The sequence below is a fragment of the Microbacterium sp. NPDC057659 genome, from assembly GCF_042799915.1.
Taxonomy (GTDB): domain Bacteria; phylum Actinomycetota; class Actinomycetes; order Actinomycetales; family Microbacteriaceae; genus Microbacterium.
In genome coordinates, this window is sequence record NZ_JBHVHU010000001.1 from 693,178 (window position 1) to 806,380 (window position 113,203).

General features: G+C 69.0%; 98 protein-coding genes, 2 tRNA genes and 1 other RNA gene (1 of these 101 cut by a window edge). 30 read left to right on the forward strand and 71 right to left on the reverse strand.

The window, feature by feature from the left end; genetic code table 11:
- Nucleotides 1–26 precede the first annotated feature (26 nt).
- Together ACFVAE_RS03410 and ACFVAE_RS03415 are read left to right on the forward strand one after the other, a co-directional pair.
- Nucleotides 27–2,303, forward strand: coding sequence for an MMPL family transporter (locus ACFVAE_RS03410; RefSeq protein ID WP_378887876.1), 2,277 nt, complete (start codon nt 27–29; stop codon nt 2,301–2,303).
- 77 nt (nt 2,304–2,380) lie between these two features.
- On the forward strand, nt 2,381–11,359 hold the full coding sequence (locus tag ACFVAE_RS03415) for a DUF5979 domain-containing protein (RefSeq protein ID WP_378887878.1): 8,979 nt from the start codon (nt 2,381–2,383) through the stop codon (nt 11,357–11,359).
- Between the two features lie 64 nt (nt 11,360–11,423).
- Here ACFVAE_RS03415 and ACFVAE_RS03420 read toward each other — a convergent pair whose 3' ends face one another.
- Both ACFVAE_RS03420 and msrA read right to left on the reverse strand, forming a co-directional pair.
- Nucleotides 11,424–13,937 (reverse strand): excinuclease ABC subunit UvrA, encoded by a 2,514-nt coding sequence (locus ACFVAE_RS03420; protein ID WP_378887880.1) that lies wholly within the window; start codon nt 13,935–13,937, stop codon nt 11,424–11,426.
- Nucleotides 13,937–14,494 carry a peptide-methionine (S)-S-oxide reductase MsrA gene (gene msrA, locus ACFVAE_RS03425; protein ID WP_378887882.1) on the reverse strand — a complete coding sequence of 186 codons (558 nt, stop codon included), beginning with the start codon at nt 14,492–14,494 and terminating at the stop codon, nt 13,937–13,939. Before msrA ends, ACFVAE_RS03420 begins: the two co-directional genes overlap by 1 nt.
- Nucleotides 14,495–14,578: 84 nt before the next feature.
- On the opposite strand from msrA, the gene ACFVAE_RS03430 reads away from it, so the two are divergent.
- Nucleotides 14,579–16,429 (forward strand): 5'-nucleotidase C-terminal domain-containing protein, encoded by a 1,851-nt coding sequence (locus ACFVAE_RS03430; RefSeq protein WP_378887884.1) that lies wholly within the window; start codon nt 14,579–14,581, stop codon nt 16,427–16,429.
- A gap of 48 nt (nt 16,430–16,477) precedes the next feature.
- On the opposite strand, the gene ACFVAE_RS03435 is transcribed toward ACFVAE_RS03430, so the two are convergent.
- From ACFVAE_RS03435 to ACFVAE_RS03445, 3 genes are read right to left on the reverse strand one after another with little or no spacing between them, the layout of a single operon-like run.
- On the reverse strand, nt 16,478–17,350 hold the full coding sequence (locus tag ACFVAE_RS03435; protein WP_378887886.1) for an LLM class flavin-dependent oxidoreductase: 873 nt from the start codon (nt 17,348–17,350) through the stop codon (nt 16,478–16,480).
- Between the two features lie 31 nt (nt 17,351–17,381).
- Entirely contained in the window at nt 17,382–18,203 is an 822-nt protein-coding gene (locus ACFVAE_RS03440; RefSeq protein ID WP_378887888.1) for a glutamate ABC transporter substrate-binding protein, read from the reverse strand.
- Between the two features lies 1 nt (nt 18,204).
- Entirely contained in the window at nt 18,205–19,914 is a 1,710-nt protein-coding gene (locus tag ACFVAE_RS03445; protein ID WP_378887890.1) for an amino acid permease, read from the reverse strand.
- 131 nt (nt 19,915–20,045) lie between these two features.
- Between ACFVAE_RS03445 and ACFVAE_RS03450 the strand changes: the two genes are divergently transcribed.
- The gene (locus ACFVAE_RS03450; RefSeq protein WP_378887892.1) at nt 20,046–20,783 is read left to right on the forward strand and encodes a GH25 family lysozyme; all 738 of its coding nucleotides are present in this window, start codon (nt 20,046–20,048) and stop codon (nt 20,781–20,783) included.
- A 46-nt stretch (nt 20,784–20,829) separates the two neighbouring features.
- Here the strand turns inward: ACFVAE_RS03450 and ACFVAE_RS03455 are convergent.
- The 9 genes from ACFVAE_RS03455 to ACFVAE_RS03495 form a co-directional block, all read right to left on the reverse strand.
- Nucleotides 20,830–20,901 (reverse strand) — tRNA-Gln (locus ACFVAE_RS03455).
- A gap of 91 nt (nt 20,902–20,992) precedes the next feature.
- Nucleotides 20,993–22,294 carry a threonine/serine exporter ThrE family protein gene (locus tag ACFVAE_RS03460; RefSeq protein ID WP_378887894.1) on the reverse strand — a complete coding sequence of 434 codons (1,302 nt, stop codon included), beginning with the start codon at nt 22,292–22,294 and terminating at the stop codon, nt 20,993–20,995.
- A gap of 68 nt (nt 22,295–22,362) precedes the next feature.
- Entirely contained in the window at nt 22,363–23,874 is a 1,512-nt protein-coding gene (gene gltX / locus ACFVAE_RS03465; protein WP_378887896.1) for a glutamate--tRNA ligase, read from the reverse strand.
- Nucleotides 23,875–23,917: 43 nt separating this feature from the next.
- Nucleotides 23,918–24,667, reverse strand: a complete 750-nt coding sequence (locus ACFVAE_RS03470) for a class I SAM-dependent DNA methyltransferase (RefSeq protein ID WP_378887897.1) — start codon at nt 24,665–24,667, stop codon at nt 23,918–23,920.
- Nucleotides 24,668–24,676: 9 nt separating this feature from the next.
- Nucleotides 24,677–25,957, reverse strand: coding sequence for an MFS transporter (locus tag ACFVAE_RS03475; protein WP_378887899.1), 1,281 nt, complete (start codon nt 25,955–25,957; stop codon nt 24,677–24,679).
- On the reverse strand, nt 25,954–26,724 hold the full coding sequence (locus ACFVAE_RS03480) for a fumarylacetoacetate hydrolase family protein (RefSeq protein WP_378887901.1): 771 nt from the start codon (nt 26,722–26,724) through the stop codon (nt 25,954–25,956). Before ACFVAE_RS03480 ends, ACFVAE_RS03475 begins: the two co-directional genes overlap by 4 nt.
- Before the next feature lie 70 nt (nt 26,725–26,794).
- Nucleotides 26,795–27,907 carry a branched-chain amino acid aminotransferase gene (locus tag ACFVAE_RS03485; protein ID WP_378887903.1) on the reverse strand — a complete coding sequence of 371 codons (1,113 nt, stop codon included), beginning with the start codon at nt 27,905–27,907 and terminating at the stop codon, nt 26,795–26,797.
- Between the two features lie 50 nt (nt 27,908–27,957).
- Complete coding sequence (locus ACFVAE_RS03490) at nt 27,958–29,007, reverse strand: 3-isopropylmalate dehydrogenase (RefSeq protein WP_378887905.1); 1,050 nt, start codon at nt 29,005–29,007, stop codon at nt 27,958–27,960.
- A 34-nt stretch (nt 29,008–29,041) separates the two neighbouring features.
- The gene (locus ACFVAE_RS03495; RefSeq protein ID WP_378887907.1) at nt 29,042–30,571 is read right to left on the reverse strand and encodes an MFS transporter; all 1,530 of its coding nucleotides are present in this window, start codon (nt 30,569–30,571) and stop codon (nt 29,042–29,044) included.
- A 104-nt stretch (nt 30,572–30,675) separates the two neighbouring features.
- On the opposite strand from ACFVAE_RS03495, the gene ACFVAE_RS03500 reads away from it, so the two are divergent.
- Nucleotides 30,676–31,218 carry a TetR/AcrR family transcriptional regulator gene (locus ACFVAE_RS03500; RefSeq protein WP_378887909.1) on the forward strand — a complete coding sequence of 181 codons (543 nt, stop codon included), beginning with the start codon at nt 30,676–30,678 and terminating at the stop codon, nt 31,216–31,218.
- A 20-nt stretch (nt 31,219–31,238) separates the two neighbouring features.
- Here the strand turns inward: ACFVAE_RS03500 and ACFVAE_RS03505 are convergent, their stop codons facing one another.
- From ACFVAE_RS03505 to ACFVAE_RS03525, 5 genes are all read right to left on the reverse strand, one after another.
- Nucleotides 31,239–32,471 (reverse strand): RNA polymerase sigma factor, encoded by a 1,233-nt coding sequence (locus tag ACFVAE_RS03505; RefSeq protein ID WP_378887911.1) that lies wholly within the window; start codon nt 32,469–32,471, stop codon nt 31,239–31,241.
- 4 nt (nt 32,472–32,475) lie between these two features.
- The gene (locus ACFVAE_RS03510; RefSeq protein WP_378887913.1) at nt 32,476–32,850 is read right to left on the reverse strand and encodes a YciI family protein; all 375 of its coding nucleotides are present in this window, start codon (nt 32,848–32,850) and stop codon (nt 32,476–32,478) included.
- A gap of 168 nt (nt 32,851–33,018) precedes the next feature.
- Nucleotides 33,019–34,623 (reverse strand): phosphoglycerate dehydrogenase, encoded by a 1,605-nt coding sequence (serA, locus tag ACFVAE_RS03515; RefSeq protein WP_378887915.1) that lies wholly within the window; start codon nt 34,621–34,623, stop codon nt 33,019–33,021.
- Nucleotides 34,624–34,749: 126 nt separating this feature from the next.
- Nucleotides 34,750–35,091, reverse strand: a complete 342-nt coding sequence (locus tag ACFVAE_RS03520; RefSeq protein ID WP_378887917.1) for a hypothetical protein — start codon at nt 35,089–35,091, stop codon at nt 34,750–34,752.
- Nucleotides 35,088–35,600, reverse strand: a complete 513-nt coding sequence (locus ACFVAE_RS03525; protein WP_378887919.1) for a hypothetical protein — start codon at nt 35,598–35,600, stop codon at nt 35,088–35,090. Before ACFVAE_RS03525 ends, ACFVAE_RS03520 begins: the two co-directional genes overlap by 4 nt.
- A gap of 76 nt (nt 35,601–35,676) precedes the next feature.
- Here ACFVAE_RS03525 and ACFVAE_RS03530 point away from each other — a divergent pair, with 76 nt between their 5' ends.
- Nucleotides 35,677–36,588, forward strand: coding sequence for a hypothetical protein (locus ACFVAE_RS03530; RefSeq protein ID WP_378887921.1), 912 nt, complete (start codon nt 35,677–35,679; stop codon nt 36,586–36,588).
- An 8-nt stretch (nt 36,589–36,596) separates the two neighbouring features.
- Here the strand turns inward: ACFVAE_RS03530 and ACFVAE_RS03535 are convergent, their stop codons facing one another.
- Nucleotides 36,597–37,574, reverse strand: coding sequence for a helix-turn-helix domain-containing protein (locus tag ACFVAE_RS03535; RefSeq protein ID WP_378887923.1), 978 nt, complete (start codon nt 37,572–37,574; stop codon nt 36,597–36,599).
- A 160-nt stretch (nt 37,575–37,734) separates the two neighbouring features.
- Here ACFVAE_RS03535 and ACFVAE_RS03540 point away from each other — a divergent pair, with 160 nt between their 5' ends.
- Entirely contained in the window at nt 37,735–41,796 is a 4,062-nt protein-coding gene (locus ACFVAE_RS03540; RefSeq protein WP_378887925.1) for a hypothetical protein, read from the forward strand.
- A 67-nt stretch (nt 41,797–41,863) separates the two neighbouring features.
- Here ACFVAE_RS03540 and ACFVAE_RS03545 read toward each other — a convergent pair whose 3' ends face one another.
- Genes ACFVAE_RS03545 through ACFVAE_RS03575 form a run of 7 tightly spaced genes read right to left on the reverse strand, consistent with a single transcriptional unit; the run spans nt 41,864 to nt 49,634 of the window.
- The gene (locus ACFVAE_RS03545) at nt 41,864–42,622 is read right to left on the reverse strand and encodes a copper homeostasis protein CutC (protein WP_378887927.1); all 759 of its coding nucleotides are present in this window, start codon (nt 42,620–42,622) and stop codon (nt 41,864–41,866) included.
- Complete coding sequence (locus ACFVAE_RS03550; protein WP_378887929.1) at nt 42,619–43,962, reverse strand: alpha-L-fucosidase; 1,344 nt, start codon at nt 43,960–43,962, stop codon at nt 42,619–42,621. Before ACFVAE_RS03550 ends, ACFVAE_RS03545 begins: the two co-directional genes overlap by 4 nt.
- Complete coding sequence (locus tag ACFVAE_RS03555; RefSeq protein WP_378887931.1) at nt 43,956–45,542, reverse strand: M81 family metallopeptidase; 1,587 nt, start codon at nt 45,540–45,542, stop codon at nt 43,956–43,958. Before ACFVAE_RS03555 ends, ACFVAE_RS03550 begins: the two co-directional genes overlap by 7 nt.
- Before the next feature lie 23 nt (nt 45,543–45,565).
- The gene (locus ACFVAE_RS03560) at nt 45,566–46,516 is read right to left on the reverse strand and encodes an ROK family protein (RefSeq protein ID WP_378887933.1); all 951 of its coding nucleotides are present in this window, start codon (nt 46,514–46,516) and stop codon (nt 45,566–45,568) included.
- Nucleotide 46,517: 1 nt separating this feature from the next.
- Nucleotides 46,518–47,441 carry a carbohydrate ABC transporter permease gene (locus ACFVAE_RS03565; RefSeq protein WP_378887935.1) on the reverse strand — a complete coding sequence of 308 codons (924 nt, stop codon included), beginning with the start codon at nt 47,439–47,441 and terminating at the stop codon, nt 46,518–46,520.
- Nucleotides 47,431–48,342, reverse strand: coding sequence for a carbohydrate ABC transporter permease (locus ACFVAE_RS03570; RefSeq protein ID WP_378887937.1), 912 nt, complete (start codon nt 48,340–48,342; stop codon nt 47,431–47,433). Before ACFVAE_RS03570 ends, ACFVAE_RS03565 begins: the two co-directional genes overlap by 11 nt.
- Nucleotides 48,343–48,374: 32 nt before the next feature.
- Nucleotides 48,375–49,634 carry an ABC transporter substrate-binding protein gene (locus ACFVAE_RS03575; protein ID WP_378887939.1) on the reverse strand — a complete coding sequence of 420 codons (1,260 nt, stop codon included), beginning with the start codon at nt 49,632–49,634 and terminating at the stop codon, nt 48,375–48,377.
- 160 nt (nt 49,635–49,794) lie between these two features.
- Between ACFVAE_RS03575 and ACFVAE_RS03580 the strand changes: the two genes are divergently transcribed.
- Nucleotides 49,795–50,925 (forward strand): ROK family protein, encoded by a 1,131-nt coding sequence (locus ACFVAE_RS03580; protein WP_378887941.1) that lies wholly within the window; start codon nt 49,795–49,797, stop codon nt 50,923–50,925.
- Between the two features lie 3 nt (nt 50,926–50,928).
- On the opposite strand, the gene ACFVAE_RS03585 is transcribed toward ACFVAE_RS03580, so the two are convergent.
- The 8 genes from ACFVAE_RS03585 to ACFVAE_RS03620 all read right to left on the reverse strand — a co-directional run bounded on the left by ACFVAE_RS03585 (nt 50,929) and on the right by ACFVAE_RS03620 (nt 61,003).
- Nucleotides 50,929–52,203, reverse strand: a complete 1,275-nt coding sequence (locus tag ACFVAE_RS03585) for an alpha-L-fucosidase (RefSeq protein ID WP_378887943.1) — start codon at nt 52,201–52,203, stop codon at nt 50,929–50,931.
- Between the two features lie 84 nt (nt 52,204–52,287).
- A complete protein-coding gene (ilvC, locus tag ACFVAE_RS03590; RefSeq protein WP_378887945.1) occupies nt 52,288–53,316 on the reverse strand; it encodes a ketol-acid reductoisomerase in 1,029 nt (342 codons plus the stop codon).
- 79 nt (nt 53,317–53,395) lie between these two features.
- The gene (gene ilvN, locus ACFVAE_RS03595) at nt 53,396–53,905 is read right to left on the reverse strand and encodes an acetolactate synthase small subunit (protein WP_157311940.1); all 510 of its coding nucleotides are present in this window, start codon (nt 53,903–53,905) and stop codon (nt 53,396–53,398) included.
- A 2-nt stretch (nt 53,906–53,907) separates the two neighbouring features.
- Nucleotides 53,908–55,710 (reverse strand): acetolactate synthase large subunit, encoded by a 1,803-nt coding sequence (locus ACFVAE_RS03600; protein WP_378887947.1) that lies wholly within the window; start codon nt 55,708–55,710, stop codon nt 53,908–53,910.
- Between the two features lie 48 nt (nt 55,711–55,758).
- Entirely contained in the window at nt 55,759–57,492 is a 1,734-nt protein-coding gene (gene ilvD, locus ACFVAE_RS03605; protein ID WP_378887949.1) for a dihydroxy-acid dehydratase, read from the reverse strand.
- A gap of 9 nt (nt 57,493–57,501) precedes the next feature.
- Entirely contained in the window at nt 57,502–58,299 is a 798-nt protein-coding gene (gene otsB, locus ACFVAE_RS03610; RefSeq protein ID WP_378887951.1) for a trehalose-phosphatase, read from the reverse strand.
- Complete coding sequence (locus ACFVAE_RS03615) at nt 58,296–59,720, reverse strand: trehalose-6-phosphate synthase (RefSeq protein ID WP_378887953.1); 1,425 nt, start codon at nt 59,718–59,720, stop codon at nt 58,296–58,298. Before ACFVAE_RS03615 ends, otsB begins: the two co-directional genes overlap by 4 nt.
- Before the next feature lie 53 nt (nt 59,721–59,773).
- A complete protein-coding gene (locus ACFVAE_RS03620) occupies nt 59,774–61,003 on the reverse strand; it encodes an MFS transporter (protein WP_378887955.1) in 1,230 nt (409 codons plus the stop codon).
- 148 nt (nt 61,004–61,151) lie between these two features.
- Between ACFVAE_RS03620 and ACFVAE_RS03625 the strand changes: the two genes are divergently transcribed.
- Nucleotides 61,152–61,430 carry a hypothetical protein gene (locus ACFVAE_RS03625; protein ID WP_378887958.1) on the forward strand — a complete coding sequence of 93 codons (279 nt, stop codon included), beginning with the start codon at nt 61,152–61,154 and terminating at the stop codon, nt 61,428–61,430.
- A gap of 3 nt (nt 61,431–61,433) precedes the next feature.
- On the opposite strand, the gene ACFVAE_RS03630 is transcribed toward ACFVAE_RS03625, so the two are convergent.
- The 3 genes from ACFVAE_RS03630 to ACFVAE_RS03640 are packed head-to-tail and all read right to left on the reverse strand — an operon-like array spanning nt 61,434 to nt 64,035.
- The gene (locus tag ACFVAE_RS03630; protein ID WP_378887960.1) at nt 61,434–62,612 is read right to left on the reverse strand and encodes an acetyl-CoA C-acetyltransferase; all 1,179 of its coding nucleotides are present in this window, start codon (nt 62,610–62,612) and stop codon (nt 61,434–61,436) included.
- Entirely contained in the window at nt 62,609–63,262 is a 654-nt protein-coding gene (locus ACFVAE_RS03635) for a CoA transferase subunit B (RefSeq protein WP_378887963.1), read from the reverse strand. The genes ACFVAE_RS03630 and ACFVAE_RS03635 overlap by 4 nt, the downstream gene beginning before the upstream one ends.
- 2 nt (nt 63,263–63,264) lie before the next feature.
- The gene (locus tag ACFVAE_RS03640; RefSeq protein ID WP_378887965.1) at nt 63,265–64,035 is read right to left on the reverse strand and encodes a CoA transferase subunit A; all 771 of its coding nucleotides are present in this window, start codon (nt 64,033–64,035) and stop codon (nt 63,265–63,267) included.
- A gap of 106 nt (nt 64,036–64,141) precedes the next feature.
- On the opposite strand from ACFVAE_RS03640, the gene ACFVAE_RS03645 reads away from it, so the two are divergent.
- The 4 genes from ACFVAE_RS03645 to ACFVAE_RS03660 are packed head-to-tail and all read left to right on the forward strand — an operon-like array spanning nt 64,142 to nt 67,143.
- Complete coding sequence (locus ACFVAE_RS03645; RefSeq protein WP_378887967.1) at nt 64,142–64,936, forward strand: IclR family transcriptional regulator; 795 nt, start codon at nt 64,142–64,144, stop codon at nt 64,934–64,936.
- A 35-nt stretch (nt 64,937–64,971) separates the two neighbouring features.
- Complete coding sequence (locus ACFVAE_RS03650) at nt 64,972–65,403, forward strand: MarR family winged helix-turn-helix transcriptional regulator (protein WP_378887970.1); 432 nt, start codon at nt 64,972–64,974, stop codon at nt 65,401–65,403.
- Nucleotides 65,400–66,623, forward strand: a complete 1,224-nt coding sequence (locus ACFVAE_RS03655) for an MFS transporter (RefSeq protein ID WP_378887973.1) — start codon at nt 65,400–65,402, stop codon at nt 66,621–66,623. Before ACFVAE_RS03650 ends, ACFVAE_RS03655 begins: the two co-directional genes overlap by 4 nt.
- A 37-nt stretch (nt 66,624–66,660) precedes the next feature.
- The gene (locus tag ACFVAE_RS03660; protein WP_378887976.1) at nt 66,661–67,143 is read left to right on the forward strand and encodes a YbaK/EbsC family protein; all 483 of its coding nucleotides are present in this window, start codon (nt 66,661–66,663) and stop codon (nt 67,141–67,143) included.
- Between the two features lie 4 nt (nt 67,144–67,147).
- Here the strand turns inward: ACFVAE_RS03660 and ACFVAE_RS03665 are convergent, their stop codons facing one another.
- On the reverse strand, nt 67,148–67,645 hold the full coding sequence (locus tag ACFVAE_RS03665; RefSeq protein ID WP_378887978.1) for a hypothetical protein: 498 nt from the start codon (nt 67,643–67,645) through the stop codon (nt 67,148–67,150).
- 82 nt (nt 67,646–67,727) lie between these two features.
- Here ACFVAE_RS03665 and ACFVAE_RS03670 point away from each other — a divergent pair, with 82 nt between their 5' ends.
- From ACFVAE_RS03670 to ACFVAE_RS03685, 4 genes are all read left to right on the forward strand, one after another.
- Nucleotides 67,728–68,288, forward strand: coding sequence for a histidine phosphatase family protein (locus ACFVAE_RS03670; protein ID WP_378887981.1), 561 nt, complete (start codon nt 67,728–67,730; stop codon nt 68,286–68,288).
- Between the two features lie 95 nt (nt 68,289–68,383).
- Nucleotides 68,384–68,459: transfer RNA gene (locus tag ACFVAE_RS03675), tRNA-Lys, on the forward strand.
- An 86-nt stretch (nt 68,460–68,545) separates the two neighbouring features.
- Complete coding sequence (locus ACFVAE_RS03680; protein ID WP_378887984.1) at nt 68,546–69,352, forward strand: inositol monophosphatase family protein; 807 nt, start codon at nt 68,546–68,548, stop codon at nt 69,350–69,352.
- A 45-nt stretch (nt 69,353–69,397) separates the two neighbouring features.
- Nucleotides 69,398–69,964: a hypothetical protein gene (locus tag ACFVAE_RS03685; RefSeq protein WP_378887986.1), complete on the forward strand. Its 567-nt coding sequence runs from the start codon at nt 69,398–69,400 to the stop codon at nt 69,962–69,964.
- A gap of 74 nt (nt 69,965–70,038) precedes the next feature.
- Here ACFVAE_RS03685 and ACFVAE_RS03690 read toward each other — a convergent pair whose 3' ends face one another.
- Complete coding sequence (locus tag ACFVAE_RS03690; protein WP_378887989.1) at nt 70,039–70,233, reverse strand: hypothetical protein; 195 nt, start codon at nt 70,231–70,233, stop codon at nt 70,039–70,041.
- A gap of 111 nt (nt 70,234–70,344) precedes the next feature.
- On the opposite strand from ACFVAE_RS03690, the gene ACFVAE_RS03695 reads away from it, so the two are divergent.
- Nucleotides 70,345–70,950 carry a TetR/AcrR family transcriptional regulator gene (locus ACFVAE_RS03695; protein WP_378887992.1) on the forward strand — a complete coding sequence of 202 codons (606 nt, stop codon included), beginning with the start codon at nt 70,345–70,347 and terminating at the stop codon, nt 70,948–70,950.
- Here ACFVAE_RS03695 and ACFVAE_RS03700 read toward each other — a convergent pair.
- From ACFVAE_RS03700 to paaA, 10 genes are read right to left on the reverse strand one after another with little or no spacing between them, the layout of a single operon-like run.
- Nucleotides 70,937–71,719: an enoyl-CoA hydratase/isomerase family protein gene (locus ACFVAE_RS03700; protein ID WP_378887994.1), complete on the reverse strand. Its 783-nt coding sequence runs from the start codon at nt 71,717–71,719 to the stop codon at nt 70,937–70,939. The genes ACFVAE_RS03695 and ACFVAE_RS03700 overlap by 14 nt on opposite strands.
- Entirely contained in the window at nt 71,716–72,153 is a 438-nt protein-coding gene (gene paaI, locus ACFVAE_RS03705) for a hydroxyphenylacetyl-CoA thioesterase PaaI (RefSeq protein ID WP_378887997.1), read from the reverse strand. The genes ACFVAE_RS03700 and paaI overlap by 4 nt, the downstream gene beginning before the upstream one ends.
- Nucleotides 72,147–72,971: a 3-hydroxyacyl-CoA dehydrogenase family protein gene (locus ACFVAE_RS03710; protein WP_378888000.1), complete on the reverse strand. Its 825-nt coding sequence runs from the start codon at nt 72,969–72,971 to the stop codon at nt 72,147–72,149. Before ACFVAE_RS03710 ends, paaI begins: the two co-directional genes overlap by 7 nt.
- Entirely contained in the window at nt 72,968–73,717 is a 750-nt protein-coding gene (locus ACFVAE_RS03715; protein WP_378888002.1) for an enoyl-CoA hydratase/isomerase family protein, read from the reverse strand. The genes ACFVAE_RS03710 and ACFVAE_RS03715 overlap by 4 nt, the downstream gene beginning before the upstream one ends.
- On the reverse strand, nt 73,714–74,880 hold the full coding sequence (locus ACFVAE_RS03720) for a thiolase family protein (protein ID WP_378888004.1): 1,167 nt from the start codon (nt 74,878–74,880) through the stop codon (nt 73,714–73,716). Before ACFVAE_RS03720 ends, ACFVAE_RS03715 begins: the two co-directional genes overlap by 4 nt.
- A gap of 10 nt (nt 74,881–74,890) precedes the next feature.
- Nucleotides 74,891–75,967, reverse strand: coding sequence for a 1,2-phenylacetyl-CoA epoxidase subunit PaaE (gene paaE / locus ACFVAE_RS03725; RefSeq protein WP_378888006.1), 1,077 nt, complete (start codon nt 75,965–75,967; stop codon nt 74,891–74,893).
- A 1-nt stretch (nt 75,968) separates the two neighbouring features.
- Nucleotides 75,969–76,490, reverse strand: a complete 522-nt coding sequence (paaD, locus tag ACFVAE_RS03730) for a 1,2-phenylacetyl-CoA epoxidase subunit PaaD (protein ID WP_378888008.1) — start codon at nt 76,488–76,490, stop codon at nt 75,969–75,971.
- Between the two features lie 2 nt (nt 76,491–76,492).
- Nucleotides 76,493–77,410 (reverse strand): 1,2-phenylacetyl-CoA epoxidase subunit PaaC, encoded by a 918-nt coding sequence (gene paaC, locus ACFVAE_RS03735; RefSeq protein WP_378888011.1) that lies wholly within the window; start codon nt 77,408–77,410, stop codon nt 76,493–76,495.
- 11 nt (nt 77,411–77,421) lie between these two features.
- Nucleotides 77,422–77,715, reverse strand: a complete 294-nt coding sequence (gene paaB, locus ACFVAE_RS03740) for a 1,2-phenylacetyl-CoA epoxidase subunit PaaB (protein WP_378888014.1) — start codon at nt 77,713–77,715, stop codon at nt 77,422–77,424.
- Nucleotides 77,712–78,653 (reverse strand): 1,2-phenylacetyl-CoA epoxidase subunit PaaA, encoded by a 942-nt coding sequence (gene paaA, locus ACFVAE_RS03745; protein WP_378888017.1) that lies wholly within the window; start codon nt 78,651–78,653, stop codon nt 77,712–77,714. The genes paaB and paaA overlap by 4 nt, the downstream gene beginning before the upstream one ends.
- 122 nt (nt 78,654–78,775) lie before the next feature.
- Between paaA and paaZ the strand changes: the two genes are divergently transcribed.
- Nucleotides 78,776–80,818, forward strand: a complete 2,043-nt coding sequence (paaZ, locus tag ACFVAE_RS03750; RefSeq protein WP_378888020.1) for a phenylacetic acid degradation bifunctional protein PaaZ — start codon at nt 78,776–78,778, stop codon at nt 80,816–80,818.
- A 6-nt stretch (nt 80,819–80,824) separates the two neighbouring features.
- Here paaZ and paaK read toward each other — a convergent pair whose 3' ends face one another.
- Entirely contained in the window at nt 80,825–82,129 is a 1,305-nt protein-coding gene (gene paaK, locus ACFVAE_RS03755) for a phenylacetate--CoA ligase PaaK (protein WP_378888023.1), read from the reverse strand.
- A gap of 94 nt (nt 82,130–82,223) precedes the next feature.
- Nucleotides 82,224–83,246 (reverse strand): Atu2307/SP_0267 family LLM class monooxygenase, encoded by a 1,023-nt coding sequence (locus tag ACFVAE_RS03760; RefSeq protein WP_378888025.1) that lies wholly within the window; start codon nt 83,244–83,246, stop codon nt 82,224–82,226.
- Between the two features lie 97 nt (nt 83,247–83,343).
- On the opposite strand from ACFVAE_RS03760, the gene ACFVAE_RS03765 reads away from it, so the two are divergent.
- Together ACFVAE_RS03765 and ACFVAE_RS03770 are read left to right on the forward strand one after the other, a co-directional pair.
- A complete protein-coding gene (locus tag ACFVAE_RS03765; protein WP_378888028.1) occupies nt 83,344–84,267 on the forward strand; it encodes a MerR family transcriptional regulator in 924 nt (307 codons plus the stop codon).
- Between the two features lie 249 nt (nt 84,268–84,516).
- The gene (locus ACFVAE_RS03770; protein ID WP_378888030.1) at nt 84,517–85,293 is read left to right on the forward strand and encodes a DUF5677 domain-containing protein; all 777 of its coding nucleotides are present in this window, start codon (nt 84,517–84,519) and stop codon (nt 85,291–85,293) included.
- 36 nt (nt 85,294–85,329) lie between these two features.
- Here ACFVAE_RS03770 and ACFVAE_RS03775 read toward each other — a convergent pair whose 3' ends face one another.
- Nucleotides 85,330–85,917, reverse strand: a complete 588-nt coding sequence (locus ACFVAE_RS03775) for a hypothetical protein (RefSeq protein ID WP_378888032.1) — start codon at nt 85,915–85,917, stop codon at nt 85,330–85,332.
- Nucleotides 85,918–86,277: 360 nt separating this feature from the next.
- Here ACFVAE_RS03775 and ACFVAE_RS03780 point away from each other — a divergent pair, with 360 nt between their 5' ends.
- The gene (locus ACFVAE_RS03780; RefSeq protein WP_378890468.1) at nt 86,278–86,790 is read left to right on the forward strand and encodes a site-specific integrase; all 513 of its coding nucleotides are present in this window, start codon (nt 86,278–86,280) and stop codon (nt 86,788–86,790) included.
- A gap of 79 nt (nt 86,791–86,869) precedes the next feature.
- Here the strand turns inward: ACFVAE_RS03780 and ssrA are convergent.
- Both ssrA and ACFVAE_RS03790 read right to left on the reverse strand, forming a co-directional pair.
- Nucleotides 86,870–87,239, reverse strand: a transfer-messenger RNA (tmRNA) gene (gene ssrA / locus ACFVAE_RS03785).
- Between the two features lie 137 nt (nt 87,240–87,376).
- Nucleotides 87,377–89,317 (reverse strand): collagen binding domain-containing protein, encoded by a 1,941-nt coding sequence (locus tag ACFVAE_RS03790; protein WP_378890471.1) that lies wholly within the window; start codon nt 89,315–89,317, stop codon nt 87,377–87,379.
- A 93-nt stretch (nt 89,318–89,410) separates the two neighbouring features.
- On the opposite strand from ACFVAE_RS03790, the gene ACFVAE_RS03795 reads away from it, so the two are divergent.
- Nucleotides 89,411–90,076, forward strand: a complete 666-nt coding sequence (locus ACFVAE_RS03795) for an SIMPL domain-containing protein (RefSeq protein WP_378888034.1) — start codon at nt 89,411–89,413, stop codon at nt 90,074–90,076.
- A gap of 113 nt (nt 90,077–90,189) precedes the next feature.
- Here the strand turns inward: ACFVAE_RS03795 and hflX are convergent, their stop codons facing one another.
- The gene (hflX, locus tag ACFVAE_RS03800; protein WP_378890474.1) at nt 90,190–91,518 is read right to left on the reverse strand and encodes a GTPase HflX; all 1,329 of its coding nucleotides are present in this window, start codon (nt 91,516–91,518) and stop codon (nt 90,190–90,192) included.
- Nucleotides 91,519–91,768: 250 nt separating this feature from the next.
- On the opposite strand from hflX, the gene ACFVAE_RS03805 reads away from it, so the two are divergent.
- Complete coding sequence (locus tag ACFVAE_RS03805) at nt 91,769–92,413, forward strand: class I SAM-dependent methyltransferase (RefSeq protein ID WP_378888037.1); 645 nt, start codon at nt 91,769–91,771, stop codon at nt 92,411–92,413.
- 16 nt (nt 92,414–92,429) lie between these two features.
- Here ACFVAE_RS03805 and dapF read toward each other — a convergent pair whose 3' ends face one another.
- From dapF to ACFVAE_RS03820, 3 genes are read right to left on the reverse strand one after another with little or no spacing between them, the layout of a single operon-like run.
- The gene (gene dapF, locus ACFVAE_RS03810; RefSeq protein ID WP_378888039.1) at nt 92,430–93,302 is read right to left on the reverse strand and encodes a diaminopimelate epimerase; all 873 of its coding nucleotides are present in this window, start codon (nt 93,300–93,302) and stop codon (nt 92,430–92,432) included.
- Nucleotides 93,303–93,337: 35 nt separating this feature from the next.
- Nucleotides 93,338–93,781: a GNAT family acetyltransferase gene (locus ACFVAE_RS03815; RefSeq protein ID WP_378888042.1), complete on the reverse strand. Its 444-nt coding sequence runs from the start codon at nt 93,779–93,781 to the stop codon at nt 93,338–93,340.
- Entirely contained in the window at nt 93,747–94,325 is a 579-nt protein-coding gene (locus ACFVAE_RS03820; protein WP_378888045.1) for a dihydrofolate reductase family protein, read from the reverse strand. Before ACFVAE_RS03820 ends, ACFVAE_RS03815 begins: the two co-directional genes overlap by 35 nt.
- Before the next feature lie 74 nt (nt 94,326–94,399).
- Between ACFVAE_RS03820 and ACFVAE_RS03825 the strand changes: the two genes are divergently transcribed.
- Entirely contained in the window at nt 94,400–94,645 is a 246-nt protein-coding gene (locus ACFVAE_RS03825) for a PLDc N-terminal domain-containing protein (RefSeq protein WP_378888047.1), read from the forward strand.
- On the opposite strand, the gene miaA is transcribed toward ACFVAE_RS03825, so the two are convergent.
- Nucleotides 94,631–95,533, reverse strand: coding sequence for a tRNA (adenosine(37)-N6)-dimethylallyltransferase MiaA (gene miaA / locus ACFVAE_RS03830; protein ID WP_378888050.1), 903 nt, complete (start codon nt 95,531–95,533; stop codon nt 94,631–94,633). The genes ACFVAE_RS03825 and miaA overlap by 15 nt on opposite strands.
- Before the next feature lie 16 nt (nt 95,534–95,549).
- Complete coding sequence (gene miaB, locus ACFVAE_RS03835) at nt 95,550–97,097, reverse strand: tRNA (N6-isopentenyl adenosine(37)-C2)-methylthiotransferase MiaB (RefSeq protein ID WP_378888052.1); 1,548 nt, start codon at nt 97,095–97,097, stop codon at nt 95,550–95,552.
- 146 nt (nt 97,098–97,243) lie between these two features.
- Between miaB and ACFVAE_RS03840 the strand changes: the two genes are divergently transcribed.
- The 5 genes from ACFVAE_RS03840 to ACFVAE_RS03860 are packed head-to-tail and all read left to right on the forward strand — an operon-like array spanning nt 97,244 to nt 103,395.
- Nucleotides 97,244–98,554, forward strand: coding sequence for an efflux RND transporter periplasmic adaptor subunit (locus ACFVAE_RS03840; protein WP_378888054.1), 1,311 nt, complete (start codon nt 97,244–97,246; stop codon nt 98,552–98,554).
- Nucleotides 98,551–99,243, forward strand: coding sequence for an ABC transporter ATP-binding protein (locus ACFVAE_RS03845; protein ID WP_378888057.1), 693 nt, complete (start codon nt 98,551–98,553; stop codon nt 99,241–99,243). The genes ACFVAE_RS03840 and ACFVAE_RS03845 overlap by 4 nt, the downstream gene beginning before the upstream one ends.
- On the forward strand, nt 99,240–100,472 hold the full coding sequence (locus ACFVAE_RS03850) for an ABC transporter permease (protein ID WP_378888059.1): 1,233 nt from the start codon (nt 99,240–99,242) through the stop codon (nt 100,470–100,472). Before ACFVAE_RS03845 ends, ACFVAE_RS03850 begins: the two co-directional genes overlap by 4 nt.
- Before the next feature lie 26 nt (nt 100,473–100,498).
- A complete protein-coding gene (locus ACFVAE_RS03855) occupies nt 100,499–101,377 on the forward strand; it encodes a hypothetical protein (RefSeq protein ID WP_378888062.1) in 879 nt (292 codons plus the stop codon).
- The gene (locus tag ACFVAE_RS03860) at nt 101,374–103,395 is read left to right on the forward strand and encodes an HlyD family efflux transporter periplasmic adaptor subunit (protein ID WP_378888065.1); all 2,022 of its coding nucleotides are present in this window, start codon (nt 101,374–101,376) and stop codon (nt 103,393–103,395) included. The genes ACFVAE_RS03855 and ACFVAE_RS03860 overlap by 4 nt, the downstream gene beginning before the upstream one ends.
- A gap of 36 nt (nt 103,396–103,431) precedes the next feature.
- Here ACFVAE_RS03860 and ACFVAE_RS03865 read toward each other — a convergent pair whose 3' ends face one another.
- The 10 genes from ACFVAE_RS03865 to ACFVAE_RS03910 all read right to left on the reverse strand — a co-directional run.
- Complete coding sequence (locus ACFVAE_RS03865; protein WP_378888068.1) at nt 103,432–104,244, reverse strand: regulatory protein RecX; 813 nt, start codon at nt 104,242–104,244, stop codon at nt 103,432–103,434.
- Between the two features lie 2 nt (nt 104,245–104,246).
- Nucleotides 104,247–105,299 (reverse strand): recombinase RecA, encoded by a 1,053-nt coding sequence (recA, locus tag ACFVAE_RS03870; protein WP_378888071.1) that lies wholly within the window; start codon nt 105,297–105,299, stop codon nt 104,247–104,249.
- Nucleotides 105,300–105,556: 257 nt separating this feature from the next.
- Nucleotides 105,557–105,778, reverse strand: coding sequence for a DUF3046 domain-containing protein (locus tag ACFVAE_RS03875; RefSeq protein ID WP_378888074.1), 222 nt, complete (start codon nt 105,776–105,778; stop codon nt 105,557–105,559).
- Nucleotides 105,779–105,784: 6 nt separating this feature from the next.
- Nucleotides 105,785–106,093, reverse strand: a complete 309-nt coding sequence (locus ACFVAE_RS03880) for a helix-turn-helix domain-containing protein (RefSeq protein ID WP_378888077.1) — start codon at nt 106,091–106,093, stop codon at nt 105,785–105,787.
- A gap of 159 nt (nt 106,094–106,252) precedes the next feature.
- The gene (locus tag ACFVAE_RS03885; RefSeq protein ID WP_378888080.1) at nt 106,253–106,735 is read right to left on the reverse strand and encodes a CinA family protein; all 483 of its coding nucleotides are present in this window, start codon (nt 106,733–106,735) and stop codon (nt 106,253–106,255) included.
- Nucleotides 106,732–107,310 (reverse strand): CDP-diacylglycerol--glycerol-3-phosphate 3-phosphatidyltransferase, encoded by a 579-nt coding sequence (pgsA, locus tag ACFVAE_RS03890; RefSeq protein WP_378888083.1) that lies wholly within the window; start codon nt 107,308–107,310, stop codon nt 106,732–106,734. Before pgsA ends, ACFVAE_RS03885 begins: the two co-directional genes overlap by 4 nt.
- Nucleotides 107,311–107,326: 16 nt before the next feature.
- On the reverse strand, nt 107,327–110,095 hold the full coding sequence (locus ACFVAE_RS03895) for a DNA translocase FtsK (RefSeq protein ID WP_378888086.1): 2,769 nt from the start codon (nt 110,093–110,095) through the stop codon (nt 107,327–107,329).
- Nucleotides 110,096–110,196: 101 nt separating this feature from the next.
- On the reverse strand, nt 110,197–111,873 hold the full coding sequence (locus ACFVAE_RS03900; protein WP_378858818.1) for a ribonuclease J: 1,677 nt from the start codon (nt 111,871–111,873) through the stop codon (nt 110,197–110,199).
- Nucleotides 111,874–111,953: 80 nt separating this feature from the next.
- Nucleotides 111,954–112,931 (reverse strand): 4-hydroxy-tetrahydrodipicolinate synthase, encoded by a 978-nt coding sequence (dapA, locus tag ACFVAE_RS03905; protein ID WP_378858817.1) that lies wholly within the window; start codon nt 112,929–112,931, stop codon nt 111,954–111,956.
- A 46-nt stretch (nt 112,932–112,977) separates the two neighbouring features.
- On the reverse strand, nt 112,978–113,203 hold the 3' portion of the coding sequence (locus tag ACFVAE_RS03910) for an SDR family NAD(P)-dependent oxidoreductase (RefSeq protein ID WP_378888089.1). 536 nt of this gene lie beyond the right edge of the window; 226 of the gene's 762 nt are visible here — the last part of the coding sequence; the start codon falls outside the window, past its right edge; it ends in the stop codon at nt 112,978–112,980.

Genomic DNA, 113,203 nt, shown 5'->3' on the forward strand with positions numbered 1-113,203 from the left:
CGTGCACACCCTCAGGGCGTGCTTTCATGGGAACGAGGGTGTGTTCCCTCCGAAGGGAGCCCCCTGTGACCAGCACGGATGCCGGAACCGGACAGCGACGTCGTCGCTCGCCGCACAGCAGGGTGCCGACCTGGCTGCGCATCCTCCTCCCCGCCGCGCTGATCCTGGTCTGGTTCGCCGTGGCCGGCATCGGCGGGCCGTACTTCGGGCGGGTGAGCGAAGTGTCCTCCAACGAGCAGTCCGCCTACCTGCCGTCGTCCGCCGAGGCCACCGAGGTGCAGTCGATGCTCAGCGGCTTCCGCGACTCCGACGCGATTCCCGCGGTCGTGGTGGTGTCCTCCGACGACGAGCTGAGCGACGCCGATCTCAAGCGGATGTCGGACGCGGTCGCCGCGCTCCCCGACGACGTCGACGGAGTGGGGTCGGACGTCTCTCCGCTGATCCCCTCCGAGGACGGAGAGGCCGCACAGGCCTTCGTGCCGATCACCGCCGAGAGCGGCGGACTGCGCGCGACCGTGGCCGACGTCGACACGGCGCTGCGCGATGTGGCGCCGGCCGGCGTGGAGGTCCATATCACCGGACCGGCCGGCTTCACGGCCGATCTGGTGAACGGGTTCACCGGTATCGACGGACTGCTGCTGGGGGTGGCTCTGCTCGCGGTGCTGATCATCCTCGTGATCGTGTACCGGTCGTTCCTGCTGCCGGTCGCGGTGCTGGCCACCAGCCTCTTCGCCCTCACGGCTGCTCTGCTGACCGTGTGGTGGCTGGCGAAGGCCGGATTCCTGCTGTTGAGCGGACAGACCCAGGGCATCCTCTTCATCCTCGTCATCGGCGCGGCCACCGACTACTCACTGCTCTACGTGTCGCGGTTCCGTGAAGAGCTTCGGGTGAACACCGACACCTGGGTCGCCGCGATGCGGGCGATCCGCGGATCGGTGGAGCCGATCGTCGCCTCCGGGTGCACGGTCATCGCGGGCCTGCTCTGCCTGCTGCTCAGTGATCTGAAGTCCAACAGTGCGCTGGGGCCCGTCGCCTCGATCGGGATCGTCTTCGCGATGCTGGCAGCGCTGACGCTGCTGCCTGCCATCCTCTTCCTGTTCGGGCGCGCGGCGTTCTGGCCGCGACCGCCGCTCTACGAGCCGGACGCGGTGAAGGCCGAGGACGGCATGCCGTCGCGCGGTCCCTGGGCATGGCTGGCCGGGTGGATCCGGCGACGTCACCGCCCGATCTGGATCATCACAGCCCTCGTTCTCGCCGCCGGCGTCCTCGGCGCGACCCAGCTGGACGCGTCCGGCGTTCCGCAGTCCGACCTCGTCCTCGGGTCGTCCGAGGCGCGGGACGGTCAGCAGATCCTGGGCGAGCACTTCCCCGCCGGCTCCGGCAGCCCTGCCTATGTGATCGTCGCCGAAGACGAACTGCAGGATGCGGCCGACGTGCTGCTCGCGGAGGACGGCGTCGAGAGCGTCAGCGTGGTCGCCGCCGACAGCCCGAGCGGCAGCGCTCAGGTCACCACGGACGGCGTCGTGCCGTTCGGCCCTCCCGGCACCCCTGCTCCCGAACCCACGGTCTCGGACGGGAACGTGCTCCTGCAGGCGACGCTCACCGACGCCGCGGACTCGGAAGCGGCGGAGCAGACCGTCCGCGGCATCCGCACCGATCTGCACCAGGCGGTGCCCGATGCACTCGTCGGCGGCGTGACGGCGACCGCGATCGACACGAACGACGCGTCGATCCACGACCGCACCCTGATCATCCCGCTCGTGCTCGCCGTCATCCTCGTGATCCTGATGATCCTGCTGCGGGCGGTCATCGCACCGATCCTGCTCGTACTCACCACGGTGCTGTCCTTCGGCACGGCCCTCGGGGTCGCGGCGCTGTTCTTCACCCACGTGTTCGACTTCCCCGGTGCGGATCCCGCGGTGCCGCTGTACAGCTTCGTCTTCCTCGTGGCGCTGGGGATCGACTACAACATCTTCCTGATGACGAGGGTGCGCGAGGAGTCCGTACGCCACGGCACGCGTCCCGGCATCCTGCGCGGGCTGGTGATCACGGGCGGCGTGATCACCTCGGCGGGCCTGGTGCTGGCCGCCACCTTCGCCGCGCTGAGCGTCATCCCGATCCTGTTCCTGGTGCAGATCGCGTTCATCGTGGCCTTCGGCGTGCTGCTGGACACGTTCATCGTGCGATCTCTGCTGGTACCTGCACTGAGCTATGACATCGGGCGGGCGATCTGGTGGCCGTCGAGACTGTCCAGGCGAGCATCCGACCGAATCCAGGACGAGTCACACGCGCCTCATCCTTAACGGAGTACCCCCTGGTGGAATCCTATGAATTCGCCCTATGGTGGCGAACGTCATGAGTCGCCAGGGGGGCCCGGCAGATGAAGAGTCAGAACAGATTTCTCGCGAGTGTCACAGCGCTGCTCTTTGCGGCCGCTTCGGTCTTCGTCGCTGCGGTTCCCGCCGCGGCCGCTGACACGGCGCAGTACGGGATCCAGAAGACCGCGGTCGAGCAGGGGCCGTTCGGCCCCGGCGACACGATCACCTACCAGATCGTCGTGAACTGCTCCTCCACCAACGAGGGCGGATGCGACGACACGGTACTCAGCGATTCGCTGCCCGAGCCGCTGATGTTCAATCCTGCGATCACGCCTGCTGTGACCGTCCAGTTGAACGCTCCGTCAGGCCAGCCGATCGGCGAGTACGACCGGCAGATCGACACCGACGGCAACAGCTTCACCGTCACCCCCGCGACCGACCTGAGCGCGACGCCCAAGACCTGGGCCGGCGGCAACAGCATGACCGTGACGGTCAACGCGATCGTCAAGCCGGACGCGGACGGCACGTGGGACGGCAAGACCGTCACCAACACCGCCAGCGTCGACGGCAGCAACGCCCCCGTCGCGAACTCCACGGCAGACGTCACCCTCGACGTCGTGACCACGCTCGTGCCCAGCATCGAGAAGACCGTGTCCCCCACGGGTACCCTCCCCGCCGTCCCCGGACAGGCGATCGACTGGACCGTCACCCCCGGCAACGCATCGAACCAGAACGTCGACACGATCGTCGTGCAGGATCCGGTGTCGCCGCCGGGCACGTTCGGGGACTATCTCGACGTGACCGGCATCGATGTCACGGCCCCCGACGGCACCACCGGCACCACGACCGAGTACTGGGTGAACGGCGCCTGGACCACCACCGAACCCGACCCCGTCTCCGACGCGCAGGGCGTCAGGGTCACCTTCACCGGAACGTTCGCCCCCGGCGCGACCGGCAAGGTCGTCGTGCACACCGAGACGAACGACGCCGTCACCGGCATCCCGGATGGAACGCAGCAGACGGTCACCAACGACGCCTCCACGACGGTGTCGAAGGCCGGTGACACCAGCGATCCGGTCACCGATGACGCGAGCATCACCCTCGCCCAGCGCAAGCCCGACGTCACGATCGAGAAGTCCTTCGCCGACAACACCCTGGTCAGCGGCCAGAGCACGACCGCGAACATCAAGGCCACGGTCGGCGAGCAGAATGTGCAGACGCTGACCATCACTGAGCCGAGCGCAGGAACACCGACCTTCACCGAGCAGGGCCTGAGCTTCGACGGGTTCGCCGACGGCGTCGAATGGCCGGTGGCCGCGACCTCGGCCGAGATCACGTACACATACTCGGACTGCCCAGACAGCACCGCGTCCACGACGACGAAGAACACCCTCCCTGCCGCCGAGAGCGGCTGCACGGTCGAGGGCTTCACCGTCGTCTTCTCCGCCGAGGGTGATGACATCGTCTCGGGCGCGTACGCGGCGCTCCCCCTGGAGGTCACTGCGCTGCCGACCGAGACCGCCGTCTCCAGCACCAACGCCGTCGACACCGCAGTCGAGAACACCCAGGGCCAGACCGGCACCGACGACGCCTCCGCCTCGTTCACCATCGAGCCGCTGACGATCGACACCAGCGTGACGAAGGAGATCATCCCTGACACCATCTGGGGCGTCCCCGGCACCGATGCGAGCATGACGCTGACCGGCAACGTCACCCCTGAGTCCACGGCGGGTTCCGAGAAGCTCGTCATCTCGGATCCGGTCGATCCGGCCGCCGGTTCGGAGTTCTGGGACAACTTCACCGCGACCGAGATCGACAACACCGACATCCCGCAGTGCACCACGCTGACCGTGCGGTACTGGCCGAAGTCGACCGACGGCCCGTGGACGGACCTTCCGGGTGCGACCGCAGTGCCTGGCCCCGAGCAGCTCTGGTCCTACCAGATCCCCGCCGATCTGCAGGACGACATCGGCGGCATCCAGTTCGAGTACCTCCCCGCAGAAGGCGACGGATGCCCCGCGCTGCTGCCGCCCGGCTTCACGGTGGTGACGCACCTGGACGTGTCGGTGACCCAGCCGCACGACACCGAGGTCACCTACGACAACGACGCGCAGTCGCTGGTCGACAACCCGGATGCGGGTGGCGAGAAGACCGACACCGCGACCGACGACATCCACCTGCTGCCGATCGACGGCGACGGTCCCGGAGCGGACTTCCTCGACAAGGCGTGGACGCCGGACGACGACGTTCCCGCGCTGTCAGGAGACGTGCGGACGGCTCGACTGCTGTGGTCGACGGACGGACTGAACATCTCCGAGATGACGCTGTCGGACATCTCGGAGACTCAGGACCCCACCGCCACAGCGGACTCGGTGTACGACGCATTCGATCTGGTGCGGATCGATCCGATCACGCCGCAGAGCGACCCCTTGATCGTGAACGACAGGATCACGGAGGTCTCGCTCTATCTCGACGGGCAGGGTTGGACCGACATCACCGGTCAGGCGTGCGGCAACGGCTGCGACGGCCAGTTCGGCGGGTACACGCTGACCGAAGAGCAGGCCGCGGATACGCTCGCGATGCGCATCGTGCTCACCGAGAAGACGCCAGGAGCCGGGGTCGGCTCGTCGTACGACCGCCGGCCCCTCGACCTCGACTTCCGCGTGCGCGACACACTCCGCAGCGACCCCACGAAGCCGGTCCTCGGCGACCTTCACCCGTACGGGTACAACACGGGCCAACCGGGCCTCGTCGACAACACCGCCAGCGCGCACGGTGTCAATACGTCGACGGGCGTCGACAGCACGGATGTCGCGGACGACACGATCCTCATCGTCGATGAGCCGATCAACGCATCCACCACCAAGTCCTTCGATCAGGATCAGCTGGGCCTGCCCGACCCCGCCCTCGGCGTCGACCCGGCGGACTATCCGCTGATCAGCGCGACCATCACCGCGACCAACACCTCCGCGGCGAAGGTGTCGGGCATGGTGATCGATGATCCCACCGACGGCGAGGCCCTGTCCGACACGGTGTTCGACACGCTCAACCTGTACGACATCGACGCGATCCAGGTGCCGAACGGCATCAGCGAGGACGAGACCACAGTCACGCTGTCACGCAGCGGCGCCACGACCGACTACTCGTACGCGGAGGCACTGGCGCTCGGCCCGGACGACCTCGCCGATGTCACCGGCGTATCGATCGCGTTCCGCTCAGCAGACGGCGCCGCCGTCATCCCGACGAACGGGACGGGCGGAATCACCCTCACCTGGCAGCTGCGCGAAGAGCTGCGCTCCGCCCCTGGCACTCCCGTCACGGTCACCCCGGCCGGTGACACGATCGTCAACGACACGCACACGCAGCTGGAGAGCGCCGTGCTCGAGGACTGCGCCGACAACCAGTGCGGCACGGGAGCGGCGGATGCCAGCGACTCATTCATCATCGTCGGCGCAAGCTACTCGATCACGACCACCAAGTCGATCGACCCGGCATCCGTCTACGAGGACGAGTCGAAGGACTACACGACACAGCTCGGCGGGCGTCCGAACGGCACGGCCCGCGCGACATCCTTCACCCTGACCGACACCACGCCGACGTTCTGGAACACCATGGACTACACCGGCGCTCAGATCACTGTCCCGGCGCCCGTGAACCAGGTCGCGATGGACGTGCTCAGCGCCGGCGTCGCCTACACCCAAGGGCCCGGAGGCGAACTGCTCGCGCTGTGCAACGGCCTGCCCCTGACAGACGCCTCCCCCTGCTGGGTGCAGGGCGACTGGGTGGACGCATCCCCCGGTGACACCGTCAGCTTCGATCTGCCGACAGGTGTGACAGACCCGACCGCCGTCGTCGGCGTGCGGTTCCGCGCGCAGGAGGTCGACGGAGACGGAAACGTGCTGCAGTGGGAGCGTCCGTACAACCCGCAGCTGACGTACTCCCTGAACACCGAGCGAAGGGAAACGCTGCGCAACGACCCCAGCACCCTGGTGTCGACCACACGCCCCGATCTCGAGCCGAACCCCGGCGAGACCGATCTCGGCGTGATCAGCGATGACGTGCAGTCCTCCAGTGACGCGCAGTTCGGCCAGCAGAAGTTCACCGAGAACGGTGCGGCCGCCGACGACACAGTCGTGCAGCACCGTCCGAACTCGGTGAAGATCACCAAGACCCGAGGCTCGTCGGCGCTGGTCAGCCCGAGCGGCACGATCCCGTACATCGTCACGGTGACCAACACGGGCCAGTGGGACATGACCGGCTTCCACCTGGTCGACCAGGTGCAGACGGACGCGAACGGCTCCCTACTGGTGGAACCCGATCCGCCGGCCTACACATTCACGCTGACCGGGAGCGGCGCGCCATCGGGTGACCCCGGCTTCACCGCCTCACTGAACGAGCAGACCGGCGAGCTCACCGTCGACGGCCCGGACGATTTCGTCTTCATGCACGGCTGGGCGCTCACGATGCACGCTCCGCTGAAGTTCCGCGATGACGTCACCCCGGACACGGTGGTGACGAACGCGGCCACGGTGACCTCCGACCGGCTCTTCGAGACCTGTGAGGGCACGACCGTCGTGGACGGCAAGGACCTCACCCCGAAGCCGGTGGAGAACACCCCACCGGGAATCGAGGAGTGCTCGGCGGACACCTCGATCGCCCCGCTCGCTAACGCGACCATCGCGGCGAAGAAGTACGTGAAGGGCAATGACGGCGGCGACCCGACTGTGGCCGGCGACGACGACCTCGGTGTGCTCAACGTGAACGGCGACGCCGCGGCCTGCGACGCGAGTAAGGGCGGCGTGACGAACGACGGCTACTACTCGTTCCCCTGTGCGCCGGTCATCCGCCCCGGTGGCGTCGAGACGTGGCGCGTGGACTTCACCAACACCGGCAACACCGCGGCCAGGGTGCTGGCGGCAGTGGACGTGCTGCCGTCGGTCGACGACCAAGGCGTGATCGTGCCCGGCGACCGCGGCTCGCAGTACGGCGTGACACTCACCGGATCGATTACGGCGAACTTCGCGGAGCTCGCCGATCGGGCCAGCCTGGATGACGCGGGAATCTTCGTCTCGAACGTCGAGCTGAGTCAGTCCTGCAACGCGAACGCGATCAAGGTCTACACCGAGAATGCCGCGCCCGATCCGGGGTGTCCGTTCAACTGGGTACGTGCGACGACATCCACCACCCCTGAAGTGCTGAAAGCCGCACGAAGCGTGCTGATGGTGTTGGAGTACCAGAACCCGGACGGGGTCTCCCCCGCTCCCGGACTGCGCCCCGGCGAGACCCTGCGGATGACGTTCGACACGCAGACGCCGTTCCAGCTGCCCGCGGAGTCGGCGGTGCCGAACGGACTGCCCGTCGCCTACAACTCGTTCGCGACGGCGTCCCGCTCCAACCAGACGGTGACCCAGCCGGAGCGCCCGTCGCTCGTCGTGGAGCCGCAGAAGGTCGGCGTCGCGACGGCGACCGGGCAGCTGCTCCTCTCGAAGTCGGTGACCGCTCCGGATTTCTCGACCGACGTGAACCTGCCCGACAGTTATCCGATGCTCGTGACCTGCACGTCGGGCGGCGAGGACGTGACGCTCGTGCACGCCGACAACTCGGATGCCAGCAGGCCGACACTCGCAGCTGACGGCACTGTGCTCGTCTTCGACAACACGACGGGGCCTGTGAACCTCCCGCTGTTCGCAGACTGCACGATCAAGGAGGACCCGGCGATCCCCGGCGTGACCGTGACGGTCGATCCCACGGACGGGGTGACGGCGGAGCGCGATCTCGGCGAGGACGCCGCTGTGTGGGATCCCTACGCCGGAGACACCGAACAGGCCTCCATCCAGGTGGCCAACGCCTATGCCGCCGGCGGGTTCACCGTCGAGAAGTCTGTGGATGCCGGTGGTGCCGAGAACCAGGACGGCGAGGCGATCGTCTACGACCGCACGTACGCATTCGAGGCCAGCTGCACCTACCTCGATCAGGAGGTCGTGCCTGCGGCCGACCGCTCGTTCACGCTCGACGACGGCGACAGCAAGACCTTCTCGAACATCCCCGCCGGCGCCGACTGCACCGTCACCGAGACGGATGCCGGCGGCGCGGCGACCACGAACGTGGTCGTCACCGAGAACGGCACCGCGGGCGACCCGCAGACCTCGTCGGCGGCATCCTTCACCGTCCTCCCCTATGAGGACGGGACGACGGCGCTCACCACCGTCGGATTCGAGAACGTGTACACCGTCGGCGCGGTCGAGGTGACGAAGATCGTCTCCGGCGCCGGCGGCGACACCTGGGGCGGCGCGACGTTCACCGTCGCGATGACCTGCACGATCGAGGGCGCGACGCCGAACCCGGTGTTCGAGGACACCGCGACCCTGAGCCGCGATGACCCGACCTGGACCGTGACGAACCTGCCGACCGGCGCCACCTGCGTCGTGACCGAGACCGCGAACGGCGGGGCGAACGACTCCAGCGGCAGCGTCACCGTGACCGTCGACGACGACCCGGCCGCACCGGTCGAGGCCGACATCACCAACACCTTCACCGTCGGCTCGCTGCAGGTGCAGAAGGAGCTCGAGGGCGCTCCCGCGAACGCGCTCGACCCGGCGACGACCTTCGACTACCAGGTCAGCCTGGCCTGCACGCGCGAGGTCAACGGCGAGACCGTCGACGTGCCGATCCCGGGCGGCGCCACCCGCACGATCACCGGTGCCGGCACGGCGCTCTACGAGGGACTTCCCACGGGGGCGTCCTGCACGGTCACCGAGCCGAATGCCGGTCACGCGACCGGGCACACCATCACCCCGGAGCAGCCCGTCATCGTCGGAGACGGAACCGATCCCGTGGTGGTCACCGTCACCAACGAGTTCGACAACGGGTCGGTCTCGGTCGAGAAGACGATCGACGCCCCGGAGGGATACCCCGTGCCCGACTCGTTCACGGCGACCGTCACCTGCACCTGGCAGGGTGCCGCGGTGCCGCTGGCGAACGACGGCGAGGTGACGATCGTGCCGGGTGAGGACCCCGCCGTGATCGATGACATCCCCGTCGGCTCGGTCTGCTCTGTGGCCGAGGACGACGCCGGTCAGACCGGCACCACTGTGACGCCGGAGCAGGTCACCGTGACCGAGGCCGAGCAGACCTTCGCCTTCGACATCGAGAACACCTACGAGTGGGCATCGCTCGAGGTCGGCAAGGTCGTCGAGTCGGAGAGCCCCTACATCCCGTCGAGCTTCCAGTTCCACGTCGAGTGCCGCTACCAGGGCGAGACCGTGGTCGACGAGACGTTCACGCTCGACGCCGACGAGACGAAGACGATCACCGAGATCCCGGCCAGATCCACCTGCGTGATCACCGAGACCGACGCCCGCAACGCCGATGCGACGATCACAGCGGTAGACGTTCCGGGGGCACAGGGCCCGACCGCGCCGGTGATCGACCAGCGCAACCGCAGGGTGATCATCCCCGAGCTGCAGCCGGACAGCACCGCGACGGTCAACACCGTGACGTACACGAACATGTTCGACTCGACCGCGATGGTGCTGGTGAAGGACTTCGAGGGGGCCGGCGCCGAGCAGTACGGATTCGACAAGACGTTCACCTTCACGGTCACCTGCACCTTCGCCGGTGAGACCGTGCTCGACAAGCAGGTGGAGCTGAACGCCGAGAACGGCTGGAGCACCGCGATCCACGAGGTGATCCCCGGCTCGGAGTGCACCGTCGTCGAGGACGACCTGAACGGCGCCGACTCGGTTGTGATCACGCCGAACGACGGCGAGGACACCTCCGTCGGCACGGGCACGATCCCTGCGACCGGCGGCCTGGTCACCGTGACCGCGACGAACTGGTACCTCACCGGTTCGCTGCAGGTCACGAAGGCATTCGCAGGCGACGGTGCCGAGAAGTACGGCACCTCCGCCTACGAGCTGCGCCTGCGCTGCGTGCGCGATGGCGAGGTCGTCGACATCCCCGACGGCATGATCCGCATGGTCAGCGCCGACTCCCCCACAGCCCTGTGGGAGAACCTGCCCACCGGTGCGAACTGCCGTCTGACTGAGGTCGACGACGGCGGGGCGAACTCCACGCAGATCCTGGACGCCGACGGCAACACCGTGGCGGGAGACGGCGAGAGCTATGACTTCACGGTTCAGACCGACCCGACGGTCCTCAGCGTCGATGACCAGCCGCAGCCCTCACTCACGGTCGAGAACACGTTCAACCTCGCCCAGTTGTCGGTGACCAAGGCTGTGGACGGCAGCGGCGCGGTCGACGCGAACGGCGACCCGATCGCGTACGGTCCGTTCCAGGTCACACTGGCCTGCACGTGGGACGAGCAGCAGGTCACCGCGGCCGAGCCCATGACGCAGCAGATCGAGGACGGCCAGACCGTCACCTGGACGGAGCTCCCCGAGGGCGCCGGCTGCACGGTGACCGAGACCGACGCGGCCGGCGCGGAGTCCACGACGATGGTCGTCACTCAGGGCGGCGCGGACGGAGACCCGCAGGCCGCGACGACCACGCAGCTCGCTCCCCTGCCGAACACGGATGCCGCGGATCAGACCTCCGTGGCGATCACCAACACGTTCGGGGTCAGCACCCTGGACATCTCCAAGGTCGTGGACGGCTCCGGAGCGTCCGCCGTGACGCGCACCTTCCCGGTGGACGTGACCTGCGTGCTCATCGATCCGTCGCATCCGGCACCCGGACTGGTGGTACGTGACGAGACGTACCAGATCGGCGGACCGTCCCGGCTCACCGCCGAGGTCGCGGATCTCCCGGCCGGCAGCGAGTGCACCGTCACCGAGACGGATGCCGGTGATGCCGACCGCACCACCATGACGGTCGACGGGAAGACGCAGAACGGAGCCTCCGGCACCGTGACGCTCCCCTCGGGGAGCGTGGCGATCGTGTTCACGAACACGTTCTCGGCGCCGCTGCCCGCCACCGGCGCCGACACCCGGACGGTCGCGATCATGGTCACAGGTGGCCTCGCCCTGCTGCTGATCGGCATGGCGCTCATCGCGACGGCCCGCCGACGCCGGCAGAGCTGACGCGTCCTGAGACGGTGAGGGCCTCGCGGAGATTCCGTGAGGCCCTCGCCGTCTCAGGCGCGGATCAGGGACTGCGCCGAAGGTGCCGCGCCAGGTAGTGCCCGGTGATGGATGCCGCGGCGCCGGCGACCTGCTCCGGCGACCCCTGGGCGACGATCCGCCCGCCCTCAGTGCCGCCCCCGGGCCCGAGGTCGATCACATGGTCGGCGTTCGCGATGAGATCGAGGTCGTGCTCGATCACGATGACCGTCGCACCACGGGAGGTCAGCCGGTCGAGGACGGCGACGAGCGTGCGCACGTCGAGCGGATGCAGCCCGACGCTGGGTTCGTCCAGCACGAACACGGCGTCGGACTGGTCGCGATGCATCTGGGTGACGAGCTTCAGCCGCTGCGCCTCACCGCCGGAGAGCGCAGGGGTCGCCTCCCCCAGCGTCAGATATCCGAGCCCCAGCTCGTCGAACGCGACCAGACGGCGGTGCACCCGCGGCAGATCGACGGTCTTCGGCAGCGCTTCCCTGATCGTGCAGCGCAGCAGCTCCGGCAGCGTGGCACCGTCGCGGGCGTACGCCGCCGCCTCCGGGGCGAAGCGACCGCCCTCGCACTCCGGGCAGACGATGTCGACGTCGGGTAGGAACTGCACATCGAGCGTGATCTCGCCGGTGCCTTCGCACTTCGGGCATGCCAGCGAGCCCGTGTTGTACGAGAAGTCCGACGCGGTGAGCCCGGCTTCCCGTGCGGCGGGGGTGGCTGCGTAGGCCTTCCGCAGCTCGTCCATCACGCCGGAGTAGGTCGCGATCGTGGAGCGCACGTTGAGGCCGATCGGCGTCGCATCGACCACGTGCACCCTCATCGCCGAAGGCGCCTCCAGCGCGCGCACATGGGCCGGCAGCGCGGAACCCTCCCTGGAGGCGATCAGCGCCGGCACGAGGGACTCCAGAACAAGGGTGGTCTTCCCCGAGCCGGAGACGCCGGTGACCGCTGTGAGCCGTCCGACGGGCACCGCGACCTCGAGCGGATGCACCGTATGGATCGCGTCGGTGCTCAGAACGATCCGGCCATGCTCGAAGACGGCATCTGACGCCGCACGCCTGCGGGCCTCGACGGCTTCGGCCCCGTCAAGGAAGCCCGCTATGCGGGAGGCGCCGCCCAGGCTCTCCGGTGCGCCTTCGGCGATCACCTGCCCGCCCTCGGATCCTGAACCGGGTCCGATCTCGATCAGCCAGTCCGCCTCGCGCAGGATCTGCACGTCGTGGTCGACGAAGACCACGGAGTTGCCGTCCGCGAGCAGATCACGCATGACGCCGAGCAGGCCGTCCACGTTGACCGGATGCAGGCCGATCGAAGGCTCGTCCAGCACGTAGAGCACTCCCGTCGTGCGATTGCGCACCGCACGGGCGAGCTGCGCGCGCTGGCGCTCCCCCGTCGACAGCGTCGCGCCGGCACGGTCGAGCGAGAGGTAGCCGAGGCCGAGCTGGACCAGCCGGTGCGCCATGCCCAGCAGCGTGTCCGCGAGCGCCTCCGCCATCGGCCGCATCTCGCGCGGCAGCCCGCGCCCGATGTCAGGGACCCACGCGATGACCTCGTCGAGGGTCATGGCCGTGACTTCCGCGAGTCCTCGCTCGCCGATCCGCGGCGCACGGGCGGCCGGGCTCAGCCGGGTGCCACCACAGTCAGGGCACGTTCCCTCCGTGAGGAACCGGCTGACCCGTGCGAGCCGCTTCTCGTCGTCGGCGCGGCGCAGCTCCTCGGTCACCGTCAGCCGGGCGTTGCGGAACGTGAAGTCCAGTTCGTGCACGCCCTTCCGGCTCGTCACCGTGATGTGCTTCTTCTCCTCCGGGCCGTTCAGCACGATCTCGCGCTCGGCGTCGGTGAGATCCCGCCACGGCACGTCGGTGCGCACACCGAACTCGCGGGCGATGTCGGGCTGCACGTTGAACCCGAACATCTGCCACGGCACGACGGCGCCGCCATCCAGCGTCTTCGAGGGGTCCGGCACGAGGGCCGCGTCGTCCACGGTTCGCACGACACCGGTGCCCTGGCAGGTCGGACAGGCGCCGGCGGAGTTGAACGCGAGATCTTCGGCGCCGGGCGCGTGCACGCGCGCGCCGCAGACCGGGCAGTCGAACGGCGTCTCCGCGGCGACGTCGATCGTCGGCGGCACCCGATGCCCGTTCGGGCACAGATGCGAGGCCAGGCGCGAGAACATCAGCCGGAGGACGTTCAGCAACTCGGTGGAGGTGCCGAACGTGGAGCGCACGCCGGGGACTCCGGGCCGCTGCCGGAGCGCCAGGGCCGCCGGCACGTGCTGCACCGAGTCGACCGCGGCGCGCGGCGCCTGCGCCATCCTTCGTCGGGTGTAGGTGGAGAGCGCCTCGAGGTAGCGCCGGGAGCCCTCCGCGTAGAGGACGCCCAGCGCCAGCGACGACTTGCCCGAGCCCGACACGCCGGCGATCCCCACCAGCGCACGGAGCGGAACGTCGACGTCCACGTCCCGCAGGTTGTGCACGCGTGCACCGCGGACGGCGATGCGCTCGGGGAGCGCCGCCGCCGCATCCGGATGCCGCTCCTGCGGCGTCATCAGGCGGTGGCGTCGGCGCCCCGGCGCGGCAGCACCCATCCGGCACGCGGGAAGTGGCAGGTGTAGCCGTCCGGGTAGCGGATCAGATAGTCCTGATGCTCGGGCTCGGCCTCCCAGAAGGGACCGGGGGCCTCGATGGTGGTGACGGCAGCGCCGGGCCAGAGGCCCGAGGCGTCGACATCGGCGATCGTGTCACGCGCGACCTGCTCCTGCCCCGCATCCAGCGGGAAGATCGCCGAGCGGTAGCTGGTGCCAATGTCGTTCCCCTGACGGTTCAGCGTCGACGGGTCGTGGATCTGGAAGAAGAACGCGAGGATGTCGCGATAGGTCGTCTTCACGGGGTCGTAGACGATCTCGACGGCCTCGGCGTGCCCCGGGTGGTTGCGGTAGGTGGCATGGTCGTTCTGGCCGCCGGTGTAGCCCACGCGCGTCCCCAGCACGCCCGGCTGACGGCGGATGAGATCCTCCATGCCCCAGAAGCAGCCTCCAGCGAGGACGGCGGTCTCCGCGCCCTCCTGGCGTGTGATCGATCCGGTGTCGGTGATGCCGCTGGTCATGGCAGTACTCCTTCATCTGGGGTCTTCTTCCTGTTCAACCATCTTCCTCCCTCAGAAGTTCCCGCCTGCCGTATCTTGAGTCTCATGACAGATGAAACTCAGCACCTTCCCCAGGCTGATTCTCCCGACATCGACCTTGACCACCGTTCCGGCGTCAGCCGGCGTGGCTTCCTCACCGGCGTCACCGCCGCCAGTGCCCTCGCTGCAGCGGGCTGGGCGGCGACGCCGGAGTCCGCTTCGGCCGCGCAGGGCGGCGTCGGCAAGTCGGTCACGATCACCGTGATGGGCTCGTCCGACATCCACGCCAACGCCTTGAACTGGGACTACTACAAGGACGCCGCCTACAGCGACAAGGCGGGCAACACCGTCGGGCTCGCCCGCCTCTCCAGCGTCGTGAAGCAGGTGCGCGCCGACCGCGGCGCCGACCGCACGCTGCTGTTCGACGCCGGCGACACCGTGCAGGGCACCCCGCTCGGCTTCTACTACGCGACCGTCGAGCCCATCACGAAGACCGGGGCGACGCATCCGATCGCCGCCCAGATGAACGCCATCGGCTACGACGCCGTCGCGCTGGGCAATCACGAGTTCAACTACGGCCTCGATTTCCTCGACACCTTCATCTCGCAGATGAAGGCTCCCGTGCTCGGCGCGAACGCCGTGCGCACCGGGACGACAGTGCCGGCCTACACGCCCTACGTGATCAAGACCCTGAAGATCAAAGGCCAGAAGCCGATCCGCGTCGGAGTGCTCGGCCTGACCAACCCCGGAATCGTGATCTGGGACAAGGCGAACGTCAGCGGCAAGCTCGACGTGCTCGACATCGTCGCAACCGCGAAGCGCTGGGTCCCGATCATCCGCGCGCAGGACGTCGACGTCGTGGTCGTCAGCGTGCACGCCGGTGACAGCGGAACCTCGTCCTACGGCGACGCACTGCCCAACGAGAACGCCGCCGGCCTGCTTGCCGCGCAGGTGCCCGGCATCGACGCGATCCTGTTCGGGCACGCGCACAAGGACATCCCGGAGCGCTTCGTGACCAACGAGGTCACCGGCGAGCAAGTCGTCATGAGCGAGCCGATGTGCTGGGGCCAGCGCCTGAGCGTGTTCGACATCGAGCTGCAGCAGGTGAAGGGCAAGTGGAAGGTCGTCTCGAAGAAGGCGACCAACCTGCTCACCAACACCGTCGAGGACGACCCGGCCCTGGTCGCGGTGGTCAAGGCCCAGCATGACACGGTCGTCGGCTATGTGAACAAGGTCGTCGCGACCTCGACCGAGGAGCTCTCCGCGGCGGAGTCGTGCTGGAAAGACACCGCGATCCTCGACTACGTCAACAAGGTGCAGGTCGACACGGTCACAAAGGCCATCGCCGGCACCGCGGAGGCCGCCCTGCCGATCGTCTCGATCGCCGCGCCGTTCAACCGTGCGGCGACCTTCCCCGCCGGCGAGGTGACGATCAAGGATGTCGCGGGGCTGTACATCTACGACAACACCATGATGGCCTCGGTGCTCACCGGCGCGCAGATCAAGGACTATCTGGAGTACTCGGCGAAGTACTTCCAGCAGGTCGCGCCCGGTGCTGCCGTCGACCCGGCGAGCTGGACGAACGCGCTGAACACGCCGGACTACAACTACGACCAGTTCTCGGGTGTGACCTACGACGTCGACATCTCGCAGCCGCAGGGCTCACGCATCGCGAACCTCGCCTGGGAAGGCGCGCCGGTCGCCGCTGATCAGAGGTTCGTGGTCGCGGTGAACAACTACCGCCAGTCTGGCGGCGGCGGGTTCCCGCACATCACCACCGCACCGGTCGTCTACAACGCGCAGGTCGCGATCCGCGAGGCGATCGTCGCCTACGCATCGGATGCCGGGGTCATCGATCCCAAGGACTTCCACGTCGAGAACTGGCGGCTGACGCGCGCCGGCACCCCGGTGTTCTGACCCCGCGAACAGCAGAGGGGCCCGGCGCATCGCGTCGGGCCCCTCCGGTCAGAGCAGCTGAGGGGCGCCCTCGGTGATGATCCGCTCGAAGACATCCTGCTCAGCGGCGAACTGCGTGTCCGGGATCGGCCAGTGCAGCACGATCTCGGTGATCCCGGCTTCCCGGTACGCGCCGGCCGTCTCGAGGAACTGCTCGACGCCTGCCAGCGGCCGGTCGCCGGTGAACCCGGTGAGCAGGACGCGCTCGACGCTCGACGGATCCCGGCCGGCCTCCTCACAGACCCGCTCGAGACGGGAGATCTGCTCCCGCACCATCGCGCGGGACTCGGCTGCGCTCTCGCCGTCACCCGTCGTCACCCAGGCCTGTCCGTACTGCGCGGCGAGGCGATATCCGCGCGGCCCGGTCGCCGCGATCGCGAACGGCACCCGCGGGCTCTGCACCGGGCCAGGGATGTTGCGCGCCTCATGCGCGAGGTAGGCGCCCTCGGTCTGCGTGACGGCGGTCTCGGTCAGCAGCCGGTCGAGCAGCATGGTGAAGTCGCGCAGCCGGTCGGCCCGCTCGCGTGCAGACCACGGCTCCTGCCCGAGCACGGTGGCGTCGAAGCCGGTCGTGCCCGCGCCGAGCCCGACGGTGATCCGTCCGCCGGACAGGTCGTCCAGCGTCATCACGTCCTTCGCGAACAGCACCGGCTCGCGGTAGTTCGGTGAGGTGATGAGAGTGCCGAGGCGCACCCGCGAAGTGACCGCTGCGGCCGCCGCGAGGGTCGGCACCGCGCCGAACCACGTACTGTCGCGGAAGGATCGCCAGGACAGGTGGTCGTAGGTGTAGGCAGCGTGGAACCCGAGCTCGTCAGCCGCCCGCCAGATCGCGGACGCCTCGCCCCATCGCCAGACGGGCAGGATGCAGGTGCTGGTGCGCATGAGCCCAGGCTAGCCGCGCTCGGGGCCACACTCACCGCACAGTCGGCGGTGAGGGGATCGCATACCCCGACGGGGCGACGTTCGCGTTCAGCGACTTCTTCCAGGCCCCCGACGAGATGTACTCCTTCAGGGCGTCGCGCACCTGATCGAGCCGATCGTCGCCCTTCTTCAGTCCGATGCCGTAATTCTCATCGGTGAAGCCCTTGCCGACCACCTTCAGCACCCCCTTGTACTCGGGCTGCGACGCGAATCCCGCCAGGATGACGTCGTCCGTCGAGACGGCGTCGACCGCCCCCGAGGCGAGGTCGCGGACGCACTCGGACCAAGAGGGCACCTTCACCACCGTGATCTCGCCGCGGTAGTGCTCGGTGAGGTAGTCGATCGAGGTGGTGCCCGCGGCCGCGCACACCTTCTTGCCATCCAGCGTCTCCGGCCCGGTGATGGTGTCGTCGTTGCGACGGATGAGCAGATCCTGGTGTGCAGTGAAGTAGGGGCCGACGAAGGCGATCTCCTTCTCGCGCTCCGGGGTGATCGAGAACGTCGACACCACCACGTCGACGTCCCCGGATGTCAGCGCGCTCACCCGCTCGTCCTGATCGATGCGCTGCCAGGTGATGTTCTTGGTGGGCACCCCGAGCTTCCCCGCGACGTAGTTCGCGGTGTCGATGTCGAAACCGGCGTATCCCTCGTCGGTCTTGAGGCTGACGCCGGGCAGATCGTCGGCGATCCCGATCGTGAGTGTCCCCGACCCTGTGGCCTTGTTGTCCTCGGTATTCTGCGGCGGCGTGGCGGAGCATCCCGCGACCAGCAGCGCGGCCGACAGCAGGGCCGCAGCGGCGATGAGGCGACGCATCTCACCTGCTCCCTTCCGCATCGCCGTCCCCGGCATCCGGCGGCGGGTTCTTGTCCGGCTCGTCGAGGTTGTCCCACTCGTGCACCTCGAGGTGGAAGTCCTCGTCGTCGTCGTCATCCTCGTCGTCATCCTCGACGTACTCGAACTGCAGGGTGCCCAGTGCGGCGATCGACTCCGTCCGCGGGCCGGGCGGCTGTGGCGGATAGCGCAGACCGGTGTCGGTCCACTTGCCCAGCATCCGATCGCCCGTGTGCGCCGCGACCCGGCGCTTCACGATCAACCAGCCGAGTTCGAAGATCAGGAACAGGGCGGGGATGCCGAGGACGACCACCACGAAACCGGTCTTGTGCCAGAAGTACGGCGAAGCCTGCCACCCCGAGATCGCCATGCCCACGATGACGAACGCCAGGAACGCGAGCCCGAGGTAACTGGTCCAGGGCGTGCCGGGCGCCCGGAACGTGCTGGCCGGCAGCACTCCCCTGTCGCTGAGTCTTCGCAGCCGCAGCTGGCAGAGGAAGATCGTCGCCCAGGTGAACACCACGGCGATCGACGCAGCCTCCAGTGCGATCTCGAAGGCGTCAGGGCTCACAGCGTTGAGGATCGAGCCGAGCACGTAGACGACGGCGGTCATGACGATGCCGGCCCAGGGCACGCCCGCCCCGCTCATCTTCAGGGTGAATCCCGGCGCCTGCTTGGCCATGCCGAGGCTGCGCAGCACACGCCCGGTCGTATAGAGCCCCGAGTTCAGCGACGACATCGCAGCGACGATGAGAATCGCCTGGATCACGTTCGCCATCCATGGCATGCCCATCTTGCCGAACACCGTGACGAAAGGACTGATGCCCGCCGTGTACTCGCTCGTCGGCAGGATGCACACCAGCAGCAGCAGAGACCCGCAGTAGAACACGCCGATGCGGATGATCACCGCGTTGACGGCCTTCGGCACCTCGCGCTTCGGGTTCTCCATCTCACCCGCCGCGATGCCGACCATCTCGATGGCCGCGTAGGCGAACACGACGCCCGACATGACGATGATCGGCCCGTACCAGGCGAAGGGCGCCTCCGTCGGCCAGAAGCCGCCGGGGTTCGCCCAGAGGTTCTGGATGCCCGCCTTGTGACCACCGACGTCCATGCTGAAGACCACAACGACGGTGCCGACGACGAGGAAGATCACGATCGCGGCGACCTTCAGCACCGAGGCCCAGAACTCGAACTCGCCGAAGGCCTTCGCGGACAGCAGGTTGACGATGAGTACGACGGCCAGCGCGATCAGCACCGTCGCCCAGGTCGGCATCTGCGGCCACCAGTACTGGATGTACAGGCCCACGGCGCTCAGCTCGGCGATGCCGGTCAGCGCCCAGTTCGTCCAGTACATCCAGCCCGTGTAGTACGCCGCCTTCTCACCGAAGAACTCGCGCATCCAGGAGACGAACGCGCCGGAGGTCGTGCGGTACAGCACGAGCTCGCCGAGCGCCCGCATCAGGAAGTAGGCGATCACGCCGACGAATGCGTAACTGAGCACCAAGGCGGGTCCGGTGCTGTTCAACCTCGACGCCGAGCCGAGGAACAGACCTGTGCCGATCGCACCGCCGATCGCGATCATCTGCACCTGGCGGCGGTTCAGGCTCTTCTTGTAGCCCGCCTGCTCGGCATCGTGCTCGGCGCCGTGATCGGCCTCGTGCGTGAGCTGCGTGGCATCCGTCTGGGACATGCGATCCCCCTCCATGACCGCTGGTCACCGGTGGGGCGGGTCGCATGCGGCTCGGAGCATCGGCGCTGATGTGCATTCGAGAATGGCACGTCCCCCACGCCGACGGCAACAGCATGAGACAGACTGGGGCCATGAGCCGACGAACCCGAAGGCGCCTGATCGTGGTGACCGCGAGCGTCGCCGTGACGCTCGGCATCCTCTCGACCCTGATCATCACGGGCGTCCTCTGGCCGTCGCGGATGCTCGCCGCCGGCTATTCCGTACGCGGCATCGACATCTCGGCCTACCAGGGCGAAGTGGACTGGGACGTTCTCGCCGCCGAGGACATCGAGTTCGCCTACATCAAGGCGACCGAGGGCTCCTCCGCCGTCGACTCCCGGTTCGCGGCGAACTGGGCGGGTGCCACGAAGACCGACCTGCTGATCGGCGCGTATCACTTCGTGAGCTTCGAGAGCAGCGGCGAGGCACAGGCCGCGCACATCATCGAGACGGTACCCGCCGGCGCGACCCTGCCCATCGCCCTCGACCTGGAGTACTACGGCGACTTCTTCGCCCACCCGCCGACACGGGCGCGGGTCGACGCGATCCTGGGCCCGCTGCTGATGCGGCTCGAGGAGCACTACGGATCGCCGCCGGTGATCTACGCGACCTCACAGGCCTACGACCGCTACCTGTCGGGCGCCTATCCCGACAATCCGATCTGGAGCCGCTCGCTGGCGATCCCGCCACGCCTGAATGACGGGCGGGACTGGACCATCTGGCAGTACTCCGACCACGACCGCCTCGACGGCTACGTGGGTGAGGAGCAGTACATCGACATGAACGTGTTCAGCGGCACTCGGGACCAGATGGCCGCGCTCGCGAGGTGATCCCTGACAGCAGAAAACCCCCGCCTGAGCGGGGGTTCTTCATCTGCTGGGGTACCTGGACTCGAACCAAGAATGGCGGTACCAGAAACCGCTGTGTTGCCAATTACACCATACCCCAAGGGCGAAACCGGAGCTCCGCACCGAGAGTTAAGCTTACCCGACTCCCCGACGGCCGCCAAACCGGCTCGGTATCCCGCGCGCGTCGTGGATCAGAGCTCGCCCATGCGGGCGGGCTTCACCCAGCGCAAGAACACCGTCGACCGCGTGATGCGAGCGAGGTCGGCGAGCAGTGCGCCCACCTTCGTGCCGATGCTCAGACTGAGGAACATCATCAGCGCCGTCGTGACGGCCTGAGGATCGAAGCTCGCCAGCGACACCAGCCCGATGGTGCCCGGCACCAGCAGCAGGAACGCGGGCTGGAACGACACCGTCGCCGGCACTGCGAGTGTGACGCGCTCCAGCACGCGCGCGGCGACGAAGAGCAGCGCCCCGGCGACGCCGGTCGCCACGACGTTCCCCATCAGCGGGCTGAGCAGCGCGAGCACCGCGTAGGTGCCGGTCATCACCACGACGCACACGAGGGTCAGCCGGAATCCCGATCCGAAGGCCAGCCCGATGCCGATCGCGAGGATCACCACCGCGATCCAGGCCACCCACAACGGTGGCAGGGCCTGCCAACCTCCGTGATCGTTCGTCAGCTGCACGGCGTCACCGACGAGTGCGGCGGATGCCGAGTCGATGTGCATCCCGGTCAGCGTGGCCCCCGCGTAGACGCCGGCGGCCATGAAGGCGAGCATGATCAGGCCGTACATCAGCCGGGATGCCCCCGTGACGATGTCCGTCGACGTCAGCTCCAGCAGCGCGTTGGTGATCAGCGCACCGGGCACCAGGATCGCGATCGGCGCACACACGGCGAACAGCGGCACCGGCCCCAGATCCAGGGTGTTCGCCGCCGTGCCGACCAGGATCGTCGAGACGAAGGCCGAGACGAACGGCGCCACGGCGGCCGCCGCTCGCACGCGCATCATCAGCAGGGTCAGCCCGCCCACCAGCAGTCCCACGAACAGCGCGAGCACGATCGCCCACCAGGGGCAGCGGAACAGGGTGGCGAGGGCGCCCGCGAGCAGACCGCATCCGATCAGGCTCTGCAGCCCCGGCATCCGCCGCGGTGTCGCGCGGATGGCGGTGATCCGCGCCGGTGCCGCGGCCAGCGGCTGCGCGCCCGACTCGAGGTCGCGCACGAGCCGGCTGGCCTTCGCGGACTGCCGGAACGTGAGCGCCGCCCCTTTGCCGATCACGGTCGTCGTCGACGATGCCGCGCCTGGTCGGCTCACCATGACCATCTCCGGCAGGATCGCGAACTCGACCGGCGAGTCGGGCAGCGCCCGCCTGCTCACCTGCTCGAGCGTGCCGCGCACGTCGGTGACCGACGTGCCGCACTCCAGCAGCAGCACGCCGAGGTCGCCGAGGATCACGTCCGTATCGGACTCCGAGGTTGCGACATCCGTCACAGGCATCCCCTCTCGCGATCACCTGACGCGTTTCGTCTCGCTTCGCGCGCCCAACGACCGGGACGCGGTCAGCCCGCGAGCTTCTCCCCCAGTGTCCGCAGCCGGCGCAGCGACTCGTCCTTGCCGAGCAGCTCCATCGACTCGAACAGCGGCGGCGATACGCGGCGGCCGGTGATCGCGACGCGCGGCGGGCCGTAGGCCACGCGCGGCTTCAGCTCGAGGCCGTCGATCAGCGCGGCGGACAGCGCCTCCTGGATCGCCTCCGGGGTGAACGCCTCGAGCGGCTCGAGAGCGGCGACTGAGGCCTGCAGCACCTCGGCCGCGTTCGCGGGGAGCCCCTTCATCGCGTCGTCCTCGTAGGAGACCTCGTCGGCGAACAGGAAGCCGAGCATGCCGGGAGCCTCGCCCAGCAGCTGCATCCGCTCCTGCACCAGCGGCGCCGCGCGGAACGCGAGCACGATCTGCTCGTGGGTGGGCTCCGCACCGCCGAAGACGTCGGCCGCGGCGAGGTAAGGCAGCAGCCGCTCGGCGAAGTCCTTGCCGTCGAGCATGCGGATGTGGTCGCCGTTGATCGAGACGGCCTTCTTCTGGTCGAAGCGGGCCGGGTTCGGGTTGACGTCGGCGATGTCGAACGCGGCGACCATCTCGTCGCGCGAGAACACGTCGCGGTCGGGCCCGATCGACCAGCCCAGCAGCGCGAGATAGTTCAGCAGCCCCTCGGGGATCATGCCGCTGGAGCGGTGCAGGAACAGGTCGGCCTTCGGGTCGCGCTTGGAGAGCTTCTTGTTGCCGGTCTCGCCGAGCACCAGCGGCATGTGGCCGAAGCGCGGGATGAACGTGGTCACACCGGCGTCGATCAGCGCGGCGTAAAGTGCCAGCTGGCGTGCGGTGGACGGCATGAGGTCCTCACCGCGCAGCACGTGCGTGACGCCCATCAGAGCGTCGTCGACGGGGTTCACGAACGTGTACAGCGGCACGCCGTTCGGGCGCACGATCACGTAGTCGGGGAAGCTGCCGGCCGGGAAGGTCACCTCGCCTCGGATCAGATCCACGAAGGTGAGGTCGTGGTCGGGAACGCGCAGGCGCAGCGCGGGCTGGCGGCCCTCGGCGCGGAACGCGGCCTTCTGCTCGTCGGTGAGGTCGCGGTCGTAGTTGTCGTAACCGAGCTGCTTGGCGCGACCTGCGGCCTCGTTGCGGGCGTCGATCTCCTCGGCGGTCGAGAAGCTCTCGTAGACGAGCCCTGCGGCGACCAGCTTGTCGAGCACCTCGCGGTAGATGTCGTGGCGCTGCGACTGACGGTACGGTCCGTTCGGGCCGCCCACCTCGACGCCCTCGTCCCAGTCGATCTCGAGCCAGCGCAGCGCGTCGAGCAGCTGCTGGTAGCTCTCCTCGCTGTCGCGCGCGGCGTCGGTGTCCTCGATGCGGAACACGAGCTTGCCGCCGTTGTGCCGCGCGTACGCCCAGTTGAACAGGGCCGTGCGGATCAGGCCGACGTGCGGCAGACCGGTCGGCGAAGGGCAGAAGCGGACGCGGACGTCGGCTCCGGTGGCGGTGGTGGTGCGGGGATCAGGAGTAGCCATAGCCCTTCGATTCTACCGAGCGCGGATGCCGCTCCACGGCGCCTCAGATCGCGGCATCCTTCCGCCACACCGAGACGTGCGATTCGCTCTCCGAGGTGAACGGCGAGCCGCTCCAGTCGGCATGCCGCGACTCCAGCGACATGCCGGCGATGCGGGCCATCAGATCGAGCTCGGACGGCCAGACGTAGCGGTAGCGGAGTGAACCGTACCGGTAGCCACCGTCGTCCTGGCGCGTGTAGTGGTGCGAGATCGCGCGCTGGGTGACGAAGTCGTAGGTGTCGAAGCCCAGGTGCTGTTCGGAGACGTCGAACGGCGCGGCATCCTGCCCGGGCGGCATCCGGCGCACCGACGGCACGCCGACCTCGACGACGAACCGGCCGCCCGGCACCAGATGGCGCGCGGCGTTGCGGAAGCAGTCCACCTGCGCTTCCTGCGTCCAGAGATTGCCGATGGTGTTGAACACGAGATAGACGAGGCCGAACTCGCCGGGCACCGCGGTCGACGACATGTCGCCGATCACGACCGGGATCGCATCCGTCTTCTCGCGCAGCCGGCCCGCCATCGCGGGCGAGTACTCGAGGCCGCTGACCGGGACGCCGCGCTCGTGCAGCGGGATCGCGACGCGTCCGGTGCCGATCGCGAACTCCAATGCCGGTCGTCCTTCTGCTCGCTCCGCCAGGAAACCCGTGGTCGCCGCCAGCAGCTCGCGCGCGAACATCGGATCGTCGGGGTCGTCGTAGGCGTCGGCCGTGGCCTTCGTCCACAGATCACTGGGGACCTCGCTGTCAGTCATCCCGGCAGTCTAGGACGGGACGGCGACGCGGTCACGGCCGGCGCGGGCCAGCGGCGAGAGAGCGGTGATCGCGATCACGATCACCAGGGCTGTGGCGCCGAGGCCGCCATACCCGAAGTTCGTCAGCACGAGCCCGGCGAGCGCCGCACCGACGGCGGCGGTGAGGCTCATCAGCGAGTCGCTGATGCCCTGACGGCGCGGACGCTGCAGCGTGGTCGACGACTCGGTCAGCAGCGCGGCGCCGGCGACCGTCGCCGCGCTCCAGCCCAGACCGAGCAGGATCAGCGCGACCATCACGCCGACCGGGTTCTCCCCCGCGAAGATCGCGGTGAGCAGGGAGGCGGTGAGCAGCGCCTGTCCGAGCAGCACGACGCGGACGCGCCCCCACCGGTCGGAAAGGATGCCGAAGACGGGCGACAGGCCGTACATGCCCGCCACATGCAGGCCGATCGTCAGGCCCACGAGCGTCGTGATGTCGGTCTCGGTCGTCTCCATGCCGTGCATGCCATGCGCCATGTGGGACAGGTGGATCGGGGTCATGGCCATGACGGAGGCCATCACGGCGTGCGATCCCGAGACGGCGAAGATCGCGTAGCGCGCGGCCACGGGCCGGTCCACGGACGCACCGAGCGCCGCAGACCTGCTGCCGTCCGTCGCCATCCGCAGCGCGAGCAGCAGCGGGTCGGGCCGCAGCGCGACCAGGTACAACACGAGGGCGAGCGCCTGGGCGATCAGCGAGAAGACGTACGAGCCTGTGAGATGCGGCATCCCGAGCGCCTGTCCGACCACCTCGCCCGGAGTGAGCAGGAACGGACCGGCGACGCCGCCGATCGTCGTCGACCAGACCACGATCGACAGATCACGACCGCGGTGCTGTGCTGAGGCGAGATCGGTCGCGGCGAAGCGCGACTGCAGGTTGCCCGCGTTGCCCATGCCGATCAGGATGACGCCCACCAGGAGCACCGGGAAGCTGCGGACGGATGCCGCGGTGATCACGATGCTCACTCCGACCAGAGCGAGCAGGTTGCCTGCGGTCAGCGAGAGCCTGCGACCGAATCGGCCGGCGAACCGCGCCAGCGGAATGGCCGCGGCGGCGGCCCCGAGGGTGACCGACGCCGTCGCGAGACCGGAAAGCGCATCGTCGCCGGAGAGATCGGCCGCCAGCAGCGCGCCGAGCGACACGGTCGCGCCGAAGGCGATGCCGCCGAGCACCTGGCCGAGCGCGAGGATGCCGACGGTGCGACGCTGGATCCGCTCCAGATCGCCCTGCGCGAGTGCGGCCGTGGTCACGAGGCGTCGCGCACCGGGTTGCGCAGCGTGCCGATGCCGGAGACCTCGACCTCGACGGAGTCGCCCGCGACGATCGGGCCGACGCCGGCCGGTGTTCCGGTCAGGATGACGTCGCCGGGGAGAAGCGTGAACACCGCCGAGGCGTAGGCGATGATGTCGGCGACCGAATGGATCATGTCCGACAGCGGAGCGTGCTGACGCACCTCGCCGTTCACCCGGGTCTCGATGGTCGCGGTGGCGTCATCGAACTCGGTCTCGATGACCGGGCCGAGCGGGGCGAAGGTGTCGAACCCCTTGCCACGGGTCCACTGGCCGTCCTTGCGCTGCAGATCGCGGGCGGTGACGTCGTTGCCGACCGTGTATCCGAAGACGTGCTCGAGTGCGTTCTCGGCGCTGACGTTCTTCGCGACCCGGCCGATCACGGCCACCAGCTCACCCTCGAACTCGACGCGGTCCGAGAGTGCGGCAGGCCTCACGATGGCGTCGCCGGGGCCGATCACGGCGGTGTTGGGCTTCAGGAACAGCAGCGGCTCCTCCGGCGCGACGTTGCCGAACTCCGCGGCGTGGTCGTGGTAGTTCCGGCCCACGCAGAGCACCTTCGAGCGCGGGATCACCGGTGCGAGCAGCACGGCGTCGGCGAGCGGCACGCGCTCCCCCGTCGGCTCGTAGCCCGTGAACATCGGGTCGCCGTCGAGGACGACGAGGTCACCGTCATCCACGATGCCGAATCGGATGCTGCCCTGGTGACTGAAACGCGCGATCTTCACCCGCTCAGCCTAGTCACCCGGCATGACGAAGGGCCCGTCCGAGGACGGGCCCTTCGGGAGCTGAAGCGGGTCAGGCGTCCAGACGGACGAGCCAGCCGTGCTTGTCCTCGCGGCGGCCGTACTGGATGTCGGTGAGCTCTTCGCGCAGCGACATCGCGAGCTCGATCGACTCGGGGCCTTCGTGCACGATCTCGAAGTCGGTCGCCATGAGCTTGCCGATCGGGACCACCACGGCGGCGGTTCCGCAGGCGAACGCGCCCACGATCTCGCCGGATGCCGCGCCCTCGCGCCACTCGTCGATGGAGAGCTTCCGCTGCTCGACCGTCAAGCCGCGGTCCTTCGCGAGCTGAAGGATCGAGTCGAGCGTGATGCCCTCGAGGATCGAGTCGGACTCGGGCGTCAGCAGACGCCCGTCGCGGGTGACGAGCACGAGGTTCATGCCGCCGAGCTCTTCGATGTACTCGCCGTCCAGGAACAGCACCTGCTGGCATCCCTTGGCGTACGCCTCCTCCTGCGGGAGCAGGCTGGACGCGTAATTGCCGCCGGTCTTGGCCGCGCCCGTGCCGCCGTGCCCTGCGCGGGCGTAGTCGGTCGACAGCCAGATGTTCACCGGCTGCACGCCACCGGGGAAGTACGCACCGGCGGGGCTGGCGATCAGGTAGTAGCCGACCTTCTTCGCGGCGCGCACGCCGAGGAAGGCCTCCTTGGCGAACATGAACGGACGCAGGTACAGGCTCTCCTCGGGGTTGCTGGGAACCCAGGACGAGTCGAGGGCGACGAGCTGCTTGAGCGACTCGATGAAGAGCTCCTCGGGCAGCTCCGGCAGCGCGAGGCGGCGGGCCGAGCGCTGCAGGCGCGCGGCGTTGCGGTCGGGACGGAACGTCCACACCGAGCCGTCCGCGTGGCGGTATGCCTTGAGCCCCTCGAAGATCTCCTGCGAGTAGTGCAGAACGGCAGCGGCCGGGTCGAGCGGGATGGGCCCGTAGGGCTGCACGCGCGGGCGGTGCCAGCCGCCCTTCTCGGACCAGCACAGGTCGACCATGTGGTCGGTGAAGTACTGACCGAACCCGGGGGCGCTCAGGATCTCTTCGCGCTCAGCGTCGGAGCGCGCGTTCTCGTTGCGGGTCACCTGCCAGATGAGTCCGGCGGGTGACGGTGCCTGAAGGGGAAGTCCGATGGTCATGATGTGGTGTCCTGACAGGTCGAAAAGCGGGTGGTGCGCCGGAACCCAGATTACGCCCGGAGCCGGGCGATGATCGCGTCGCCGATCTGTGCGGTGCTGCGCGAGGCATCCCGCTCGGCGATGTCCTGCTCGACCGCCTGCTGCACGCGGGCGGCCTCGTCACGCAGCCCGAGGTGATCGAGCAGCAGGGCGACGGAGAGGATGGCGGCGGTCGGATCAGCCTTCTGCTGTCCTGCGATGTCGGGAGCCGAGCCGTGCACGGGTTCGAACATCGAGGGGAAGGCGCCGGTCGGGTTGATGTTTCCCGAGGCTGCGAGTCCGATGCCACCGGTGACGGCGCCGGCCAGATCCGTGAGGATGTCGCCGAAGAGGTTGTCGGTGACGATCACGTCGAAGCGCGAAGGGTTGGTGACCAGGAAGATCGTGGCCGCGTCGACGTGCAGATAGTCTACGGCCACGCCGGGGTGCTCCTGCGCCACCTCGTCGACGACGCGCTTCCACAGACCGCCGGCGTTCACCAGCACGTTCGTCTTGTGCACCAGCGTGACGCGGTTGTCGCGCCGCTCGGCCAGCTCGAAGGCGTAGCGGACGACGCGCTCCACGCCGTAAGCGGTGTTCACACTGGTCTCGTTGGCCACCTCGTGCGGGGTGCCGCGGCGGATGCTGCCGCCGTTGCCCACGTACGGCCCCTCTGTGCCCTCGCGGACGACGACGAAGTCGATCTCACCGGGCTCGGCCAGCGGGCCGGGAGCACCGGCGAACAGCTTCGACGGACGCAGGTTGACGTAGTGGTCCAGCTCGAAGCGCAGCTTCAGCAGCAGGCCGCGCTCGATGTTCGCGTCCTTGAGCCGCGGGTCGCCCGGCTGGCCCCCGACGGCGCCGAGCAGGATGGCGTCGTGCGCGCGGATCGCGTCGAGGTCGTCGTCGGTGAGCGTGTCTCCGGTCTCGAGGTAGCGGGCGGCACCGAGCGAGAAACGGGTCTTCTCGAACCTCGTCTCGCCACCGGCGGTGACGGCGTCGAGCACCTTCTCCGCCTCCGCGATGACCTCGGGTCCGATGCCGTCACCGGGGATGACGGCAAGCTTCACGACACGCGACATGACACTCCTTGCTCGGGGACCGCCCCGCCACGCCTCAGGAGCGGGTGCGTGTTTTCAGCGTAGTCGCCGCGATGACCGCGGCGAGCACCACAAGTCCTGCGCCGATCAGCGAGGTCACGCCCACGCCGGACCCGAAGGCCGCGGTCGCGGCATCCCAGAGCTGCCCGGCCAACGCGTCCGGCAGGCCGTGCGCGACCGTGTACGCGCCGGCGAGAGTCTCGCGGGCGGCCTCCGCCGCCGCGGCGCTCAGGCCCTCGGGCAGCACCAGCGCACCGCGATAGAACGCGGTGATGATGCCGCCGAGGATCGCGGTGCCCAGCACCGCGCCCAGCTCGTAGGCGGTCTCGGAGACCGCGCTGGCGGCTCCCGCCTTCTCGGGCGGTGCGCTCGCCAGGATCAGTTCGTTCGAGATCGTCTCGGCCGCGCCGATGCCGATGCCGAGCGACACGAACGACAGGACGAGGGCCGCGATCGATCCGCTCGTGAACGCCACCAGCAGATAGCCGATCACCGAGAAGACCAGCGCCGCAGGGATGAGGATGTGCGGCGAGACCCGGCGGGACAGCGGCACGATCGCCAGCCCCGACACGATCATCGCGGCCATACCGGGCACCAGGGCGAACCCGGCGACCATCGGCGTCAGCCCCAGCACCAGCTGCAGGTGCTGCGACACGTAGTACAGGAAGCCGACGAGCGCGACCACGCTGAGCAGATTCACCAGGATGGCACCCGAGAACGAGCCGCGACGGAACAGCGCCATGTCGAGCATGGGGACATCTGCCCGCAGCTGGCGGCGCACGAACAGCACGCCCATCAGGGTGCCGAGCATCGCGAACCCTCCTGCGGCCCAGGTCGGGCCGTCGACGGCGAACGACTTGATTGCGTACACGACCGGGATCATCGCGGCCATGGACAGCAGGATGCTGATCGGGTCGATGCGGCCGGGGTTCGGGTCACGGCTCTCGGGCACCAGCAGCGGTGCGCAGATCAGCAGCGGGATGAGCACGGGCACGGCGATGAGGAACACGGAGCCCCACCAGAAGTGCTCCAGCAGGAAGCCGCCGACGATCGGGCCGAGCGCGGAGCCGGCCGAGAACGCCGAGGCCCACACCGCGATCGCCATGCGGCGCTGATCGCGGTTGGTGAAGATCGACCGCAGCAGCGACAGCGTCGACGGCATCAGCATGGCGCCGAAGAAGCCGAGCAGCGCGCGGGCGCCGATCAGCGTGAGCGCCGTGGGAGCGAAGGCAGCCAGCGCCGACACCGCTGCGAAACCGGTGGCGCCGATGAGCAGCATCCGTCGCCGGCCGAACCGGTCGCCGAGCGTGCCCATCGTGACCAGGAGCCCTGCGAGCACGAGCGGGTAGACGTCGATGATCCAGAGCTGTTCGGCACCGCTCGGCGAGAGCGCCAGCGAGATCTCGGGCAGCGCGAAGCTCAGCACGGTGTTGTCGACAGAGACGAGCAGCACCGGCAGCATCAGCACGATGAGCGCCCACCAGCCACGCGCTCCGACACGAGGGCCGTCGGTCTCCTGCACGGGGATCGATGCGGTGATGGTCATGCTGTCACTTCTCCTTGGACTTCGCGGACGACCAGATAACTATACCGTCCGGTTGGTATAGTAATGGAAGCACGACTGAGCATGCACTGAGCAGAGGAGTTCCCATGCCGCGCCCGCCTCGCGCCAAGGAAGGCGTCCTCGACGCCTACGAACGCCTCCTCATCGACGAAGGTGAGCGGGCCGCCACACTCGAGGCCACGGCTCGGGCGGCCGGCGTTTCGAAAGGCGGGCTGCTCTACCACTTCGGCTCGAAGGAGGATCTCGCCGCCGGGCTGCTCGACCGCCTCTCGGATCTCGTCGACGCGGACGTGCAGCGCATGGAGACCGCCGAGGAGGGTGCTGTCGCCTACTATCTGCGCACATCGGTCATGATCGACGACCCGCTCGACCGTGCGCTCATCGCGACATCGCGCCTCGCCCAGGGGGGACACGCCGCGGCGACGGCCGCGCTGAACGCCGTCCGCCGCCGATGGGCCGCCACCATCGCCCCACGCGTGCGCGATGAGGCCGCACTCGACCTGGTCATGATGCTCAGCGACGGGCTGTACTTCAACAACGCTCTCGGGGGCGACGGCGGCGATCGTCTCGTCCCCGACGACCAGCGGATGCGAGCGCTCATCGCGCTGGTGCTGAAGGCGACATCGTAAGTCCCCACGATCCCGCCGGATCAGCCGTCGCGACCGTCCGCCTCCGCCAGTCGCCGCTCGAGATGCCTGCGCACCGCAGGATCCTCGGCGAGAGCGATCGCCTCGAGCAGGTCGCGTTCCGCGCCCGCCCGGTCGCCGGCGCGCAGACCCAGCTCGGCGCGGACTGCGAACGCCTGGGCCGCGAGCGACCCCTGGAACAGCTGCTCGTCGGCATCCAGCTCCAGTCGTGCGCCGGTGGCGCCGACGCCGTCCGCATACCCGCGCGCGACGATCCTGGCAAGCCGCGCGGACGGCGACGGCCACTGCGTGACCAGTCCGTCGTAGAGAAGCGCGATCGCCGGCCAGTCGGTCGCGTCCCACTCCGCCGCGATGGCGTGAAGACCCGCGATTCCCGCCTGCAGTGCGAAACGACCGGTCCCGGTGTTCAGCGCGTCCGTCGCCAGTGTCTCGCCCTCCCCGATCAGCGCTCGATCCCACCGGCCACGGTCGGCCTCGGCGAGAGCCACCAGCTCGCCCGCAGGGTCGACACGGGACGGATGCCTCGCCTCGGTGAGCAGCAGCAGGGCGAGCAGCCCGACAGCCTCCGAGTCGTCACCGGCGATCCGCCGTGCGTCGCGCGCGAGCTCCACGGCGTCGGCGCAGAGCCTTCGCCCGTCTTCTGATGTCGGCGCCGCATACCCGGTCGTGTACAGCAGCGAGATCACCGAGAGCGCGTCCGGCAGCCGGGAGCGCACCTGTGCGGCGTCCGAGATGGCGAAGCGGATGCCGGAGTCGTGCAGCCGCTTCTTCGCCCTGGTGAGTCGTGCCGCCATCGTCGGTTCGGAGACCAGCAGCATCGCCGCGACGTCGCGGGTCGCGATGCCGCAGGCGAAGCGCAGCGCGAGCGCGAGCCGGGTCTCCTCGGCGAGGTCGGGATGACACACGGTCAGGATCAGTTCGAGCCTCTCATCGCCCGTGAACGCGAAGTCAGCGGCATCAGCCGTGACGGTGGCCGTGTCGGCGGCCAGAGCCGGCAGCGCCCTCGCCGCGGTGCGCTCCCTCCTGATCGCGTCGACGGCCGCCCGGCGCGCGGCCGTGGTGATCCACGCAGAGGGGTTCGAGAGCACCACTCCCGATCGTTCCTGCGCGAGTGCGCGCAGGAACCCCTCCTGCACAGCGTCCTCGGCGAGCTGCAGGTCGCCCGTGTATGCAGCCACGGCACCGAGGATGCGCCCCGCGTCCACGCGGAACGCATCCTCGATCCGGTCGGACATCGTGTCAGGCGTTCGCTTCGCGAGCCGCCGCCATGTCGAGCACCGGATGCACGTCCAGCCAGCCGCCGGTCGGCACGAGGGCCGCGAGTTCGCGGGCCTGCTCCACCGAATCGGCGGTGAAGACGTAGAACCCGGTGACGACCTCACGGGTCTCACCGAACGGCCCGTCGGTGAACACCGGACCGTCCGACCCGGGCTGGATGCGGAAGGCCTCGGACTGGGCACGCAACGGCACGCCGGCGGTGACCCGCTGACCTGCTGCGGCGACGGCGGCCTGGAAGGCCTTGTGGCCGGCAAGATCCGCCTCGATCTGCGCGGGTGAGCTGCCGGTGTAGTCCCATTCCGGTTCGCGGATGATGATCATGTACTCGTCGGACATCTTCACTCCTTCGTCGGGCGGGCCCGGTGGCCCGCTGAGGTGTCGAACACCGATACGACGTGGAGCATCTCCCGAAATCGACAGCCCGGGCAGATTCTTTCAGAACTTCTTCCCGGGCGGAACGACGAACGGCCCGCCCTCGGGAGGACGGGCCGTTCTGCAGCGGTGTCAGAGAGTGGTGACCTCGATCTGGCGGAACAGGTCCGCGTCGATCGCATCGCGGATCTCCTCGACGAGCTCGTCGCTGACCGGCGAGTCGAGGGTCAGGACGCTGAGCGCCTGGTCGCCGGCGGCACGGCGGGCGATCTGCATTCCGGCGATGTTGACGCCGGCCTCACCGAACTTCTGGCCGTAGACGGCCACGATTCCGGGGCGGTCGGTGTACAGCATCACGACGTGGTGCTGTCCGAGCGGCAGCTCGAGGGCGTGGTCGTTGATGCCGACCAGCTTCTCGATCTGCTTCGGACCGGTCAGGGTGCCCGAGACGGACAGCTGCGATCCGTCGGAGAGCGCGCCGCGCAGCGTGATGACGTTGCGGTACTCCTCGCTGACGTCGTCCTTCAGCAGCCGCACCGCCACGCCGCGCTGCTCCGCGAGCAGCGGAGCGTTCACGTACGAGACGGTCTCGCTGACGATGTTCGCGAAGACGCCCTTGAGCGCGGCGAGCTTGAGCACACTCACGTCGTAGTCGTTCAGCTCGCCGTGCACCTCGACGTCGAGGCTGGTCAGCGGCGACTGCGCGAGGCCGGAGAACACCTGACCGAGCTTCTCGACCAGTGCGATGCCGGGGCGCACGTAGGGGTCGATGACGCCACCGGCGACGTTGACCGCGTCGGGCACCAGGTCGCCGCCGAGCGCGAGACGGACGGAGCGCGCGACCGACACGCCGGCCTTCTCCTGCGCCTCCTCGGTGCTGGCGCCCAGGTGGGGGGTGACGACGACGTTCGACAGCTGGGCGAGCGCACGAGCGGTGCTGCCCTCGGCCGGCGGCTCGGAGGTGAACACGTCGAGTCCGGCGCCGGCGATCTCGCCGGTCTGCAGCGCCTCGAGCAGCGCGTCCTCGTCGATCAGGCCGCCGCGGGCGACATTGACGACGTACGCCGACGGCTTCATGGCCTTGAGCTGCTCCGCGCCGATCATCCCGGTGGTCTCGGGGGTCTTCGGCATGTGGATGGTGAGGAAGTCGGCCTCGGCCAGCAGCTCCTCCAGGGAGACGAGCTGTACGCCCAGCTGCTGCGCGCGGGCACTGGTGACGTAGGGGTCGTAGGCGACGAGACGCACGTCGAAGCCGCTCAGCCGCGCGGCGATCAGGGCGCCGATGCGGCCGAGGCCCACGATGCCCACGGTCTTTTCGAGCAGCTCGGTGCCGGTGAAGCTGGAGCGCTTCCACGCACCGGCGGCCAGCGAGGCGTGCGCGGCGGGAATGTGCCGCGCCAGGCTCAGGATGTGGCCGACGGTCAGCTCGGCGGCGGAGACGATGTTCGAGGTCGGCGCGTTGACGACCATGACGCCGGCGGCCGTCGCGGCCTTGATGTCGACGTTGTCGAGGCCCACGCCCGCACGGGCGACGACCTTGAGCTTCGGCGCGTGCGAAAGCGCCTCCGCGTCGATCTTCGTGGCCGAGCGGACCAGCACCGCGTCGGCGTCGGCGAGGGCGGCGAACAGCGCCTCGCGGTCGGTGCCGTCGACGTCGCGGACGTCGAAATCGGGCCCGAGGGCGTCGATCGTGGCAGGAGAGAGGACTTCGGCGATGAGCACGACGGGCTTCGGCACAGTGGATCCTTCGGGGCAGCGCGGCAGGCGGGAGAGAGCCGATGCGCCGCACACCGTCGGGGGCGCGATCGAGCACCACTGTACCCGAGCCCGATGGGTGCTCCCGTCCGTGTGACGCCCGCTGGATCAGCCCATCGCGATGCTGCGCATCATGTACGACAGCACGTTCAGCCAGAACACGGCCGACAACCCGACTCCGGCCAGCAGCACGATGACGTACTGCCAGAGCGTGCGACGACGTGCCAGGACGATGGCCGCGGTGAACACCAGCGCGGGCAGCACGGCGGCGAACAGCAGCGCGACCCAGTCCATCGCCGCAAGGCCCAGCGGAGCGACCCCGATCAGGAAGGCGATGGCGTTCCAGACCAGATAGGCGTACGCGAGTCCGGCCAGCCCGGTGATGAATCCCGAGAGCGCCGAGCGGAAGCGCGACGGAGCGGGCTCAACGGAGTTGTCTGCGGCGGTCATGCGGCCACTCCCCCGGTCATCACGAAAGGCCAGGGAACGAGGAACACGACTCCGGCGATCAGCGCCGTCAGGCGCACCCAGCTACGCGAGTTGCGGGTGAGCATCCAGGACGCCGCGAACCACAGCACCGGCGCCGCCACCGCGATCACGAGCGTCGCGGTGTACATCACGCTCGGGATGAGGAACAGCGCGCCGGCCTGCATCCGGAGCCCACCGATCAGCCAGCCGATCGTGTACAGGAGGTAGATGCCGCCGACGGCACCGAGCGCGAGCAGCATCCCGGTGGAGAGCCCCTCGTACTCCTCGTCGTCCTCATCCTCCTCTGGAGCGGATGCCGCAGGAGCGGGGTCCTTCGACATGGAGGCCTCGTGCGGAGCATCCACTGCCGGAGTCGACTCGACCTTCTCGCTCCCCCGGCCGACGGCCTGCCAGCCCTTCGGCAGCGTGGGGCGCTCCACGTCGGAGTCGCCGTCCCAGCTCAGGGCGTCATCGTCGGGATCGGATGTCATGTCTCCAGCGTAGCGATCCGAATCCTCCGCCCAGTAGGCTCGGGGCGTTCAGCGAACACTCAGGAGGGGAGCCATCGTGGCGGAGAGCGGCGAGCAGGCAGTCGAGACGGATGCGCCGGGCTGGAAGCCCACGCCCGAGGCCAAGAAGAAGGCCACCACCTTCCGCTGGATCGCGGTCGCGCTGTGGGTCCTCGCGATCGTCGGCGAGGCGGTCGGAATCTTCTGGCTGCTGCGCCAGCGCGTGTACGTCGGCGAGGCGGGCACGCTCACCCGCGACCCCGACACCGGTCTCGTGTCCGAGAGCGGCGCGACCGCGATCTTCCCGCAGTGGGCGTTCATCTCCCTCCTCGTGCTGCTGGTCGTGATCGCCGCACTGTCCATCACCGGATCGGTGCTGTGGAAGAAGGCGAATCGCCTCGACCCTGCGCGCAAGTCCGACAAGACGCGCTTCTTCGTTCAGAACCAGCTCGGCGCGATCATCGCCATCGTCGCCTTCCTGCCGCTGGTGATCCTGATCTTCCTGAACAAGGACATGGACAAGGGGCAGAAGGCCACCGCCGGCATCGTCGGCGTCGTCCTCGCGCTGATCGCCACCTACATCGGCATCGACCTCGCCCCCGCCTCGGTCGAGCAATACACGGCCGACCAGTCCACGGTGGTCATGCTGCTCGGCAAAGACCAGGTCGTCTGGGTCGACGGCGGCAAGGTCTATCACGTGTGCGACGAGGTGCCCGATGTGCAGACCGGCAGCGAGATCCGCACCGGCACCACGGCTGAAGCAGTCGAGGCCGGCAAGACCCGGCTCACTCTCGAGTTCGCCTCGGAGCTGAAGAAGTGCGGGCTGCCCGTGCCCGAGAACTCCGCCGAGATCGTCTCGGCGATCCGTGAGATCCGCGACGGTTCGACCGGGACCGTGCTGCCGGCGCCGGTGTGGGGCGACGGCGTCACGCCGCCGATCGTCGTGAAGGATGCGGTGCCTGCGAGCTAGCTAGCGGGTCACACCCACCCGCGCTTCGCGGCCTGAGCACCGGCCTGGAAGCGGCTCGACGCGCCGAGCCGCTCGATCAGCTCGGCCACGTGTCGGCGAACTGTGCGCTCTGAAAGGCCGAGGTGTCGAGCGACCGTCTCGTCCTTCAGCCCCGCGCTGAGCAGCCGCAGCAGCTCGGAGTCCAGCCCGGACAGGTCGCCGACCGCTTCGTCGTCGCCGAACACGGGGCTCGCCAGCTCCCAGCTGACCTCGAAAAGCTCGACCAGGGCATCGCACAGCCGTGATTGCCGCACCAGCACGGCGGTGGTGCGGGTGCTCTCCTCACGCGCGGTCAGCGGCACCACGGCCACGCGCCGGTCGATGAGCATCATCTTCAGAGGCACGTGCGCGGCGACCCGCGCCTCCTCGCCCAGACCGGACAGCCGCCGAATCGCGTCGACGCGTTCCGGCACCTCCAGCACGCTGGCGCCGTACACCGCGCGGATCCGCACGCCGCGCGCAAGCAGCACCTCCTCGGTCTCGCTCTCCGACCGCGGCACATCCGTCACGTACGGGGGTTCCTCGAATGCGATCACCTCGTGCTCGGCGGTCCGCAGCAGCGCATCCAGCCGCTCCGAGATGATCGACGGCCCGTCCAGGACCTCCACCAGCTGCTGGGGCTCGGAGCGCAGCATCCGCTCCATGTACTCGGCCGCGTAGGTGTCGATCGCGGCCGTCGCGCGCTCGAGCTCGGCCTGGCGAGCACGCACCAGGATCGGGATGCCGATGCGGGGGTCGACGGGTGCGTACTGTGGCGGCGTGGCGTCATCGACTGTCGCCAGGCCTGACACCACCAGGCCATCGGCGGCGCGACGGGCGGCTGCAGCCGTCACGCCGAGCGTCTCCGCAATCTCGCGCGCGCGAAGATGCGGATGCCGCAGCAGCGCGCGATAGGCGCGCTCCTCGGCCTCGCCCAGGCCGACCCCGTCCAGCACTCTTGTCCCCATCCCTGTCGACTATGCGTGAGTCTAGTGACCTAATCCGGCCATTGTCCGGATGCTGTCCACATCCGGCATACGAAACCTGGGAGCATTCTTGGGAACCCGCTTTCCCGCGGGCTGTCCCGCACCCCCGAGCGGGCTCCTTCCCCACAGAGAGACACTCCCCATGAACCGGTCTCATCGTCGCCTGCGCTCCGCAGGCGTCGCGGTGGCCGCGACGACAGTCATCGGACTGCTCGCCGTGCCCGCCGCGTACGCCACGGACACAGCACCCGATGCCCCGCGCCTCACACCCGAGGCGCTCTCATCGCTCAGCGACCAGTACACCCCGCGATCCGACGGAACCCCCGGCCTCGTGGCCGAGGCGTCCGGTCAGGCGGAAACCGCGGATGCGACACCCGAGCTCAAGTCGAGCGGTCCGAGCAAGAGCGACCAGGATGTCAAGGGCTTCGAATCGAAGGGGAGCTTCGAGACGATGCAGGGTGTCGCCAGCCCCATCGCGCTGAACGGCACGGAGGACTGGGTCTCCGTCTCGAACGCCGGTGGTCTGGCCCGCTACGACGGCAAGGGCAACCTAAAGTGGCAGATCGGCATCCATGACCTGTCCGCCGACTGGCAGATCAGCTACGACCTGCCCTACGTGATCGAAGACCTCAAGCCCTCGATGTTCCAGGGCTTCAGCCCCTACCAGCCCAGCAGCGTCGGCCGTCACCCATTCGCCCAGCTCGATGTGAACGGCGACGGCGTTTCGGATGTCGCAGTCGCCTACCAGCTCGGCACCGATCCGCAGATCGCGTTCCAGACGCCCGGATCCGACCTGACCAGCGGCACTTTCGTGAGCGTCATCGACGGCGCCACCGGCGACATGGTCTGGCACGAGCTCATCCCCGGCTCGGTCGGCTCGATGCTCGCGCAGGACGGCAAGCTCGTCGTGGCACAGAACACTGGTCCGAACTGGAACCTCAATCCGGTTGCGACGCAGGGCGACAGCCGTAGCTCGTTGATCGCCTACTCGTTCTCGGGCCGCGGCGACAAGATCACGGGCACGACCGCGTGGGCATACAGCACGAAGGCGCCGTTCGCGAAGTGGTCCGACATCGAGTCGCTCGGCCACGGCCGGATCACCGCCGCGTGGACGGACACCCCGCTCGGCCTTGGCAACCCGCGCCCGGCCGCCGGTCATGTGCTGGTCGTCGACACGAAGGACGGCAACGCCGTCATGGATGTCAAGACGCCCGGATACCCGCGCATCGTGCAGAAGGATGCCGTCGACGGCCGCGTCCTGGTGACCGAGCAGAACGACCCGTTCGACGCGGTGCGGCTCGACCTGACTGCGATCGACATCGCCTCGGGCAAGCGCACGGTGATCGCCTCGCACGATGGCAAGGTCCCGGTCGCCACGGCCGTGAACCCGAACGGCAGCGGCCCGCGCTACGTGCTCGCCGAGATCGGCATCAACGCCGATCTGACCGACGGGGCTTCGACCCTGAGCGGCGTGAGCGCGAACGGCGCGGACCAGTGGACCTACACGACGGAATCCACCGTCGGCTCCGCTCGCGCACCAATCACCGGACTCACCGTCGGCGCGAACGGCCTCGCTGTCGCGACCGTGAGCGACGGCGTCGCCCAGTCGCTGACGCAGCCCAACGGTCCCGAGCACACACAGCTCGTGGGTGTAGACACCCGCACAGGAAAGCTCGCCTGGAGTCGTGATGGCGCGGTCGCCGGCACCGAGGCGACTCCCTACCAGGGTGGGTACCTGACCGCCGGTTACGACCTGACCGCGTGGCACACCGACAAGAAGGGCGTGGCCTCGGCCATGCCTCTCATGGGCGACCTGTACGCGGCAGCCGACTACGACGTGAACGGCGACGGCCGCAAGGATGTCATCGCCGCAGGACAGAGCCGCGGTGTGTTCGCCCTCGACGGCGCAGCGCTCGCCGATGGCCGCACGAAGGTGCTGTGGTCGGCGGCCGTCTCCTCTGGCTCGCACGGTCTGCATGTCGCATCCGTCGCCGACGCCAAGGGCAAGAAGGCCGACCGGGTCGTTGTGGCCACGTCGCACGGCTTCGCCGTGCTGAACCCGCGCACCGGCAAGGTGCAGTCGGATGTGAAGACCGGTGCATTCCAGTGGGATGTCACTGTTGCGGACGGCAAGATCCTGGCAAGCAGCGACAAGACGTTCGGCGCCTATGACGCCGACGGCGGCGCAGTCTGGTCGTATCGCCCGGCGTCCGCCGGAGACAAGCCCGTCGCGTACTCGACCTCGGTGGTCGAGGACGGGCGCGTCTTCCTGGAGTACGGCGGAGTGCGCTCGCGCATCGGCATCGGCACCTCCGACCCGGCTCCCACCGCTGCGGCGATCGATCTGAAGAAGGGCACCGAACTCTGGGCCGTGGCCGCTTCCGGCGCCAAGGCCACCTGGATCGAATCCCAGAACGGGGTCCGCACGGCCGACGTGCCCGGTGCGGACGGCAACGCCGTGGCATTCGCCTTCGGCGGTGACACCGTCACCACCCGCGGGCACACCGTCCTTCTGCTCGACGGACGCACCGGCGAGAAGGTGAAGACGCTCGAGGCCAACGGTTCGGCGACTTTCCAGGGCTTCTCCGGTTCGAAGACACAGGGGCTGTTCTGGCTGCACACCGCGCAGATCCACCAACTCCCCGCCAACGGTTCCGACCCGTACTACATGCGGACGATCCCCAACGTCTGGCAGGCGGTCATGGCGACCGCGCAGGACGGAACCGAGCTGTTCGTCGGCGGCACAGGTGGAGTCCTCTCCTGGGCTGCGCCGTTCCCGAACGCACCGGAGACGTATGTCTCCGCTCTGGGTTCCGCGTTCGCCTATTTCGCCGGCACCGTCACCACAGCGGACCTGAACGAAGGACCGGCTACCGACCTGATCGCTCTGCCGCGCGATTACATGGCGTTCAACCTGAACCAGAGTGTCGGCGGGTATGGCGATAATCCGTTCGCGCTTGACAACTTCGCACACGGCCTCACGATCCTGCAGGCATCGGGGGCGAAGCCCGCCACAGGTGCGGACGCCGCAGCCTCCGCACCGAGCGCGGACGCCGTAGAGGCGGTGAAGGCGACCGAGCTTGATACCTCGCCTCTGCCTGTGGGCGTGGCGACCGCGCCTCACCAGATCGTGAAGCAGACGGCCGTCACGCCGCACGCGGAGATCACCGTTCCGGGCTACACACCGCAGCAGATCCAGAAGCGCCTCGGACTCTCCGGCGACGGCGAGGGCCAGACGGTCGCGATCACCATCGCGTACCACTACCCCACCGCGAAGGACGACGCGAACACCGCGGCCGCCCAGTTCGGCCTGCCGCAGACCTGCGACGTCGCCGCCACCGGTGAGGACTGCTTCGAGTTCGAGCAGATCGCCGCGGACGGCAAGACACCGACCGTGAACGCTCAGTGGAACCAGGAGGCCGCGCTCGACATCCAGTCGATCCACGCGGTCGCCCCGAAGGCGAAGATCGTGCTCGTCGAGGCGACGGATGCCACGGCGGCGCCGATGTACCGCGCCGTGGACAAGGCCGCCTCGCTGAAGCCGACGGCCATCAGCAACAGCTGGGGCACGAACGAGTTCTCGGAAGAGGCGTTCTACAACAAGCACTGCGCGCTGACCGCCTCGGTCTGCCTGCAGTCGACGGGCGACTTCGGCTGGCCGTCGAGCTACGGGAGCACCAACCCGAACATCATCGCTGTGGGCGGCACGAACATGAAGCTGGACGCCGAGGGCAATACCCTCAGCGAGACCGCATGGAAGGCGACCGGCGGCAGCGTGAGCTTCTTCCAGGAGCGCCCGGCCTACCAGGACGGCGTCGTGGAGGGCGGGCTCCGCTCGACCCCCGATGTCAGCTTCGTGGCCGACCCGGCGACCGGCTTCTCGGTGTTCTACACGGCGAACGGGCGTCAGTTCTGGGCGGCCGTCGGAGGCACCAGCCTCTCCGCTCCGCTCTGGGCCGGCATCCTCGCGGTGACCGACCAGCTGCGCTCGGCCGACGGCAAGGACCGCCTCGTGGCGGTCGGCGCCGACGGCGCGTCGCCGGCGCACGAGGCGCTCTACAGCCTGGACAAGGGACTGGCAGACGTCACGTCCGGCAGCAACGGTCTCTGTGGTGTCGAGTGCACCGCAGGCCCGGGATACGACTCGGTGACCGGCCTCGGATCCCCGGTCGCGGGGATCGACAAGGCCCTCGCCGAGAAGTGACACCCTGAGGACCACGAGTCCCCGCCGGCTGTTCAGCCGGCGGGGACTCGTGCGTCTGCGAGTGGAGTCAGGAGCCGGATGTCGCCTCGTCGAGGGCCGCGCGTGCGGCGGCGACGATCGCGCCGTCCGTCACATCGAACCCGGATGCTCCGCCGCCGGGGCCGCTCGGTGCGGTGTCACCCGACGACCGTCGGGCGGAGAGATGCACGGCATCCGCTCCCGACGAGACGAACGCGGGCACGTCTTCGACTCGCACTCCCCCGCCGGGCATGATCTGCACCCGCCCGGCCGATCCGCGCACGAGCGCCTCGACCGTGCCCAGCCCGTCGATGCTCCGGGTCGCACCGCCACTCGTCAGCACTCGGCGGATGCCGAGTGCCACGAGCTGATCGATCGCATCGACGGGAGCGCTGAGGGTGTCGATCGCGCGGTGGAAGACGACCTCGGCTCCGGCGGCAGCGTCGATCCAGCGACTCAGCGCCTCGGTGTCGATCCCTCCCGCGGCATCCAGCGCACCCACGACGACCGCTCCGGCCCCGCGGCGCACGACTTCTCGCACGTCGGCGGCGACCACCGCGATCTCGTCGGCGTCATAGACGTAGCCGCCGGGGCGGGGGCGTACGAGCACCGCGAGGCGCTCGGCGCGCCCCGCCACCGCGAGCACCGCCTCGACGGCGCCCGCGGAGGGCGTGAGACCCCCCGTCTCCGCGAGCGCCTGGCACAGCTCGACACGATCCGCGCCGGCCTCGAACGCGATGCGCGCGCCCGCGGCATCCTGCACCGCGATCTCCAGCTGCACGGGTCGCCGCGCGTCCGACGCGGTCATCCGACCGTGGCGACCGCGACGGCCGCGCCGCGCAGGCCCTCCGGGATGCTCAGCGAAACGGTGCCGTCGGCGCGGCTCGTCGCTTCGGCGATCGAGCCGTCCGCCCAGCGCGCTTCGCGTCCGGCCAGCTCGGCGGGCAGAAGGACCTCGCCGGTCGCCGGATCGAGCGCGTGCACATGCACACCCGCGGACGACGCCGTGTACCGCACGGGCGCGAGCGGCTCACCGAAGCGGATCCACGGCCGAGTGCCGTAGATCGCATCGCCGTTCTCGCCCAGCCAGGACCCCATCGCGCGCATGGCCGCCAGTTGCAGCGCCGGGATCGTCCCGTCGGCGGCCGGTCCCACGTTGATCAGCAGGTTGCCGTTCTTCGACACCACGTCCACGAGCATCCGGATCAGCGCGTCGCCCGAGAGCGACTGCCGGTCGTCCTCCGCCTGGTTGAAGCCGAAGGAGTACCCGAGGCCACGCGTGGACTCCCACGGGTGCTCGAGGATGTCGGGGATGTTCCGGTACTCGCGAGTGAGGAAGCCGTGGTACGGCACTCCCCAGCGATCGTTGACCACGCCCTCGGGCACGGTGTCGAAGTAGCGGCTCAGCAGCGCGGCGACCGCGAAGTCGTCGCCGCCCTTGCCCCCGTCCGGCCACTCGATGTCGTTCCAGAGCACGTCCGGCGAGAAGTTCTCTACGAGCTCCTCGAGCTGAGCCGCGGCATAGCGTGAGAAGTGCTCGTCGTTCCTGCGGAAGCGGAACAGGTCCGTGTCCGACTCGATCGGCGGGAAGTCGCTCACGTGCCAGTCCAGAGCGCCCGAGTAGTAGACGCCGAAACGGGCGCCGGCGCGCCGGGTCGCGTCGTGGAACTCGCGGATGAGGTCGCGCCGCGGACCGCGCGCGACGGCGTTGAAGCCCGTCGTCGAGGTGTTCCACAGGCAGAAGCCCTCGTGGTGCTTCGTCGTGGGGATGACGTACTTCGCGCCGGCGCCGATCAGTTCGCCGACGAAGGCGTCGGCGTCGAACGCCGAGGCGTCCCAGTGATCGGCGAGGTCCTCGTAGGAGGTGCCGGGGCCGTACAGCTCCTGATGGCGCTGCCAGGTCGGGCTGCCCTCGATGCGCACCGTGTTGCCGTACCACTCCGCATACTGATGCCAGGCGTAGGCGTCCTCGGTGGGGATGTTCACGCCCTCGCCGTGCTGCACCGCCCACGCCGGCACCGAGTACAGGCCCCAGTGCACGAAGAAGCCGAGCTTGGCGTCGCGGTACCACTCCGGGACGCCGTTGGCGGGGTACTGCGGAGCGGCGGCGCCGAAGTCCGGCCCGGTGCGCTTCTCGAAGTTCAGCATGCGGTGCGCTCCTCTCCTCGGCGGCCCACGACGGCGGTGAGCGCCGGGGTGCCCGTGGTGTCGAACGGGTAGACGCCGGGCTGCAGATGGCTGTGGCCCAGCCGGAGCAGATCCTGGTCGACGCCGCCTGGTGTGAGCGCCAGGGTCCAGTCCGCCGCCAGGTCGTAGAGCTCGGGCTCGAGGTAGCCGATCTTCACGACGACGATGTCGGCCGCCTCCGGGTCGAGCCCGAGCATCCGGAAGTCGTCCAGGTGGTGGAAGGGCTTGCGCCTCGACGTGATGATCGCGTGCAGGCCGCCGACGGCGATGACGGCCTGAGTACCGGCATCCGGGTCGCCCTCGGTGATCGAGAAGACCTGTCCGGTGATCCGCACAGGGCCGCGCGGTCCGTGGTCGACGCGTGCACCGGCATCCAGCGTCACAGTCGCGCCGACGCCTGCGGTCTCCGCCGCGGCGACCGCCTCGGCGTCGAAGATCGATGCGACGAGGGTGGTCCGCGTGCCGTCCGTCAGCTCGGGCCGGGCCAGCAGCTCAGCCAGCGTCCACGTGACGTCGCCGGCGCCGCCGGCCGTGGGGTTGTCGCCGGAGTCGGAGATCAGATACGGATGCGCGGCATCCGGCGCGAGCGCCTTCTCCAGGGCCCCCTCCAGGGTGGCTGTCTCCGCCACGAAGACGAAGTCCTCTCGGGCATCCCAGAACATCCTCGCGATGCGCTCCGACTCGGCCGTGATGAGCGCGCGATCGTCACCGGTGACCACGACGTAGGCCTGGCAGCGCGGCTCATCCGCCCAGGCGTAGCCGATCCACACCGAGGCATCGACGACGCCGTCCAGGGACTCGATGCCGGGCAGCTCGGCGTAGATGCCGCGGGCCGGCTCCAGCCTGGTGCTGGTCTTCTCGCCCGGCAGCAGCACCGGGACCGGCACCCAGGCCTTGTACGGACGACGCAGCACCGGGTCGGCGCCGTGCGGTCCGCGCAGCCGGTCGAGCAGGTTCCAGACCGCCCGCTCCTTGGTGTTCATCCAGTCCTCGTGCGGCGCCATGCGGTAGCAGGTGAGCAGGTCGACCTCGTCGCGCAGCACCTCGGACACGTTCCCGTGCAGGTCCATCGACGTGGTGATCAGCGTGTCGGAACCGAGTTCGGCACGGACGGCTCGAGCCAGGTCGCCCTCGGCGTCCTGCATGCCGATGACGCTCATCGCGCCGTGGATGTCGAAGAAGAAGCCGTCGAACGCGCCACCGTCCCGGATGGCGTCGCGGATGCCCGTGACGATCGCGTCCTTCATGCGCCGGTACGTCTCCGGTGCGACCGCGCCACCGGGCAGCGAGCGCCCGTGGAAGATCGGCACCCAGCGGGCGGCATCGCGCAGCTCCCTGCCCGCGTCGAGGAAGGGGTAGTACCCGATCAGCTCGTCGCCGGTGCGGATGGTGAATGCCTCGTCGCCGGAGACATGCGGCGAGAAGGTGCTCGACTCGATCGAGATCCCGGCGATGCCGATCCGCGGCGCGGTCAGCCCTCCGTCGGAGAGCGGGGCCAGCGGCCCCATCCAGATGTCACTCGCTTCCGGACGGTCGGTCATGTGTCCTCCTGTACGACTCGGGTTCAGTATGCGGGAACGGCGTGTGCACGCCGAGCGGATTCGATGGCGCCGAGCGCGACCGCATCGCCGCCCTTCGACGCGGGGATCACCCGCAGCGGGATGCCGGTGATCGGCGCATCGGTGCGCAGCGTCTCCTCGACGGCCGGGGCGAGCAGATCCCAGGCCCGCGCCACTCCCCCGCCGACGATCGCCACAGGCACGTCGAGCAGCGTCGCCGCGCTCGCACAGGCCAGCGCGAGGGCTCTGCCCGCATCGCGGAACACCGCGATCGCGTCGGCATCGCCCGTCCTGGCCCGATCGGCGACCTCCCGCGAGTCCAGCGATGCGCCGGTGCGGTCGGCGTACCGGGCGCCGATCGACGTGCCGGAGGCCAGGGTCTCGAGATGCCCGGTCTGGCCGCACGTGCAGCGCAGGTCGCTGTATCCCGGAGTGTGCCCGATCTCGCCGGCCGCGCCGTGCGGGCCGTGGCGCAGATCGCCGTCGACGATGATCGCTCCGCCGACGCCGGTGCCCAGCATCACGCCGAGCACGTCGCGGTCATCACGACCGGCTGCCTCACCGAGCAGGAATGCGTTCACGTCGTTCTCGATCCGCACCGGAACGCCCAGGCGGGCGGAGAGCTCGTCGGCCAGCGGAAATCCCACCCAGTCCACGAAGGTCTCGGATGCTGCCCGGATGGTCCCCGAGGCGTGGTCGACGACGCCCGCGGCGCCCACGCCCGCGGCGCGCAGCGATGCCCCGGCCTCGATGCAGAGCCGCGTGACCAGGGCCGCGGCGGCATCCGCCATCGCGGCCCCGCCCTCCCTGGCCGGCGCCGGGGAGCTGCCGCGCGCCAGCACGGCCCCCTGCTCGTCGACGATGAGCGCGGCGATCTTGGTGCCGCCGATGTCTATTCCGGCGTCCGCGGGGATGCCTGCGGGCACAGCGGTGCCCTCGTACTGCCTCGTGCTCACGTCAGCGACCGCCCAGACCAGCCATGGCGATGCCCTTGACCAGGTGCTTCTGCAGCGCGATGACGAGGATCGTGGTCGGGATCATCGAGATGATCGACGCCGCCATCTGCAGGTCCCAGCGCGTGCCGGTCAGACCCGAGAAGCTCGCGAGGCCGACGGGCAGTGTGCCGTGCGCGTTGTAGTCGACCGTCACGATCAACGGCCACAGATAGCTGTTCCAGAAGGACAGGAACGTGAAGACCGCGAGCACGGCGACCGCCGAAGTCGACAGCGGCAGGATGATCCGCAGGAAGGTGCGCACCGCACCCGCGCCGTCGACGCGAGCGGCCTCCTCCAGCTCGTACGGGATGCCGCGGAAGAACTGCCGCATCAGGAACGTGCCGAAGGCGGTGAAGGCGAACGGGAAGATGAGCGCCTGGAACGTGTCGACCCAGCCGGCCCACTGCATCACCTGGAACATCGGGATGACGAGCACTTCGGCCGGCACCATCAGAGTCGCCAGGAACAGCACGAAGACGGCATCCCTGCCCTTCCAGCGCAGGCGGCCGAAGGCGTAGCCGGCGGTGGTGGAGACCACGAGCACCACCAGTGTGCCCGCGACCGAGACGAACAGCGAGTTGAAGATGTAGGTCCAGAACGGACCGTACTCGAAGACCTCGGCGAAGTTCGACCAGCGCACCTCCGAGCCGATCAGGCGGGGCGGCATCGCGAACATCTCGCCGTTCGGCTTGAGGGCCGAGAAGAAGGCGTAGATCAGCGGCAGCAGGAAGATGCCCGCCGCGATGTAGACGGCGATGTGCGCGAACACGAGCCGGACGCGACCGGCGGTGCTCTGCGGCGCACGACCGCGGGTGCGCTCCGCCTCGACGGCTCCGTCGTCGCCCGGGTCGCCGAGCACGAGGGGCTCCATGACATCAGTGCTCATAGTGCACCCACTTCTTCTGCGCGCCGAACTGCAGCGCGGTGATGATGATGATCAGTGCGAAGAGGATCCATGCGCCGGCGGCGGCGAGTCCCAGATCCTGGAACTTGAAGCCCTGGTTGTAGATCCACATCACCAGAGGCATCGTGGCGTTGCCCGGCCCGCCGCCGGTGAGCATCTGCGGCTGCACGAACACCTGCAGCGAGGTGATCATCGTCATGATCGTGGCGAAGAAGATCGCCGGGGAGATCATCGGGATCATCACGCTCCAGGTGAGGCGGAATCCGCGGGCGCCGTCGATGACGGCCGCCTCCATCACACTCTCCGGGAGCTGCTCGAGCGCCGCCGAGAAGATCAGCATGTTGTAGCCGATCCCCTGCCACACGCTCATGACGACGACCATGATCATCGCCCAGTTCTTGTCGGCGAGGAAGTTCGGCAGCTCCACGCCGAACCAGCTCTGCGCGAGGCCGTTGAAGAGGCCCTGGGGCTGGAGCAGCATCTTCCACACCAGCACGTTCGCCACCATGGGCGTGACGACGGGGATGAAGAACAGCACGCGCAGCGCGCCGCGACCGCGGATCCGCGGTCCGAGGGCGAGCGCCATCAGCAGCGACAGGGCGATGCTGGCGGGGACGTACAGCAGCGTGAACACGATCGTGTTCCCCAGAGCGGGCAGGAAGTTGGGGTCCTGGAAGAGTCTGGCGTAGTTCGCGCCGCCGTTGAAGGTGCGCTCGCCGAACGTCGGCCAGTCGAAGAAGCTCATCACGATGGACAAGACGACCGGCACGATCGTGAACAGGGCGAGGCCCACCAGGGCCGGGCTTGCGAAGCCCAGCGCCTGGCGCGCCTCGACCTTGGCGAGCGACCCGCGACGACGGCGAGGAGCGGTCGTGGTGGTCATCTCTGTGTACATCCCTTGGTGTTATGCGTGGCTCAGTTGCCGAACTGCTGCTGCGCGGACTCGAGCACCGTCTTCATCGACTCCTGGCCGTTGTAGACGCTGACGAGCTCGGGCTGCACGTACGTGCCGACCTTGGCCCAGTTGTCGGAGACGTTCTGCCCCTCGACGTTCTTGAAGGCGGTCTCGAAGACCGACTTCACCTGGTCGCGGTACTGCGGGTCGAGCGACTCGAAGTACAGCGGCTGGCTCTCGGCGCGCGCCGGGTAGCTGCGGCCCGAGGAGGCGATGTAGTCCTGCGAGTCCTTGCTGAGCAGGGAGCCGAGCACCTTCAGCGCGCCCTCCTTGTTCTTGCAGGTCTCGGCGATGCCGTAGCCCGAGCCGAGCACGAGGCTGAGGTCGCCGTTGGCGCCGGTGGGCAGCGGAGCGAGCCCTGCCTTGAACCCGGCGTCGTTCTTCAGGTAGCCGACGGCGTTCCACGTGCCGTCGACCGCCATGGCGGCGTTCTCGCTGGTGAACTGGTTCTCGCCCCAGCCGCCTTCGGACGCGGATGCCACGGGCGCCGCGACCTTCTGGTCGGTGACGAGGCCGGCGTACCACTCGGATGCCTCGAGGAAGCCGGGGTCGGTCAGCTGGAGCTCACCGTCGGCCGAGACCGGCTGGGTGCCCGACTTCGCGATCGGGAGGGCCTGCCACTGGAAGTCGCCCATGCCGATGCCGAAGCCGTACTTGCCGCCGGTCGTGGCCTTCTTCGCGATGGCCTCGAAGTCCTCGAAGGTCCAGTCGTTGGTCGGCAGTTCGGCGCCGGCCGCCTTGAGCTGGTCCTCGTTGTAGTAAGCGACCATGGTCGACACGTCGAAGGGCAGGCCGTACAGGTCGCCCTTGTTCTTCAGGATCTCGGTGGCGCCCGCGGCGAAGTCGTCCTCGGCAAGGCCGGCGGTCTTCAGGTCGGCGTCGGTGAGCTTGACGAAGCCGTCCGTGTAGCTGGCGAGCATCCCGGAGTTCATGCCGGTGACGCAGGCCATGTTGCCGGAGGCCATGTTGGTGGTGAGCTTCGTGAAGAAGTCGCCCCACGGCGCCGTGCGCAGTTCGATCTTCAGATCGGGGTTCTGCTTCTTCGCGACGTCGACCTGGGCCTTGAGCGCGGCGGTGTCGTCCTCGCTGCCCGCCCACATGTCGACGACGATGGTGTCGCCGTCCGCAGATCCGCCGGTGCTCGGACCGTTCGAGCAACCGGCCATCGCCACGGCGACGCCGGCGACCGCGATCACGGCCCCCACGCGCTTGATCTTCATTGATTGCCTCCTAGCAGGACAGAAGGTTACTTCGACCACCGAAACAACCTAGTTGTGTCTTGAACGAAGACACCGTGCCATACTTCGTACTACGACGCAAGCGGAACATCCGATGTCTACGGAGCAGCCGCGACACCTCAGCGGACACCAGGAGACAGCAATGCCGCCCTCAGACGACACCAACGGCCGCCGCATCGTCGAGCTCATCGCCAGCGGCGTCGCGCGCTCACGCAGCGAGCTCGCGGCGCAGCTCGGGGTCGCCCCCTCCACGGTGGGGATGCGCGTGCAGACGCTGCTCGACGCGGGCATCCTCAGGGAGGCGGGAGACGGCACCTCCCGCGGCGGCCGGCGGCCGCGCGTGCTCCAGCTCGCCGAAGCGGGGACGATCCTCACCGCCGACCTCGGCGGCGGTCACGCGCGCATCGGGCGACACACGCTCGGCGGGGCCCTCGACCGGGTCGAGACCATCGCCGTCGACCTCACCGAGGGTCCCGAGGCGACGCTGGCGCGAGTCAGCGCCGTGTTCGACCGCTTCGGCGAGAACGCCTCGGTGCGGGCGATCGGAGTCGGTCTGCCAGGTCCGGTGGACATCGTGACGGGCTCGGTCGATCAGCCCTCCCGGATGCCCGGATGGCCGGGATTCCGCGTCGGCGAGCACCTGCGGGCCCGGCACGGCGTGCCCGCGGCGGTGGACAACGACGCGAACCTGGCGGCACTCGGCGAGCACACCGCGCAGTTCGGCGCGGAGAAGCACTCCATCACGGTCAAGGCGGGCACGGCGATCGGCAGCGGCATCATCGTGGACGGCGGCGTGCACCGCGGGGCCACCGGAGCCGCCGGCGACATCACGCACACCAGGATCGACGGCAGCGGCGACATCCCGTGCTCATGCGGCAACACCGGCTGCCTGGAGACGGTGGCCAGCGGAGCCAGCCTCGTGCGGCAGATGCACGAGCGCGGCTACGACACCGTGCACACCACCGAGGACGTGCTCGCGCTCGCCAGGGACGCTCACCCGGATGCCACCACGCTCGTCCGCACGGCGGGGAACCACCTCGGCCAGGCCCTCTCCGGGGTGGTGAACTTCTTCAACCCGCACGCGGTGTTCCTCACCGGCAGCATGAGCGCGTCCGAGCCGTTCCTGGCCGCCGTGCGCAGCAGGGTCTACGAGGCCTGCCACCCGCTGGTCACGCAGACCCTGCGGATCGAAGCCGCCCGTACCGGTGCGGACGCGATCCTGCAGGGTGCCGCGCGACTCGCGATGGACGGGCTCGAGCTGCGGACGCCCTGACCCTCAGTCAGTGAGGGTCAGCTCGATCACCGGGATCAGCACGTCGGGACGCTGCACAGGCAGGTGCACGGTCAGCGTGCCCTCGGCCTGCCCGGCGGGCGTCATGTTGACCGCCTGCTGATCGGGGTCGATCACGGACGTGCGCAGCCAGGATCCGTCGTTCAGCAGCCGGGCGAAGCTGACGCGACCACCGAGATCCGGCAGGTGCACGAAGCCCAAAGGCCACGAGAACAGGTGCAGGTACAGCCGGTCGCCGCGGCGGGTGTAGACGCCCTCACGGGGCGGTACGAGGTCTGCGTGACCTGCTCCCACGATCGCGTCACGGTGCAGGCGCATCCACTCCCCGATCTCGGCGAACGTCGCCTCGTCGCGCGGCGCGATCTCTCCGCGGCCGTTGGGTCCGACGTTGAGCAGCATGTTCCCGTCCATCGACACGGAGTCGGCCAGCATCTGCGTCAGCAGGGTCGCGGACTTCTGGTCGTGGTTGTCGCGGTGGTACCCCCACGACCCGTCCAGGGTCTGGCAGGCCTCCCAGACCTGCGGCACGCCGTCGCGGTCGACCAGCGGCGAGGTCGGCTGGTACTGCTCGGGCGTGACGAGGTCGCCGGGGACGCCGAGGCGGTCGTTGATGAGCATCTCGGGCTGCAGTTCGCGGCACAGGGCGAGCAGCTCCTCGGATCCCCAGTCCTCGGGTCCCTTGCCCGCCCAGCCGTCGCGGCTCTCGGGGTAGTTGAAGTCGAAGAACAGGTAGTCGACGGTGCCGTACCTCGTGAGCAGCTCCCGCACCTGCGCGTGCAGATAGGCCCGGTAGCGCGCCATGTCCCGGCCTTCGTTGAGTGCTGCGGCGTCGACGTCGTCGCGCCGAGGGTGGTTCCAGTCCACCGTGAAGTCGGGGTGATGCCAGTCGAGGAGCGAATGGTAGAAGCCCACGCGGAGCCCCTCGGCGCGGACCGCGTCGACGAACTCGCGCACCAGATCACGACCGCACGACGTGATCGACGAGAAGTCGGTCTCGTCGGTGTCCCACAGGCAGAACCCGTCGTGGTGCTTGGTGGTCAGCACCACGTACCCCATGCCGGTCTCCTTCGCGCGACGCGCCAGCGCTCGGGCATCGAAGAGGTCGGGGGCGAAGTGCTCGGTGTAGGGCCGGTACTCGTCATCGGTCAGGCGCTCGTAGTTCTGCACCCACTCGTGGCGCGCCGCCACGCTGTACGCACCGAAGTGCACGAACATCCCGAATCGGGCCTCATCGAACCATTGCTGCCGCATACCTCTCATCCTGGCACAGACATCGGATGTTTGGAGACGAAAGAAGCGGATGCCGCCCGTCGGGCGACATCCGCTCTTGTGAGGGACAGGAGGTCAGCGCGCAGCGCTGCCCTCGACGTAGTCCTCGTCCGACTGCTTCCAGGCGAACAGAGCGCGCAGCTCCTTGCCCGTGGCCTCGATCGGGTGACCCTGCTCCTTCTCACGGAGGGCGAGGAACTCGACGCCGCCGTTGTCCTGGTCCTCGATGAAGCGCTTCGCGAAGGCGCCGGACTGGATGTCGGCCAGCACCTCGCCCATGCGGGCCTTCACGCCGGCGTCGATGACGCGCGGGCCGGAGACGTAGTCACCGAACTCGGCGGTGTCGGAGATCGACCAGCGCTGCTTGGCGATGCCGCCCTCCCACATCAGGTCGACGATGAGCTTCAGCTCGTGCAGCACCTCGAAGTAGGCGATCTGGGGCTGGTAGCCCGCCTCGGTGAGGGTCTCGAAGCCGGCCTGCACCAGGTGGCTCATGCCACCGCACAGGACGGCCTGCTCGCCGAACAAGTCGGTCTCGGTCTCCTCGGTGAAGGTGGTCTTGATGACGCCGGCGCGGGTTCCGCCGATCGCCTTCGCGTAGGACAGCGCGGTGGCCCAGGCCTGGCCCGACGCGTCGCGCTCGACGGCGATGATGTCCGGGATACCGCGGCCGGCGACGAACTCACGACGCACGGTGTGGCCGGGAGCCTTCGGCGCGATCAGGATCACGTCGACACCCTCGGGTGCGTCGATGTAGCCGAACCGGATGTTGAAGCCGTGCGCGAAGGCCAGCGTCTTGCCCGGGGTCAGCTTGTCCTTGATCGAGTCGGCGTAGATGCCGCGCTGGTGCTGGTCGGGCGCGAGGATCATGATCAGGTCGGCCCACTCGGTGGCATCCGCCACGTTCTTGACCGGGAAGCCGGCCTCCTCGGCCTTGGCGATCGACTTCGAGCCCTCCTTGAGGGCGATGGCGACCTCGACGCCCGAGTCGCGAAGGTTCATCGCGTGCGCGTGGCCCTGCGAGCCGTAGCCGACGATCGCGACCTTCTTGCTCTGGATGATCGACAGGTCGGCGTCAGCGTCGTAGAAGATCTCGGTGCTCACTTGTATTTCTCCTTGCTAGTGGTACTTCTTCTCGCTTCGCTCGCCCAGCAGACGAGCGGGCGAACATGGTTCGGTGTGCTCAGCCGCGCAGCACTCGCTCGGTGATGCTCTTGCCGCCGCGGCCGATGGCGACCAGGCCGGACTGCGCCAGCTCCTTGACGCCGAAGGGCTCGAGGGCGCGCAGCAGGGCCTCGACCTTGCCCTTGTCGCCGGTGACCTCGATCACCAGGGCGTCCGGGGCGTAGTCGACCACGGACGCGCGGAACAGGTTCACGACCTCGAGCACGTTCGAGCGGGTGTTGTTGTCGGTGCGCACCTTGATCAGCATGTGGTGGCGCTGCACCGAGGCCGACTGCTCGAGCTCGACGATCTTGATGACGTTGATCAGCTTGTTCAGCTGCTTGGTGACCTGCTCCAGGGGCAGGTCCTCGACGTCCACCACGACGGTGATGCGCGAGACGCCGGGCACCTCCGTCACCCCCACCGCGAGGGACTCGATGTTGAAGCCGCGACGGGCGAACAGCCCCGCGACGCGGGTCAGCAGACCAGGACGGTCCTCGACGAGCAGGCTCAGCACGTGCTTCGACATGATCAGTCCTCCTCGTCGAATGCCGGCGCGTGGTCGCGCGCGTACTGGACGTAGCTGTTGCTGACGCCCTGCGGCACCATCGGCCACACCATCGCGTCGGCGCTCACCACGAAGTCGATCACCACGGGGCGGTCGTTCGTCTCGAGGGCCGTCTGGATCGCGGCGTCCACGTCCTCCTCCTTCTCCACTCGCAGGGCGAGGCAGCCGTAGGCCTCGGCGAGCTTGACGAAGTCGGGGATGCGGGCGGTGCCGTGCCCGGTGTTCAGGTCGGTGTTGGAGTGCCGGCCGTCGTAGAACAGCGTCTGCCACTGCCGCACCATGCCGAGCGACGAGTTGTTGATGATCGCGACCTTGATCGGGATGTTGTTGATGACGCAGGTCGCGAGCTCCTGATTGGTCATCTGGAAGCATCCGTCGCCGTCGATCGACCACACGACGCGGTCGGGCTCGGCGACCTTCGCCCCCATCGCGGCCGGGACCGAGTAGCCCATGGTGCCGGCCCCGCCGGAGTTCAGCCACGAGTTCGGACGCTCGTACTTGATGAACTGCGCCGCCCACATCTGGTGCTGGCCCACGCCCGCGGCGTAGATCGCCTCGGGCCCGGTGAGTTCACCGATCCGCTGGATCACGTACTGCGGCGACATCAGGCCGTCCTCAGGCTGCGAGTAGCCGAGCGGGAACTCGGTCCGAAGGCCGTCGAGATACGACCACCACTCCTCGATGTCGGGCTTCGCCCCCGAGGTGATGCCGCGGTAGGCGGTGTCGAGGTCGACGAGCACATCGCGCAGGTCGCCCACGATGGGCACGTCGGCGGTGCGGATCTTCGAGATCTCGGCGGGGTCGATGTCGACGTGCACGACCTTCGCGTTCGGGGCGAACAGCGATGCCTTGCCGGTGACGCGGTCGTCGAACCGCGCGCCGAGCGAGACGATCAGGTCGGACTCCTGCAGCGCCAGCACAGCCGGGACCGTTCCGTGCATGCCGGGCATGCCGAGGTGCTGCGTGTGCGAGTCGGGGAACGCGCCCCGCGCCATCAGCGTGGTCACGACCGGGGCGCCGGTCGACTCGGCCAGCGCGTAGAGCTGCTCGGACGCCTTGCCGCGGATCACGCCGCCGCCGACGTACAGCACCGGCTTCTTCGACTCGGCCAGCAGCGCGGCTGCGGCCTGGATCTGCTTGCCGTGCGCCTTGGTGACGGGCCGGTAGCCGGGCAGGTCCACCTTCGGTGGCCACACGAACGGGGCGACCTGCTGCTGCGCATCCTTGGTGATGTCCACCAGCACCGGACCGGGGCGTCCCGTCGAGGCGATCTCGAACGCGGCGGCGATGGCACCGGGGATCTCGGTGGCGTCCTTCACCAGGAAGGAGTGCTTGGTCACCGGCATGGTGATGCCGACGATGTCGGCCTCCTGGAACGCGTCGGTGCCCATCAGCGTGGAGAACACCTGTCCGGTGATCGCCACGATCGGGATCGAGTCCATGTACGCATCGGCGATCGCGGTGACGAGGTTGGTGGCGCCCGGTCCGGAGGTGGCGATGGTCACGCCCACCTTGCCGGATGCCGTGGCGTAGCCCTCGGCCGCGTGTCCGCCGCCCTGCTCGTGCCGGACGAGCACGTGGCGGACGCCGGTGGAATCCATCAGCGGGTCGTAGACGGGCATGATCGCACCGCCGGGGATGCCGAAGACGTCGGTGACGCCGAGCTTCTCGAGCGAGCGGACGACGGCCTCGGCCCCGGAGATCTCCGGGGCTGCGGCAGGACGAGCGGGTGGCCGTGGCACGGCCGGGGCGGAATCAGCAGTCATGTGTCATTCCTGAAGTGATCTGGCGGAATCGTCGGGATGCCGGAGCACTCAACCGGTCGTGGCTCCTTCTGCAGCGGAGCGCACGAGTCGGGAGTACTTGGCGAGAACGCCTCGGGTGTAGCGCGGAGGAAGCGGCTCCCAGCCCTCACGGCGGGAGCTCAGCTCGGACTCGTCGACGAGTAGGTCGAGAGCACGAGCCGCGATATCGACCCGAATAAGATCACCATCGCGCACGAAGGCGATGGGACCTGCGTCCACCGCTTCGGGTGCTATGTGGCCGATGCACAGGCCGGTTGTGCCGCCTGAGAATCGTCCGTCTGTCAAGAGTAGTACATCTTTTCCGAGCCCCGCGCCCTTGATGGCGCCCGTGATCGCGAGCATCTCGCGCATTCCGGGGCCGCCCTTCGGGCCCTCGTAGCGGATCACCACGACGTCTCCGGCGCTGATCTCTCCCGCGGCCAGAGCGTCCATCGCGGCACGCTCGCGCTCGAACACCCGTGCCGGGCCCTCGAAGACATCGGCGTCGAAGCCGGCCGACTTCACCACGGCACCCTCGGGGGCCATCGATCCGTGCAGGATCGTGATGCCGCCCGAGGAGTGGATCGGGTTGTCGAACGTGTGGATGACCTCGCCGTCCACGGCGTCGGGGTTCAGGTCGCGCAGGTTCTCGGCGACGGTCTTGCCGGTGACGGTGAGCGCGTCGCCGTGCAGCAGTCCCTCGTCCAGCATCGCCTTCATGATGACCGGGATGCCGCCGTGACGATCGACGTCGTTCATGACGTAGTTGCCGAACGGCTTCATGTCGGCGATGTGCGGCGTCTTGTCGCCGATCCGGTTGAAGTCGTGCAGGGTCAGGTCGATGCCTGCCTCGCGGGCGATCGCCAGCAGGTGCAGCACGACGTTCGTCGAACCGCCGAGCGCCATCGCCAGTGCGATGGCGTTCTCGAACGACTCCTTGGTGAGGATGTCCTTCGTGGTGATGCCCTGGCGCAGCAGGTTGACCACGGCCTCGCCGGAGCGGTGCGCGAAGTAGTCGCGTCGGCGGTCGGCCGAGGGCGGCGCCGCCGAGCCGGGCAGGCTGAGGCCGAGTGCTTCGGCGACGGATGCCATCGTGTTGGCGGTGTACATGCCACCGCAGGCGCCCTCGCCGGGGGCGAACGCGCACTCGATGCGCTTGAGGTCCTCCTCGGTCATACGACCGGCACGACACGCTCCGACGCCCTCGAAGGAGTCGATGATCGTGATCTCCTTCTCGGTGCCGTCCGAGAGCTTGACCCAGCCGGGCGCGATCGAGCCGGCGTAGAGGAACACGCTGGAGAGCCCCAGGCGGGCGCTCGCCATGAGCATGCCGGGGATCGACTTGTCGCAGCCGGCCAGCAGCACGCTGCCGTCCAGGCGCTCGGCCATCATGACCGTCTCGACCGAGTCGGCGATGACCTCGCGGGACACCAGCGAGAAGTGCATGCCCTCGTGGCCCATCGAGATGCCGTCCGAGACGGAGATGGTGCCGAACTGCAGCGGGTAGCCGCCGCCGGAGTGCACGCCCTCCTTCGCGCCCTGCGCGAGGCGGTCGAGGCTGAGGTTGCAGGGCGTGATCTCGTTCCAACTGGACGCGATGCCGATCTGCGGCTTGTCCCAGTCCGCGTCGCCCATGCCCACGGCACGGAGCATGCCTCGGGACGTGGTGGCCTCGATCCCGTCGGTGACGACGCGGCTGCGGGGCTTGATGTCGATCTCTGGAGCGGCGCCGGGCGCGCCTGCGGATGCTTCGTGGGAGGACATGACGGAAGTCTATTCCCGACCGGCGCCCCGCTCGGCCGCGATGACGCCGAGGAGCGCCGCGATCTGTTGTGGATTCTCCACACGAAGGTCCGCCGCGCTCTCCCCCGGTCCGACCCGCACGCCCAGGTCACCCGGATGCAGCGAGCGCAGCGCGTCCTCATCGGTGACGTCGTCGCCGGCGAACACGACAGCCGTCGCGGCGAAGCGCTCGCGGAGCGCCGCGATCGCAGCATCCTTCCCCTCCTGCCGGGAGGAGAACTCCAGGATGCGGCTCCCTGTCCTGCGCCGCCAATGCGGGGCGCGGCGCGCCATCAGCTGGTCGACGGCGGAGAACGCCTGCGCCTCCACCGCCGGGTCGGCCGGGCGTCCGTGGATGCCGAGGCCGTAGGTCTTGCGCTCCAGCTCAACGCCCGGATATGCGGCGAGGAGCTCCTCGACGTCCACCCAGAGCTGCTCGCGCAGGGCGCGCTCCTCGGGCGGGTCGACCGGGTCGGTCTCCCCCGTCCCCGGGATCCACTCCTGCGCGCCGTGCGAGCCTGCCAGAGCCACCGGCGAGGCGTCGTCGTGCTCGGCGATGATGCGCAGGTGGTCCAGACTGCGTCCCGAGACCAGCGCGACCAGTGTGTCGGGCAGCGCGGCGAGGCGCTCGATCGCAGCCGCGGCCTCGGGCACGGCCCTGGCGCTCATTGCATCCACCACGAGCTCTGAGAGCGTGCCGTCGAAGTCCAGGGCGACGAGCAGCCGGGGCGTGCGAGCGACGGCGTCGAGCGCCGCATCCGCTGCTCCGGGCGTCCAGGTGCGGGTCATCGGCCGCTCTCCTGCCGCTTCGCGCGCGCCTCGGCGAGCGCATCCAGGAAGGACGTGGACCAGGCGTCGACGTCGTGCTCGAGCACGCGCTTGCGCAGCGAGCGCATCCGCCGGCCCTGCTCGGGCGGCGGCATCTCGATCGCCGTCATGATCGCCTCCTTGAGACCCTCGATGTCGTGCGGGTTCACGCGCACGGCCTGGCGCAGCTCGTCGGCGGCGCCGGTGAACTCGCTGAGCACCAGCGTCCCGCGGTTGTCGAACCGGGTGGCCACGTACTCCTTGGCGACGAGGTTCATGCCGTCGCGCAGGGCGGTGACGAGCATGACGTCGGCAGCGAGGTACAGGGCCACCATCTCCTCGCGCGGGAATCCCTGGTGCAGGTACCTGATCGCGGTGTGGCCGGTGGTGTCGTGGTCGCCGTTGATCCGGGCGACGGCGAGCTCGATCTCGTCGCGCAGATGCACATAGGCGTCCACACGCTCGCGACTCGGGCTCGCGACCTGCACGAACGTGACGTCCTCGACCGAGATCTTGCCCTGCTCGAGCAGTTCCCCGTACGCCTTGATCCGGTGCCGGATGCCCTTGGTGTAGTCCAGCCGGTCCACGCCGAGCAGGATGCGTTTCGGATGCCCGAGCTCGGCGCGGATCTCGGCCGCCCTGGCGCGGATGTCCGGTCGCCGAGCGAGCTCGCGGTACGGCGTCGTGTCGATCGAGATCGGGAAGGCCTTCACCAGCGGGGCGTGCCCATCGGCCTTGTTCACCGTTGATGCCTTGACCTCGTGTCTGAGGCGGCGCCGCACGGCGGCGAGGAAGTTCGTGGCGTCCTGTGCGCGCTGGAAGCCGATCACGTCGGCGCCGAGCAGCCCGTGCAGCACCTGGTCGCGCCACGGCAGCTGGGCGTACAGGCCGTGCGCGGGGAACGGGATGTGGTGGAAGTAGCCGATCGTGACGTCAGGGCGCAGCTCCCTGATCATCGCCGGCGCGAGCTGGAGCTGGTAGTCGTGCACCCAGATGGTGCCGTTCTCGGCGCAGACCGCGGCGGCGGCCTCGGCGAACCGGCGATTCACGCGCACGTACGCCTCCCACCACTCGCGGTGGTACTGCGGGGGTGCGATCACGTCGTGGTACAGCGGCCAGATCGTGTCGTTGGAGAAGCCCTCGTAGTACTCGGCGATCTCCTCGGCACTGAGAGCGATGGGGATCAATCGGATGCCGTCCGCCGTGAAGGGTGCGAGTTCCAGATCGGGCTGCCCCGCCCAGCCCACCCAGGCGCCGTCGACGTGACGCATCATCGGCTCCAATGCGGCCACCAGGCCGCCGGGCGACGTGCGCCAGCTCTCCTCGCCGTCGGGGGTGACGACTCTGTCCACGGGCAGCCTGTTGGCCACCACCACGAACTCCGCCCGTTCGCTGCGCGACACGCATCCTCCCGTCCTGTCGCCGGCGACGGCGACCTCGCTTACAGGTCTACAGGCTATCGAGCGAGTCGGCGCGGGGAGTTCAGCACGTGGTTCACGACACCCGCGACGACCACGATGGCCGCCGCGACGATCGGCAGGTACAGCGCGGCGGTCGTCCCCGCGGTCTCGGCCAGTCGTCCGGTGACGGCGGCCCCCAGCGACTGCCCGACGATGATCGACGAGCCGAGCATCGTCATGACCGTCGCCGAGCGGCCGGCGGGGGTGTGCGCGGCGCCGAAGCTGTACTGGGTCACCAGGGTCGGTCCGATGCCGATGCCCATCAGTCCCAGCGCCAGGCTCATGCTCGGCACGTCGTGCACGACGAAGAGCAGCAGGGTCCCCGCGAACAGGATGCCGGAGAACAGCAGCCAGCGGTTGCGCAGGCTGAAGCTCGGCGGCAAGAACGCCACGCCGAGCGCGAGCACCGCGGAGCCGACACCCATCACGCCGTAGAGCAGGCCCGCCTGCTCAGGATGACCGCGGTCCTCCATGAAGCTCGTCAGCGCCGTGAGCATGGTGCCGAAGAACAGGCCCACACCGAACATGCCGACGACGACCACCAGCAGCCGCGCACGGAACAGTTCGCGCACGGGGGCGATCACGCCGCCCTCCGCCTTGCGTGCCGCAGCGATGTGCGACCCGCTCGGATGCAGCGCGAAGGCGCCGACGAACAGGATCGTCAGGCCCGCGCCGATCACCAGCGGAGCCCAGGGCGCGATCATCGAGGCGAGCACGCCGACCAGGAACGGGCCGAACACGAACACGGTCTCGTCGGCGGCCGACTCGTAGGCCATGGTGGCGCCGATGACCTTCGGCCGGCGGGCCTTCGGCATGTTCTCGGTGATCATCGTGACCAGGCGGGAGCGCGACATCGGCGCGACCTGCGGTGCGGTGGCGCCGATCGCGAAAGCGGCGATCAGCATCACGGCATCCGGAGTCTCGCTGTAGACGGCGACGGTGAACAGCACGAGCGCGGCGGCGTTCGCGACGGCGATGATCAGCAGCACGGGACGCTGGCCGAACCGGTCGGCCGCCGCGCCCAGCAGCGGACCGATGCAGGCGGTGCCGAGACCGACGGCCGCGGAGGTGAGCCCGCCCAATGAGATCGAGCCGCGCACCGCGACGGCGAGGGTGAGCACGCCGACGACCATCATGGCGAACGGCAGTCGTGCGATGAACGCGATGAGGAAGTACGGAAGGCCTGCCAGGCGGATCAGGCTCGGTGACGAAGTGGTCTGTGTCATGGCTCTCGCGCGCCGGATCGGCGCGGGGTCGGGTGCCGCCGCTGTCCGTCGGGGTGCCGACGGCCGGTAGATACACAGCTGGCGGATGCGTGGCATCCTGCCGTCATTCTACCGGGCGCGTCGGACGGGAACCCGATAGCGTGGTCGCATGCGCTACCTGTTCAGCACCGGCCTTTTCGCCGCGATCACCGCAGGGATCTCGCTGCTGCGCGGCACCCGCGACGTGCCGATCACCTGGCGGGCACTGCTCGCCTGGGCGAGCTGGGCCATCACCCTCGCCTTCGCGATCGGCGCCGTCGTCGACATGCGCCGCGACGAGCGCGGCATCGCCGTCGCGGTCGACTCCCCGATCGCGCCCGTCCAGGCGAAGCGGGCCAAGAAGCAGGCGAAGCAGCTCGAGAAGACCGGGAAGGCGACGAAGCGCTGACCGTCAGCGGGTGAGGATGAGCGCCTCGCCCTGACCGCCACCGCCGCACAGGCCGACGGCCACGGTGCCGGACCCGCGGCGCACCAGTTCGTGGGCCATGTGCGCGACGAGTCGGTTGCCGCTGGCACCGATCGGGTGCCCGATGGCGATGCCCCCGCCGTGGATGTTGACGATGTCCTCACTCAGTCCGAGCTCGTCCTGCGAACGGGCGACGACTGCGCCGAAGGCCTCGTTGATCTCGACGAGGTCGAGGTCGGCCGGCGTGATGCCCTGCTTCTCGCAGGCGCGGCGGATCGCCTGCGCCGGCTGCGCCTGCAGCGAGTTGTCCGGGCCAGCGGTCTGACCGCTCGCGCCGACGACGGCGAGCACCGGCCACCCCTTGGCCTCGGCGTTCTCGCGGGTGGTGAGGATCACCGAGGATGCGCCGTCGGAGATCTGCGAGGAGTTGCCCGCGGTGATCGTGCCGCCCTCCGCGAAGGCCGGACGCAGCTTCGCGAGCGTCTCCATCGTGGTCTCGGGGCGCACGCCCTCGTCGCGCGTGAGGACGACGGGGTCGCCCTTGCGCTGCGCGACCTCGACGGCGACGATCTCGGCGTCGAAGACACCGGCATCCGCGGCTGCGGCCGCGCGCTGGTGCGAGAGCTCCGCGACCCGGTCCTGGGTCTCGCGGGTCTGGCCGTACCTGGGGTTCTGGCGCTCGGTGGACGCCCCCATGCTCTCCTTGTCGTACACGTCGGTGAGGCCGTCGTACGCCATGTGGTCGAGCACCTCGACCGTGCCGTACGTCCAGCCGTCGCGCGAGCCCATCAGCAGGTGCGGCGCACGAGTCATCGATTCCATGCCGGCCGTCACGACTGTGGTCGCATCGCCGAGGCGGATCATCCGCGCAGCGTCGATGATCGCGGTCAGGCCCGACAGACACACCTTGTTGACCGAGCTGGCCGGAACATCCCACCCGATGCCGGCGCCGATCGACGCCTGGCGGGCGGGGTTCTGTCCGGAGCCGGCCGGCAGCACCTGGCCGACGATCACGGCGTCGACGTCGACCGGGTCGATGCCGCCCTGCGCCAGTGCGCCCTTGATGGCGAGCGAGCCCAGCTGCGGCGCGGTGAAGCCGGCCAACTGGCCCTTGAGCCGTCCCTGCGGGGTGCGGGCGGCGGCGACGATGACGATGTCGCTCATGAGTTCTCCTTCAGTCCTTCTGAGACGATCAGTTCGGGTTCGGTCGCCTCGATCACTTCCGCCACCGAGACGCCGGGGGCGGTCTCGATCAGCACCAGACCAGCATCCGTCACGTCGATCACGGCGAGGTCTGTGATGATCCGGTGCACCACGCCGCGGCCGGTGAGCGGCAGCGAGCAGTCGTTCACGATCTTCGCGCTGCCGTCCTTGGCGACGTGCTCCATGAGCACGATCACCCGGCCGGCACCGTGCACGAGATCCATCGCGCCCCCTGGGCCCTTGACCATCTTGCCGGGGATCATCCAGTTGGCGAGGTCGCCACGGACGGACACCTGCATGGCGCCGAGGATGGCGGCATCGATCTTGCCGCCGCGGATCATGCCGAAGCTGGTCGCCGAGTCGAAGTAGGCTGCGCCGGGCAGCGTCGTGACGGTCTCCTTGCCGGCGTTGATGAGGTCGGGGTCGACGTGCTCCTCGGTCGGATACGGGCCGACGCCGAGGATGCCGTTCTCGGACTGCAGCACGACCGTGACGCCCTCTGGCACGTAGTTGGGCACCAGGGTCGGCAGGCCGATGCCGAGGTTGACGTAGGCGCCGTCCTGCAGCTCCTGCGCGGCGCGGGCGGCCATCTCGTTGCGGGTGAGTGCCATGATCAGTTCCCCTCCCGGACGGTGCGCCGCTCGATGCGCTTCTCGATGCCGGTACCGACCTCCACGATGCGATGCACATAGATGCCGGGCAGGTGGATGCAGTCGGGGTCGAGCTCGCCCGGTTCGACGAGCTCCTCGACCTGAGCGATGCAGACCCGCCCCGCCTGCGCGGCGAGCGGGTTGAAGTTGCGCGCGGCCTTGTTGAAGATCAGGTTGCCGTGGCGGTCACCGCGCCAGGCGTGCACCAGGGCGAAGTCGGTGACGATCGACTCCTCGAGCACGTAGTCGTGCGGAGTGCCTGCGGGCGCGAAGCTGCGCACCTCCTTGGCCGGTGATTCGACGGCGACGCCGCCGCTGCCGTCGTAGCGACGCGGCAGACCGCCCTCGGCCACCTGCGTGCCCACGCCGGTCTGCGTATAGAACGCCGCGATGCCGGCGCCTCCGGCGCGCAGCTTCTCGGCGAGCGTGCCCTGCGGGGTGAGCTCCAGTTCGAGATCCCCCTCGAGGAACTGCCGCTCGAACTCCTTGTTCTCGCCGACGTACGAGGACGTCATCTTGCGGATGCGCTGCGCGCCGAGCAGGATGCCCAGCCCCCAGTCGTCCACGCCGCAGTTGTTGCTGACGATGCTGAGGTCGGTGGTGCCCTGGGCGTGCAGGGCCTCGATGAGCTTCATCGGGTTGCCAGAGAGCCCGAATCCGCCGACCGCCAGCGAGGCTCCGTCGGGGATGTCGGCGACCGCCTCAGCAGCCGACGCCCATTGCTTGTCGATCACGCGTCACTCCTCTGTGATGGGGTACTCCCCCAGCATCCGCCTCCGCCGCAGGCGACGACAACCGGATGCTTGCGATGTGGTCACCGCGACGACTAGCGTCCACATTATGGAATCGACCTCGGCAGCCAGACGCACGGTGCCCGGCGCACAGGCGATCGCTCGCGCCACTCGGCTGCTGCGTCTGGTGACCGCGGCGGCGGACGGCGCCTCTCTGCAGGAGCTCGCGCGCGACGCCGAGCTGAGCCGATCCACCGCGCACCGGATGCTGACCGCGCTGCAGGTGGAGGGCCTGGTCGATCAGGATCGCGCCACAACCCTGTGGATGCCGGGCCCCGAGCTGTATCTGATGGGAACAGTCGCCGCCGCGCGCTACGACGTGACCGAACTGGCGCGCGACATCGTGCGCTCACTGGCGGTGAAAACCGAGGAGAGCGCCTTCCTCTCGGTGCGGCGCGCCGACGAGACCGTCTGCCTGCTGCGCGAGGAGGGCTCCTTCCCCATCCGGTCCTTCGTGCTCAGCGAGGGGGTGCGGTTCCCTCTCGGCGTGGCCAGCGCAGGCCTCGCGATCCTGTCGTTCCTGCCTGACCACGATGTGGATGCCTACCTCGACCGGCATCCCGAGCTGCCGGAGCGATGGGGCCGTGTGCACGGCATGAAGCCGCTGCGCAGCAGGCTGGCCGAGACCAAGGCCCGCGGTTACGCGGTGAACCCCGGTCTGATCGTGGAGGGATCCTGGGGCATGGGTGCGGCCGTCTTCGACCGTGACGGCCGTCCGGAGTGGGCGCTCAGTCTCACCGGCGTCGAGTTCCGCTTCGGGCCCGACCGCCTGCCCCAGCTGGGCCGCACGCTGCTCGCGCACGCGCACCAGCTCTCGTCTCGGATCGCCGGTTCGCGGCGCTGAACTCATTACATACCAGGAGGTATATACTTCTTGGTATGGATCGCGACGAGATCATTCCGACGATGGTGCTGTCGTCGTACGCACTCGGGCGGATCGCCGCCCAGGATGCGCGCAACGAGGCACCCGCCGCCCAGTGGCGAGTGCTCAGCCTTCTCGAGGAGAAGGCGGCGCAGCGCGTGGGCGCTCTCGCCGCAGCTGCCCGAACCACCCAGCCAGGGATGACCCGTCTCATCGGGGACCTCGAACGGGCGGGCCTGGTCGCGCGCACGCCCGACCCGGAGGATTCGCGGGCAACCCTCGTCAGCGTGACCGACGCGGGTCGGCACGCGATGCAGGCCTGGCGGACCGCGTTCCGTGCGACCCTCGCACCACGCTTCGCCGGCCTCGCGGACGAGGACTGGGAGGTCCTCGCCCGGGCAGCGCAGATCCTGCACGACCACAGCAGAGAGACAGGAGAATCTGAATGAGTACGACCACAGGATCGGTCTGGAGACAGCCCGCGCAGGTATGGGCGGTGGCGTTCGCCTGCGTCGTCGCGTTCATGGGCATCGGCCTCGTCGACCCGATCCTGCCGGCCATCGCCGAGTCGCTCAAGGCGACGCCGGTGGAGACCGAGCTGCTGTTCACCAGCTATCTGCTGGTCACCGGACTGGCGATGCTCATCACCAGCTGGGTCTCCAGCCGGATCGGCGCCAAGGCCACTCTGCTCACCGGGCTGGGACTGATCGTCGTGTTCGCGCTGCTCTGCGCCACCAGCGGCAGCGTCGAGGCCGTGATCGGCTTCCGCGCCGGCTGGGGTCTCGGCAACGCCCTGTTCATCTCCACCGCGCTCGCGACGATCGTCGGCGCGGCATCGGGCGGCAGCGCCGCGGCGATCGTGCTCTACGAGGCAGCCCTGGGCCTCGGCATCGCCGTCGGACCGCTGCTGGGCGGTCTGCTCGGCGAGGTCAGCTGGCGCGGCCCGTTCTTCGGCGTCGTCGTGCTGATGGCCATCGGCTTCATCGCAGTGCTGACGCTCGTGCGCGGCAAGGGCGAGAAGCGCGAGCCGGTCCCGTTCTCGGCGCCCTTCACCGCGCTGGGCCGGCCCGCGCTGGCGATCCTGGCGGTCGCCGCCCTGTTCTACAACATCGGCTTCTTCGTGCTGCTCGCCTTCTCCCCGTTCCCGCTCGGGTTCGGTGCGATGGGCATCGGCTTCACGTTCTTCGGCTGGGGTGTCGCCCTGGCGATCACCAGCGTCTGGGTCGCCCCCGTGCTGATGCGCCGGATGCGTCGCACCACCATCATCCTGACCGTGCTGCCGCTGCTGGCCGTCGACCTGATCGCCGCAGGGCTGGTCGTGGCCGATGCGATGTGGCTCGTGGTCTGCATCATCGTCGGCGGCCTGCTGCTCGGCATCATGAACACGGTGCTCACGGAGGCGGTCATGGAGGCGACGGACCTCCCGCGCTCCGTCGCATCCTCGTCGTACTCGGCAGTGCGCTTCCTCGGCGGCGCGGCCGCCCCGCCGCTGGCGGCGCTGCTGTGGCACCACTACAACGCGACGGTGCCGTATCTGTTCGCCGCCGCGTCCGTCCTGATCGCCGCGCTCACCGTCTTCCTCGGCCGCAGGGTGCTCGCGCACATCGACGACGAGGGCGACGGCGCCGGAGAAGACGCTGAGGCTATCCTCGTGGGGGACGCGGCCTGAGCCGCGCCTTCCCCCGACCCGAGGAGACGATGACGTCGTGACCACCGAGCAGCCCCTTCCTCCGCGCACGCGCATCGTGGTCGAGCATCTGGCCGCGGCTGGCGTCGACACCCGCGTCGTCGTGCTGCCGGACTCGGCCCGCACCGCAGCCGAGGCCGCAACGGCGGTGGGCTGCCAGGTCGGCGCGATCGCGAACAGCCTCGTGCTCACGGCCGACGGCGAGCCGGTCCTGGTGATGACGAGCGGCGCGCACCGCGTCGACTTCGCCGTCCTGGGCGCCGCGCTCGACGCATCCGAAGTCGCCATGGCCCCCGCCGCTCTCGTGCGTGAGGTCACCGGTCAGGCGATCGGCGGGGTGGCCCCGGTGGGCCACCCCGCACCGCTGCGCACCTTCCTGGACGAGGATCTGCAGCAGCATCCGCAGATCTGGGCAGCGGCGGGCACGCCGCACTCGGTGATGCCACTGACCTTCGAGCAGCTGCGCACCCTGACCGGCGGGACGCTCGTCCGCGTGGTCTGAGGGGCTACTCGACCATCAGGTCGTCGATCTCCAGATCGTCGTCGAGCAGGCAGTAGACAGTCGTGTCGGGGAAGTTGTCCGTCGCGACGTAGAGCAGCGTGATGCCGCCGTCTCCGAAGACGACGACACCGTCCAGGGTGATGTCGTCGGCGAGGTCGGTCAGCAGATCGTCCAGATCGGACTCGTCGTCCTCGGCCGCCGCCTCGGCGAGGGCGCGCACGACGTCGCGCTCGATGCCGTCCAGGGTCTCCTCGCTCAGCCGCGCGAGCGCATGCTCGGCCGTGGCCTGCATCTCGTCCAGGTCCGGGAGGTTCTCAGGATCGATGCCCCCGCCGCCTCCGTCGTCGTCATCCTGATCGTCGAGGTCGTCGTCCTCTCCCTCTTCGAGGTCGAAGTCGTCGTCGAAGTCGTACTGCACCGTGACGCGCCGACCGCCGGGAAGCTCGGCGGTCGCCGTGAGCGCGCCGTCCTCGTCGGTGTCGATCTCGTCGAGCTCGATCATGGGGGCCTCCTCGTGAGTGCCATGATCCCACCAGGATGCGCAGGACGGAAGAGCCGAACACGCCGTCTGCCAGACTGCTCGGATGGATCGACTCCTCCTCGCTCGGCATGCGCAGGCCGACGGTCACGACCACGCCGACCCCGCACTCAGCGCGGTCGGCGAGGAACAGGCCGCGCTGCTCGCGCATCGACTCTCCGCCGAGCCCGTCGTGCACCTGCTCAGCAGTCCGCGACGGCGCGCGAGGCAGACGGCCGCCGCCATCGCGCAGCAACTCGGACGGGAGCCCGAGGTCGGGCCCTTCCTCGACGACCGCACGCCCATGCCCTCCGCCGGACACTGGGACGACTATCCGGAGCACCGGTGGGACTGGCTGCGAGAGACCCCGGAAACGGAGCAGGACGAGGACGGCGCCGCACTGGACGCGGCATGGCAGCGGCTCACCGGGATGCTGGACGACGCCCCTGGCACTCTCGTCGTCGTGACGCACGCGTTCGTCATCGGCAGCTTCGTCGCCTCCGCGCTCTCCGCACCACCCTCGGCCTGGATGCTGCTCCCCGTCGGGAACGCGACGATCACCGAGCTCCAGCGCCGCACGAACGGCGAGATCGCACTCACGAGGTTCAACGATGACGCACACCTCTGAGCCGACGCACGACGACGCGCCCGGGAGTGCGGCGCGGATTTGTCCAGGACCCCCGCGACTGGTAACGTAATTCCTCGTTGCCGGACAAGCAACACGCACCTCTAGCTCAATCGGCAGAGCAACTGACTCTTAATCAGTGGGTTCTGGGTTCAAGTCCCAGGGGGTGCACCAGATACCCCGTCTCATCAGGTTCTTCGATGAGGCGGGGTTTCTCGTTGTCAGGCGGTTCTCATACCTTCGCCCACTAGTCTGAGAGCGTGACTCCCTCCCCTGCGGACAGCTCCCTCGACGATGACCTCGAGCTCGCCCTTCGGCTCGCCGACGCGGCCGACGCACAGTCGCTCCCGCGGTTCGACGCCGCCGATCTCGAGGTGTCGCTGAAGGCGGATCGCTCGCACGTGACGGATGCGGATCTCGCCACCGAGCGCGCCATCCGCGACATCATCGCCGCAGAGCGCCCCGGCGACGGCATCCTCGGTGAGGAGTTCGGCACCGGCGGCGACACGCACCGCCAGTGGATCATCGACCCGATCGACGGCACCGCGAATTTCCTGCGCGGCGTGCCGCTGTGGGGCACCATGATCTCGCTCGCGATCGACGGCATGCCCACGATCGGCGTCGTCAGCATGCCCGCTCTGGGGCGCCGCTGGTGGGGAGTGGTGAACCGGGGCGCGTGGACCAACGCCGACGGCGGCTACCGGCCGATCACGGTCTCGGAGGTCGACTCCCTCGATGACGCGAGCGTGAGCTTCCAGAGCATCACCCAGTGGGCGGACGCCGGGCACCTGCCCGAGCTGCTGGCGCTCGCCGAGCGGGTCTGGCGGGACCGCGCCTACGGCGACGTGTACAGCTACATGCTGCTCGCCGAGGGGCGCTTGGAGATGGTCGCCGAGTTCGACGTCAAGGAGTACGACATCGCGGCCGCCGTCGCGATCGTCCGCGCCGCCGGCGGGCGCTTCAGCGCGTTCGACGGCTCCGACTCGATCACCGACCGCTCCGCCCTCGCGACGAACGGCGTCCTGCACGACGCCGTCCTCGAACTCACTCGCAGCGCTGCGAGCTGACCAGCCTCGGCGATGCCCCGCATCCCGACCGACCGACAAGAGACGATGACCCCCCGCATCCCGCTCGCCGCCTCCGGCCTCCTCGCGCTCGCGCTCGCGATCACCGCCTGCGCTCCCACTCCTGAGCCCGCGCCCACGAAGACCACGGCGGAGAAGCCCGCTGAGACCCCCGCGGCGACCGCGGCGGCGGAGGAGCCCGAGCCGACGCCGACGAAGGGCGCCGACCCGACCTGCGAGACCATCATCTCCGAGGGCACGGTGAAGGCGCTGGAGGATCAGGGCTGGACCGCCGAAGCCGCCGACTTCACCATCGGCGAACTCGTCCTCGACGGCGGCATCCTGTGCAGCTGGGCCGACTACTCCACGGCATCCGATCATGGCCAGCAGTACGGCTGGGCGCCGATCGATGCGGAGACCGCGTCCGAGGCGCAGTCGGCGCTGCTCGCCGAGGGCTGGCAGCGGGTCGACGGCGAGGACGGCGTCATCACGGAGAACCCGAAGTACGCCTTCGCGACCGATGACGACGGTTACGGGCTCACCTACCTGTTCGGCGACGGCTGGGTGAAGTACGCCGACACCAAGCAGGGCCTCGTCCTCATCGACTGGAAGTGAACCGCGAGGGTACGACCCCGGACACGAAGAACGCGCGACGGCCCGAGGGCCGGCGCGCGTTCTGTGTCAGTGGGTCAGCTGTCCTGCGACCAGTTGTTCGAGCGACGCGTGGCGGAACCGCCCTGGCGCATCAGCAGCGCCATGGCGGCGCTGACGAGCAGAAGGCCGAGGATGAAGACCAGAGCCTGGAAGGCCGAGAGGCTGAATGCCGCGCCGAGCAGGTAGATGCCGCCGACGAACATGATGATGAAGGCGATGAATGCGGCCATGACGGTCCTCTCGGATTCGGGCAGTGTCCCTCCAGCTTAGCGCCGTCGGCCCGCTACGTTTGATCCAGGATGCTGACGCGCCGACGCGTACCAGCACGGAGGGAGCCCGCGATGACCGCACCGCAGACCGCACGCCGCGGACGCCCCGGCTACAGCCGGGAGCAGGTGCTGCAGATCGCCGTCACCCTGTTCAACGAACAGGGCTACGACGCGACCTCGGTCTCCGACCTCGCCGCCCGCCTGGGGCTGACCAAGTCCGCGCTCTATCACCACTTCGACTCGAAGGAGCAGCTGCTGGAGCTCGCGCTGGACAGCGCGCTGGGCGGGCTCGAGGGCGCTCTGGACGAGGCGATGGAGCGCGGATCCGTATCCGAGCAGCTCGACGAGGGCATCCGCGGCGCCGTCCGTGTGCTCACCGCTCAGCAGCCGCAGGTGACGCTGTTGCTGCGCCTGCGCGGGAACAGTCCCGTCGAGCTCGCGGCGCTGCAGCGTCGCCGCGCCTTCGATCAGCGGGTCTCCTCGCTCGTGCGGAGGGCGCAGGACGAAGGGCTTCTCCGCGACGACATCGGCGCGGGCACGATCACCCGCCTGATCTTCGGCATGATCAACTCGATCGTCGAGTGGTACCGCCCCGACGGGGCCATCGATCCGCAGGGCCTGGCCGACGACGTGCTCTCCGTCGCGATCGACGGGCTGCGGCGGCCTACTTCCCGGTGAACACCGGCGGCCTGCGGGCGAGGAAAGCCTCGACCGCGTCGCTGTGGTCCTGCGTCGACCCGCTGCGCTCCTGAGAGACGGCCTCGGCCTCCAGCGCCGCCTCCAGCGCCTCGGCATCCACCAGCAGCCGCTTGCTCTCGCCGTAGGCCGTCGTGGGCCCCTGGGCGAGCAGCCCCGCGATCTCGCGCGCTCGCGCGCGCGGGTCATCGACGATCTCGCCGGTGATCCCCCACGCGATCGCCTCCTGCGGTCCGAACATCCGCGGCAGCAGGATCAGCTCGCGCGCCCTGGCCTCGCCGATCGAGCGCGGCAGCGTGTACGACAGCCCGGTGTCGAACGTCAGCCCGATGCCGGTGAAGGCCGTGCCGAGCTTGGCACCCGGGCCGAAGACGCGCAGATCGCTGGCCATCGCCAGCCCGAGCCCGGCGCCCACGCATGCGCCCTCCACGGCGACGACGACCGGCTTCGGCATGGTCATCAGGCCGCGCACCAACGGTGAGTAATGATCGCGCACGGTGCTGATCGCGGCCGCCGCTCCCCCGCCGCTCGCCAGCTGCGTGGCATGCTCGGCGAGATCCTGGCCGACGCAGAACGTCGGCCCGTTCGCCTCGAGCACGACCGCCCGCACCGTCTCATCCGCCGCGACGTCCCCCACTGCCGCCACCAGCGCTGTCTTGAGCGCGACGTTCAGTGCGTTGCGCCCCTCGGGGCGGTTCAGGGTGATGACGGCGACGGCGCCGTCGCGCTCGAGCAGGACCGGGTCGCTCATGAATCCTCCAGTACCGGACGACCGAGGGAGCGGCTGCGCCCCCGGAACACGGCGACGACGGTGTCATCGCGACGCACCTCCACATCGTAGATGCCCGACCTGCCGCGCAGCACGGTCTCGCGCCCCTCGGCCACGAGACGCTCGCCGAGCGCGACGGGTGCGATGAAGTCCACCTCGAAGCCGGCAGCGACGGTGACCGTGCCGCGGCTGTTGCAGGCGAAGGCGAAGGTGCTGTCCGCGAGGGCGGAGATCAGCCCGCCATGGCAGATGCCGTGACCGTTCACCATGTCGTCGCGGACGGTCATCGCCAGCGTCGCCCTGCCCGGTCCGACGCTCTGGATGCTCATACCGAGCGCCTGGCTCGCCGTATCCGTCGACCACATCCGCTCGGCGCACGCCTCGGCGAGCCGCTGCGGGTCCATCTCGTTCACCATTCGTAGAATCCCCTGCCCGTCTTGCGCCCCAGATCGCCTGCCGCGACCTTGTCGCGCAGCACCTTCGGCGGCGCGAAGCGCGTTCCGAGCTCGCGCTCGAGGTGCTCGGCGATCGCCAGCCGCACGTCCAGTCCGACGATGTCGGTCGTCTTCAGCGGACCGACCGGATGCCGGTACCCGAGCGTCATGGCCGTGTCGATGTCGGCGGCGTCGGCGACGCCTTCCTCCAGCATCCGCATCGCCTCGAGCGCCAGCGCGACGCCCAGCCGGCTGCTCGCGAAACCCGGGGCGTCAAGCACCGTGATCGCTGTCTTGCCCAGTCCCGAGACCCATTCGCGCGCCCACTCGACGAGCGTGTCCGGAGTGCGCGCGCCGACGACGATCTCGACGAGATCGCTCACCGGCACGGGATTGAAGAAGTGCAGGCCGATCAGTCGCGACGGATCGGGCAGCGCGCCGGCGAGCTCGTCGATCGAGAGCGAGCTGGTGTTCGTCGCGATCGAGGCTTCCGGGGCGACCTCCGCGATTCGGGCCAGCACCTCGCCCTTCAGCTCGACGAGTTCGGGCACGGCCTCGACCACCAGCACGCAGTCGCGCAGCGCGGACGGCTCGGTCACGACGGCGGCCGTGCCGCGGACCTCGGCCCCCTTCTCGACGGCCGTGGTGAGACTGGCGGCGATGCGGTCGCGGGCCGCGTCGGCGGCATCCGCTCCGTTCTCGACGACCGTGACCGCAGCACCGGCCAGCGCGAACGCGTGCGCGATGCCGGCGCCCATGCGTCCGCCGCCGTAGACCCCGACCCGTGCGGGAACCGTCATGAGCGCTCCTTCTTCGCACGGCGCTCCAGGAACGCCGTCATCCGGTCCTGCTTGTCCTGCGTCTCGAAGAGCACCGCCTGCGCGAGGTCGTCGATCAGCGGATGCGCCTCGCGCGGGGCATGGAACGCGGCCTTGGTCAATCGCACCGCCAGCGGCGCCTGTGCGGTGATCCGGTCGGCGAGCCGGTTCCCGGCATCCTCCAGCTCTTCTGTCGGCACGATATCCGTCAGCAGGTGCGCAGCGCGGGCCTCGTCCGCGGTGAGGATGCGGCCGGCGAGCAGCACCTCCTTGGCGAGCGGCTCGCCGATCAGCTCCCGCAGCCGCCACGACGCCCCTGCCGCAGCGAGGATGCCCAGTCCTGGCTCCGGGTTGCCGATGCGGGCATCCGGGGTGCCGATGCGGAAGTCGCACGCGTAGGCGAGCTCCGCACCCCCGCCGAGTGCATACCCGTCGATCAGGGCGATGGTCGGCATCGGCAGTCGCTGGATGCGGTCGAAGAGACCGGAGTTGATGCCGGCGAGGGCATGCTCCCGGCGCCGCTCGCGCAGTTCGCCGATGTCGGCGCCCGCGGCGAACGTAGCGCCCGAGCCGATGATCAGCGCGATCCGCGGTTCGCGCTCCAGCATGCCGCAGGCGTCGTGCAGTGCGGCGACGGTGGCGAGATCGATCGCGTTGCGTACCTCGGGGCGATTCAGCCGGAGCACGACGCGATCGGCGTGCTCCTCGATCAGCACCGGCGCGCTCATGCGCGCTCCAGCAGCAGCGCCGTGCCCTGCCCGACTCCGACGCACATCGTCGCGAGTCCCCGGTTCAGGTCGTCGTGCTCGAGCCTGTTCACCAGCGTGACGACGATACGGGTTCCCGAGCAGCCCAGCGGATGCCCCAGGGCGATCGCTCCTCCCCAGGCGTTGACCATCGCCTCGTCGAGCTCCAGGCCGCGCATGCACGCGAGTGACTGCGAGGCGAAGGCCTCGTTGAGTTCGACGGCGTCGAGGTCGGTGCCGTCCCAGCCGACCCGATCGAGCGCCTTCTTCGTCGCCGGGATCGGCCCCAGGCCCATCAGGTGCGGCGGCACACCGGCGCTCGCTCCGCCGACGATGCGCGCCCGCGGCTCCAGCCCGTGCCGGTCCACGAAGCGCTCGCTGACCACGATCACCGCAGCGGCGCCGTCGTTCAGGGCGCTGGAATTGCCGGCGGTGATGACACCGCCCTCGCCGTGAATCGGACGCAGCGCTGCGAGCCTCTCAGGGCTGGTGTCGCGCCGTGGCCCCTCGTCGACCGTGACCTCCCCCACGGCGACGAGCTCGGGCTCGAACAGCCCGGCATCCTGTGCGGCTACCGCGCGCCGGTGCGAGTCGAGTGCGAACTCGTCGAGTTCCGCCCTCGACAACCGCGAGAACTCCGCGACGCGTTCCGCCGTCTGCGGCATGGTCAGTGTGGTCTCGTCGTCGAACCTGGGGTTCGTGAACCGCCAGCCGATCGACGTGTCCCAGCTGCGACCAGGCCGGCCCCACGCCTTCGACGGCTTCTCGGTGACCCAGGGCGCGCGGGTCATGGATTCCACGCCTCCAGCGATGACGACGTCGGCGTCGCCCGCGGCGATCATCTGACGGGCGGTCTGGATCGCCGTCATGCCCGAGGCGCAGAGCCGGTTGACGGTGAAGCCGGGCACGGTCACCGGAAGACCGGCCAGCAGGGCTGCCATGCGCGCGACGTTGCGGTTGTCCTCGCCGGCCTGGTTGGCCGCGCCGAGGATCACCTCGTCGACATCCGCCGGGTCGATCCCCGTGCGCTCGACGAGCGTGCGGATGACCAGGGCGGCCAGGTCGTCAGGCCGCTCTGCGGCGAGCGCTCCGCCGTACCGGCCGATCGGCGTGCGGATGGCGTCGAGGATGAAGGCGTCTGTCATGTCCGCTCCGTCAGCTGTCGTAGTCGACCGTGACCTCGTCGCTCACCGGGAACGACTGGCAGGTGAGGATGAATCCGGCCTCGACCTCGGCCGGTTCGAGGGCGTAGTTGCGCACCATGTCGACCTCTCCTGCGCACAGCTTGGCACGGCAGGTGCCGCACACGCCCCCCTTGCAGGCGAACGGCAGATCGGTTCGGGTGAGCTGCGCGGAGTCCAGGATGCTGGTTCCACGCGACATGGCTGAGGTGGTGCGTCGCCCGTCCAGCACGACGGTGACGTCGCTGGTGAGCCCTTCGATGACGGCATCCGTGTGCCGCAGCTCGGGCGGGGGCGCGTCGACGTAGAACAGCTCGACGTGCACGCGGTCGCGCGGCACACCGAGCTCGTCGAGCACGGCGCGGGCGTCGGTGAGCATGCCGAACGGACCGCACAGCCAGACGTGGTCCATGTCGCCGATCGGCACGAGGGTGGTGAGCAGCGTGCGCAGCCGGTCGGCGTCGAGCCGCCCGGAGAACAGCTCCACGTCGCGCGGTTCGCGGGAGAGCACATGCACGAGGTCGAACTGCCCGGCGTGCGCGTTCTTCAGGTCGGCGAGCTCCTCGGCGAACATCACCGAGGTCGTGGTGCGGTTGCCGTAGATGAGTGTCACGTCGGCTGCCGGGTTGGTGAGAACCGTGGCGGCGATCGACAGCATCGGGGTGATGCCGGACCCTGCGGCGATACAGAGGTGCCGCCCGCCCTGTGAAGCCTCGGCACGGAAACTGCCACTCGGCGTCTGCACGTCGACCGTGTCTCCCGGCCGCAGCTCGCGGGCGAGCCAGGGCGAGAACAGCCCGTCGGGGATGACGCGCACACCGATGCGCGGTGCAGTGCCGGCCGGCGAGCAGATCGAGTAGGTGCGCCGCTCCTCCACCCCGTCGATGAACCGGCGCAGGGTCAGCGACTGGCCTGCGACGAAGTCGTACTCCGCGCGCAGATCCTCCGGCACGGCGAAGGCCACGGCGACGGCGTCGTCGGTGAGGACGTCGATCGCGGTCACGGTGAGGGCATGGAACGCTCCCCTGGTGGCGGTCGCTGCTGCCGTCACGTCAGATCTCCTTCACGTGGTCGAAGGGCTCCAGGCAGGAGCGGCACTGGTACATGGCCTTGCATGCCGTCGAACCGAACTCGCTCGACAGCGCGACGTCGGCGCTGCCGCACTGCGGGCAGCGCACATCCCGTCGCGTGGGGCCGAGCCGGATCGCGACCGGTCCGGTGTGCGCGGGGGCGGGTCCAGGCGGCGAGATGCCGGCCGCGGCGAGCGCCGCACGTCCCTCGGGTGAGATCCAGTCCGTCGTCCAGGCCGGTTCGAGGGCGATGCGGATGCGCACGGCAGGAAACCCTGCCTCCTGGAGCTCACGCTGCAGGTCGTCGCGCATGGTGGCCATGGCGGGGCATCCGGAGTAGGTCGGCGTGATCGCGGCGACCACCGTGCCGTCCTCGTCGAGGGTGACTTCCCGCAGCACTCCCAGATCGGCGAGGGTGAGCATCGGCAGCTCCGGGTCGACGACGCGGGTCGCCGCGGCCCAGGCGCGTTCCAGCATCTGGGCACGGTCGAGAACGGCGGTCATCGTCACCACCGTCCTTCCGGGTGCGCACGAGCTACGACCTGCATCTCGGCGAGCATGCGGCTGAGCGCCTCGGTGTGGCCGCCGTCGCGTCCGCGCCGCCCCTGCACGCCGGCCAGCGCTCCCCTGTCGGGGCGATCGACGCCCGCGGCCGCGAGCACCTGGTCGAGCACGGCATCGGCTTCGTCCTGTACCCGGGCGGGATCGACGCCGACACCCGCGTCCGCCACCGCGCGCTCCACCGGATGCGTCTCGAAGAGCTCGGCACGCAGCGGCCAGAGGCCGTCGAGCGCGGAGAGGAGCCGTCGGCGTGACTCCTCGGTCCCCTGCGCGAGGGTGACGAACCAGCGTCCGGCGAAGTCGCGGTGGTACGCGAGCTCCTTCGCGCCCTTCGCGGCGACGGCGGCGAGCACGGCGTCCCTGCTGCCGGAGAGCCGGGTGAACAGCGCATAGCGCCAGGTCGAGAAGATCAGGATGCGGGTGATCGTCTCGGCGAAGTCGCCGTTCGGCACCTCGGCGAGGCGGACGCTGCGGAAGGCGCTGTCGTCCCGGAAGAACGCAAGCCGATCCTCATCCGGCACCGGTGAGCCGTCCGGGAGCGCCGGTACGACGTGCGGGTCGGCGGCAGCGGCGCGCGCCAGCAGCAGCCTGGCCTGACCGAGCAGGTCGAGGGCGATGTTCGCGAGCGCGATGTCCTCCTCGAGATCGGGCGCGCGGCTGCACCACTCCGAGAGGCGCTGCGAGAGCACCAGCGCGTCGTCTCCCAGCATCAGGCAATACGCGGCGAGCGCGCTGGGGTCGACGCCGTCCGGGACGGTCGTGTCGACCCCCGCGAGCGGATCCTCGAAGTCGGTGCCGAACGCCCAGTGGGCGTCGTTCACCAGCAGACCGGCGTAGGCGTTGTCGTGGAACTCGTCTGTCATCGTCGTCGCCCTCACATGTGGGGCACGTTGTCGGGGATCACGTAGAACGTCGGATGCCGGTACACCTTGTCGCCAGCGGGGGCGAACAACGGGTCCTTCTCGTCCGGGCTGGACGCGGTGATCTCACTGGAGCGCACCACCCAGATGCTCACGCCCTCGTTGCGCCTCGTGTACACGTCGCGGGCGTGCCGGAGCGCCATCTGGTCGTCCGCCGCATGCAGCGATCCGACGTGCACGTGGTTCAGCCCGCGCTTGCCGCGGACGAACACCTCGTACAGCGGCCACTCCGCTCTGACATCGCTCATGCCGCCGCCTCCTCCTTCGCCGCATACGCCATTGCCGCCTCGCGCACCCACGCCCCGTCTTCCCAGGCCTTGCGGCGATGCTCGATGCGCTGGGTGTTGCACGGGCCGTTGCCGCCGACGACCGCCCAGAACTCGTCCCAGTCCGGGGTGCCGAAGTCGTAGTGACCGCGCTCCTCGTTCCAGACCAGCTCGGGATCGGGCAGCGTCACGCCGAGGGCCTCGGCCTGCGGCACGGTCATGTCGACGAACTTCTGACGCAGCTCGTCGTTGGTGTGGGTCTTGATGCCCCAGGCCATCGACTGCGCAGTGTTCGGCGAGGAGTCATCGGGCGGGCCGAACATCATCAGCGACGGCCACCAGAACCTGTTCACCGACTCCTGCACCAGCTCGCGCTGGGCGTCGGTGCCCCGCATCATCGTCATGAGCAGCTCGTAGCCCTGCCGCTGGTGGAAGGACTCCTCCTTGCAGATGCGGATCATCGCCCGCCCGTACGGCCCGAACGAGGTGCGGCACAGCGGCACCTGGTTGCAGATCGCAGCGCCGTCGACCAGCCAGCCGATCGTGCCGACGTCGGTGTACGACAGTGTCGGGTAGTTGAAGATCGACGAGTACTTCTGCCGGCCGGCGATGAGGTTCTCGGTGAGCTCGTTCCGCGAGACGCCGAGGGTCTCGGTGGCGGAGTACAGGTACAGTCCGTGGCCGGCCTCGTCCTGCACCTTGGCGAGCAGGATCGCCTTGCGCCGCAGCGAGGGCGCGCGGCCGATCCAGTTGCCCTCCGGCTGCATCCCGATGATCTCGGAGTGCGCGTGCTGGGCCACCTGGCGCACCACGGTCTTCCGGTATGCCTCGGGCATCCAGTCGCGCGGCTCGATGCGGTCGCGGCGCGCGACGATCTCCTCGAAGCGCCCTTCGAGTTCCAGGTCGTCCTCGACCTTCATGCTGCACCTCCGTCGGAGCATTCGGCCCTATTTACTGACCGACCGTTCTGTACTACTCTGACACACGGATGCGGGTGGCGCAATGCCGCCGTGCGCCCTCGACGACGAGGAGAGGAAACCCCGTGAGCCCACTTCTGGAGAGCTACGCCGCCGGCGCCTGGTTCCGCGCGGACGACGAGGGCACGCCCCTTCTCGATGCCGCCACCGGCGAGGAGATCGCCCGCATCTCGAGCTCCGGTCTCGACACCGCCGCCATGGTCGACTACGCCCGTCGCGTCGGCGGTCCCGCCATCCGTCCCCTGACCTTCCACGAGCGCGCGACCACGCTCAAGGAGCTCGCGCTGATGCTGAATCAGCACAAGGACGAGTTCTATGCGCTGTCCGCGCGCACCGGCGCGACGAAGCGCGATTCGGCGGTCGACATCGACGGCGGCATCGGCACGATGTTCTCCTACGCGAGCAAGGGCAAGCGCGAACTCCCGAACGACGTCGTGTACCTGGACGGCTCCGTCGAGCAGCTCGGTCGCGGCGGCACCTTCCTCGGCCAGCACGTCTACACCTCCCGGCCGGGCGTCGCGGTGCAGATCAATGCCTTCAACTTCCCGGTGTGGGGCATGCTCGAGAAGCTCGCCCCGGCATTCCTCGCGGGGCTGCCCACGATCGTCAAACCGGCGAGCCAGACCGCATACCTCACCGAGGCCGTTGTGCGCCGGATCGTCGAGTCCGGCATCCTGCCCGAGGGAGCCCTGCAGCTGATCTCGGGAAGCGTCGGCGACCTGCTGGCGATGCTCGACGCGCAGGACTCGGTGTCGTTCACGGGCTCTGCGGCCACCGCCGATCTGCTGCGCCGCGATCCCGCCGTGCAGGAGCGCGGCGTGCGGCTGCAGGTCGAGGCCGATTCGCTGAACGCGTCCGTGCTCGGCACGGACGTCACCACCGAGGACCCCGAGTTCGACCTCTTCGTCAAGGGCGTGGTCGCCGAGATGACGGTCAAGGCCGGCCAGAAGTGCACCGCGATCCGTCGGGCGATCGTGCCGGAGCCGATGGCGGATGCCGTGATCGCGGCTGTCTCCGCCCGGCTGGCGCGCACCGTGGTCGGCGATCCGACCGACGAGCAGGTGCGCATGGGCGCGCTGGCCAGCCTCGGTCAGCGCGAGGAGGTGCGCAGGGCTGTCGCCACCCTTCGCCGCAGCTCCGACCTCGTGTTCGGCGACCCCGATCATGTCGAGGTCGTCGGAGCGGATGCGGCGGCCGGCGCCTTCCTGTCGCCCATCCTGCTCCGCGCGCATGAGGGCGCCGAAGAGCCCCACGACGTGGAGCCGTTCGGTCCGGTGAGCACGGTGATCACCTACCGCACCGTCGAAGAGGCCATCGCACTGACCGCCCGCGGGAGGGGCAGCCTGGTGGCATCCGTCGTGACCCACGACCCGGTATTCGCGCGCGAGATCGTGCTGGGGCTCGCACCCTGGCACGGCCGGGTGCTGGTGCTGGATCGCGACGACGCGGCCGAGTCGACCGGGCACGGCAGCCCGCTGCCGATGCTCGTGCACGGCGGCCCTGGGCGCGCCGGCGGCGGCGAGGAGCTCGGCGGCATCCGCGGGGTGCTGCACCACATGCAGCGCACGGCCGTGCAGGCCTCCCCCGACATGATGACCGCGATCACCGGCCGCTGGACCACCGGCTCCGCGCGCCGTGTGGAGGACGTGCATCCGTTCCGGAAGAGTCTGCGCGAGCTGCGCATCGGCGACAGCATCGTCTCGGAACCGCGCACAGTCACGCTCGCCGACATCGACCATTTCGCCGACTTCACCGGTGACCGTTTCTACGCGCACACGGACCCGGAGTCGGCGGCGAAGAACCCACTGTTCGGCGGCATCGTCGCGCACGGCTATCTCGTGGTCTCGCTGGCCGCCGGGCTCTTCGTAGACCCGGATCCCGGTCCCGTGCTCGCGAACTTCGGCGTAGACGGGCTGCGCTTCCTCACCCCGGTGAAGGCCGACGACTCGATCCGCGTGACTTTGACGGTCAAGCAGATCACCCCGCGCAGCTCGGCCGACTACGGCGAGGTGCGCTGGGACGCGGTCGTCGTCAACCAGGACGACGAGCCGGTCGCGACCTATGACGTCCTGACGCTGGTCGCGAAGGAGTGGCCACCGGCGGTGTGATGCGATTCAGCGCTTCGGCCTCTGGTCGACGAGCCGCCGCGCCTTGCCTGCGGAGCGCTCGACTTCGCCCGGCGCGCGCACGTCGACGGCGACCGTCACGCCGATGCGGTCCTTGATCAGGTGGCGCAGCCGCTCCGCGGCGTCCGAAGCGGTGTCCACGGCCCCTTCCCGCGGCTCGACGAGCACCATCAGCTCGTCGAGCTGGCCGGGGCGCGAGAGCACGCACTGAAAGTGCGGCGCGAGCGCGGGCGTCTGCAGGATGAGCTCCTCGATCTGGGTCGGGAACAGGTTCACGCCGCGCAGGATGATCATGTCGTCGGTGCGACCGGTGATCTTCTCGATGCGGCGCATCGAGCGCGCAGTGCCCGGCAGCAGTCGCGTCAGGTCGCGGGTGCGGTAGCGGATGATGGGCATCGCCTGCTTGGTGAGCGAGGTGAACACCAGCTCCCCCTCGTCGCCGTCAGGCACAGGCTGCATCGTCACAGGGTCGACGATCTCTGGATAGAAGTGGTCCTCCCAGACCGTCAGTCCGTCCTTGGTCTCGACGCACTCGCTGGCCACGCCGGGGCCAATCACCTCGGAGAGCCCGTAGATGTCGACCGCGTGCATGTCGAGGCGTTCCTCCATCTCGCGTCGCATGTCGTTGGTCCACGGCTCCGCGCCGAAGATGCCGACCTTGAGCGAACTGGACCGCGGATCGATGCCCTGCCGCTCCATCTCGTCGATGATCGAGAGCATGTACGACGGCGTGACCATGATGATGTCCGGCTGGAAGTCCTGGATCAACTGCACCTGCCGTTCGGTCTGACCGCCCGAGACCGGCACCACCAGACATCCGAGCTTCTCGGCGCCGTAGTGCGCGCCGAGACCCCCGGTGAAGAGGCCGTAGCCGTAGGCGTTGTGCAGGATGTCGCCGTGCCTGCCGCCCGCGGCGCGGATGCTGCGAGCGACGACCGTCGCCCAGACGTCGAGGTCCTCCCGGGTGTACCCGACGACCGTCGGCCGGCCCGTTGTGCCGGAGGAGGCGTGCACGCGTACGACCTGCTCGCGTGGCACGGCGAACATGCCGAAGGGGTAGTTCTCGCGCAGGTCGGACTTGGCGGTGAACGGGAATCGGGCGAGGTCGTCGAGACTCTTCAGGTCATCGGGATGCACGCCTGCGGCGTCGAAGGCCGCCCGGTAGTGCGGCACGTTCCGGTAGGCGTGCTCCAGCGTCCAGCGCAGGCGCTCGAACTGCAGCGCGCGCAGTTCGTCTGTGGAAGCGGTCTCGATCGGGTCGAGATCGCCGGTGTGCGGTGACAGATCCTGCATGTCCACGTCCTTGTGCTCACGCCACGGCCGGGCTTCCTGACCGACCGTTCAGCACACTACGCGGCGATGCGGGCTGCGTCCAGCGCGCTCCTCGTCAGGCGATCATGTCCTTCACCATGGGAACGACCTTCTCGCCGTAGAGCTCGATCGAGCGCTGGTGGGCGGAATGCTGCACCGGCTGATCGTACTTGAAGTCGAAGCGGTCGACCTTCAGCACCTGCAAAGTCGCGGCGATCTTCCGCGCGACGGTCTCGGGCGAGCCGACGTACAGCGCGCCGGTCTCGATCTCGCGCTCGAAGTCACCGACGGCGGGCGGCGGCCAACCGCGCTCCTGGCCCATCCGGGTGCGCATCGCGAACCAGCCGTCGCGCACGAGGGCGTGCCCCTTCTCATCCGTCTCGGCGACGAGTCCCGGCGAGTGCACGGCCACCGGCTGACGCTCCACACCGAACTGGTCCTGCGCGCGCTCGAACAGGTCGATGTACGGTGCGAAGCGCGCTGCGGGCCCGCCGATGATCGCGAGGAACAGCCCGAGTCCGTGCCGTGCGGTGCGCACCACGGAGTCAGGGCTGCCGCCGACGCCCACCCAGGCCCGAAGTCCGTGCTCGGTCGTCGGGAAGACGCGCTGGTCGGTCAAGGCGGCGCGGGTCGAGCCCTCCCAGGTCACGGGCTGCTCCTTCAGCAGCGCTGCGAGCAGGTCGAGCTTCTCCTCGAACAGCACCTCGTAGTCCTGCAGGTCGTAGCCGAAGAGCGGGAAGGACTCGATGAACGAGCCGCGCCCCGCGACGATCTCGGCACGGCCGTTCGAGACGGCGTCGAGGGTGGCGAAGCGCTCGAAGACGCGAACCGGATCGTCGGAGCTCAGCACAGTGACCGCCGAGCCGAGCCGGATCCGCTCGGTCTTGGCGGCGATGGCCGACAGCACCATCTCAGGGCTCGACACCGCGAAGTCGGGGCGGTGATGCTCGCCCACGCCGAAGAAGTCCAGTCCCGCCTCATCGGCGACGACCGCATCCTCGATCAGATCCCTGATCACCTGTGGATGCGGGAGACTCTGCCCCTCGGCGTCCTTGGTGACTCCCCCGAACGTGTCCAGCCCGAACTCGATGTCGCTCATGTCAGGCTCAAACATCCATGCATCCGAATATATTCCGAGCCTCCGACGCCGGCAGGTGACCTTGACACCGTGACAATCTCAGCGGTGGAATATGAGGATGCTCATCGGTGAGGTCGCGGCGCGGACCGGCATCAGCGCACGGATGCTGCGCCATTACGACGGGATCGGCCTGGTGTCCCCCAGCGAGCGCACCGCAGGCGGGTACCGCCGCTACTCCGACGACGACGTGCTGCGCCTGTTCCGGGTCGAGGCGCTGCGTGCGCTCGGCCTGGACCTGCCGGAGGTGGCCGAGGCGCTCGAAGGGCCGGCGGCCGCTCCCGATCAGGTGCTCGAAAGGCTCGCCGCGCTCACCCGCGAGCGGATCCAGCACCAGCTGCAGCTGCTCCATCTGCTGGAGCGGGTCAGCGGCGCCGGACTCGACGACAATGCCGATGCGCTCGACATCATCGGGCTGCTCCACGGCCTGCCCTCGGACGAGCCACCGGCGAGCGGACCGACGACACCACCGGCGCCACCGACTGTCGCTGCCCCGGCCACATCCCGCGCTCCGGTGCCGGAAGAGTCCGCGCCCGAGAAGCGCGACCCGAACGCCGCCGGAGCACTGGACTGGGCGCTCGCCCGCATCGGCGATCGCGCCGTCCCGCTGCTCAAGGCGTCCCTGGAGTCCCCGGATGTCGCGCAGCGCCGCAAGGCGGCCGTGACCCTGGAGAAGATCGGCACCGCACGGGCTCTGGCCGCACTCGCCGGAGCTCTCGCCGACTCCGACACCGTCGTGCGCTCGCGCGCAGCGCTGATACGTGGCCGACGGGGCGACCTCGACGCCGTCCCCGCGCTCGTCGACCTGATCGTCCACGGCACGGACGACGTGGAGGCGATCGAGCTGCTCGTCGGCCTCGCCGCATCGCCTCAGGCGGCATCGGAGATCATCGGGATGATCTCCGAGCGCATACCTGGGGCAGACGCGGACGCGCGTGGACGCCTGACCGGCGCCCTCGCAGAAATGGAGAAGCCCGCCTCCTGAGGAGACGGGCTTCTTCCCGTATGACAGCGGTTCTGTGGAGCTGGGGGCAATCGAACTATGCCGTGAGCCGCACGAGCACGTGCATCCCGCGACATTCCGCACCCGCTGGTATCCGTTCAGACCCGTATCACCCGGGTCATATCCGCACTTCCGTGGGCAAAATGTGGGCACGCGGTCAGGCGTACGGTCCCTATGTGGGGCCTGCCTTGAATTTTCCGCGGGGGCGCTGCTCTGGTGCACGATGGGCGGATGGGACAAGAAACGGTTGGTGGTGCGGAGCTCGATGTTGACGCGCTCGGTGAGTTCATCGACGAGTGCATCGAGTACTTCAGGTTCGACGACGGCGTCGAGGTACGGAAGGACCGGGTTCGACAGTTCCAGATGCTGTTCGGACTGTGTGCGCAGGTGATCCGCTATGCGAAGGGGTGGAAATCGCTCCTGTCAGCTGGCCTACCGATCGAGGGAAGGCTGTTGGTGCGGAGCGCAATTGAGTACGCCGTGACGGCGCAGTACGTGTACCTCAGTGTCGGAGGGCTCGACAGGCTGTTCAAGTCGGCCCAGTCCGGTCAGCGCGAGCTCCTCGCACGCCTCCACCGCTACACAGGGAACGGCGAGTACCTCGACCTCGCTGAGGCTGTGGACGTGCCGCAGGCGGGGAACGGTCTACCCACCATCGACCAGCTCTTCAACATCGTTGATCCCGAGGATGTGATCTTCCGGCAGTCGTACGCGCTGCTGTCACAGGCCACGCACGTTACGACGACCTCCCTGACTCAGCACTACGTCGTGACAGGCGACGATCCGAGGTTCCTTCAGCTGAACCACCACTCGGAGGCAGATACGTTCCGGGCGCAGACGACGTACACACTCGCACTTGCGGTGATGGCTGTCACCTGGATCGTGGCTCACGTCCTGGGCGACCAGGACACCCTGGTTAAGCTGGACCAGAACTCGGACGACCTACGATTGCCGTTGCGCTACGACGACTCCTGGCCCGTCAACCTTCGCTCGTTCTCGGACGGCTGAGCCTCGTGGCGGGCCCGGAGCGCGGGCGCCCGGGGGTCAGGTGGTAGCGGGCTGCCAATCCTGTCGGGGTGGCTCACCATATGTCTCCATGATCCGCGCGCCGTCACTCTGCAGGGACGAAGTCGGCAGGTTATGGGACAGCCATGCCGAGAACATCTCGACGGTGGTGGCGGACCATTCGTGGGCGGGTCGGAGCATCTGCGCTATCTCCTCGTCGAGTACTCGGTGCACGCCGCCGGCCGCGTCAATGTCGTCGAGTGACTTCCCCCACAGCTTCATGCCCTCTAGGTGGCGCAGGGCCAGCCAGTCACCGGAGAGGTCATCAGCGTCGATGCAGGAACGGTAGACGGCTATCCGCGCTCGGAGCTCCCACAGGCGTTCTTGCATCGGCTGATCGGCTTGGATCGACGCCATAGGAGCGAGTGCCACGATCACCTGTGCACCTGCGTCGAGCCGGCGGACCGCGACTGCATCCTCCCGCGCGTTCTTCCGTTCGGCTCGAAAGAGACCGATCGCGATGAGCGTCGGGACGAGTATGCCCAGCAGCGGGATAACGAAGTCGCTGAGTATGGCGCCAGTAACGGCGTTCTCGGCAGGCGGGGTCTTGGCGAGGTAGAAGAACATGGGGCTATTCTCGCGTGCCCCACCAGCGCGGCATGGGGTCTCCGAAGCCTTGCGAGTTTGGCGCTCGCTTGCCACGGCTGCTGTTGCAGGAGAAGTGGCAGTGGCGGAAGTTGTCCGGGTCCTCTTGCAGCTCGGGGTACGTGTCGACGTCCTTCGCGTGGTCGAGGGTGTGGGAGTCGGGTGTCGTCGCCTGCGGGACGGTGTAGTCGATGTCGCCTCGGCAGAGCCAGCATCTGGACTGGTCGTGCTCGCCAGGGTCTGGGCTCGCGTCGAGCCGCTTCCCCTCTTCGAAGAACTCGTCGCACCTATGGGCTGCTCGTCCTGGTCCTCGCGTACTGCGGCCTCAGATAGTCGGAAGCGATCGGGCTGCGCGTCCGCGACGTGAACCGCCTGCGGAAGCGCCTCCACGTGAACCGTGCCGCGGTGGAGGTCGACGGAGTGATCGAGCTCGGCGCGCCGAAGTCGTGGGAGAAGCGCACGGTCCCGTACCCCGCGTTCCTCGACAAGCCCCTCAAGAAGCTGTGCGAGGGGAAGACGAACGACGCCCTCGTGTTCGCGACACCGAACGGCCACTACCACCGCCGTGCGAAGACGAGCGAGGGCGCCGGATCCTGGTTCGCTCGCGCGACCGAGGAAGCCGGGCTCGAGCGCCTCACCCCGCACGACCTCCGGCACACGGCGGCGCCCCTCGCGATCAGCTCCGGCGCGAACGTGAAGGCAGCGCAGCGGATGCTCGGCCACAAGTCCGCGGCGATGACGCTCGACACGTACGCCGACTTGTTCGACGACGACCTCGACGACGTCGCCGCCCGTCTCGATGAGCGTGCGACAGCTGCGGATGTGGGCAAAGTGTGGGCAGACGTCGCCGCCTGACGAGTTATCCACAGACGCAAAAAGGCCCGCCTCCCCAGTGTTTACCAGGGAGGCGGGCCTCTTGTTGTACGACAGCGGTCTGTGGAGCTGGGGGGAATCGAACCCCCGTCCGACGCTGAGTCTCCACGCCTTCTCCGGGCGCAGTCTGTGCAGACGTTCTACTCGGCTCCGACCTTTGTCACAGACACCTAAGTCGACAAGCCCAGCCTGGGAAGAGTCCCATGTGACGTCCAGACGCCGTCACACAGCAAGATTCCTAGATGACGCCAGGATCCGTATCGGAATCACATACGGCCTGACGGACTATCGGGCTCGCTTACGCAGCGAGGGCGAAGTCAGTGCGCTTTGCATCGGCACTTATTGTTTTGCAGGGGGCGTTCACGAGATAACCCTGCATCCTCGGCCCGCTTCTCGTGGATTCACAGGCGCCGTCGAAACCGATCAGCCCCGTGGACCTTCTTGCGAAGGAGCCGCTGTCGCACTGTTGATTTACCACCTCGGATGCTTCCGCAGCCGAGCACTACAGACTACAACGGATGCAGCCCCCGCGCCATTCCGCGCCCGTGCGAATGAGCGCCGGTCGAAGTCAGACCCGACGCCGCCGGGCCAGCAGCAGAGTGATCGCGCCGGCAGCCAGCAGGGCAGCCCCGGTGCCGATCGCGGGCCACGGGTCCACTCCGGTCGTGGCGAGCCCGCCCGAGCCGCCCGACGGGGCCGACGGAGCAGGCTCCGGCGAGGTGGTCGGGTCAGGCGTCGGTGTCGGCGTCGGCGTGACCGCCACCGGCGTGAGGACGAAGTCCTGACCCTCGATCAGTTCACCGGCATCCGTGATGGTGATCGTGCGCGTCGTCGGGGACGCCGACACGAACCCGTCCGGCAGGAGGACCTCGATCACGTACTCCCCGGGCGGCAGGTCGCCGAGCCCGTAGGCTCCGTCGGCGTCGGTCTTCGTGGTCGTGGTTCCCTCCGGACCGGTGACCCGCAGGGTCGTCCCCGGCTGCGGAGCACCGTCAGTCGTCGTGACGGTTCCCGCGACCTCGCCGAGGCGGGCGAGCGCGAAGTCCACGTCCGTGATGTCGTCGCCCGCGACGGTCTCCGCACGCGAAGCCGCCCCGGACACGATGTATCCCTCCGGCGCCTCGACGCGCACCGTGTACGAACCGGCGTCGAGCCCCGGGAAGGAGTAGGTGCCGTCGGCGGCCGTGACCGTGCTGAGTTCTCCGCCCGGCCCTCCTGCGGTGACGACGACGCCTCCCAATCCGGTGCCGGCCGCGGTGACCGCTCCGGAGAGGGTCGGCTGCGCCTGCAGCACGAAGTCCTGATCGGTGATCGGCGTCTCCGTGCCCTCCGGCACCGTGAACGGCGCTGGCGAGGTGATGACCGTGTACCCGTCGGGCGCGGTGACGGTGAGTGTGTGGGGGCCCACCGGAACGTCGTCGATCAGATAGGTGCCGTCGGCGCGAGTGCGCACGGTCGTGCCGTCGTCCAGCGTGATGATCGCGCCGGCGATCGGCTCGCCTCCGGCATCACGCACGGTTCCGGAGACGGCTACGGGCACGATGTCGCGCACGGAGAAGTCCGCAACGCCGTCGGCGTCGGTCAGGTCGACGGCCCGGCTGGACTCGTCGCTGATCTTTCCCGCCGGCGGATCGATCTCAACCGTGTAACCGGCGGTGGCCACGGCGGCAGGGAAGTCGTATGCGCCATCGGCCCCGGTCGTGGTCTCACCGATCACGGCTCCGTTCACGTCGATGAGCCGCACGGGGACGCCGGCGACGGGAGTGCCCGCCGTGGTGTCCTGCACGGTGCCGGTCACGCCGCGGGTGATCGCGCTGAACCAGGTCTGATAGACCGGGAATCCCGATCGGCGCGTGAAGGTGAAGGTCAGGGATGAGATCGACGCGCTGGGCTGGAACCAGGCGGCTGCACCCGAGGTGTCCTGCGCGGCGGCATTGCCGGTGAGAGTGCTTGTCGCGGCATCCCAGATGGGGATGTCCGTCGCATCGCCTGCGCACGACGGCTTGCCCGCGACACCGGGAGCGCAGTAGTTGAACCCGTTCTGGAAACCCAGCTGCGCGGCCGTGAGCGTCACGCCGTCGGGGCCGATCGCGTGGATCCGCACCGCGTCGGCATCGATGTCGCCGAGCGTGAACGCCCAGCCGGAAGGCGGAGTCGACTGCGCGAACGTGTACGTCGTGATCGACGGCGAGGTCGCGTTGTCGGCTTTCGGCCGGAGGTTCAGGTATTGCTGGCCACGGCTGGAGCCGTACACGGCACCCACCGGCGTCCCCTCGGACAGCCAGGTGCTGGCGCCGGAGATCACACCGACGGATCCCGAGCGCGAGGTGCTCGTGAACGTGGCGTCGAGCTGTGGCGTCGATGCGATCGACACCGCCCCGGTGTAGGCGCCGGAGACGCCGGTCATCAGCGCCCACTGCGCCCAGGCTCCCACCGTCGCGGCGCTCGCGGTCATCGTCGTCGTCAGCACGGCGGCAGCGGCCAGAAGGCCGATGACGCTCCCCCTCATCAATCGCACGGGGATCATCCTGGCATACCAAATTCGGGCTAACCAGGTCTGCGGCCGTTTCCGCGGGGTGGAAGGTGCCGTAGAGTCCCCCTCATGAGCGACGTCATCATCACGGTCCGAGGCGAGAACGAAGCCCGCATCGCGCCGGAGCGCGCGGTGATCCATCTGACGATCCGTGCCGAAGGACGCGAACGCGCATCCGCGGTGGACGAGGCCACGCGCCTCGCCGAGCCGGTCCGCCAGAGCATCGTCGACCGTAACGACTCGGATGCCGTCGTGGAGTGGTCCAGTACCCGCATGACCGTGCATGCGGAGCGTCCGTGGAACAACGATGGCAAGCGCCTCGCGCCCGTGTATCACGCGGCCATCTCCTTCACCGTGACGTTCGCCGAGGCGTCCGAGCTCTCGCTCTGGGTCTCGGACGTCGCGGTGCGCGACGGCATCGAGATCGGCGGCGTCGACTGGCAGCTCACGCCGCAGACCAGGGCGCGCACCGAACGGGATGTCGCGGCGGAGGCCGTCTCCGTCGCGGTCGCCCGCGCCGAGGCCTACGCCGCCGCCCTGGGCCTGCACACGGTCACGCCCGTCGAGATCGCCGACCTCGGTCTGATCTCGCGTCAGGAGTCCGCCGCAGCGCCGCAGGGCAAGATGCTGATGCGCGCCGCGGCCTTCGACTCCTCAGCCGGCCCCGGCATGGTCTACGAGGCCGAGGACATCGTGGTGTCCGCGACCGTTGAGGCGCGGTTCAGCGCGAGCTGACGCCGCGCGCGGGTCGCCTCGCGAGCGCGCGAGACGAAACGTCATGATGTTCCTGGGGAACGCAGCGCGTTTCGTCTCGTCGCCGGCGCTCCTCGCTCAACGACCGGGGAGAGTCAAAGCGAGAACGGCGCGAGCTCCGCCGCGAGCCGCTCGGACACGTGCGCGTGGATCGCGGTGCCGTTCTCCTCGTGCTCCGCCGAGATCAGCACACCGCTCTCGTGCACGGCCGAGACGAGGTCGCCGCGGTCGTAGGGCACGAGGGCCCGCACCTCGACGGCGGGCATCGGCAGAGTCGCCTCGATCGCCGCACGCAGCTCCTCGATGCCCTCGCCGGTGCGCGAGGATGCGAAATGCGCACCGGGGACGAGCCCGCGCAGCACGAGGCGCTCGTCTTCGCTCAGCAGGTCGGCCTTGTTGAACACCACGATCTCGGGGATGTCACGCGCGCCGAGATCGCCCATGACGTCGCGGACGGTCTGCAGCTGAGCCGCCGGGTCAGGATGCGAGCCGTCCACGACGTGCACGATCACGTCCGACTCGGCGACCTCCTCGAGCGTGGAGCGGAACGCCTCCACGAGCTGGTGGGGCAGATTGCGCACGAACCCCACGGTGTCGGTGAGCGTGTACACGCGACCGTCCGCCGTCTCGGAGCGCCGCACCGTGGCATCCAGCGTCGCGAACAGCGCGTTCTCGACCAGCACCCCCGCGCTCGTGAGCGCGTTGAGCAGACTGGACTTGCCGGCGTTCGTGTACCCCGCGATCGCGACCGACGGGATCGCGTTGCGGTGCCGCTCGGCGCGCTTGGCCTCGCGCGCGGGCGCGAAGTCGCGGATCTGCTTGCGCAGCAGCGCCATCTTGGTGCGGATGCGGCGGCGATCCAGCTCGATCTTGGTCTCGCCGGGTCCGCGAGACCCCATGCCCGCGCCGCCGGCACCGACCTGGCCACCGGCCTGGCGGCTCATCGACTCTCCCCAGCCGCGCAGGCGTGGCAGGAGGTACTCGAGCTGCGCGAGCTCGACCTGCGCCTTGCCCTCGCGGCTCTTGGCGTGCTGGCTGAAGATGTCGAGGATGACAGTGGTGCGGTCGATCACTTTGACCTTGACCACGTCCTCCAGAGCACGCCGCTGGCTCGCGGCGAGCTCGGTGTCGGCGATGACCGTGTCGGCGCCGACGGCGCGCACGATGTCACGCAGCTCTTCCGCCTTGCCGCGGCCCAGGTAGGTCGCCGGGTCCGGATGCGGGCGGCGCTGCAGCAGTCCGTCGAGGACGACAGCACCGGCGGTCTCGGCCAGGGCGGCGAGCTCACGCAGCGAGTTCTCCGCGTCGTCCTGCGCGCCCTGGGGGTACACACCGACGAGCACGACGTTCTCGAGCCGCAGCTGACGGTACTCGACCTCGGTGACGTCCTCGAGTTCCGTCGACAGCCCGACCACGCGGCGCAGCGCATGCCGGTCTTCGAGGTCCCACTGGTCGCCGTCGGCGGAGCCGTATCCGGCGGTCGCCGAATCCTGCAGCGCCTGCGCGCTGCCGAAGACGATCGGGTCGATCCGCTGCTCGGCGTTGGCCAGCACCCGGTCCAGGGAGTCCTGCGTGTTGTCGTCGTTGTTGTTGGGGTTCGTCATCCGGTCCGGATTCCTGCTTTCTCAATAGAGCGTCTTAACCCTAGCCCGCTGCGTCCGCTACGCTCGCGGTATGGGGTCCGACCATTACTTCACCGCGACCCCGGCCAGTGCGGAGAACCTGCGGAACATCCGTGTCACCCTCGCCGGCCGTGATCTCGAGGTCACGACCGCCGGCGGTGTCTTCAGTCCCGACCGCCTAGATGCCGGAACCGCTGTGCTGTTCGCCAACATGCCGCCGCTGCCGCCGAGCGGGGATTTCCTCGACCTCGGATGCGGGTGGGGGCCGATCAGCCTGACCATGGCGCTGTCCGCGCCCCACGCCACGATCTGGGCCGTCGATGTCAATGAGCGCGCCCTCGATCTGACGCGCCGGAATGCCAAGGCCCTGGGCCTCACGAATGTCAACGCTGTGCTGCCCGACGATGTTCCCGATGACGTGGTGTTCCGCACCATCCGCTCCAACCCGCCGATCCGGGTGGGCAAGAACGAACTGCACGGCATGCTCGAGCGGTGGATCCCGCGGCTCGACGAGCGCAGCGATGCGTGGCTGGTGGTGCAGCGCAACCTCGGCGCCGACTCGCTGCAGCGCTGGATCGACGCGACCTTCGACCCCGGCTACAGCGTGTTCCGCGCCGCGACCGGCAAGGGCTATCGCGTGCTGAAGGTGCGCAGGCACGGCACCCCGCCGACGGAACCGGTGGTGCTCCCCTCCTGAGCCCGCGGCGCGCGGTTCAGGCCAGGTCGATCTCGCCGGTGTAGACCAATTGCGCCGGGCCGGAGAGAGCGACGTGCTCGCCGTCCTCGGCCGGGAACATCCGCACCCCGAGCCTTCCGCCCGGCACCTCGACGCGCCAGTCGTTCGGAGCCTTCTCTCCCGCCCAGTACCGCACGGCGAGGGCGGTCGCGGCGACGCCGGTGCCGCAGCTGAGCGTCTCCCCCACGCCTCGCTCGTGCACGCGCATCCGCACGTGCCCGATGCCGTCGCGCACGAGCGGCTCGCCGGGGACGACGAACTCGACATTCGCGCCGGCGGCGGGTGCGGGGTCGAGGACGGGAGTCGCATGCAGGTCGAGCTCGTCGAGCTCCTGCTCGGAGGCCAGCGCGACGACCACGTGCGGGTTGCCGACGTCGATGCCGGTGCCGGGACGCGGCACCGCCAGGCCGCGAGCCCGCACGAGAGGATCGCCGTCGACCAGCTTCCAGCGACCGAGGTCGACCTGGTAGCCGGTCTCGCTGCGCATCACATCCCGGACGCCGGCTCGCGTTCCGATCGGCAGCGTCGAGCCCGGTTCCAGGGTCGCGAGACCGGAGCGCACCAGGTAGTGCGCGAAGACCCGGATGCCGTTGCCGCACATCTCGGCGACCGATCCGTCGGCGTTGCGGTAGTCCATGAACCACTCCGCGTTCGGCTCCTCGGCGAGTGCGGCAGCGCCGTCGGCGATGGCCGCGGAGCGCACCACGCGCAGCACGCCGTCCGCGCCGATGCCGAAGTTGCGGTCGCAGATCACGGCGACCTGCTCGGGGCTCAGCTCGAGCGCGCCGTCGGGGTCGGCGATGATGACGAAGTCGTTGCCGGTGCCGTGTCCCTTGGTGAATGCGACCATGTGCTCAGTCTATTCAGCCTCGGCCGGTCGCCCGGTCAGACAGCGGACGCGGCCTGGGCATCCATGATCAGGCGCTTGCCGGTCATGCCGATGTCGAACCGTTCGTAGCCGATCCGGTCGTAGAACGCGAAGACGATCTCGTTCCCCGGCCGCACCATCAGCTGCACCTTCGGACATCCCAGCGCGCTCAGGCGGCGCTCGGACTCGTCCACCAGCATCCGTCCGATCCCCTCTCCGCGACGATCGGCCGCGCTGGCGAGGTAGTAGATCCAACCGCGATGACCGTCGTAGCCCGCCATGACCGTACCGACGATGCGCCCCGCGTCCACGGCGACGATGAGCAGGTCCGGCCACACCGCGAGCATCCGCTCGATGTCGGCATGCGGATCATTCCAGGGTCGGGTCAGACCGGCCTCTTCCCACAGTGCGACGACGGCGCTCTCATCAGCCCTGTCGAACGTCCTCAGCTGCACGGTCACTGGTGTCTCCGTTCTGCGCACCCTTGAGCACGCGGTAGCGCGTGCAGGCGAACGCCCGGTTTCGCGCGACGTCGATGAGTTCGAGATCAAGAGTACGGGGCAGCAACGGTGCGCCGGATCCCAGGGTCACCGGTGCGTACTGCACCCACACCTCGTCGAGCAGACCAGCGTCGGCGAACTGACCGGCCAGTTCTCCCCCGCCGACGACCCACAGATCGCGGCCGGACGCCGCCGCTGTCATGGCCTCGTGCACCGCGCGCACGTCACCCTGAGCGAAGCGGATGTCCGCGCCCGGGATCGCCGTCAGGTCGCGATGGGTGAGCACCCAGGTCGGCTGCTCGTAGTTCCAGGTGTCGCCCTCGTGTCGTCGGATCCACTCGTAGGTCGACGAGCCCATCACCAGCGCCCCGACCTCGGTGACGAACCCCGGGTACGCCATCGGCCCCTCCATGTCGATGTCCTGCCTGAGCAGCCAGTCCAGGGAGTGATCGGCTGTAGCGATGAAGCCGTCCAACGACGAGGCGGTGTAGAAGTGCGTGGTCATGCCCCCATCGTGCCTCCGGCCACGGACACTCGAAAGCGCTCGCCACGCGCACCGATGTGGTCCAGACTCGAATCATGGGATGCGACCAGAGGTCCGACAAGAAGCAGATCAGCGCCGGCGGAAAGGTGCTCCTCACGATCCTGGGTGTCGTGCAGATCGCGTTCGCCGCGCTGGCGTTCTGGGATCTCGCCACTCGCGACGCCCGTCAGGTGCGAGGGCCGAAGCCCGCGTGGATCCCCGTGATCCTGGTGAACTGGATCGGCCCAGCAAGCTACTTCGCGTTCGGCGTCAAGCCCGACGAGCTCTCAGTCAAGGAGTGACCCGGCGCCCGCCGCCGGTTCGATCCAGCGGATGCCGGGGTACCGCTTGAACCACGACACCTGGCGGCGTGCATAGCGCCGCGTGAGCGCCTGCGTCTCCGCGATCGCCTCGGCCTGCGACATCCGTCCGTCCAGCTCCGAGAGAGCCTGGGCGTAGCCGATCGCGCGCCGTGCCGTGACACCGTCCTCGAGGCCGTTCCCGCGAAGTCCGCGCACCTCATCGACCAGCCCGTCCGTCCACATCCGCTCGACGCGACGGTCGAGACGTTCGACGAGGACGGCACGGTCGACATGCAGACCCGTGATGCGGGTGTCCGGATGCCACAGTTCCGGTGCGTCCGGCAGCGCGGCGCCGTGCGTCGTAGAGCCCTGCGCGAGCACCTCCAGCGCGCGCACGACCCGTCGACCGTTCTTCGGGTCGATCTTCGCGGCAGTGGCGGGGTCCAGCGACCGCAGCCGGGCGAACAGCGCGCCGGCGCCGTTCGCCTCCAGTTCCGCCTCGAGCTCTGCGCGCAGCACGGCATCCCTCGGTGGGAACCGGAAGTCGAAGATCACGCTCGACACGTACAGACCGGAGCCGCCGACCAGGATCGCATCACCCCCGCGGGCGAAGATCGCTTCGATCGCCTCCCGCGCGAGCGGCTGATACCAGGCGACCGCGGCCTCCTCGGTGACCTCGCGCACGTCGAAGAGATGGTGTGGGATGCCGCGACGCTCGTCCTCGGTGAGCTTCGCCGTGCCGATGTCCATGCCGCGGTACAGCTGCATGGCGTCCGCGTTGACGATCTCCGCCGGATTCCCGTGCGCGCGCAGCATCTGCGCCAGATCCAGCGCGAGCTCGCTCTTGCCCGTGCCAGTCGCGCCGACGACCGCCCACAGACGCGTCATAAAGAGCGGATGCCGGTCACACGCCCACGCGCAGCGTGGGCAGCCCCAGACGCACCGTGCCTGCCGAGCCGGAGGCGCCGGGCTCGGGCAGTGCGCAGCTCTCGGCCTGTGCGCGGTCCCAGGCGTCACCGCCGCGGGTGCGGCGGATGCGCAACGGGGCACCGGTCGGGTCGTCGGCGAGCAGGTGGAACGGCGCGCCGTGGGTCACCTTCACCGTCACGATGTCGCCAGGGCGCGGCAGGTCGGATCCTGGCGTGACCTCGAAGTGCACGAGGCGGTTGTCCTCGGCACGGCCGGTGAGGCGGTGCGTCTCGGCATCCTTCTTGCCCTCGCCGACCGAGACCAGCACCTCGACCTCACGCCCGACCTGCTTCTGGTTCTCCTCGAGAGAGATGCGTTCCTGCAGGGCGATCAGGCGGTCGTAACGCTGCTGCACGACCTCCTTGGGCACCTGGTCCTCCATGGTCGCCGCGGGCGTGCCCTCGCGGATGGAGTACTGGAAGGTGAAGGCCCCCGAGAACCGGGCCTTCTCGACGACGCGCATGGTGTCTTCGAAGTCTTCGTCGGTCTCCCCGGGGAAGCCCACGATGATGTCGGTGGTGATCGCCGCGTTCGGGATCTTCTCACGCACCCGATCGAGGATGCCGAGGAACCGTTCGCTGCGGTAGGACCGACGCATGGCGCGCAGGATGCGGTCGCTGCCCGACTGCAGCGGCATGTGCAGCTGCGGCATGACGGCGGGCGTCTCGGCCATCGCGTCGATCACATCGTCGGTGAAGGCGGCCGGATGCGGGCTGGTGAAGCGGATGCGCTCGATGCCGGGGATCTCGCCTGCGGCGCGCAGCAGCTTGCCGAAGGCCTGGCGGTCGCCGAACTCGACACCGTAGGAGTTCACGTTCTGGCCGAGCAGCGTGACCTCGATCGCTCCGTCGTCGGCGAGCAGGCGCATCTCGTTCAGGATGTCGCCGGGGCGACGGTCCTTCTCCTTGCCCCGCAGGCTGGGCACGATGCAGAACGTGCAGGTGTTGTTGCAGCCGACCGAGATCGACACCCAGCCGCTGTGCGCGGAATCGCGCTTGGTGGGCAGCGTCGACGGGAACACCTCGAGCGCCTCGAGGATCTCGAGCTCGGCCTCGCCGTTGTGGCGGGCGCGCTCGAGCAGGCTGGGCAGCGAGCCCATGTTGTGCGTGCCGAAGACGACGTCGACCCAGGGCGCCTTGTCGAGCACGGCGTCCTTGTCCATCTGCGCGAGACAGCCGCCGACCGCGATCTGCATGCCCTCGTGCTTGTCCTTCTTGGACTTCAGATGGCCGAGCGTTCCGTACAGCTTGCCGGCGGCGTTGTCACGCACCGCGCAGGTGTTGATGATGACGACATCGGCTTCCTCGCCGTCGGCGGCACGGACGTAGCCCGCGCTCTCCAAGGAGCCGGAGAGGCGCTCCGAGTCGTGCACGTTCATCTGGCACCCGAAGGTGCGCACTTCATAGGAGCGGTGATGTCCCAGGGCATCGATCGCCGCCGACGACGGCGCGATGATCGTCGGTTCGCTGCGCGGAGTAGTCATGATGACTGCCATTCTACGAGCCGCGATCTTTATCGGGCTCAAAGGTAGCGCAACGGTCATGCTCCGCCCCGCTTCCTAGTTTCGATGCATCGGGCTCGTCATGAAGGCGGCGCCCTTCCCCGACCCGACAGGAGCACACGCCTGAGATGAGCCCTCGAACGTTCCTCGCCAGATTCCGCACCCGTACGAAGGTGCTGATCGCCGTCGCCGTCGTGATCATCGCCGCGGCGGCGGTCTGGGTGTTCGCCTTCCTGCTTCCCGCGCAGAACGCGAAGGCCGAGACGATCACCCGAACGGCGGCTGCGAGCCTGGAGACCCTGGAGAAGACCGTGCAGGGCACCGGCACCGCGACGCCCGCCGTGCAGGATGACGTGAGCTTCACTGTCTCCGGCACCGTCACCGCTGTCAAGGTCGCCGAGGGGCAGACCGTCGCCGCCGGCGATGTGCTCGCCACCGTCGACACGCTGCAGCTGAACGCCGACCTGCTCGAGGCCAAGGCGACGCTCGCCGATGCGAAGTCGTCGCTCGCCGACGCGCAGGATTCCGGGGCTTCGGATGCCCGTATCTCGGCGGCATCCGCGGCGGTGGATGCCGCGCAGGCCGATGTCGAGTCCGCCACCGGCGCCCTGTCCGATGCCACGCTCAAGGCCCCCGCCGCAGGGCTCGTGACCAGCGTCGGGATCGCCGTCGGCGACAGGATCACCGGCTCCGGCTCGTCCTCGTCTTCTTCCTCGTCGAACTCGTCGTCTCCGGCGTCCTCCGGCGGCAGCGGCCCGTTCGGCGGGGCGACGAGCACCACCTCCGACGACTCCGGCACGAGTACCGCCGCGTTCACCATTGTCAGCACGAGCGCGTGGTCGCTCGACGTGTCCGTCGGCGAGACCGACATCGCGAACGTGAAGAAGGGTCAGCAGGTCGAGCTGTCCACCGACGACGGCGACGAGTACTTCGGTGTCGTCACCGAGGTCGGGGTGCTGCCGAGCACCACCTCCGGCTCCGCGCAGTATCCGGTGACGGTCACCGTGACCGGCGACGGCAAGGGCCTCTACGACGGGGTCTCGCTGACGGCATCGATCGTCTACGAACGACGCACGGAAGTGCTCTCCGTGCCTTCGGCAGCGGTCACGACCGCAGACGGCAAGAGCACCGTCACCGTCGTCGCCGATGACGGCACCCAGGCCGAGAAGTCCGTCGAGGTCGGCGAGACGAGCGGTGGCTACACCGAGATCACCTCGGGTCTGTCGCAGGGAGACAAGGTGGTGGTGGCCAGCTTCACACCCGGCGAGGGCAACTCGGGACAGTTCCCGGGCGGAGGTCAGTTCCCCGGCGGCGGGCAGGTGCCCGGCGGCGGCCAGTTGCCCGGCGGCGGACAGATGCCCGGCGGCGGACAGATGCCCGGCGGCGGACAGATGCCCGGCGGCGAGTTCCCCGGCGGCGGGAACGGAGACCAGCGATGAGCGAACCCGTCATCGAACTGATCGGCGCGCGCAAGACATACCGCTCGGGCGACCTCGAGTTCGAGGCCTTGCGAGGGATAGACCTGCAGGTGCACGAGGGCGAGTATCTCGCGATCATGGGACCGTCCGGCTCCGGCAAGTCCACGCTCATGAACATCCTGGGATGCCTCGACGTGCTCACGGAAGGCGAGTACAGGCTCGGCGGCGAGGACGTGTCGCAGCTCAGCGAAGCCGCGCTTGCGCAGGTGCGCAACCAGCGGATCGGATTCGTGTTCCAGCAGTTCCACCTGCTGCCGTCGCTGTCCGCGCTGCGCAACGTCGAGCTGCCGCTCGTGTACGGCGGCGTCGGCAGGGCCGAGCGGCACGATCGCGCCGTCGCGGCGCTGACGAGGGTCGGTCTCGAGCAGCGCCTGCACAACCGACCGGGTGAGCTGTCCGGCGGACAGCAGCAGCGTGTGGCCGTCGCTCGGGCCCTGGTCGGCGAGCCGACGATGATCCTCGCCGACGAGCCGACCGGAAACCTCGACTCCACCTCGACCGAGGACGTGCTCGGTCTGCTCGACGAGCTCAACGACGCCGGGCGCACCATCGTGCTGATCACGCACGAGCACGACGTCGCCCAGCGCGCGGCGCGCATCGCGCTCGTGCGCGACGGGCAGATCGCCGAGGCCGCGGAGGTGGCCGCGTGAACTGGTCCGAGACCCTCAGCACCGCCTGGCATGCGATCCGCTCGCACACCCTCCGATCTCTGCTCACCGTGCTCGGCATCCTCGTCGGCGTCGCCGCTGTGGTCGTCACGGTCGGCCTTGGCCTCGGCACGCAGAAGGATGTCAGCGAGCAGATCAGCTCGCTGGGAAGCAACCTGCTCATCGTCTCGCCCGGATCAAGCACCGATTCCACCGGCATCCGCGGCGGGTTCGGCACGTCCACGACCCTGAAGGCGACGGATGCCACGGCGCTGCAGTCCGAGGTCGCGGCTCCGGACGTGAAGAGCGTGGCGCCCGAGAAGACGTCCTCCCTGTCACTGGTCGCGAACGACACGAACTGGACCACCACCGTCACTGGGACGACGACGGAGTGGCCCGAGGTGCGCTCCCGCACTCTGTCCGCCGGGTCGTTCTTCACCGAGGAGGACTACGCGTCGAACGCGCATGTCGTCGTGCTGGGTTCCGAGACCGCCTCCGAGCTGTTCGGCCGCACGGGTGTCGTCGGGCAGTCCGTGACGATCGACGGCACGGCCTTCGACATCGTCGGTGTGCTCGACTCCGCCGGCTCCAGCTCTTCATCCAACCTCGATGATGCCGCGATCATCCCGCTGACCACCGCGGCCAGCACGGTGATGGGCGGAACGAGCTCGTCCGCCGTGAACACGATCTACGTCAAGGCAGCCTCCGACGACGTGCTCTCCGGCGCTTATCAGGAGGTGCAGTCGATCCTGCTGAACCTGCACGGCATCACCGACGCCGACAGTGCCGACCTCACGGTCGAGAGTCAGGACGCCCTTGTCGACACCGCGACCGCGGTTTATCAGACCCTCACGGTGCTGCTGGCCGGTGTCGCCGCACTGTCGCTGCTCGTCGGCGGAATCGGCGTGATGAACATCATGCTGGTCTCGGTGACCGAGCGCACCAGGGAGATCGGGCTGCGCAAGGCACTCGGCGCCCCGCCCGGGGCGATTCGCAACCAGTTCCTGCTCGAAGCGACTGTGCTCGGCTTCGGCGGCGGCATCGTCGGCGTGATCCTCGGCATCGTGGTCGCCCTGGTGCTGCCTGCGATCATCGGCAGCTCCGTGGTGCTGTCGCCCCCGATCGTATTCCTCGCCATGGGCGTGGCCGTCGCGATCAGCCTCATCTTCGGGGTCTATCCCGCCACCAGAGCTGCACGGCTCGTGCCCATCGACGCCCTCCGCGGCGAATGATCTCCCCCGACTCAAGGAAAGAACACATGACACTCACCGCTTCTCGACTTCGTACTGCGCTGGTCGCCTCGTCCCTCCTGGTCGCGGGTGGGCTTCTGCTGGCCGGCTGCTCTTCCGCGGATGCTTCCGCCGATTCATCGAAGGGCGGCGGCTCGTCGTCGAATGCCGGGCAGCAGCAACGGCAGCAGCAGTCGCCGCGAGGCGTCAGCGGTCTGATCGCCTCGGCCGACGACGGACTGCTGCAGGTGCAGAGCACGAACGAGCAGACCTCGGTGCGCTACACCGACGACACCACGATCACCAAGCGGGTCGCTGTGGGCGCCTCCTCGATCGCCGTGGGCGACTGCGTGATGATCATGACGGATGCGGGTTCCGACACCAAGTCCGCGACCTCGGTGACGGTCACCGAGGCATCGGACGACGGGACGTGCGGCATGGGCGGCTTCCCTGGCGGCGGAGCACCATCCGGCGAGCGGCCGGAGGGCATGCCGACGGACATGCCCAAGGACCGCCCCACCGACATGCCCACGTCCGGGCCCGGTGGCCGCGGCGGCTTCGGATCGATGGTCTCGGGGGCCGTCACCGCGGTCTCCTCCTCGAAGGTGACAGTCGACGCCGTGTCGTTCGGCGAGGACCAGAAGACCACGAGCACCGAGGTGGCGCTGAACGCCGACACCACGATCACCGGCACGGCGGATGCCACCACCACCGACATCAAGAGCGGCCTGTGCGTGATGGCGACCGGCAAGGCCGATGACGCCGGCGGGTACGACGCCACTGCGCTCGTCCTCTCCGACCCGGACGACAGCGGGCAGTGCACCGGCGGCTTCCCCGGCGGCGGGAGGATTCCCGGCGGCCAGGCTCCCGACGGCAACGGCGGCGGACAGGGTGGAGACTCCGAATGACCGCTGACGACGACCTGTTCGATCTTTCGGACAGCGACGACATGCGCGCCGACGAGGCACCGGCCGCGGACACGCGGGCGCGACGTGGAGCCGGTGCGTTCTTCACCCGACGACGCAACCGCGTTCTCGTCGGCATCGCCGTGACCGCGCTGGTCCTGGCATCCGGTACGACGGCGGTCTATGCGGCGACCCGAGGAGGCGACGGCGACTACCGCACGGCCGTCACCGCGAAGGCGGACGTCACCGAGGCGCTCGACCTCTCCGGCCAGCTCGCGTCCGCGAAGAGCGCCGACGCATCGTTCCAAGTGGCGGGCACCGTCGCGTCCGTCACCGTCTCCCTCGGCGATGAGGTGACAGCAGGTCAGGCGCTCGCCGCTCTCGACACCGGGGATCTGTCGGATGCCGTGACCAAGGCCGAGGACACCGTCGCATCCGCTCAGCAGACGCTCGAAGACGATCTGGACGCCCAGTCGAACGGCGCTTCCTCGTCATCAGCCTCGGGCAACTCCTCCGGTTCGCCGGCGCTGCCGTCGACCGGCGGCTCCCCGCAGAAGAATCCGGGCGGATCGACCCCGGGCGGATCCACCCCGGGCGGATCCACCCCGGGCGGATCCACGCCAGGCGGATCCACGCCAGGCGAATCCACGCCAGGCGAATCCACGCCAGGTGGTGACAACGGACCCGGCGACAACGGATCCGGCTCCTCGAACGACGAAGCGACGAAGGCGGCGATCGCCGCCGTCACCACCGCTCAGCAGAAGCTGCTCGAGAAGTACGGGCAGTCCGTGTCCGCCGGCGAGGCGTCCCGTGCGGCGCTGACGTCGGCGCAACAGGTGTGCGCACCATTCCTGGACGCGAAGCTGGAGGTGCCCGCAGAGAACGGCAGCGCGGACGGCGGTGACGCCGCAGCGCTCGACGAGGCCGCGATAGCGGCGCTTCAGACCGCGCTGAAGGACGCCCAGGGCCAGCTCACGAACTGCCAGGACGCGGTCTCGGCGACGCAGTCGGCGCAGCAGACCACCGAAACCGCCAACGGTGCCGTGTCAGATGCCGCGAAGGACCTGAACGACGCGGTCACGGCCTTGCAGGAGCAGCTCTCGGCCTCTGACGGGTCCGGCACGGACTCCACGGACGGCGAATCGTCGCAGACCGGGACGACTGCCGGCACCAGCGCGTTCAGCTCGACTCTCGTGATCCGCACGGCCGCTGTGACCAGCATGGCGACGCCGGACGGAATGACCGGCGGCTCGGGATCGTCCGGCACGATCACCGCGGAGAAGATCCTCGCCGATCAGGCGGCGATCGACGCAGCCGAAGCCCAACTGGCGATCGCGAAGCAGGACCTGGCGCTCGCGACGCTCACGAGCCCGATCGACGGCACGATCGTCTCGGTCGGGATGGTCCCCGGCGACACGGTGAGCGCCGGTTCGGACACCGCCGTGATCACGGTGCAGAGCGCAGGCGGCTACGTCGTCGAAGTCGGCGTCGGGCTCTCGAGGATCGGCAAGGTCGAGGTGGGACAGGATGCCAAGGTGGTGCTGCCGGCGTTCGGAGCGGAGTACGACGCCACAGTCGCGTCGATCGGCGTGCTGAACACGTCGTCGACCTCCACACCGTCGTACACGGTGACTCTGGCTGTGGATGCCGGCGACGACACGCCGCGCATCGGTGCGACCGCAACGGCGACCGTGCAGCTCGCCGCAGCGAAGGACGTGCTCACGGTGCCCACATCGGCGGTGACTCGCTCCGGCTCCGCTGCGACCGTCGACGTCCTGATTGACGGTGCTGTGAAGAAGACAGCCGTCACTCTCGGCGCGGTCGGTGCGGAACGCACCGAGATCGCCAAGGGGCTCAGCGCCGGCGACGTCGTCGTGCTCGCCGACCTCGACCAGGCGATCACATCGGATGACACTTCGACCAGCACGCGTCTCGGTTCGGGCCGGTTCTCCTCGGGTGACTTCCCCTCTCCCGGGTCAGGCTCCGGAGGCGGCGACTTCCCGGCGCCTCCGGGAAGCTGATCCGCCCGACCGAGTGAGCCGAGGTCGTTCCTCGGCTCACTCGGATTCGATGAAGCGAACCCTTGAGGCGGAACCGGTCGAGGATGCCTCGCGCAGCGCGGTCTTCGCCGCATTCATCGCGACGGAGCCGCCGTAGCCGCGGCGCGACAGCTGACCGACCAGCCGCCGCAGCGCGGCATCCGGGTCGAGCCTGGTCATGCTGCGCGCTTTGGTCCTGGCGTACTCGAGCGCCCGCTCAGCATCGTCGTCGGGCAGCTCGGAGAGAGCCTCGTCGACGATGTCGCGCGGGATGCCCCGCTGCGCGAGCGCGCGGGAAAGCGCAACGCGACCCTGCCCCTTGCGCTCGACCCCGGAGATGACGAGATGACCGGCGAGCGCGCGATCGTCGAGGTACTTGCGACGCTCGAAGTCGTCGATCACCTGGTCGATCTGGTCGCCGGCGAGCCCGGCGGTCCGCAGGACGGTGCGCGCCTCTGACACCGACATCGCATGGCTGCGGAGCTTGCGCACGAGGGTCTCCTCAGCGGTGGAGCGCAGCCGATCAGGGTCGGGCGCGCTCTCGTCGTCGTCAGGAGCGTCCCCGTCGTGCGCGGGACGGAGCGCGCGCAGGCGAGGCACCGCGGCCGGCTCCTCGTCGCTCTGCGCGCGTGCGCCGTAGGCGGGATGCCGGGCACCGGGGGCGGCAGGGCGCTCGGCCTCGCCGTCGTCCCAGGTGGAGCGCCAGAGCCCGTCGTCACCGGTGCGCCGAGGAACGCTGTCGCTGCTCTTGCTCTGCCCCATGCCGCCGAACAGCGGGATCACAGGGGCGAGCCGATCGTCGTCGCGCTCGCCCCCGCTGTTGTCCGTCATGATCAGGCCGGGCGGCGCTGAGCCAGTTCGTCGGCCACGGGCTCGGCCGGAGCGGCAGCGCCGCCGATGCCGAGCTTCTGCTTGATCTGCGTCTCGATCGCCAGGGCGATGTCATCGTTCTTGATCAGGAAGTTGCGGGCGTTCTCCTTGCCCTGCCCGAGCTGGTCGCCGTCGTAGGTGTACCAGGATCCGGACTTCTTGACGATGCCGTGCTCGACGCCGAAGTCGATCAGGCTGCCTTCGCGCGAGATGCCGACGCCGTACAGGATGTCGAACTCAGCCTGCTTGAACGGCGGCGCCATCTTGTTCTTCACGACCTTGACGCGAGTGCGGTTTCCGACGGCGTCTGAGCCGTCCTTCAGCGTCTCGATGCGCCGGATGTCGAGACGCACCGATGCGTAGAACTTCAGCGCCTTACCACCGGCGGTGGTCTCGGGCGAGCCGAAGAACACACCGATCTTCTCGCGCAGCTGGTTGATGAAGATCGCGGTGGTCTTGGTCTGGTTCAGCCCACCGGTCAGCTTGCGGAGTGCCTGCGACATCAGGCGGGCCTGCAGACCGACGTGCGAGTCGCCCATCTCGCCCTCGATCTCAGCGCGCGGCACCAGGGCCGCGACGGAGTCGATGACGACCAGGTCGATCGCGCCGGAGCGGATCAGCATGTCGGCGATCTCGAGCGCCTGCTCGCCCGTGTCGGGCTGCGAGACCAGCAGCTGATCGATGTCGACGCCGAGCTTCTTCGCGTACTCGGGGTCGAGGGCGTGCTCTGCGTCGATGAACGCGGCGATGCCGCCGGCGCGCTGGGCGTTGGCGATCGCGTGCAGGGTCAACGTGGTCTTACCCGAGGACTCCGGGCCGTAGATCTCGATGATGCGGCCGCGCGGCAGTCCCCCGATGCCGAGGGCGACGTCCAGCGCGATCGATCCGGTCGGGATGACCTCGACCGGTGCGCGCTCGTCGCTGCCCAGTCGCATGACCGAGCCCTTTCCGAACTGACGGTCGATCTGGGAGAGGGCGGATTCCAGGGCCTTCTCGCGGTCTGCGGGTGAGGGCATGACGTGCTCCTTCGTACTCGAGTTCTGCCGCCTGTAGGCTGTCGCGCCCGGCCCCGGCGGGGCTGGATCTGAGACAAGGCGTATGGCGTCAGGCCATGTCTTTCACCGTAGGAGGGGCCACCGACATCGCGTCGGCGATACCGCCTCCTGTGGGAAGATTCCGGCCGGAATCCATCTGTGCAGAACAATACGCTTCTATCGAACACTTCTTCGACGACACGCCGTCCTGGTATCGATCAGAAGTGCGGATGAATCCGTCAGCGTTTGCCCGGCTCCAGGCGCCCCACGCCGTAGCGACGGCTTGCCGGAACATCGGCCTCTTCACAGAGCGCGAGCCAGATCTCTCGCGGCGGCACTCCGGCGTCCAGCGCTTCGACCGCTGTGCGGCCGAGGCTGCCGAGGACGAGATCCTGGGTCAGCGTCGTGGCGCGCGTGCCGAACTCGTCGTCGACGGCGCGCAGGAACTCACTGCGTCGCATCCGTGATCAGCGCAGCGAGAGTTCGGGCTCGACCGAGGCGACCAGGTCGTCAGGAACCACGTCGGGGAAGACCTGCAGGCCCTCCAGCACCGAGATGCGGTCGCCGACCTCACGCATGATCGTCGAGATGGGGACGTCGAGGGCTTCGGCGACCGAGGCGAGGATCTCGCTGGACGCCTCCTTCTGTCCGCGCTCGACCTCACTGAGGTAGCCGAGGGCGACGGATGCCTTTCCCGCGACCTGCCGGAGGGTGCGCCCCTTCTGCAGGCGGAAGTCCCTCAGCACATCGCCGATCTCCTGTCGTACAAGGATCATCGGAACCTCCCCTCCATCGTCTCCGCCGGCTCGTGCGCCGAGCGGATCGCCAGTCTAACCCCACCTGGCGTCATCAAATCTACTGTTTCTCTCTGTGGTTCAGTTGTGAGCGTTCGCTGCGTCATCAGCACATCAGGGAGAACCGGCGCCGCGCCGCGGCTATTCCCGGACCAGTTCGAGCGCCGCCGCGATCGCTGCGTCCACGCTGCTTCGGCGCACCTGCGCTCGGTCGCCGTCGAACACGAACGATCGCACGCTCTGCGCGACCGGGGTCACGATGCCGATGTGCACGGTGCCGACCGGCTGTCCGTCCGGCGAGTCGGGACCGGCGATGCCCGTGGTGCTGATGCCGACGTCAGCCGGACGCCCGGCGACCTGGACGGCGCGTCGCACGCCGGAGGCCATCTGGACGGCCACCTCGGGATGCACGGGTCCGTACGCGTCGAGCAGCGTCTGGTCGACCCCGAGCAGGCTGTGCTTGACCGGAGTCGCATAGGCGACGACCGCGCCCAGAAGTGCGTTCGAAGCTCCGGGCACGGAGACCAGCTCGGCGGACAGCGCTCCCCCGGTCAACGACTCGGCGACACCGAGAGTCCAGCCACGACGACGCAGCGCGTCGATCAGTTCGGCGGCGTCGCTCATCGCCGTGCCGTGCGAGATCCGCGCACCTGCGCGACGATGTAGTCCACGCCGCTCGCCACCGTGAGCACCAGAGCGGTGATCATCAGCGTCTGCGTGACGACGATCCATGCCGGCATCCCGACCAGCACGTGCAGCGGCAGCAGCGCCCAACTCAGCGCGACGCCCTGCACGACCGTCTTGATCTTTCCCATCCACGCCGCCGCGACGACGTGCTCGCTCCTGATCATGAGCCGGTGCACGGTGATGCCCCACTCGCGGATCAGGATGATGACGACGATCCACCACGGCACCTCCGCGAGGATCGCCAGGCCGATGAAACCCGCGCCGGTGAGCAGCTTGTCGGCGATCGGGTCCCAGAGCTTGCCGAAGTCGCTGACGATGTCGTACTTCCGAGCCAGGTAGCCGTCGACCCAGTCGGTGGAGATGGCGGCGACGAAGAGGATCGCCGCGACCCAGCGCAGCACCGGCTGGATCTCGCCGTAGCTGCCGCCCATGAGCAGCAGTACGAAGAACACCACCGCGAGCGGGATGCGGGCGATGGTGATCGCGTTGGGAAGCTGTCGGGGAATCGCCACGAACCGATCCTATCGATCAGTCTCGCCCGGTCAGCCCCCAGGCGTCCTCGTCGCCGTCACTCTCGACGACCGGCAGCCCGTCGTACTGCGCCTCGATGGGATCGGTCGGATACGGGTCCGCGGCTTCCGCCGCCGCAGCCGGAGGCGCGGCCTGCGGAGCAGGCGCTGCCGGGGCCGGCGTCGGTGCGGGCGCCCCGCGCAGCCGAGCGATCACCTCGGGCAGCTGCTCGCCCGTGACCAGCACGTCGCGGGCTTTCGACCCCTCGGAGGGGCCGACGATCTCACGTGACTCCAGCAGGTCCATCAGGCGGCCGGCCTTGGCGAAACCGACGCGCAGCTTGCGCTGCAGCATGGAGGTCGAGCCGAACTGCGAGGTGACGATGAGCTCGGCCGCCGCGAGCAGCAGCTCGAGGTCGTCGCCGATGTCCTCGTCGACCTCCTTCTTCGCCGTCGCTGCACCCTCCTGCACGTCCGGACGGTACTCCGGTCGGGCCTGGCCGGTGACGTGCTTGACGACCGCGTCGATCTCGCTCTCCTGCACCCAGGCGCCCTGCAGCCGGAACGGCTTGGACGAGCCCATGGGCGAGAACAGGGCATCGCCCTGACCGATCAGCTTGTCAGCACCGGGGCTGTCCAGGATCACGCGACTGTCGGTGACGCTGGTCACGGCGAACGCCAGACGCGAGGGCACGTTGGCCTTGATCAGACCGGTGACGACGTCGACGCTGGGGCGCTGCGTCGCCAGCACGAGGTGGATGCCCGAGGCTCGTGCGAGCTGCGTGATGCGGACGATCGAGTCCTCGACGTCGCGCGGGGCGACCATCATCAGGTCGGCGAGCTCGTCGACCACGACCAGCAGGTACGGGTACGGCTTGAGCACGCGCTCACTGCCGGCGGGGACCTCGACCTCGCCGGCGCGCACGGCGCGGTTGAAATCGTCGATGTGACGGAATCCGAACGACGCGAGGTCGTCGTACCGCATGTCCATCTCCTTCACGACCCACTGCAGCGCCTCCGCAGCCTTCTTCGGGTTCGTGATGATGGGCGTGATCAGGTGCGGGACTCCGGTGTAGCTGGTGAGCTCCACACGCTTCGGGTCGATGAGCACCATGCGCACGTCGGCAGGACGCGCCCGCATCAGCAGGCTGGTGATCATCGAGTTCACGAAGCTGGACTTACCGGAGCCGGTGGAACCGGCCACCAGCAGGTGCGGCATCTTCGCAAGGTTGGCGACGACGAAGTTGCCCCCGACGTCCTTGCCGACACCGATCGTCAGCGGATGAGTGCTCTTCTGAGCCGCAGGCGAGCGCAGCACATCACCGAGCGAGACCGTCTCACGGTCGGTGTTCGGGATCTCGATGCCGATCGCACTCTTGCCGGGGATCGGCGACAGGATGCGCACGTCGTTCGAAGCCACCGCGTACGCGAAGTTGTTGCTCAGCTGCAGGATCTTCTCGACCTTGACGCCGTGGCCGACCTCGACCTCGTACTGCGTGACCGTGGGGCCACGAGAGAAGCCGGTGACCTTCGCGTCGACGTTGAACTGCGTGAGCACGTTCGTGATCTGCTGCACGATGCGGTCGTTGGCCTCCGAGCGCGCCACCGAGGGCGGCCCCTCCGCGAGCACGGCCGCGGGAGGCAGCACATACGGTGCGGCGGGCGGCTGCGGACCGTTCTGGCCGGGGCCCGCGGTGCCGAAGCCGTCGAAGCCGGGCAGCTCCCCCGTCGTGCCGGAGTCGTCCAGCAGCGCGGTGGCGCTGTTCTGCTCGTCGAGCAGCTGAGTCAGGGCGCTGACGTCGGTGAGCACCTCGGTCGCGGCATCCGACGGGTCGTCGACGATGACGGCCTGATCGTAGGCGGCCTTGGCGGTCGGCTCGTCGAGCAGCTTGGTGATGGCCTTGGAGTCGACGCCGTCGTCGGGGTCCTCCTCGCGGCCGGTCTTGTTGCGCCGCCACCACGGCAGCACGCCGTCGTCCTCATCGGGCGTCTGCTCGGAGGCATCCGCCGTCTTCTCCACCTTCTCGCGGCGCTCCGCGCCGAACATCCACGCATACAGGTCGCCGAGGCGCTCGCCGATGCGGTTCGGCGGTGTCTTGGTGATGATCAGCAGACTCAGCGCGATGAGGAGTCCCAGCACGATGTACGCGAAGACCTGGCCGAGGAACAGCAGCGGCTGACCGATCATCCAGCCGAACAGTCCGCCCGCCTCGCTGAGCGCGGGCATGCCGTCGCGGGGCTGCGGCCAGACCATCTCGCCCTTGGGATTCAGGCTGCCGGAGGCGACGTGGCAGATGCCGGCGATGCTCAGGATCAGCAGGCCGAAGCCGATGCCGATCCGCCCGTTGTCGTGCACCGACGACGGATGCCGGAACAACCAGCCCGCCAGGAACAGCAGCAGCACCGGCATGAGGAAGGCGGTGCGACCGACGAGGCCGCCGACCGAATAGGCCGAGATCTGCGCGGCCACGTCGTTGCCGATGAAGAACCACTCCACCACCGCGCCCATGCAGGCGAGCAGCACCAGGAAGAACGGGAAGCCGTCGCGGCGCTGATCCTTCTCGAGAGTCTCGGGACCGAAGGCGCGGAACAGCCCGCCGACGCCGTGCGCGACGCCCATCCACATGCGCAGACCGACCGATGGCTTGTCGAGCTCGTCGGCGTACTTCTTCGGCGCGGGAGCCGCCTTCTGCGATCGGGACGACGAGGATCGCGAGGAGGACTGCCGCGGAGCGCTCTTGGGAGCGCTCGCGGACGCGCGCTCGGACTTCGTGGTGCTCCTGGCCATGTCTCTACGGTATTCCCGGGCACCGACAATACCCCGCAATGACGCGGGTGAGGCCGGGATTCGATGCGCGATCGCGACCGAATCCCGGCATCCGATCCGGGTTACGCCTCGATGACCAGCGGGACGATCATCGGGCGACGACGCAGCTTCTGGTTGACCCAGCGGCCGATCGTGCGGCGCACGACCTGCGAGAGCGCGTGCGTGTCACGCACGCCGTTGCCCGAAGCCTCCTTGAGCGCGGCGACGATCTTCGGTGCGACGTCGTCGAACACCGCGTCGTCCTCGGCGATGCCTCGCGCGTGGATCTCCGGGCCGGAGATGATGCGGCCGGTCGTGGCGTCCACGACGACGATGACCGAGACGAAGCCCTCCTCGCCGAGGATGCGGCGGTCCTTGAGGTCGGCGTCGGTGATCGCGCCGACGGTGGAGCCGTCCACGTAGACGAAGCCGAGGTCGAGCTGGCCGGCGACGCGGGCGACGCCGTCCTTGAGGTCGATCACGGTGCCGTTCGAGGCGATGATCGTGCGCTCCTCGGCGATGCCGGTGTCCTGCGCGAGCTTCGCGTTCGCCATCAGGTGACGGTACTCGCCGTGCACGGGAAGCACGTTGCGGGGCTTCAGGATGTTGTAGCAGTACAGCAGCTCGCCGGCGGCGGCGTGCCCCGAGACGTGCACCCGTGCGTTGGCCTTGTGCACGACGTTCGCACCGAGCTTGGTCAGGCCGTCGATCACGCGGTAGACGGCGTTCTCGTTGCCCGGGATCAGGCTGGAGGCCAGGATCACCGTGTCGCCGGGACCGGGCTCGATCGCGTGGTCGAGGTTGGCCATGCGGCTCAGCACCGCCATCGGCTCGCCCTGCGATCCGGTCGACATGTAGACGATCTTGTCGTCGGGCAGGTCGCGCGCCTTCTTGTAGTCGATGAGCACGTTGTCGGGCACCTGCAGGTAGCCCAGCTGCTCGGCGATCGTCATGTTGCGCACCATGCTGCGCCCGAGGAAGGCGACCCGGCGCCCGTGGGCGTGCGCGGCGTCGATGACCTGCTGCACGCGGTGCACGTGGCTCGAGAAGCTCGCCACGATCACGCGACGCGGCGCCTTGCCGATGACCTGGTCGAGCACCGGGCCGATCGAGCGCTCGGTGGGAGTGAATCCGGGCACGTCCGCGTTGGTCGAGTCGACCAGGAACAGGTCGACGCCCTCCTCGCCCAGACGCGCGAACGCGCGCAGGTCGGTGATCCGGCCGTCCAGCGGCAACTGATCCATCTTGAAGTCGCCGGTGGCCAGCACCATGCCGGCCTCCGTGCGGATCGCGACGGCGAGCGCATCCGGGATGGAGTGGTTCACCGCGACGAACTCGAGGTCGAACGGGCCGACCTGCTCGCGGTCGCCCTCCTTCACCGTCAGGGTGAAGGCCTTGATGCGGTGCTCCTTGAGCTTCGCCTCGACCAGTGCGAGCGTGAGGCCCGAGCCGATCAGCGGGATGTCCTGCTTCAGGCGCAGCAGGTAGGGGACGGCGCCGATGTGGTCCTCGTGGCCGTGCGTCAGCACGACCCCGACGATGTCGTCGAGGCGATCCTTGATGGGCTCGAAGTCGGGCAGGATCAGGTCGACGCCGGGCTGGTGCTCCTCAGGGAACAGCACGCCGCAGTCGACGATGAGGATCTTGCCGTCGATCTCGAAGATCGTCATGTTGCGGCCGACCTCGCCGAGGCCGCCCAGCGGGGTCACCCGCAGAGTGGCGTCGGCGATCGGTTCCGGGTCGGCGATGGGGATGGACATGGGTGCCTCCTAGGCGGGGCGCGCTGCGCGCCCGGTGATCTGCTCCCTGTGCCCGTCGACGGGCCGCCGACGAACGACCGTCATCTGGTCGTGCCGTGCACCTTGGGGAGTGCGCCGCCTGCGGCGGCATTGCGGTCGGGGCGGAAGTCGGAGAAGTCCGCACCCGGGATGTCCTTGACGAGCGCGAGCTCGTCCTCGATGGCGGCCGCCTCCCACTCCTCCGGCCCGACGAGGGGCAGGCGGACGCGGGGGCTGTCGATGCGGCCGAGGCCGTGCAGGATGTACTTCGCCGAGACGGTGCCCGGAACGTGGGTCATCGCGGCGCGCACCAGCGGCTCGAGTCGCTTGTGCTCGGCGGTGGCCGTCGCCAGATCACCGCGGTTCACCGCGTCGACGATGGTGCGGTACGGCGCGGAGGTGATGTTGGCGGTGACGCCGATCATGCCGGTGGCGCCGATGGCGAGGTGCGGCAGCACGTTCGAGTCATCGCCGGAGAAGTACATCAGGTCGGTCTGGTTGAGCACCCGACTGACCTCGGAGAAGTCTCCCTTGGCGTCCTTGACGGCGAGGATGTTCGGGTGCTTGGCGAGCCGCAGGATGGTCTCGTACTTGATCGGCACGCCGGTGCGGCCGGGGATGTCGTACAGGATGACCGGCAGGTCGGTCGCGTCGGCGACCAGCCGGAAGTGGGTGAGGATGCCGGACTGGGTCGGCTTGTTGTAGTACGGCGTGACGATCATGATGCCGTCGGCGCCGGCCTTCTCGCTGGCCTTGTACAGCTCGATGGCGTGCGCGGTCTCGTTCGACCCGCCGCCGGTGATGATCTTGGCGCGTCCTGCGGCGACGTCCTTGCCGACCTCGACCAGGCGGAGCTTCTCCGCGTCGGTCAGGGTCGAGGTCTCGCCGGTGGTGCCGGTGACGACGATGCCGTCGGCGCCGTCGGAGATCACACGGTCCATGTGCTTCTCGACGGAGGGCCAGTCGACCTCGCCGTCGGCCGTCATCGGAGTGATGAGGGCGACGAGCACCTGTCCGAAGGGGTTGCCCGTGTGCGTCATGCTTCCCAGCGTATAGGTTCGGGATGCCGCAGTGCGCGCCGATCCCTCAGTTGCGGCCGCGACGGGCGGCGCGTGCGGTCAGCGAGCGGGGCAGGAAGCCGCTGAGCATGACGACGGTCTTGTACCGAAGCGACGGGATCGACACCGCCTTGCCCCGTGCGGCGTCGCGAAGGCCTTCGCGCACGACGTCATCCGCCTCCAGCCAGGCGATGCCGGGGATGCCCTCCTCGCCGCGTGCGAGACCCATCCGCTCGTGGAAGGACGTGTGCGTG

What these genes read in the sequence shown, in the direction of transcription:
- ACFVAE_RS03410 (WP_378887876.1), top strand. Translation starts at nt 27, where the DNA reads ATGGGAACGAGGGTGTGTTCCCTCCGAAGGGAGCCCCCTGTGACCAGC.
- paaA (WP_378888017.1), bottom strand. Translation starts at nt 78,653, where the DNA reads ATGAAGGTCGAGGACGACCTGGAACTCGAAGGGCGCTTCGAGGAGATC.
- dapA (WP_378858817.1), bottom strand. Translation starts at nt 112,931, where the DNA reads ATGACGCACACGGGCAACCCCTTCGGACAGGTGCTCGTCGCCCTCATC.
- ACFVAE_RS03435 (WP_378887886.1), bottom strand. Translation starts at nt 17,350, where the DNA reads ATGCGCACCAGCACCTGCATCCTGCCCGTCTGGCGATGGGGCGAGGCG.
- ACFVAE_RS03575 (WP_378887939.1), bottom strand. Translation starts at nt 49,634, where the DNA reads ATGAAGATCAAGCGCGTGGGGGCCGTGATCGCGGTCGCCGGCGTCGCC.
- ACFVAE_RS03420 (WP_378887880.1), bottom strand. Translation starts at nt 13,937, where the DNA reads ATGACGCCGCAGGAGCGGCATCCGGATGCGGCGGCGGCGCTCCCCGAG.
- ACFVAE_RS03690 (WP_378887989.1), bottom strand. Translation starts at nt 70,233, where the DNA reads ATGGCCGCATTCATCGCCTTCATCATCATGTTCGTCGGCGGCATCTAC.
- ilvD (WP_378887949.1), bottom strand. Translation starts at nt 57,492, where the DNA reads ATGTCCTCCCACGAAGCATCCGCAGGCGCGCCCGGCGCCGCTCCAGAG.
- ACFVAE_RS03505 (WP_378887911.1), bottom strand. Translation starts at nt 32,471, where the DNA reads ATGTCCGACCGGATCGAGGATGCGTTCCGCGTGGACGCGGGGCGCATC.
- ACFVAE_RS03805 (WP_378888037.1), top strand. Translation starts at nt 91,769, where the DNA reads ATGGGGTCCGACCATTACTTCACCGCGACCCCGGCCAGTGCGGAGAAC.
- paaC (WP_378888011.1), bottom strand. Translation starts at nt 77,410, where the DNA reads ATGACAGACGAGTTCCACGACAACGCCTACGCCGGTCTGCTGGTGAAC.
- ACFVAE_RS03520 (WP_378887917.1), bottom strand. Translation starts at nt 35,091, where the DNA reads ATGACCGCCGCAGACAACTCCGTTGAGCCCGCTCCGTCGCGCTTCCGC.
- ACFVAE_RS03715 (WP_378888002.1), bottom strand. Translation starts at nt 73,717, where the DNA reads ATGAGCGCGCCGGTGCTGATCGAGGAGCACGCCGATCGCGTCGTGCTC.
- ACFVAE_RS03865 (WP_378888068.1), bottom strand. Translation starts at nt 104,244, where the DNA reads ATGACGGACAACAGCGGGGGCGAGCGCGACGACGATCGGCTCGCCCCT.
- ACFVAE_RS03760 (WP_378888025.1), bottom strand. Translation starts at nt 83,246, where the DNA reads ATGAGCGACATCGAGTTCGGGCTGGACACGTTCGGGGGAGTCACCAAG.
- ACFVAE_RS03635 (WP_378887963.1), bottom strand. Translation starts at nt 63,262, where the DNA reads ATGGCACTCACCCGCAACGAGATGGCCGCCCGCGCCGCGCAGGAGCTG.
- ACFVAE_RS03525 (WP_378887919.1), bottom strand. Translation starts at nt 35,600, where the DNA reads ATGACATCCGATCCCGACGATGACGCCCTGAGCTGGGACGGCGACTCC.
- ACFVAE_RS03710 (WP_378888000.1), bottom strand. Translation starts at nt 72,971, where the DNA reads ATGACGGTTCCCGCACGGGTCGGGGTCTACGGCGGCGGACGCATGGGC.
- ACFVAE_RS03860 (WP_378888065.1), top strand. Translation starts at nt 101,374, where the DNA reads ATGACCGCTGACGACGACCTGTTCGATCTTTCGGACAGCGACGACATG.
- ACFVAE_RS03650 (WP_378887970.1), top strand. Translation starts at nt 64,972, where the DNA reads ATGGATCGCGACGAGATCATTCCGACGATGGTGCTGTCGTCGTACGCA.
- ACFVAE_RS03445 (WP_378887890.1), bottom strand. Translation starts at nt 19,914, where the DNA reads ATGTCCCAGACGGATGCCACGCAGCTCACGCACGAGGCCGATCACGGC.
- ACFVAE_RS03840 (WP_378888054.1), top strand. Translation starts at nt 97,244, where the DNA reads ATGAGCCCTCGAACGTTCCTCGCCAGATTCCGCACCCGTACGAAGGTG.
- dapF (WP_378888039.1), bottom strand. Translation starts at nt 93,302, where the DNA reads ATGGTCGCATTCACCAAGGGACACGGCACCGGCAACGACTTCGTCATC.
- recA (WP_378888071.1), bottom strand. Translation starts at nt 105,299, where the DNA reads ATGCCCTCACCCGCAGACCGCGAGAAGGCCCTGGAATCCGCCCTCTCC.
- ACFVAE_RS03490 (WP_378887905.1), bottom strand. Translation starts at nt 29,007, where the DNA reads ATGTCGCGTGTCGTGAAGCTTGCCGTCATCCCCGGTGACGGCATCGGA.
- ACFVAE_RS03720 (WP_378888004.1), bottom strand. Translation starts at nt 74,880, where the DNA reads ATGACAGACGCCTTCATCCTCGACGCCATCCGCACGCCGATCGGCCGG.
- ACFVAE_RS03670 (WP_378887981.1), top strand. Translation starts at nt 67,728, where the DNA reads ATGGATCGACTCCTCCTCGCTCGGCATGCGCAGGCCGACGGTCACGAC.
- ACFVAE_RS03545 (WP_378887927.1), bottom strand. Translation starts at nt 42,622, where the DNA reads ATGACCGCGTCGGACGCGCGGCGACCCGTGCAGCTGGAGATCGCGGTG.
- ACFVAE_RS03535 (WP_378887923.1), bottom strand. Translation starts at nt 37,574, where the DNA reads ATGGGGACAAGAGTGCTGGACGGGGTCGGCCTGGGCGAGGCCGAGGAG.
- ACFVAE_RS03645 (WP_378887967.1), top strand. Translation starts at nt 64,142, where the DNA reads ATGGAATCGACCTCGGCAGCCAGACGCACGGTGCCCGGCGCACAGGCG.
- ACFVAE_RS03900 (WP_378858818.1), bottom strand. Translation starts at nt 111,873, where the DNA reads ATGTCCATCCCCATCGCCGACCCGGAACCGATCGCCGACGCCACTCTG.
- ACFVAE_RS03430 (WP_378887884.1), top strand. Translation starts at nt 14,579, where the DNA reads ATGACAGATGAAACTCAGCACCTTCCCCAGGCTGATTCTCCCGACATC.
- paaK (WP_378888023.1), bottom strand. Translation starts at nt 82,129, where the DNA reads ATGCAGGATCTGTCACCGCACACCGGCGATCTCGACCCGATCGAGACC.
- ACFVAE_RS03845 (WP_378888057.1), top strand. Translation starts at nt 98,551, where the DNA reads ATGAGCGAACCCGTCATCGAACTGATCGGCGCGCGCAAGACATACCGC.
- ACFVAE_RS03770 (WP_378888030.1), top strand. Translation starts at nt 84,517, where the DNA reads ATGGGACAAGAAACGGTTGGTGGTGCGGAGCTCGATGTTGACGCGCTC.
- ACFVAE_RS03885 (WP_378888080.1), bottom strand. Translation starts at nt 106,735, where the DNA reads ATGAGCGACGCCGCCGAACTGATCGACGCGCTGCGTCGTCGTGGCTGG.
- ACFVAE_RS03485 (WP_378887903.1), bottom strand. Translation starts at nt 27,907, where the DNA reads ATGACCATCGGACTTCCCCTTCAGGCACCGTCACCCGCCGGACTCATC.
- ACFVAE_RS03665 (WP_378887978.1), bottom strand. Translation starts at nt 67,645, where the DNA reads ATGATCGAGCTCGACGAGATCGACACCGACGAGGACGGCGCGCTCACG.
- ACFVAE_RS03625 (WP_378887958.1), top strand. Translation starts at nt 61,152, where the DNA reads ATGCGCTACCTGTTCAGCACCGGCCTTTTCGCCGCGATCACCGCAGGG.
- ACFVAE_RS03880 (WP_378888077.1), bottom strand. Translation starts at nt 106,093, where the DNA reads ATGATCCTTGTACGACAGGAGATCGGCGATGTGCTGAGGGACTTCCGC.
- ACFVAE_RS03570 (WP_378887937.1), bottom strand. Translation starts at nt 48,342, where the DNA reads ATGACCACCACGACCGCTCCTCGCCGTCGTCGCGGGTCGCTCGCCAAG.
- ACFVAE_RS03415 (WP_378887878.1), top strand. Translation starts at nt 2,381, where the DNA reads ATGAAGAGTCAGAACAGATTTCTCGCGAGTGTCACAGCGCTGCTCTTT.
- ACFVAE_RS03470 (WP_378887897.1), bottom strand. Translation starts at nt 24,667, where the DNA reads ATGACTGACAGCGAGGTCCCCAGTGATCTGTGGACGAAGGCCACGGCC.
- ACFVAE_RS03790 (WP_378890471.1), bottom strand. Translation starts at nt 89,317, where the DNA reads ATGAGGGGGAGCGTCATCGGCCTTCTGGCCGCTGCCGCCGTGCTGACG.
- ACFVAE_RS03685 (WP_378887986.1), top strand. Translation starts at nt 69,398, where the DNA reads ATGACCCCCCGCATCCCGCTCGCCGCCTCCGGCCTCCTCGCGCTCGCG.
- ACFVAE_RS03440 (WP_378887888.1), bottom strand. Translation starts at nt 18,203, where the DNA reads ATGCGTCGCCTCATCGCCGCTGCGGCCCTGCTGTCGGCCGCGCTGCTG.
- ACFVAE_RS03820 (WP_378888045.1), bottom strand. Translation starts at nt 94,325, where the DNA reads ATGACCACGCACTTCTACACCGCCTCGTCGTTGGACGGCTTCATCGCT.
- msrA (WP_378887882.1), bottom strand. Translation starts at nt 14,494, where the DNA reads ATGACCAGCGGCATCACCGACACCGGATCGATCACACGCCAGGAGGGC.
- ACFVAE_RS03875 (WP_378888074.1), bottom strand. Translation starts at nt 105,778, where the DNA reads ATGCGACGCAGTGAGTTCCTGCGCGCCGTCGACGACGAGTTCGGCACG.
- ACFVAE_RS03550 (WP_378887929.1), bottom strand. Translation starts at nt 43,962, where the DNA reads ATGCTGAACTTCGAGAAGCGCACCGGGCCGGACTTCGGCGCCGCCGCT.
- miaB (WP_378888052.1), bottom strand. Translation starts at nt 97,097, where the DNA reads ATGACTACTCCGCGCAGCGAACCGACGATCATCGCGCCGTCGTCGGCG.
- ACFVAE_RS03765 (WP_378888028.1), top strand. Translation starts at nt 83,344, where the DNA reads ATGCTCATCGGTGAGGTCGCGGCGCGGACCGGCATCAGCGCACGGATG.
- ACFVAE_RS03855 (WP_378888062.1), top strand. Translation starts at nt 100,499, where the DNA reads ATGACACTCACCGCTTCTCGACTTCGTACTGCGCTGGTCGCCTCGTCC.
- paaI (WP_378887997.1), bottom strand. Translation starts at nt 72,153, where the DNA reads ATGGTGAACGAGATGGACCCGCAGCGGCTCGCCGAGGCGTGCGCCGAG.
- ACFVAE_RS03655 (WP_378887973.1), top strand. Translation starts at nt 65,400, where the DNA reads ATGAGTACGACCACAGGATCGGTCTGGAGACAGCCCGCGCAGGTATGG.
- gltX (WP_378887896.1), bottom strand. Translation starts at nt 23,874, where the DNA reads ATGGCTACTCCTGATCCCCGCACCACCACCGCCACCGGAGCCGACGTC.
- ACFVAE_RS03585 (WP_378887943.1), bottom strand. Translation starts at nt 52,203, where the DNA reads ATGAGAGGTATGCGGCAGCAATGGTTCGATGAGGCCCGATTCGGGATG.
- otsB (WP_378887951.1), bottom strand. Translation starts at nt 58,299, where the DNA reads ATGACCCGCACCTGGACGCCCGGAGCAGCGGATGCGGCGCTCGACGCC.
- ACFVAE_RS03580 (WP_378887941.1), top strand. Translation starts at nt 49,795, where the DNA reads ATGCCGCCCTCAGACGACACCAACGGCCGCCGCATCGTCGAGCTCATC.
- miaA (WP_378888050.1), bottom strand. Translation starts at nt 95,533, where the DNA reads ATGACGCGTCTGTGGGCGGTCGTCGGCGCGACTGGCACGGGCAAGAGC.
- ACFVAE_RS03510 (WP_378887913.1), bottom strand. Translation starts at nt 32,850, where the DNA reads ATGTCCGACGAGTACATGATCATCATCCGCGAACCGGAATGGGACTAC.
- ACFVAE_RS03450 (WP_378887892.1), top strand. Translation starts at nt 20,046, where the DNA reads ATGAGCCGACGAACCCGAAGGCGCCTGATCGTGGTGACCGCGAGCGTC.
- ACFVAE_RS03795 (WP_378888034.1), top strand. Translation starts at nt 89,411, where the DNA reads ATGAGCGACGTCATCATCACGGTCCGAGGCGAGAACGAAGCCCGCATC.
- paaB (WP_378888014.1), bottom strand. Translation starts at nt 77,715, where the DNA reads ATGAGCGATGTCAGAGCGGAGTGGCCGCTGTACGAGGTGTTCGTCCGC.
- ACFVAE_RS03825 (WP_378888047.1), top strand. Translation starts at nt 94,400, where the DNA reads ATGGGATGCGACCAGAGGTCCGACAAGAAGCAGATCAGCGCCGGCGGA.
- ACFVAE_RS03500 (WP_378887909.1), top strand. Translation starts at nt 30,676, where the DNA reads ATGCCGCGCCCGCCTCGCGCCAAGGAAGGCGTCCTCGACGCCTACGAA.
- ACFVAE_RS03700 (WP_378887994.1), bottom strand. Translation starts at nt 71,719, where the DNA reads ATGAGCGACCCGGTCCTGCTCGAGCGCGACGGCGCCGTCGCCGTCATC.
- ACFVAE_RS03495 (WP_378887907.1), bottom strand. Translation starts at nt 30,571, where the DNA reads ATGACCATCACCGCATCGATCCCCGTGCAGGAGACCGACGGCCCTCGT.
- ACFVAE_RS03620 (WP_378887955.1), bottom strand. Translation starts at nt 61,003, where the DNA reads ATGACACAGACCACTTCGTCACCGAGCCTGATCCGCCTGGCAGGCCTT.
- ACFVAE_RS03630 (WP_378887960.1), bottom strand. Translation starts at nt 62,612, where the DNA reads ATGAGCGACATCGTCATCGTCGCCGCCGCCCGCACCCCGCAGGGACGG.
- ACFVAE_RS03565 (WP_378887935.1), bottom strand. Translation starts at nt 47,441, where the DNA reads ATGAGCACTGATGTCATGGAGCCCCTCGTGCTCGGCGACCCGGGCGAC.
- ACFVAE_RS03775 (WP_378888032.1), bottom strand. Translation starts at nt 85,917, where the DNA reads ATGTTCTTCTACCTCGCCAAGACCCCGCCTGCCGAGAACGCCGTTACT.
- ACFVAE_RS03695 (WP_378887992.1), top strand. Translation starts at nt 70,345, where the DNA reads ATGACCGCACCGCAGACCGCACGCCGCGGACGCCCCGGCTACAGCCGG.
- ilvN (WP_157311940.1), bottom strand. Translation starts at nt 53,905, where the DNA reads ATGTCGAAGCACGTGCTGAGCCTGCTCGTCGAGGACCGTCCTGGTCTG.
- ACFVAE_RS03540 (WP_378887925.1), top strand. Translation starts at nt 37,735, where the DNA reads ATGAACCGGTCTCATCGTCGCCTGCGCTCCGCAGGCGTCGCGGTGGCC.
- ACFVAE_RS03555 (WP_378887931.1), bottom strand. Translation starts at nt 45,542, where the DNA reads ATGACCGACCGTCCGGAAGCGAGTGACATCTGGATGGGGCCGCTGGCC.
- ACFVAE_RS03600 (WP_378887947.1), bottom strand. Translation starts at nt 55,710, where the DNA reads ATGACTGCTGATTCCGCCCCGGCCGTGCCACGGCCACCCGCTCGTCCT.
- paaD (WP_378888008.1), bottom strand. Translation starts at nt 76,490, where the DNA reads ATGACCGCCGTTCTCGACCGTGCCCAGATGCTGGAACGCGCCTGGGCC.
- ACFVAE_RS03895 (WP_378888086.1), bottom strand. Translation starts at nt 110,095, where the DNA reads ATGGCCAGGAGCACCACGAAGTCCGAGCGCGCGTCCGCGAGCGCTCCC.